General features: G+C 35.4%; 103 protein-coding genes and 2 CRISPR repeat arrays (1 of these 105 running past the window's edge). Of the genes, 40 read left to right on the forward strand and 63 right to left on the reverse strand.

What is annotated here, in order from left to right; all coding sequences use genetic code 11:
• Positions 1–658 (forward strand): EndoU domain-containing protein (locus tag J3U36_RS02725; protein WP_267385836.1); only part of this gene is annotated, 658 nt, incomplete at its 5' end.
• Positions 658–1,143: a hypothetical protein gene (locus J3U36_RS02730; RefSeq protein ID WP_267379937.1), complete on the forward strand. Its 486-nt coding sequence runs from the start codon at positions 658–660 to the stop codon at positions 1,141–1,143. The genes J3U36_RS02725 and J3U36_RS02730, both read left to right, overlap by 1 nt.
• Positions 1,144–1,500: 357 nt before the next feature.
• A CRISPR array of direct repeats spans positions 1,501–2,140; the repeat unit is 29 nt.
• 596 nt (positions 2,141–2,736) lie between these two features.
• Positions 2,737–3,559: a CRISPR direct-repeat array (repeat unit 29 nt; unit sequence CGGTTTATCCCTGTGTATACAGGGAACAC).
• Between the two features lie 276 nt (positions 3,560–3,835).
• Here the strand turns inward: J3U36_RS02730 and J3U36_RS02735 are convergent.
• From J3U36_RS02735 to nlpD, 6 genes are all read right to left on the reverse strand, one after another.
• A complete protein-coding gene (locus J3U36_RS02735) occupies positions 3,836–4,225 on the reverse strand; it encodes a hypothetical protein (protein ID WP_267380644.1) in 390 nt (129 codons plus the stop codon).
• A gap of 67 nt (positions 4,226–4,292) precedes the next feature.
• Positions 4,293–4,886, reverse strand: a complete 594-nt coding sequence (locus J3U36_RS02740; protein ID WP_267380646.1) for a UbiX family flavin prenyltransferase — start codon at positions 4,884–4,886, stop codon at positions 4,293–4,295.
• Positions 4,887–5,320: 434 nt separating this feature from the next.
• On the reverse strand, positions 5,321–6,529 hold the full coding sequence (locus tag J3U36_RS02745; RefSeq protein ID WP_267352583.1) for an aldose 1-epimerase family protein: 1,209 nt from the start codon (positions 6,527–6,529) through the stop codon (positions 5,321–5,323).
• Positions 6,530–6,707: 178 nt separating this feature from the next.
• Positions 6,708–7,286, reverse strand: coding sequence for a thymidine kinase (locus tag J3U36_RS02750; protein ID WP_065559418.1), 579 nt, complete (start codon positions 7,284–7,286; stop codon positions 6,708–6,710).
• A 100-nt stretch (positions 7,287–7,386) separates the two neighbouring features.
• Positions 7,387–8,139 (reverse strand): 2,3-diphosphoglycerate-dependent phosphoglycerate mutase, encoded by a 753-nt coding sequence (gene gpmA / locus J3U36_RS02755; protein WP_065559417.1) that lies wholly within the window; start codon positions 8,137–8,139, stop codon positions 7,387–7,389.
• 117 nt (positions 8,140–8,256) lie between these two features.
• Positions 8,257–9,288 carry a murein hydrolase activator NlpD gene (gene nlpD, locus J3U36_RS02760; protein WP_411590246.1) on the reverse strand — a complete coding sequence of 344 codons (1,032 nt, stop codon included), beginning with the start codon at positions 9,286–9,288 and terminating at the stop codon, positions 8,257–8,259.
• A 397-nt stretch (positions 9,289–9,685) separates the two neighbouring features.
• Here nlpD and rsmI point away from each other — a divergent pair, with 397 nt between their 5' ends.
• The 3 genes from rsmI to moeA all read left to right on the forward strand — a co-directional run bounded on the left by rsmI (position 9,686) and on the right by moeA (position 13,225).
• Positions 9,686–10,510 carry a 16S rRNA (cytidine(1402)-2'-O)-methyltransferase gene (gene rsmI, locus J3U36_RS02765; RefSeq protein WP_267380649.1) on the forward strand — a complete coding sequence of 275 codons (825 nt, stop codon included), beginning with the start codon at positions 9,686–9,688 and terminating at the stop codon, positions 10,508–10,510.
• 195 nt (positions 10,511–10,705) lie between these two features.
• Positions 10,706–11,797, forward strand: coding sequence for a redox-regulated ATPase YchF (ychF, locus tag J3U36_RS02770; RefSeq protein ID WP_267380650.1), 1,092 nt, complete (start codon positions 10,706–10,708; stop codon positions 11,795–11,797).
• Positions 11,798–11,998: 201 nt separating this feature from the next.
• Positions 11,999–13,225 carry a molybdopterin molybdotransferase MoeA gene (gene moeA, locus J3U36_RS02775; protein ID WP_267380651.1) on the forward strand — a complete coding sequence of 409 codons (1,227 nt, stop codon included), beginning with the start codon at positions 11,999–12,001 and terminating at the stop codon, positions 13,223–13,225.
• Here the strand turns inward: moeA and J3U36_RS02780 are convergent.
• Genes J3U36_RS02780 through folB form a run of 4 tightly spaced genes read right to left on the reverse strand, consistent with a single transcriptional unit; the run spans position 13,217 to position 15,293 of the window.
• Entirely contained in the window at positions 13,217–13,645 is a 429-nt protein-coding gene (locus J3U36_RS02780) for an EamA family transporter (RefSeq protein ID WP_267352579.1), read from the reverse strand. The two genes, moeA and J3U36_RS02780, sit on opposite strands and share 9 nt — an antisense overlap.
• A gap of 2 nt (positions 13,646–13,647) precedes the next feature.
• On the reverse strand, positions 13,648–13,854 hold the full coding sequence (locus tag J3U36_RS02785; protein WP_267352578.1) for a hypothetical protein: 207 nt from the start codon (positions 13,852–13,854) through the stop codon (positions 13,648–13,650).
• 57 nt (positions 13,855–13,911) lie between these two features.
• Positions 13,912–14,910 carry an MBL fold metallo-hydrolase gene (locus J3U36_RS02790; protein ID WP_267380654.1) on the reverse strand — a complete coding sequence of 333 codons (999 nt, stop codon included), beginning with the start codon at positions 14,908–14,910 and terminating at the stop codon, positions 13,912–13,914.
• A gap of 14 nt (positions 14,911–14,924) precedes the next feature.
• Positions 14,925–15,293: a dihydroneopterin aldolase gene (gene folB / locus J3U36_RS02795; RefSeq protein WP_267352576.1), complete on the reverse strand. Its 369-nt coding sequence runs from the start codon at positions 15,291–15,293 to the stop codon at positions 14,925–14,927.
• A 112-nt stretch (positions 15,294–15,405) separates the two neighbouring features.
• Here folB and rsmE point away from each other — a divergent pair, with 112 nt between their 5' ends.
• The 8 genes from rsmE to J3U36_RS02835 all read left to right on the forward strand — a co-directional run bounded on the left by rsmE (position 15,406) and on the right by J3U36_RS02835 (position 25,156).
• Positions 15,406–16,131, forward strand: a complete 726-nt coding sequence (gene rsmE / locus J3U36_RS02800; RefSeq protein WP_267380656.1) for a 16S rRNA (uracil(1498)-N(3))-methyltransferase — start codon at positions 15,406–15,408, stop codon at positions 16,129–16,131.
• 144 nt (positions 16,132–16,275) lie between these two features.
• Positions 16,276–17,232 carry a glutathione synthase gene (gene gshB / locus J3U36_RS02805; RefSeq protein ID WP_267380657.1) on the forward strand — a complete coding sequence of 319 codons (957 nt, stop codon included), beginning with the start codon at positions 16,276–16,278 and terminating at the stop codon, positions 17,230–17,232.
• A gap of 2 nt (positions 17,233–17,234) precedes the next feature.
• The gene (locus J3U36_RS02810) at positions 17,235–17,687 is read left to right on the forward strand and encodes a GNAT family N-acetyltransferase (protein WP_267352573.1); all 453 of its coding nucleotides are present in this window, start codon (positions 17,235–17,237) and stop codon (positions 17,685–17,687) included.
• Between the two features lie 21 nt (positions 17,688–17,708).
• Positions 17,709–18,266, forward strand: a complete 558-nt coding sequence (locus J3U36_RS02815; RefSeq protein WP_267380659.1) for a YqgE/AlgH family protein — start codon at positions 17,709–17,711, stop codon at positions 18,264–18,266.
• Positions 18,267–18,269: 3 nt separating this feature from the next.
• Positions 18,270–18,680 carry a Holliday junction resolvase RuvX gene (gene ruvX, locus J3U36_RS02820; protein ID WP_267352571.1) on the forward strand — a complete coding sequence of 137 codons (411 nt, stop codon included), beginning with the start codon at positions 18,270–18,272 and terminating at the stop codon, positions 18,678–18,680.
• 99 nt (positions 18,681–18,779) lie between these two features.
• Complete coding sequence (gene purM / locus J3U36_RS02825) at positions 18,780–19,817, forward strand: phosphoribosylformylglycinamidine cyclo-ligase (protein WP_267380661.1); 1,038 nt, start codon at positions 18,780–18,782, stop codon at positions 19,815–19,817.
• A 330-nt stretch (positions 19,818–20,147) separates the two neighbouring features.
• Positions 20,148–23,690 carry a pyruvate:ferredoxin (flavodoxin) oxidoreductase gene (gene nifJ / locus J3U36_RS02830; protein ID WP_267380662.1) on the forward strand — a complete coding sequence of 1,181 codons (3,543 nt, stop codon included), beginning with the start codon at positions 20,148–20,150 and terminating at the stop codon, positions 23,688–23,690.
• A 278-nt stretch (positions 23,691–23,968) separates the two neighbouring features.
• Positions 23,969–25,156: a pyridoxal phosphate-dependent aminotransferase gene (locus J3U36_RS02835; protein WP_267380664.1), complete on the forward strand. Its 1,188-nt coding sequence runs from the start codon at positions 23,969–23,971 to the stop codon at positions 25,154–25,156.
• Positions 25,157–25,235: 79 nt separating this feature from the next.
• Here the strand turns inward: J3U36_RS02835 and J3U36_RS02840 are convergent, their stop codons facing one another.
• The 4 genes from J3U36_RS02840 to zapB form a co-directional block, all read right to left on the reverse strand.
• Positions 25,236–25,769, reverse strand: coding sequence for a C40 family peptidase (locus J3U36_RS02840; RefSeq protein WP_081299181.1), 534 nt, complete (start codon positions 25,767–25,769; stop codon positions 25,236–25,238).
• Complete coding sequence (locus J3U36_RS02845) at positions 25,717–27,075, reverse strand: GTPase/DUF3482 domain-containing protein (protein ID WP_267380666.1); 1,359 nt, start codon at positions 27,073–27,075, stop codon at positions 25,717–25,719. The genes J3U36_RS02840 and J3U36_RS02845 overlap by 53 nt, the downstream gene beginning before the upstream one ends.
• Position 27,076: 1 nt before the next feature.
• Positions 27,077–28,381, reverse strand: coding sequence for a DUF2868 domain-containing protein (locus J3U36_RS02850; RefSeq protein ID WP_267380668.1), 1,305 nt, complete (start codon positions 28,379–28,381; stop codon positions 27,077–27,079).
• Positions 28,382–28,456: 75 nt separating this feature from the next.
• Positions 28,457–28,702: a cell division protein ZapB gene (zapB, locus tag J3U36_RS02855; RefSeq protein ID WP_267352565.1), complete on the reverse strand. Its 246-nt coding sequence runs from the start codon at positions 28,700–28,702 to the stop codon at positions 28,457–28,459.
• 100 nt (positions 28,703–28,802) lie between these two features.
• On the opposite strand from zapB, the gene tpiA reads away from it, so the two are divergent.
• Positions 28,803–29,567, forward strand: coding sequence for a triose-phosphate isomerase (tpiA, locus tag J3U36_RS02860; RefSeq protein WP_267380670.1), 765 nt, complete (start codon positions 28,803–28,805; stop codon positions 29,565–29,567).
• A gap of 68 nt (positions 29,568–29,635) precedes the next feature.
• On the opposite strand, the gene J3U36_RS02865 is transcribed toward tpiA, so the two are convergent.
• Entirely contained in the window at positions 29,636–29,875 is a 240-nt protein-coding gene (locus J3U36_RS02865; protein WP_267352563.1) for a helix-turn-helix domain-containing protein, read from the reverse strand.
• Positions 29,876–30,027: 152 nt separating this feature from the next.
• On the opposite strand from J3U36_RS02865, the gene J3U36_RS02870 reads away from it, so the two are divergent.
• From J3U36_RS02870 to J3U36_RS02905, 8 genes are all read left to right on the forward strand, one after another.
• A complete protein-coding gene (locus tag J3U36_RS02870; RefSeq protein WP_267352562.1) occupies positions 30,028–30,723 on the forward strand; it encodes a LexA family transcriptional regulator in 696 nt (231 codons plus the stop codon).
• A 281-nt stretch (positions 30,724–31,004) separates the two neighbouring features.
• Positions 31,005–32,135: a tRNA 2-thiouridine(34) synthase MnmA gene (mnmA, locus tag J3U36_RS02875; RefSeq protein ID WP_324100859.1), complete on the forward strand. Its 1,131-nt coding sequence runs from the start codon at positions 31,005–31,007 to the stop codon at positions 32,133–32,135.
• Positions 32,125–32,778, forward strand: coding sequence for a high frequency lysogenization protein HflD (gene hflD / locus J3U36_RS02880; RefSeq protein ID WP_267352560.1), 654 nt, complete (start codon positions 32,125–32,127; stop codon positions 32,776–32,778). Before mnmA ends, hflD begins: the two co-directional genes overlap by 11 nt.
• A 40-nt stretch (positions 32,779–32,818) precedes the next feature.
• Positions 32,819–34,186, forward strand: a complete 1,368-nt coding sequence (gene purB / locus J3U36_RS02885; protein ID WP_267352559.1) for an adenylosuccinate lyase — start codon at positions 32,819–32,821, stop codon at positions 34,184–34,186.
• A gap of 175 nt (positions 34,187–34,361) precedes the next feature.
• Positions 34,362–35,282, forward strand: coding sequence for a hydroxymethylbilane synthase (hemC, locus tag J3U36_RS02890; RefSeq protein WP_267352558.1), 921 nt, complete (start codon positions 34,362–34,364; stop codon positions 35,280–35,282).
• Positions 35,279–36,028: a uroporphyrinogen-III synthase gene (locus J3U36_RS02895; RefSeq protein ID WP_267380673.1), complete on the forward strand. Its 750-nt coding sequence runs from the start codon at positions 35,279–35,281 to the stop codon at positions 36,026–36,028. Before hemC ends, J3U36_RS02895 begins: the two co-directional genes overlap by 4 nt.
• Positions 36,029–36,035: 7 nt before the next feature.
• Positions 36,036–37,478, forward strand: coding sequence for a uroporphyrinogen-III C-methyltransferase (locus tag J3U36_RS02900; protein WP_267380675.1), 1,443 nt, complete (start codon positions 36,036–36,038; stop codon positions 37,476–37,478).
• 10 nt (positions 37,479–37,488) lie between these two features.
• On the forward strand, positions 37,489–38,388 hold the full coding sequence (locus J3U36_RS02905) for a heme biosynthesis HemY N-terminal domain-containing protein (protein ID WP_267380676.1): 900 nt from the start codon (positions 37,489–37,491) through the stop codon (positions 38,386–38,388).
• 46 nt (positions 38,389–38,434) lie between these two features.
• Here the strand turns inward: J3U36_RS02905 and J3U36_RS02910 are convergent, their stop codons facing one another.
• Together J3U36_RS02910 and J3U36_RS02915 are read right to left on the reverse strand one after the other, a co-directional pair.
• Positions 38,435–38,755 carry an AzlD domain-containing protein gene (locus J3U36_RS02910; protein WP_267352554.1) on the reverse strand — a complete coding sequence of 107 codons (321 nt, stop codon included), beginning with the start codon at positions 38,753–38,755 and terminating at the stop codon, positions 38,435–38,437.
• The gene (locus J3U36_RS02915; RefSeq protein WP_267380678.1) at positions 38,752–39,447 is read right to left on the reverse strand and encodes an AzlC family ABC transporter permease; all 696 of its coding nucleotides are present in this window, start codon (positions 39,445–39,447) and stop codon (positions 38,752–38,754) included. Before J3U36_RS02915 ends, J3U36_RS02910 begins: the two co-directional genes overlap by 4 nt.
• Before the next feature lie 301 nt (positions 39,448–39,748).
• Here J3U36_RS02915 and gmk point away from each other — a divergent pair, with 301 nt between their 5' ends.
• Positions 39,749–40,402 (forward strand): guanylate kinase, encoded by a 654-nt coding sequence (gene gmk, locus J3U36_RS02920; RefSeq protein ID WP_267352552.1) that lies wholly within the window; start codon positions 39,749–39,751, stop codon positions 40,400–40,402.
• 89 nt (positions 40,403–40,491) lie between these two features.
• Here gmk and gloA read toward each other — a convergent pair whose 3' ends face one another.
• Both gloA and J3U36_RS02930 read right to left on the reverse strand, forming a co-directional pair.
• Positions 40,492–40,899, reverse strand: a complete 408-nt coding sequence (gene gloA / locus J3U36_RS02925; protein WP_267352551.1) for a lactoylglutathione lyase — start codon at positions 40,897–40,899, stop codon at positions 40,492–40,494.
• Between the two features lie 255 nt (positions 40,900–41,154).
• Complete coding sequence (locus tag J3U36_RS02930) at positions 41,155–41,649, reverse strand: glycine zipper 2TM domain-containing protein (protein WP_267352550.1); 495 nt, start codon at positions 41,647–41,649, stop codon at positions 41,155–41,157.
• A 392-nt stretch (positions 41,650–42,041) separates the two neighbouring features.
• Between J3U36_RS02930 and J3U36_RS02935 the strand changes: the two genes are divergently transcribed.
• Together J3U36_RS02935 and pgm are read left to right on the forward strand one after the other, a co-directional pair.
• Positions 42,042–42,551 (forward strand): hypothetical protein, encoded by a 510-nt coding sequence (locus tag J3U36_RS02935; protein ID WP_065559380.1) that lies wholly within the window; start codon positions 42,042–42,044, stop codon positions 42,549–42,551.
• A gap of 79 nt (positions 42,552–42,630) precedes the next feature.
• Positions 42,631–44,268, forward strand: coding sequence for a phosphoglucomutase (alpha-D-glucose-1,6-bisphosphate-dependent) (gene pgm / locus J3U36_RS02940; protein ID WP_267380681.1), 1,638 nt, complete (start codon positions 42,631–42,633; stop codon positions 44,266–44,268).
• Between the two features lie 399 nt (positions 44,269–44,667).
• On the opposite strand, the gene rluB is transcribed toward pgm, so the two are convergent.
• From rluB to rnm, 3 genes are all read right to left on the reverse strand, one after another.
• Complete coding sequence (gene rluB, locus J3U36_RS02945; protein ID WP_267380683.1) at positions 44,668–45,552, reverse strand: 23S rRNA pseudouridine(2605) synthase RluB; 885 nt, start codon at positions 45,550–45,552, stop codon at positions 44,668–44,670.
• A gap of 265 nt (positions 45,553–45,817) precedes the next feature.
• Positions 45,818–46,441 (reverse strand): L-threonylcarbamoyladenylate synthase, encoded by a 624-nt coding sequence (locus J3U36_RS02950; protein ID WP_267380684.1) that lies wholly within the window; start codon positions 46,439–46,441, stop codon positions 45,818–45,820.
• Positions 46,442–46,545: 104 nt separating this feature from the next.
• Complete coding sequence (rnm, locus tag J3U36_RS02955; RefSeq protein WP_267380685.1) at positions 46,546–47,382, reverse strand: RNase RNM; 837 nt, start codon at positions 47,380–47,382, stop codon at positions 46,546–46,548.
• A gap of 70 nt (positions 47,383–47,452) precedes the next feature.
• Here rnm and rraB point away from each other — a divergent pair, with 70 nt between their 5' ends.
• A complete protein-coding gene (gene rraB, locus J3U36_RS02960; RefSeq protein WP_267352545.1) occupies positions 47,453–47,851 on the forward strand; it encodes a ribonuclease E inhibitor RraB in 399 nt (132 codons plus the stop codon).
• A gap of 76 nt (positions 47,852–47,927) precedes the next feature.
• Here rraB and J3U36_RS02965 read toward each other — a convergent pair whose 3' ends face one another.
• The 5 genes from J3U36_RS02965 to prfA all read right to left on the reverse strand — a co-directional run bounded on the left by J3U36_RS02965 (position 47,928) and on the right by prfA (position 55,355).
• On the reverse strand, positions 47,928–50,609 hold the full coding sequence (locus J3U36_RS02965) for a beta-N-acetylhexosaminidase (RefSeq protein WP_267380686.1): 2,682 nt from the start codon (positions 50,607–50,609) through the stop codon (positions 47,928–47,930).
• Between the two features lie 11 nt (positions 50,610–50,620).
• Positions 50,621–52,036: an OprD family outer membrane porin gene (locus J3U36_RS02970; protein WP_267352543.1), complete on the reverse strand. Its 1,416-nt coding sequence runs from the start codon at positions 52,034–52,036 to the stop codon at positions 50,621–50,623.
• A 528-nt stretch (positions 52,037–52,564) separates the two neighbouring features.
• Complete coding sequence (gene kdsA, locus J3U36_RS02975) at positions 52,565–53,419, reverse strand: 3-deoxy-8-phosphooctulonate synthase (RefSeq protein WP_324100868.1); 855 nt, start codon at positions 53,417–53,419, stop codon at positions 52,565–52,567.
• Positions 53,420–53,436: 17 nt separating this feature from the next.
• Positions 53,437–54,273, reverse strand: a complete 837-nt coding sequence (prmC, locus tag J3U36_RS02980) for a peptide chain release factor N(5)-glutamine methyltransferase (protein WP_267352541.1) — start codon at positions 54,271–54,273, stop codon at positions 53,437–53,439.
• Positions 54,270–55,355, reverse strand: coding sequence for a peptide chain release factor 1 (prfA, locus tag J3U36_RS02985; RefSeq protein ID WP_267380687.1), 1,086 nt, complete (start codon positions 55,353–55,355; stop codon positions 54,270–54,272). The genes prmC and prfA overlap by 4 nt, the downstream gene beginning before the upstream one ends.
• Before the next feature lie 416 nt (positions 55,356–55,771).
• Between prfA and manA the strand changes: the two genes are divergently transcribed.
• Positions 55,772–56,959, forward strand: a complete 1,188-nt coding sequence (gene manA, locus J3U36_RS02990; RefSeq protein ID WP_267380688.1) for a mannose-6-phosphate isomerase, class I — start codon at positions 55,772–55,774, stop codon at positions 56,957–56,959.
• A gap of 60 nt (positions 56,960–57,019) precedes the next feature.
• Here the strand turns inward: manA and lpdA are convergent, their stop codons facing one another.
• From lpdA to aceE, 3 genes are read right to left on the reverse strand one after another with little or no spacing between them, the layout of a single operon-like run.
• Entirely contained in the window at positions 57,020–58,444 is a 1,425-nt protein-coding gene (gene lpdA / locus J3U36_RS02995; RefSeq protein ID WP_065559371.1) for a dihydrolipoyl dehydrogenase, read from the reverse strand.
• 16 nt (positions 58,445–58,460) lie between these two features.
• A complete protein-coding gene (gene aceF, locus J3U36_RS03000) occupies positions 58,461–60,065 on the reverse strand; it encodes a pyruvate dehydrogenase complex dihydrolipoyllysine-residue acetyltransferase (RefSeq protein WP_416379854.1) in 1,605 nt (534 codons plus the stop codon).
• Between the two features lie 12 nt (positions 60,066–60,077).
• Entirely contained in the window at positions 60,078–62,744 is a 2,667-nt protein-coding gene (aceE, locus tag J3U36_RS03005; protein WP_267380689.1) for a pyruvate dehydrogenase (acetyl-transferring), homodimeric type, read from the reverse strand.
• Positions 62,745–63,118: 374 nt separating this feature from the next.
• Here aceE and lipB point away from each other — a divergent pair, with 374 nt between their 5' ends.
• From lipB to asnA, 4 genes are all read left to right on the forward strand, one after another.
• A complete protein-coding gene (lipB, locus tag J3U36_RS03010; RefSeq protein WP_267352537.1) occupies positions 63,119–63,739 on the forward strand; it encodes a lipoyl(octanoyl) transferase LipB in 621 nt (206 codons plus the stop codon).
• A gap of 9 nt (positions 63,740–63,748) precedes the next feature.
• Positions 63,749–64,708 (forward strand): lipoyl synthase, encoded by a 960-nt coding sequence (gene lipA / locus J3U36_RS03015; protein WP_267352536.1) that lies wholly within the window; start codon positions 63,749–63,751, stop codon positions 64,706–64,708.
• 294 nt (positions 64,709–65,002) lie between these two features.
• Positions 65,003–65,416, forward strand: a complete 414-nt coding sequence (locus J3U36_RS03020; RefSeq protein ID WP_065559367.1) for a hypothetical protein — start codon at positions 65,003–65,005, stop codon at positions 65,414–65,416.
• A gap of 242 nt (positions 65,417–65,658) precedes the next feature.
• The gene (asnA, locus tag J3U36_RS03025; protein WP_267352534.1) at positions 65,659–66,651 is read left to right on the forward strand and encodes an aspartate--ammonia ligase; all 993 of its coding nucleotides are present in this window, start codon (positions 65,659–65,661) and stop codon (positions 66,649–66,651) included.
• 155 nt (positions 66,652–66,806) lie between these two features.
• On the opposite strand, the gene J3U36_RS03030 is transcribed toward asnA, so the two are convergent.
• The 4 genes from J3U36_RS03030 to J3U36_RS03045 form a co-directional block, all read right to left on the reverse strand.
• Positions 66,807–67,109 carry a DUF1161 domain-containing protein gene (locus J3U36_RS03030; protein WP_267380690.1) on the reverse strand — a complete coding sequence of 101 codons (303 nt, stop codon included), beginning with the start codon at positions 67,107–67,109 and terminating at the stop codon, positions 66,807–66,809.
• A 444-nt stretch (positions 67,110–67,553) separates the two neighbouring features.
• Positions 67,554–67,817 carry a SemiSWEET family transporter gene (locus J3U36_RS03035; RefSeq protein WP_267380691.1) on the reverse strand — a complete coding sequence of 88 codons (264 nt, stop codon included), beginning with the start codon at positions 67,815–67,817 and terminating at the stop codon, positions 67,554–67,556.
• A 257-nt stretch (positions 67,818–68,074) separates the two neighbouring features.
• On the reverse strand, positions 68,075–69,295 hold the full coding sequence (locus tag J3U36_RS03040; protein WP_267380774.1) for an MFS transporter: 1,221 nt from the start codon (positions 69,293–69,295) through the stop codon (positions 68,075–68,077).
• A gap of 29 nt (positions 69,296–69,324) precedes the next feature.
• Positions 69,325–70,725, reverse strand: a complete 1,401-nt coding sequence (locus J3U36_RS03045) for a PLP-dependent aminotransferase family protein (RefSeq protein ID WP_267380692.1) — start codon at positions 70,723–70,725, stop codon at positions 69,325–69,327.
• A gap of 148 nt (positions 70,726–70,873) precedes the next feature.
• On the opposite strand from J3U36_RS03045, the gene pdxS reads away from it, so the two are divergent.
• A complete protein-coding gene (pdxS, locus tag J3U36_RS03050) occupies positions 70,874–71,761 on the forward strand; it encodes a pyridoxal 5'-phosphate synthase lyase subunit PdxS (RefSeq protein WP_267352531.1) in 888 nt (295 codons plus the stop codon).
• Positions 71,762–71,763: 2 nt separating this feature from the next.
• Complete coding sequence (pdxT, locus tag J3U36_RS03055; protein ID WP_267352530.1) at positions 71,764–72,354, forward strand: pyridoxal 5'-phosphate synthase glutaminase subunit PdxT; 591 nt, start codon at positions 71,764–71,766, stop codon at positions 72,352–72,354.
• 204 nt (positions 72,355–72,558) lie between these two features.
• Here the strand turns inward: pdxT and J3U36_RS03060 are convergent, their stop codons facing one another.
• Positions 72,559–74,331, reverse strand: a complete 1,773-nt coding sequence (locus J3U36_RS03060; protein WP_267380693.1) for a DUF3413 domain-containing protein — start codon at positions 74,329–74,331, stop codon at positions 72,559–72,561.
• Positions 74,332–74,519: 188 nt separating this feature from the next.
• On the opposite strand from J3U36_RS03060, the gene J3U36_RS03065 reads away from it, so the two are divergent.
• From J3U36_RS03065 to J3U36_RS03075, 3 genes are all read left to right on the forward strand, one after another.
• Positions 74,520–76,292 carry a Lon protease family protein gene (locus tag J3U36_RS03065; protein ID WP_267380694.1) on the forward strand — a complete coding sequence of 591 codons (1,773 nt, stop codon included), beginning with the start codon at positions 74,520–74,522 and terminating at the stop codon, positions 76,290–76,292.
• Positions 76,293–76,444: 152 nt separating this feature from the next.
• Positions 76,445–76,966, forward strand: a complete 522-nt coding sequence (fabA, locus tag J3U36_RS03070; RefSeq protein ID WP_267352518.1) for a bifunctional 3-hydroxydecanoyl-ACP dehydratase/trans-2-decenoyl-ACP isomerase — start codon at positions 76,445–76,447, stop codon at positions 76,964–76,966.
• A gap of 237 nt (positions 76,967–77,203) precedes the next feature.
• Positions 77,204–77,689, forward strand: a complete 486-nt coding sequence (locus tag J3U36_RS03075; RefSeq protein ID WP_267380695.1) for a thermonuclease family protein — start codon at positions 77,204–77,206, stop codon at positions 77,687–77,689.
• Between the two features lie 24 nt (positions 77,690–77,713).
• On the opposite strand, the gene J3U36_RS03080 is transcribed toward J3U36_RS03075, so the two are convergent.
• The 4 genes from J3U36_RS03080 to J3U36_RS03095 all read right to left on the reverse strand — a co-directional run bounded on the left by J3U36_RS03080 (position 77,714) and on the right by J3U36_RS03095 (position 80,628).
• Complete coding sequence (locus J3U36_RS03080; RefSeq protein WP_267360240.1) at positions 77,714–77,995, reverse strand: DUF5339 domain-containing protein; 282 nt, start codon at positions 77,993–77,995, stop codon at positions 77,714–77,716.
• Between the two features lie 183 nt (positions 77,996–78,178).
• Entirely contained in the window at positions 78,179–78,388 is a 210-nt protein-coding gene (locus tag J3U36_RS03085; RefSeq protein WP_065559356.1) for a cold shock domain-containing protein, read from the reverse strand.
• A 347-nt stretch (positions 78,389–78,735) separates the two neighbouring features.
• Positions 78,736–79,545 carry a pyrroline-5-carboxylate reductase gene (gene proC, locus J3U36_RS03090; RefSeq protein ID WP_267380696.1) on the reverse strand — a complete coding sequence of 270 codons (810 nt, stop codon included), beginning with the start codon at positions 79,543–79,545 and terminating at the stop codon, positions 78,736–78,738.
• A gap of 123 nt (positions 79,546–79,668) precedes the next feature.
• Entirely contained in the window at positions 79,669–80,628 is a 960-nt protein-coding gene (locus J3U36_RS03095) for a type IV pilus twitching motility protein PilT (RefSeq protein ID WP_267380697.1), read from the reverse strand.
• Between the two features lie 23 nt (positions 80,629–80,651).
• On the opposite strand from J3U36_RS03095, the gene J3U36_RS03100 reads away from it, so the two are divergent.
• Both J3U36_RS03100 and J3U36_RS03105 read left to right on the forward strand, forming a co-directional pair.
• Entirely contained in the window at positions 80,652–81,353 is a 702-nt protein-coding gene (locus J3U36_RS03100; protein WP_267380698.1) for a YggS family pyridoxal phosphate-dependent enzyme, read from the forward strand.
• A 37-nt stretch (positions 81,354–81,390) separates the two neighbouring features.
• The gene (locus J3U36_RS03105; RefSeq protein ID WP_267380699.1) at positions 81,391–81,945 is read left to right on the forward strand and encodes a YggT family protein; all 555 of its coding nucleotides are present in this window, start codon (positions 81,391–81,393) and stop codon (positions 81,943–81,945) included.
• A gap of 31 nt (positions 81,946–81,976) precedes the next feature.
• Here the strand turns inward: J3U36_RS03105 and J3U36_RS03110 are convergent, their stop codons facing one another.
• The 4 genes from J3U36_RS03110 to corA form a co-directional block, all read right to left on the reverse strand.
• On the reverse strand, positions 81,977–82,399 hold the full coding sequence (locus tag J3U36_RS03110) for a YcgN family cysteine cluster protein (RefSeq protein ID WP_267352511.1): 423 nt from the start codon (positions 82,397–82,399) through the stop codon (positions 81,977–81,979).
• Entirely contained in the window at positions 82,396–82,644 is a 249-nt protein-coding gene (locus tag J3U36_RS03115; RefSeq protein ID WP_081299176.1) for a YcgL domain-containing protein, read from the reverse strand. Before J3U36_RS03115 ends, J3U36_RS03110 begins: the two co-directional genes overlap by 4 nt.
• A 12-nt stretch (positions 82,645–82,656) precedes the next feature.
• The gene (locus J3U36_RS03120; RefSeq protein ID WP_267380700.1) at positions 82,657–83,625 is read right to left on the reverse strand and encodes a glucokinase; all 969 of its coding nucleotides are present in this window, start codon (positions 83,623–83,625) and stop codon (positions 82,657–82,659) included.
• 224 nt (positions 83,626–83,849) lie between these two features.
• Positions 83,850–84,791 (reverse strand): magnesium/cobalt transporter CorA, encoded by a 942-nt coding sequence (gene corA, locus J3U36_RS03125; protein WP_267352509.1) that lies wholly within the window; start codon positions 84,789–84,791, stop codon positions 83,850–83,852.
• 212 nt (positions 84,792–85,003) lie between these two features.
• Between corA and J3U36_RS03130 the strand changes: the two genes are divergently transcribed.
• Both J3U36_RS03130 and J3U36_RS03135 read left to right on the forward strand, forming a co-directional pair.
• Positions 85,004–85,522: a single-stranded DNA-binding protein gene (locus J3U36_RS03130; RefSeq protein WP_267380701.1), complete on the forward strand. Its 519-nt coding sequence runs from the start codon at positions 85,004–85,006 to the stop codon at positions 85,520–85,522.
• Between the two features lie 108 nt (positions 85,523–85,630).
• Positions 85,631–86,293: a MarC family NAAT transporter gene (locus J3U36_RS03135; RefSeq protein ID WP_267360224.1), complete on the forward strand. Its 663-nt coding sequence runs from the start codon at positions 85,631–85,633 to the stop codon at positions 86,291–86,293.
• Between the two features lie 81 nt (positions 86,294–86,374).
• On the opposite strand, the gene J3U36_RS03140 is transcribed toward J3U36_RS03135, so the two are convergent.
• From J3U36_RS03140 to eno, 20 genes are all read right to left on the reverse strand, one after another.
• Positions 86,375–87,067, reverse strand: a complete 693-nt coding sequence (locus tag J3U36_RS03140) for a DUF2461 domain-containing protein (RefSeq protein ID WP_267352506.1) — start codon at positions 87,065–87,067, stop codon at positions 86,375–86,377.
• 3 nt (positions 87,068–87,070) lie between these two features.
• Positions 87,071–87,835, reverse strand: a complete 765-nt coding sequence (gene kdsB / locus J3U36_RS03145) for a 3-deoxy-manno-octulosonate cytidylyltransferase (protein WP_267380702.1) — start codon at positions 87,833–87,835, stop codon at positions 87,071–87,073.
• A 16-nt stretch (positions 87,836–87,851) separates the two neighbouring features.
• Positions 87,852–88,037, reverse strand: a complete 186-nt coding sequence (locus J3U36_RS03150; protein WP_267380704.1) for a Trm112 family protein — start codon at positions 88,035–88,037, stop codon at positions 87,852–87,854.
• 3 nt (positions 88,038–88,040) lie between these two features.
• Positions 88,041–89,048: a tetraacyldisaccharide 4'-kinase gene (lpxK, locus tag J3U36_RS03155; RefSeq protein WP_267380706.1), complete on the reverse strand. Its 1,008-nt coding sequence runs from the start codon at positions 89,046–89,048 to the stop codon at positions 88,041–88,043.
• Positions 89,049–89,386: 338 nt separating this feature from the next.
• Positions 89,387–91,429, reverse strand: coding sequence for an ATP-binding cassette domain-containing protein (locus J3U36_RS03160; protein WP_267352502.1), 2,043 nt, complete (start codon positions 91,427–91,429; stop codon positions 89,387–89,389).
• A 15-nt stretch (positions 91,430–91,444) separates the two neighbouring features.
• Complete coding sequence (locus J3U36_RS03165) at positions 91,445–95,368, reverse strand: beta strand repeat-containing protein (protein WP_267352501.1); 3,924 nt, start codon at positions 95,366–95,368, stop codon at positions 91,445–91,447.
• Between the two features lie 26 nt (positions 95,369–95,394).
• Positions 95,395–99,282 (reverse strand): beta strand repeat-containing protein, encoded by a 3,888-nt coding sequence (locus tag J3U36_RS03170; protein ID WP_267380708.1) that lies wholly within the window; start codon positions 99,280–99,282, stop codon positions 95,395–95,397.
• A gap of 27 nt (positions 99,283–99,309) precedes the next feature.
• Positions 99,310–100,608, reverse strand: coding sequence for an HlyD family type I secretion periplasmic adaptor subunit (locus J3U36_RS03175; protein ID WP_267352499.1), 1,299 nt, complete (start codon positions 100,606–100,608; stop codon positions 99,310–99,312).
• A 93-nt stretch (positions 100,609–100,701) separates the two neighbouring features.
• A complete protein-coding gene (locus J3U36_RS03180; RefSeq protein WP_267352498.1) occupies positions 100,702–101,262 on the reverse strand; it encodes a hypothetical protein in 561 nt (186 codons plus the stop codon).
• A gap of 19 nt (positions 101,263–101,281) precedes the next feature.
• A complete protein-coding gene (locus tag J3U36_RS03185; protein WP_179855830.1) occupies positions 101,282–102,679 on the reverse strand; it encodes a TolC family protein in 1,398 nt (465 codons plus the stop codon).
• A 98-nt stretch (positions 102,680–102,777) separates the two neighbouring features.
• Positions 102,778–104,214 (reverse strand): MotA/TolQ/ExbB proton channel family protein, encoded by a 1,437-nt coding sequence (locus J3U36_RS03190; RefSeq protein ID WP_267380711.1) that lies wholly within the window; start codon positions 104,212–104,214, stop codon positions 102,778–102,780.
• A 586-nt stretch (positions 104,215–104,800) separates the two neighbouring features.
• Positions 104,801–107,038: a DNA internalization-related competence protein ComEC/Rec2 gene (locus tag J3U36_RS03195; protein ID WP_267380712.1), complete on the reverse strand. Its 2,238-nt coding sequence runs from the start codon at positions 107,036–107,038 to the stop codon at positions 104,801–104,803.
• A gap of 384 nt (positions 107,039–107,422) precedes the next feature.
• The gene (ihfB, locus tag J3U36_RS03200) at positions 107,423–107,713 is read right to left on the reverse strand and encodes an integration host factor subunit beta (protein WP_065559335.1); all 291 of its coding nucleotides are present in this window, start codon (positions 107,711–107,713) and stop codon (positions 107,423–107,425) included.
• Positions 107,714–107,811: 98 nt separating this feature from the next.
• Positions 107,812–109,494: a 30S ribosomal protein S1 gene (gene rpsA, locus J3U36_RS03205; protein WP_267352495.1), complete on the reverse strand. Its 1,683-nt coding sequence runs from the start codon at positions 109,492–109,494 to the stop codon at positions 107,812–107,814.
• 111 nt (positions 109,495–109,605) lie between these two features.
• Positions 109,606–110,286 carry a (d)CMP kinase gene (gene cmk / locus J3U36_RS03210; RefSeq protein ID WP_267352494.1) on the reverse strand — a complete coding sequence of 227 codons (681 nt, stop codon included), beginning with the start codon at positions 110,284–110,286 and terminating at the stop codon, positions 109,606–109,608.
• On the reverse strand, positions 110,287–111,570 hold the full coding sequence (gene aroA, locus J3U36_RS03215) for a 3-phosphoshikimate 1-carboxyvinyltransferase (protein ID WP_416379855.1): 1,284 nt from the start codon (positions 111,568–111,570) through the stop codon (positions 110,287–110,289). It lies immediately after the preceding gene.
• Between the two features lie 25 nt (positions 111,571–111,595).
• A complete protein-coding gene (locus tag J3U36_RS03220; RefSeq protein WP_267380715.1) occupies positions 111,596–112,468 on the reverse strand; it encodes a helix-turn-helix domain-containing protein in 873 nt (290 codons plus the stop codon).
• Positions 112,469–112,593: 125 nt separating this feature from the next.
• Entirely contained in the window at positions 112,594–113,496 is a 903-nt protein-coding gene (locus J3U36_RS03225; protein WP_267352491.1) for a lysine exporter LysO family protein, read from the reverse strand.
• 145 nt (positions 113,497–113,641) lie between these two features.
• Entirely contained in the window at positions 113,642–114,568 is a 927-nt protein-coding gene (locus J3U36_RS03230; protein WP_267380717.1) for a VirK/YbjX family protein, read from the reverse strand.
• Positions 114,569–114,816: 248 nt separating this feature from the next.
• Positions 114,817–115,343, reverse strand: partial view of a phosphopyruvate hydratase gene (gene eno, locus J3U36_RS03235; protein WP_065559328.1) — the final stretch only. 775 nt of this gene lie beyond the right edge of the window; the window shows 527 of its 1,302 coding nt (coding positions 776–1,302); its start codon lies off the right edge, out of view; its stop codon occupies positions 114,817–114,819.

Raw genomic sequence — 115,343 nt, forward strand, 5'->3', positions numbered from 1 at the left:
AACCCGTTCATTACGCTTATTAAAATACGCCCGCATCAAAATAACTGGCACTGAAGTCAGAGCGAAAGTACATCATAAAATTGAAACGGTAACGGTTGAATTAGATGAGATTAATTGGAATAATGTTGCTGAAACGAGGACGACGCATACAGGAAGTGAAGCTGGAGATTATCTTAATAACTTTAAACCTTCTTCTACACCTGCTGAATTAATTCAACAACAAGCAGGTAAAGGTATTCAAGTAACAATCAATACTGAACATATTTTAAATGGTGAAATAAAAACTTATGCAAATGGTACTAAGGTTGGTACTGGTGGGCATTATTTAAAAGATCCGAATATTAAAGTAGATCAGTGGACAGGTGCAGCAGATGCTAATGGTGTAAAAACAGGATACATATCGGTCAGAGATCCTGCAACGGGGAAATGGTATAAAAAACAATCTGAAACAACGTTTTTTCCTGAGCATTGGTCTAAACGTCAAACGGAAATGGAAATTAAAAATGCTTTTGAAAATTCAATGCCTCATACTGATCCACGAAAAAAAGAAATGTGGCAAGGAACATCGTCTGATGGATTGAAAATGGAAGGTTATTATAAAAAACCTGATGGAACAGGAGCAACGGCTTGGCCTATTTATGAAGGAGTTAAAAAGTAATGTTAAAAAAGAAATTGTATTTTATATGGTATGAAGGTAAGTATATTCTTTCTGGAACATCTGAAGATGAAAATATTAGGAATACGCCAAGACAAGGTTATGGAATCTGTGAAATAGCTGCTTGGTTGGCGACAGATCTTCCTACAGGGATCAACTCTGTCAATATTTGGATAAATAATCTTACCGATTTAGAGCATAGCCGAGCACCCGATGGTATGTTTGGTGTTGGTAATGCTCATTGGGTTTTAATTACTGGTGATTATGTTTTTATAGGTACCGAATACGTTGAACAACAACAAGTTCTTATTAATAAGAAGCAGCTTTTATATGTTTTAGAAAAATACAAAGCTTGCCTAGAATGTATTTATAAAGACCCATATAATCCACCTGGACCAATAGATGTTGAGCTTGTAGCTGAAGGGCAAGAAGCGATCGATATCTATAATGGATTGCCAAATTCTCATTTGGTTCCTTACGCTTGTTAAAAAACATCCCACCTAATCCGTGGGAAGTCTTTTTAATGTTCCTAAATCTACATGCATGTTTAATTATTAACTTGCTATGATAATCTTCAACTATACCTGTTGAATTAATTCAGCAACAAGTTGGTAAAGGTACTCAAGTAACAATCAATACTGAACATATTTTAAATGGTGAAATAAAAACTTATGCAAATGGGTTCATGATTGGTACAAGTGGCATTATTTTGTTGATGTCTACGCCCGATCAAGTAGCTTTATTTTACGAAATCCCTGCAAACGCTTCCTGTAATCCATTTTGTTCGCATGCGAACAGTATATAGGGAACATAGTTTAGATCACCTACTGGTATTAGCTGTATCGAGGTTTATCCCTATGTGTATAGGGAACACCCTATGAGCCAATGAAATGCCACTAATACTGCCGGTTTATCCCTATGTGTATAGGGAACACTAACAGAATCTGTTCACTCGAATGATGAGGTGCGGTTTATCCCTATGTGTATAGGGAACACTTGCAAGGACAAATTGCATCAGCAAAAATACCCGGTTTATCCCTATGTGTATAGGGAACACTAAAACTGGTAATAATGCGCGACCGAGCGACTCGGTTTATCCCTATGTGTATAGGGAACACTATTGGATTGGGAATAGCTGTAGATCAACATGCGGTTTATCCCTATGTGTATAGGGAACACTAATTTGTCCCCGAACGTCCCGACGTCCAAATCGGTTTATCCCTATGTGTATAGGGAACACTTTGTGATTTTGTAAATTGACGCCCCACGCGACGGTTTATCCCTATGTGTATAGGGAACACTGTGTTAACCACTGCCTGAGCAATTGAGGCGGCGGTTTATCCCTATGTGTATAGGGAACACGATTGGATTTAATGGTACCCATCGTGCGTCAACGGTTTATCCCTATGTGTATAGGGAACACAAGTTGTTCTTCATTATCAACATTGTTTTTTTCGGTTTATCCCTATGTGTATAGGGAACACTCTAATTATAACCTATTGTTTATTAATTAAAATAGGGAGGTGTAAAATTCTACCGATTTTTTATTGTTTTTTTAGGCGATTTGGTTTAATACACATTAGGAATGTAATTTTATAATTATCATATACTTACTTGCTATCATGGAGTTTTTTTAGCGGACACTCTTTTGTAATTTTTACTGCTCACCGAGCAATTCTTGAGAACAAGATAACATGTTACTTTTTCGCTAGATGATTTTAACGAACGACTTTATATTGATCTTACCTTTAGCTTCTTGTTTTATTCGGCTTTATGCCGAATGTTATAACCATTAATTCGCAGACAGACGTTATAACAATAGTTAGAAGTTTTATAACAGAAGAAATAATTAGGAGTTTGAACAAAGCGTTAATTTTTAGAGCTTTGAAAATGATGGCTATCCCTATGTATTTAAGGAACACGATAATTTTAAAGATAGCCCTATTTGAGGGGAACGATTTATCCCTATGTGCATAGGGAACACGCACATCTAAGAATTTCGGCGTTTAATTCTATTCGGTTTATCCCTACGTATATATAGGGAACACCGCCTGAGCCTCGCTTAGATTTTCTTTTAGCCACGGTTTATCCCTGTGTATACAGGGAACACTTCCATTACTTTGCTTAAACCTCGCAAATCGTCGGTTTATCCCTGTGTATACAGGGAACACGATTTTAGCCATGTCAAACGGGATGCCTCGATCGGTTTATCCCTGTGTATACAGGGAACACTTTGGTTGGTTGTTCTGGTAGTGGTTGAACGGCGGTTTATCCCTGTGTATACAGGGAACACTCAAGGGCATCATCGTGTTGGTTTTCATTTGTCGGTTTATCCCTGTGTATACAGGGAACACATCCGGTGCGAAATGAGCGTATCTCATCGTGACGGTTTATCCCTGTGTATACAGGGAACACCAATTAATTAATTGGTTACAAATTACAGCGATCGGTTTATCCCTGTGTATACAGGGAACACTTTATTGATGATTGGGTAAATGTTCCAGTTTATAGGTTTATCCCTGTGTATACAGGGAACACCTGTTGGTAACGTGGTAAGAACACTTATCAGGCGGTTTATCCCTGTGTATACAGGGAACACCTGGTTATTAAACCAAATAAAGAGGGGAGAGACGGTTTATCCCTGTGTATACAGGGAACACTGGGTTGTATTTGCTTTTGCAGTGGTATATTCCGGTTTATCCCTGTGTATACAGGGAACACAACTAGTTGACGACGGCATTTTTGAAAATAACCGGTTTATCCCTGTGTATACAGGGAACACATACTCCACGCCTTTGGTGTATCTTGGTTTTGCGGTTTATCCCTGTGTATACAGGGAACACAACAAAAAAAACATTCTTACAAAAACCAGCTGCGGTTTATCCCTGTGTATACAGGGAACACTCTAATTATAACCTATTGTTTATTAATTAAAATAGGAGGGTGTAAAATTCTACCAACTTTTTTGCTGCTTTTTTAAGCGATTAAAATTCTGATGGGGTTTGACAAAATTTATAATATTATCAATTTATTAAGCAATATTAGTAAAGAAATTTGTGCAATATTTATACTTGCCATGCGCTTATGTACCGACGCTATTTTGGATCATTGCATAACAGATCGTTATGTTAATTAGCTCTATTGGACTAAGCAGATTTTACTAAAAAACTCACTCATTATTTATTCCTCTGTCCTATCCCAATGGGTTTTATGTGCAAATCCCATTAAATTATTGGTCATTTTAATTCGTTGTAATTTAAGTGACCAAATTGGCGCTTTAATCATTCTGGCAAAAGGAAATTTTCGATAATAGTGTGAGTAAGCTTGGGTGGCATCGTGACCCTCTAATCGCGATGCGATGGCTTGAAATTGAATACCTTGGATTTTTGCAACGGTCTTTGGTGCTATGCTTATTGTACCCGCCACGTGTGAATGGGTTAACATCGCATTACCATGAATTGTTTTCACGTCAGAAAGGATATAAAGACACATGGAATCTTCATTAAAAACATAAAAAGCATTACACGCCCAAAGTTGATGATCAGGCAGAATCATACTGAGTGATAACACATGGTGTTTGTTAATGAATTCAAGGATTTTTTTATTGGGCTGCATATTTAATGAAAGTTAAACTCGATTAAGATGGTGTATTGTTTAAATGCATATCTTCACCCCAACGAGGTAATGCAGAAATATCGATATCAAACAGGTCTAACGCTCTAGCTACACTATGAGTTATCATATCATCAATACTATCAATACGTTGATACAGTGCCGGCACAGGTGGAAATATCACCCCACCCATTAAAGTGACAGCCTCCATATTTTTAATATGTCCTAAATGTAAAGGTGCTTCACGTACCATTAAAACTAAACGGCGACGTTCTTTTAAAACTACATCGGCAGCCCGAGTTAGCAAATTATCCGATAAACTGTTAGCAATTGCAGACAAACTACGCATTGAGCACGGTGCAACTAACATGCCCATTGTTTTATAAGAACCACTTGCTATAGCTGCCCCGATATTATTAATAGAATAAACCTTGTCGGCAAGCGCCTCTATCTGTTTGATGCTCATATTGGGAACTTCGTAAGAACAGGTCATGTGGGCAGCTTTAGAGATTACCAAATGAGTTTCAATATCCAATGGTTTTAAAAGCGTTAACGCTTTTATGCCATAAGCAAACCCCGTTGCACCACTGATTCCTATAATGATACGCTTTGCTGTCATGTTAATTCCTATAGTATTTTGACTACAAACAACATCGGTTGACATTGATATGTTCAAAATAAGATGATTCCAATTTTTTCATTCGATAAACTGAGATGTTATGCATGAGTAAATCTTATCACTTATCATTGATAGCTCATTGAACAAAAAAGCTGTCAAGTTAAAAAGATCGATTATGATAGATTTATCACAACACATCATACCTATATCGAATTTAGCTTTCAAGTAAGGGAAAGCTTATATAAAAATTGAGAACAAAAAAGAATAAATTTATTTAATAAAATTAATCTTTTTAATAAAACGATATTACATTAAGTTTAAGGATTTGGATATCAGCGACACAAATACAACATTACAGGATGAAATGTGATGAATTAAGATAAAATGCGCTAACTACGCCTAATTTAATAGGCTTAGGCGTAGTATAGTTTCAGTTATTCCTTAGCCATTGGCTGTTCAACCACTTTGGTTTCTTGATTACCTTGAATTGCTTGGATTTGTTGAGCATATTTGGCGACAGCATCTTTACCGGATAACAGACTATAAGTTAAGGTAAATTCGGTACTTTGTCCCGGCTCTAACTGGCGTACCCGTTTTTGTTCACGTTCAATAGTCACAGGATAGGCAAAACTGGTTCCCGGTTCTAAACCAGTAACATAACCTTGCTTAAGTGTATCGGTATTTTTCCACAAAGAAAGAACAGGAAGTTCTTTGGTATTAAAAGCAATACCCGTGCCTTTATCCCCTGCTTTATTCGTTAACATAACTTGCGTTTTACCATTAGCATCGGCATACGGATAAACGTTAAATACCATTTCGTCAAAACCTTTGGTTGGCCCTAGATAAGTTTGCCATGTTTTTAACCCATCTTTAGCATAATCGTTAAATGGCGAGATTTCTCGGACTGGTGCAACAAATTGAGCACCCTCTTCCAAAATTGGCGTACCGTAATTGCTATGATAAATGATTTGGAAATCTTTCGTGTAATCACCTTTATTGGTCACAACATCATGTACCGTAAACTCTTTACTACCTGGTACGTAACTTATTGATGCCCACGTTTCAAGATTGCTCTTTTTGAATGTGTTTTCTTTTATTAAACCTTTAACCGTGATTGTGTAAGGTGCTTTATCTAAAACTTCGACGACTAATTTTGAAACCGGAGTGTTTTGAGCTCGCCCATGCAATGTATACATCATTCCGTCTGCTTGCACTGCATGACCTGTCCATTCAAAACCACAACGCACCATCATTTCGTTAAAACCATCCAACCAACCCAGCCCTGCACGGCTTTCAAGATTTATAAATTTCGGGTGAACAATTTCGTCAACTGGTGAATCCCACCCCATTCGAATACCGTCACCAACAACTGAAATAATTCCCAGTCCACGAGTCGGACTTAATTTTATGGTAAAATCATTACTGTTGATTGTTAATAACTCGCTTCCTTCTTGTTTTCCACCTTTAAGGACAGTATTTGCAATAAAAAATTTTTCGGCGTTTATCCCTAAATCTTTATTGGAGATAGACCAATTTCCTTTTGCTACATCTTTCTCGGTATCAATTAGCACAAATTCTTTAGCATTAGCCGTCATGGTTGTAAAACATGCTAATACTGCAAGTGAAATGATTTTAACTTTCATGTTAATTCCTCATAATTTATTAAAACAACTAAACTGAATCGCTTCAGTCAATATGGCATAAAACGAGATAAATCAACAAAAAGAAAATATCAAAAATGAGAGATTATTCACACTTTTTAAACAGAAAAAATATCAATAATCTTATGAGTTATAATGAAATGATTTTATTTAACCACAATTAACGATTGGGTCTAACCTGTCCTGCTTTCCAATGTTTACGGCAAACAGAATGAAACTCGCTATCACCTAAATGTATAGAGTTACCAAACTTAACAATCTTACCATCTTTACCTTCTAGCAAATTCATCGTTGCTTTTTTTCCACACCAACAAACGGTTTTAAGCTCTCTAAAATTATCTGCGATTTCAAGTAAGGTTTTTGAGCCTTCAAAAAGATGTCCCATATAATCTGTTTTTAATCCAAAAAACATCATTGGTACTCCATACTCATCACAAACATCAGATAATTTCCAGATTGTATTTCGGGATAAAAACTGACTTTCGTCGATCAGTATACAGGCATAATCATTTTGTTTAATTAATTCAATTATCTCATCAACACTATTATCATCAAGCTGTAGCGCTTTTTTGCGTAATCCTAAACGTGATACAATTTCTACAGCAGAATCACGCGTATCGACAGACGATTTAAGTAGCAATGTTTGCATATTATTACTTAAATAATTATGGTCGATTTGTAATAATTCAGTTGATTTACCCGCATTCATGACGGCATAAATATAATAAATTTTCGACAAAATAAGGCCTCAAAATAAATTAATAAAGAAACAGAATAATTTAGAAAATAAAAAAGGTAAGTTATCAAACCTACCTTTTATCATTATAATGAAATAAAAACTATTTTGCTTTGCCTTGATTTGCAACAGCTGCTTGTTTGGCGGCAATTTCATCAGCATTACCTAAATAGTAATGTTTGATCACTTTCATATTGTCATCAAATTCATATACTAAAGGCACACCCGTTGGAATGTTAAGATCGATAATATCATCATCACTGATATTATCTAAATGTTTAACTAAAGCACGTAAAGAGTTACCATGAGCAGCAATAATAACACGCTCGCCTCTTGCTACACGTGGTGCAATCGTTGATTCCCAGTAAGGCAGAACACGTTTGATTGTTAATGCTAAGCTTTCTGTTAATGGTAATTCTGATTCAGGCAATTTGCTGTAACGTGAATCATGTCCCGGAAAACGCTCATCTGATTTTTCTAATGCAGGTGGGGTAATAGCAAAACCACGACGCCACAATTTTACTTGCTCATCACCATATTTTGCAGCAGTTTCCGCTTTATTTAAACCTTGAAGTGCACCATAGTGACGCTCATTTAATTTCCAACTTTTTTCAACAGGCAACCATGCTTGATCCACTTCATCTAAAACATGCCATAATGTATGAATAGCACGTTTTAACACTGAGGTATACGCATAATCAAATTCGAAACCTTCTTTTTTAAGTAATTGACCTGCTTCTGCTGCTTCTTTATTACCTTTATCAGATAAATCAACATCAGTCCAACCACAAAAACGGTTTTCTTGATTCCAAACACTTTCTCCATGTCGAATAAGAACTAATTTTTTTACTGCCATGAATATAACTCCTTTGTTACGTAAAATAAATTTGATGTATCTTGTTATCAACAGGAATACATGATTTTAATCATGTATTCCTGTTGTATTTCAATAAACGTTTTTAAACTATACACATTATTTTGGTAAATATTTTGCAGGATCAACGGATTGCGCTTTATAACGAATCTCAAAATGTAGTCTAACTGATGAAGTTCCTGTTGCGCCCATTGTTGCAATTTGCTCACCGGCTCGAACTGTTTGTTGTTCCTTAACTAAGATTGACTGATTATGCGCATAAGCTGTCAAATAATCATCATTATGTTTAACAATAATTAAATTACCGTATCCCGGTAACGCATTACCAGAATAAACCACTCGACCATCAGCCGCAGCGACAACTTTATCACCTAACGATCCTGAAATATCAATCCCTTTACTTGCGTTAGAAAACTTTTCAATAATCTTACCATTAGCTGGCCATTGCCATGAAATATTAGCAACCGTGGCTGTTGCGCCTCCTAAATTGGAACGACTTTGATCCGATGAATTAGAACTACTTGGAACAGATGTAATAGTATTACTTTGAACAGATTGAATGGTGCTGCCTTGATCAGATGAACGGCTTGATGAAGTACCATTTGAATTATCTTTGATCGTCACAACTTTTTGGGTAACGTTATTTTTAGTTTCAACAACCGTTGTTCCAAAACTGACATCCAAAACTTGACCTACATTAACGGCGAAAGGTTCTTTAATATTATTTTTTGCGGCTAATGATCGATAATCATTACCCGTTACCCAAGCAATATAAAATAAGGTATCTCCACGTTTAACAGTATAAGTATCCCCCTTATAGCCACCTTTAGGAATATCATCATAATTACGATTATACACAATACGTTCATTCGTTGTTGCAACGCTTTGACCAGACGAGCTGGAAGATTGCACAGTTGAACTAGAGCTTGATGACGATTTAGGATAAGTAGAGTTCGATATTCGGTTACCCGTCGAAATATTTGTCGGTGGTCTGCTATAAACAGACGGATTTGAGCTCCCGGAAGAATCTGAAATATCTACAATTGTAGCAGGGTTTGTTTGAGTACACGCAGCAATCAGCAAACTTAAACTACTTAATGTGAGAATTTTTTTCACTTTAATACCTTTCATTCGTTAATCTTATTTTGGTAGAAATTGCCCATGATTATACATTTTAACGTTTTTACCGTAAAAAGCTATTATCTTTAAAATATTCATGCTAATTTGATCATGGTCGAAGAATGATGAGGAGTACTTAATTAAAGACAAACTCACGCCATAAATCCAATAAGCTGTATAAAAATGAATGCCCTTTCTGACAAGAAATTTAACACCACTATACCATTAGTGAATCAACAAGCAAACTTGCTTATCAACTAAGATTAAATATTCAAAATGCAATTTTACAATGGGTATAAAATGATAAAAACTGAAATTGTTTTGAACGCAATGAGTATATACAATAAAATAGGTTTTCGTATAGTATATTTGTGGTATTTTTTTCAAAATTAAAATGTGACCAAATCTAATGACTTTATATATTGTAGCCACCCCAATTGGAAACTTAAATGATATCACGCTTCGCGCAATTGAGATCCTTAAAAAGGTTGATATAGTTGCTGCCGAAGACACTCGCCACAGTGGATTACTGTTGCAACATTTGGGAATCAAAGCCAAACTTTTTGCACTGCACGATCATAACGAGCAAGAAAAATCTCAGCTATTAATCGAAAAGCTCAAGTCTGGCGTATCGATAGCATTAATATCTGATGCTGGAACCCCCTTAATAAATGATCCAGGCTATCATTTAGTGAAAGCTTGCCGTGAAAATGAGATTAACGTTGTTCCTATTCCTGGCGCTTGCGCAGCGATTGCAGCCTTATCGGTTGCAGGACTACCGTCAGATAAATTCAGCTATGAAGGTTTTTTACCCGCTAAAAGTAAAGCTCGTGTGGACTACTTAATGACACTGGTGAATGAAACACGAACGATGATATTTTATGAATCAACACATCGTTTACTTGATACCTTACATGATATGCAAACTGTATTTGGCGCAGACAAACAAATCGTATTAGCCAAAGAGCTAACAAAAACATGGGAAACGATTGTTAGCTATCCGGTGACTCAATTAATTAATTGGCTAAATGAAGATATTGCCCGTCAAAAAGGGGAGTTTGTTTTAATTGTTGAAGGTCATACTAAAACTGACACGGATATCGATCCCAATGTCATTCACACATTAAAGTTATTAACCAAAGAACTTCCATTAAAAAAAGCGGCTTCAATCACCGCCGAAATATACGGACTTAAAAAGAACCAACTTTATCAAATTGGATTGAGTTTGGAATAATGAAAGCATCAATCAACTAACATTTAATAGCTATTGAGCTAAAACAAACTTACAAGCTACACCGTAAGATAAGCGTTAACCTCGAATAAGATTAGACAGTAAAACATCGATAAGAACATTGGCACAAATAGTGCGATTTAGTATATAATTAGCCACTATTTTTAAGTAATTTAATGATAAAAGGTAACAAACAGTATGGGATTCAAATGTGGGATCGTCGGACTACCAAATGTTGGTAAGTCAACACTTTTTAACGCACTAACTAAAGCAGGCATTGAGGCGGCTAACTTTCCGTTTTGTACAATCGAGCCAAACACTGGTGTAGTGCCTATGCCCGATCCTCGTCTCGATCAGCTTGCTGAAATTGTCAAACCACAACGCACTTTACCAACCACAATGGAATTTGTGGATATTGCTGGATTAGTGAAAGGTGCATCAAAAGGTGAAGGGCTTGGAAACCAGTTTTTAGCCAATATCCGTGAAACCGAAGCAATTGGTCATGTCGTACGATGCTTTGAAAATGAAAACATCATTCACGTAGCAGGTAAAATTGACCCTGCCGAAGATATTGAAATTATTAACACCGAGCTAGCGTTAGCAGACCTTGAAGCTTGTGAACGTGCTATGACTCGACTACAAAAACGAGCAAAAGGCGGTGACAAGGATGCCAAGTTTGAACTTGAAATTTTAGAAAAATGTCTACCCCACTTAGAACAAGGTAAAAAATTATTACTATTGGATTTAAGCAAAGAAGAACTAAACGCAATAAAGTATCTTAGCTTCTTAACCTTAAAACCAACCATGTATATTGCTAATGTCAACGAAGACGGTTTTGAAAATAATCCTTATTTAGATAAAGTTAAAGCCATTGCAGAAGCAGAAAAAGCGGTTGTTGTTCCTGTCTGTGCTGCCATTGAAGCGGAACTTTCAGAACTTGATGATGCCGACCGAGATGAATTTATGCAAGACTTAGGATTAACTGAACCGGGGTTAAATCGTGTCATACGTGCAGGTTATAAATTACTTAATTTACAAACCTATTTTACCGCAGGTGTGAAAGAAGTACGGGCATGGACAATATCCATTGGTGATACCGCACCGCAAGCGGCTGGAAAAATCCACACTGATTTTGAAAAAGGCTTTATCCGAGCGCAGACTATCGCATTTGATGACTTTATCAAATACGGGGGTGAACAAGGGGCAAAAGAAGCAGGTAAAATGCGTTCTGAAGGTAAAGACTACATCGTACAAGACGGCGACATTATGAACTTTTTATTTAATGTCTAATATTAACACGTATGATGAAATACATTAACGTCACCACAAGGTGGCGTTAACGTTTAACGATAAAAAACACGATAACCAAAGCCTAAATCATTAAACAATAATCAAAACACATCGAGTCGATCCATTGAAACGCAAATAACCATGTTAATAAACATTAACACTATCGATAAAATGGATGCATCAACTAGGTAAGGAAAAACTATGTTACTGACTTTCGACCAAGCAAAACAAAAAATATTGCAAGCTTGCACCACCGTAAAATCACTTGAACACGAAACAGTATCATTAAATGATGCACTCGACCGAATTACCGCTGTACCCATTATATCCCCCATTAACGTCCCTCGTTTTGATAATTCGGCAATGGATGGTTATGCTGTCAGATTTGCTGATATTGAAACATCGAGAACCTTACCGGTTTCTAAGACTGTTTATGCAGGTGATGATATCGGTGATCTTAACTGGGCAATTGGCAGTTGTTTACGAATTATGACAGGTGCGCCTGTTCCTAATGATGCTGATGCGGTTGTTATGCAAGAACATACACAAGTAAAAGGTCAACACATTACTTTTCTTAAAGATATTAAAGCTGGGGATAATATTCGCCGAATCGGTGAAGATATCAAAAAAGATGCAGTCACAGTTGCCAAAGGTCAACGCTTATCAATTCCTACTTTATCGACATTAGCAACGCTTGGCATTCATCAAGTTTGCGTGTATAAAACATTAAACGTTGCTATCTTTTCAACCGGCAACGAACTAACGCCAATTGGTCAACCGTTAACCGACAATGGTGCTATTTATGACAGTAATGGTTTCACATTAAAACAGCTATTAACAAAACTGAATTGCCAAGTGATCGACCTAGGTATTATTCCTGATGATCCTAACCAAATTAAACAAGCTTTAATGACAGCCTCAACCCAAGCTGATTTAATCATTACCAGTGGTGGGGTATCGGTAGGCGATGCTGACTACACCAAAACGGCTTTAGAAGAGTTAGGACAAATTAATTTTTGGAAGATAGCGATGAAACCCGGTAAACCATTTGCCTTTGGACAAATTGGCAAAGCGCTATTTTGTGGTTTACCCGGTAATCCTGTTTCAACAGTAGTGACATTTTATCAACTCGTTCAACCTTTAATTTCAGCGCTTGCAGGACAACAAACGCTATCAGCGGATTTAACTTTTCAAGTTAAAACAGTAACCGATCTTAAAAAAAGTGTTGGGCGCATAGATTTTCAACGTGGTAGAGTGGAACCAAATGACCAAGGCGTGTTAGAAGTTAAATCAACGGGTCAACAAGGTTCACATATTACCCAATCGTTCAATAAAGCTAACTGTTTTATAATATTAGAACAAGAACGTGGAAACGTCAGTAAAGGAGAATATGTCACCGTTACGCTGTTTAATGACTTATTAAAATAGTGCCACTAAAATGGCTCCAGCGGCTATCATCACAACCCCTACGCCTGACAAAAATGAAATTTTTTCACCAAATAAAACCGCGGCAAATACCACTGCAAACACCACGCTCAGCTTATCAATAGGGGCAACTTGCGACACTTTACCGTCTTTGATTGCCATAAAATAAAACAGCCATGACAACGCACCGGCAATACCACTTAATGCAATAATCAGTAATGCTTTTTTATCATTAAAAAACGTATTAATTAAGTTTAATTTACCCTGAACTGCCACCACGCCAACCAAAAATATCGCCATAACAATAGCTCGAATTGCGGTTGCCGTATTTGCATCAAGATGCTGTAAACCAATTTTGCCTAAAATTGCCACGAAAGCCGCAGAAATGGCAGACAACAAGGCATAAATAAGCCAAGCACTCATCTTTAATTCCTGTCTATTTGAATCATATATTGCTGGTTATTTGAATTTTTTTGGCATTGTTGTGAATTGCTCATCACACCATCACAACCTTCTAACACACCGTGCGCTTTTGACCAACGATATTGTTTACCGTGATCATTCTTACCACCACAAGCAATTAAGCTTAAACTCAGTATCACACAAGACAATGTAATCAGTACTGTTTTCATGGTTTTCTCCGATGTTAATGTAGAAATGATTACTTAAGCTATATAGATTAATAACTGTTATTCTATTTTAGAATCTGTTTGATGAATAGATAGACTACCACCTATTTTTAACAAATGAAAGGCTCGAGCTTCACGGTATTGAGATAACAAAGTTGGCGGTTCATCTAAAGGTTCATCGGCTAACTCAAACGCTCCCCAATGTATTGCCATTGCAGCATGGCAATGTAACTCATCATAAAGTTGTACTGCTTGCTCAGGATCGATATGTTGTGACTGCATAAACCAACGAGGCGCATAAGCACCAATTGGAATAAGTGCCAAATCAATATGTGTAAAATATTCACCAATATGCTTTAAAACTGATGAATAAGCGGTATCGCCCATAAAATAGAGTGTTTTTGTTTGATTAGCATTAGCCACATTTGATTGGATCACCCAACCACACCACAAAACCTTATTCACATCAAATAAACCACGTTTACTCCAATGTTTGGCAGGTGTTGCAGTAAAAGTAAGATTATCGATATCCGCCGATCCCCACCAATCCAGCTCAATAACCGTCTTCGCCCCCCACTTATGAAGTTTAGTTTTTAAACCTAATGGCACTAAAATAACAACATTTGCAAAACGACTCACTAATTGTCGAATGCTATGATAATCAAGATGATCATAATGATTATGTGAAATCACAATAAAATCAATGTTAGGAAGTTCTTCAATACTTAGTGCGGGTGGTGTACGGCGTCTAGGGCCTAAAAACTGAAAAGGTGAAGCACGATCAGAAAAAACAGGATCGGTTAAAATCATTTTACCGTTAAGACGAATCAACGTAGTTGAATGCCCTATCCACCAAATTCTATCATCGTCTAACGTCATATCAATCGATTGACACCATTGATGATTAAAACCAAGATAACCTGCTTGTGGGGGCAAAACATTCCGATTAAAATACCAACGACAAGTATCACTTAAAGTAAACTTAAACGGCTCCTGATTTTTAAATTTTTTACCGTTATGGTGAGATTGATCAACGATATTTTTCTGTTCATAACTCATTAAAACGACCCTTATTAATTTGCATATCGCTCAATTAACACAGCGACATTACTAGCATTAGCAATAGCATCGGGTTTAGAGACTTTAATTTTAATATGACCAACTGAAAACTTTTGCATAACATGCTCAGCAACCTGTTCAGCAACGGTTTCAATTAGTTCAAATTGCTGACTTTCAACAAACAGAGTAACAGACTGACTAACCAAAAAATAGTCTAAACAGAGCGAAACATCGTCATTTTTGCCTGCCGGTTGATTATTCCAAGCCATCTCTAAATCCAAGATAAGCTTTTGCTTAATGTTTTTTTCCCAACTATAGACCCCAATGGTTGTAAAAATAGTTAAACCTTCAATCAGAACACGATCATGATTATTTATGCGCATATTTCACCCTAAAAACAGATTAAGTTTATCTACTTTAAACAGAAGATTACCGAATCTCAACAAATTACGCTATAATTTATTTTAAATTGTAATGAAATTAACCATAGCACTTATGACCCGTATATATCAACCTGTTTCGATTATTGAAAATAGCATCATGACATTAGATGATAATGCATTTAATCACCTTATTCGGGTTTTACGAATGAAAACAGGTGAAAATATTATCCTTTTTGATGGTACTAATCACATCACACCAGCAACAATACATGAAATCAATAAAAAATCGGTAACCGTCAAAACGGCGACCACCCTATTAGACAACCGTGAATCCCCTTTAAAAATTCATCTTGGACAAGTCATATCACGCGGTGAAAAAATGGAGTTCACCATACAAAAATCTGTCGAATTAGGGGTAACCAGTATTACGCCCCTACTTTCTGAACGTTGTGGAGTAAAACTCGATGCAGAACGATTAGACAAAAAAGTGAATCAGTGGCAAAAAATTGTGATTTCAGCTTGTGAACAATGTGGTCGTAATATCATTCCGGTGATTCATCCCGTCATGAAACTAGAAAATTGGTGTGCCAACTTAAACAGCGGTTTACGATTAAACTTACACCCTAAAGCAACACATGGAGTAAAACACCTTCCTACCGGACAAACGGATATCAGTTTACTAATCGGACCTGAAGGGGGATTATCTGATGACGAAATCAACATGACACATCAGTATCAATTTACCGATATTTTACTAGGACCACGAATACTGCGTACCGAAACAGCAGCGCTTACAGCCTTAACAGCACTACAAGTTCAATTTGGTGATTTAGGATAATTAACTGTAAAAAATCATAATTCATCATGTTTACATTGCATCTTAATCTGTTACGAGTATGATAGTTGCCAAAGCTTTTACATAGTGATAAAAACACTATCTGTCACAATTCATATTTTATTGAACAATACAAAAGGAGTTACCATGATTAAGCTTGGTATTGTTATGGATCCAATCAGTCATATCAAGATAAAAAAAGACACCAGTTTTGCAATGTTGCTTGAAGCACAAAAACGGGGTTATCAACTTTTTTACATGGAAATGAACGATCTTTTTTTACGTAATGGTCAACCTTATGCAACAACACGAAAGTTAACCGTTCATCACGATCTCAATCACTGGTTTGATATGGATGAAGAACAAACACTACCATTAAGTGATCTTGATGTCATACTAATGCGTAAAGATCCCCCTTTTGATACTGAATTTATCTATTCAACTTATATTTTAGAACGAGCAGAAGCAAATGGTGTACTTGTGGTAAATAAACCACAAAGCTTACGTGACTGTAACGAAAAACTATTTACAGCATGGTTTGCCCAATTTACGCCAGAAACCCTCGTGACTCGTCAAACTCAATTAATACGAGCATTTCATCAAGAACACCAAGATATCATCTTAAAACCACTTGACGGCATGGGCGGATCGTCAATTTTTAGAATAAAACAAGATGATCCCAATATATCCGTTATTATCGAAACCCTAACCGAAATGAACACCCGATATTGCATGGCTCAAGCGTTTATTCCTGCAATTAAAGACGGCGACAAACGTGTTTTGGTCGTTGACGGTCAACCGGTGCCTTACTGTCTTGCTAGAATCCCTCAAAAAGGGGAAACCCGTGGAAATCTAGCAGCTGGGGGATATGGCGAAGTAAGACCACTCAGTGACAGTGATTGGCAAATAGCTAAAAGCGTAGCACCAACCTTAAAAGAAAAAGGACTATTGTTTGTTGGTTTAGATATTATTGGTGATAAATTAACTGAAATAAACGTCACCAGCCCGACTTGTGTACGTGAAATTGAAGCGGCAAACCCAGACATATCTATTACAGGCATGTTAATGGATGCCATTGAAAAACGATTAAATAAAAAGAGCTAAACATGATTAGAGAATATAAAAAAACGGATCTCGATAAAATTATGCAACTATGGCTTGAAGGAAATATACAAGCCCATAATTTTATTGATCCTGAATTTTTCAAACAAAATTATGAATTTGTTAAAATGCTCATTCCAATGTCAACCATTTACGTGCAAGATCTTAATGGCGTAAAAGGATTTATTGGCTTAACCGAAAACTATATTTCTGGTTTATTTGTTGATGAAGAATTCCGCCGACAAGGGACAGGAAAAGCACTAGTTAATAAAGCGAAACAGCGTTACAACGAATTACTTGTTCATGTCTACAAACAAAATAGTACAGCTATTAATTTTTATCTTTCACAAAATTTTGAAATTGTTTCTGAATCCATCAATGAAGAAACCAATGAACCCGAATTATTGATGCGTTGCTTAGTTGAACACAACGTAAAAATCGGCAAGTGTGCAATTTAAATAAAACTAAAATGTGAGCATATGAATCTAAAAAATTATTTTATCATTGCAATGCCAAACGTATCCGAAACCTTGTTTAGCCGATCGGTGGTATATATTTGTGAACATAATCGAGATGGAGCAATGGGTATCATCATTAACAAACCTCTTGTTGAACTCAATGTTGCCACCGTATTGACTCGTCTTGAAATTATGGCACCAAAAAACTGTGCTGAACTAGAATACCCTGTATTTTGTGGTGGCCCTTTAGCGGATGAACAAGGATTTATTTTACATACTCCACAATCGGGCTTTTCATCGAGCATTCAAATATCTGATGACGTGATGATAACCACATCACTTGATGCATTAAAATCAATTGGGACACCTGAACAACCGAAAGATCTTTTTCTTGCATTGGGTTATTCAAGTTGGCAATCACTGCAACTTGAATCAGAAGTTGCCCGCAACGATTGGTTAGTGGCAGAAGCCGATCCCAATATTATTTTTAATGTTGCTATTGAAGAACGCTGGCAAAAAGCCGCCGAATCGCTAGGGATTAATATCAATCGCATATCACATCAAATGGGAAATGCATAAACAATGGCAACTATTATTGCATTTGATTTTGGAACCTCAAGTATTGGTGCGGCGATTGGACAAGACATCACCAAAACAGCCAATCCACTTTGTTCGTTCAAAGCACGAGACGGCATTCCTAATTGGCAAACTATTGAAAAGGTACTTAAAGAGTGGAAACCTGATTACTTAGTGGTTGGGTTACCCCTTAACATGGACGGTAGCGAACAACCACTGACAGCCAGAGCACGAAAATTTGCTAACCGTTTACATGGCATGTTTGGTTATCAAGTCCATTTACAGGATGAACGATTATCGACGGTCGAAGCTAAATCGCACATTTTTGCGTCACGTGGTTACCGTGCACTTGAAAAAGGTCATATTGATGCTACTTCGGCAATTATTATTTTAGAAAGTTGGTTTGAAAACCATTAACTATTTTAACCTTTTATTTATTTTACAAATAATTCATCGCTAATCATTTACATACTTGCTAAAATAATCAGCAGTTTTTTTATTTAAGGACTGCTTCTCGTGTCAAATAAAACGCCTCTTAGCTATAAAGATGCCGGTGTCGATATCGACGCCGGTAATGCACTGGTTAATCGTATTAAATCAGTTGTCAAAGAAACCAAACGTCCTGAAGTCATGGGCGGATTAGGTGGATTTGGCGCACTATGCGCAATCCCACAAAAATATCACGAACCGATTCTAGTGTCGGGTACAGATGGTGTCGGGACTAAATTACGGTTAGCAATGGACTTACAACGCCATGACTCTATCGGCATTGATTTAGTCGCCATGTGTGTAAATGATCTTATTGTTCAAGGTGCTGAACCCCTATTCTTTCTTGATTATTATGCAACAGGAAAACTCAATGTTGACATTGCAGCAACAGTAGTGACAGGAATAGCACAAGGTTGTAAACAAGCTGGTTGTGCACTGGTCGGTGGCGAAACGGCCGAAATGCCAGGCATGTATCAGGATAACGATTACGATCTAGCTGGATTCTGTGTGGGTGTCGTTGAAAAATCAAAAATGATTGACGGCAGTCAAGTACAAGACGGTGATGCCATCATTGCGTTAGCATCGAGTGGGGCGCACTCTAATGGCTACTCATTAATTCGAAAAATTATTGAAGTCAGTGGGGTAAATCCGGCAACTGAACAATTAAATGGTATGCCACTTGCTGCTCACCTGCTTGCACCGACCAAAATCTACGTCAAATCGATTCTTGATTTAATTGAACATGTCAATGTACATGCCATAGCGCACATTACAGGCGGTGGATTCTGGGAAAACATTCCACGAGTGCTACCCGACAATATGCAAGCAATCATTAACGAAAGCAGTTGGCAATGGCCACCACTATTTAATTGGCTACAACAAGCAGGTCATGTCAGTCGGCACGAAATGTACCGTACTTTTAACTGCGGTGTAGGTTTGATTATTGTCTTACCCCAACATTGTGTTAATGACGCCTTAACGTTACTCAATAACCATGGTGAAAAAGCGTGGTTAATGGGTGAAATAAAACAGTCAACATCGGATGAACAAGTCATTATTCTGTAAAATAGACATCTGTTACTATATAATTTAGATAAATTGTATAGTAACAATCTATTCAATGTAAAATGCCAAAACCATTTCATTTGTTCATTATCGAGCACATATTAGATGAATGAAACTATGCAATTCTTTTTTAATATCTACAAAGTCATCAATCATGTTTAAAAAAGGTTGGGTTTATTTAGTTAATCCTAATCCAATTATTGAACACTAATTTCAAATCAAAAAATTTTAATTCAAAAATAACTCAAAGCTATCTTGGTTTCTGATACAATAGTCTAAATTTATAATAATGAAGTAATGTCGTAACACTATAAAACACAAGGTTTTTTAATGATCATATCTGATGCTAATAGTGCGGTGTCATCCGTTGCTTATCGTGCCAATGAAGTCATAGCAATTTATCCTATTACACCAAGCTCAACCATGGCTGAGCAAGCAAGCACTTGGGCTGAATTTAATAAGCCTAATGTCTTTGGCGATATTCCAAAAGTAGTTGAAATGCAGTCCGAAGCGGGTGCTATTTCAACTGTGCATGGTTCTTTAATGACGGGCGCATTAGCGACGTCGTTTACATCATCGCAAGGCTTGTTGTTAATGATCCCTTCGTTATATAAGATAGCCGGTGAATTAACGCCTTTTGTTTTACATGTCGCTGCTCGTACGGTTGCCACCCATGCGCTGTCAATTTTTGGTGATCATTCTGATGTAATGTCAATCAGACAAACGGGCTTTGCTATGCTGTGTTCAAGTTCAGTTCAAGAAGCCCAAGATTTTGCGCTAATTGCACAAATGGCAACATTGAATAGTCGTGTGCCTTTTGTCCACTTTTTTGATGGTTTTCGAACGTCCCATGAAGTGAATAAAATTCATCCTTTAAGCGATGAACAAATTCATAACCTGTTACCGCATGATGCTATAAAAGCTTATCGTAGCCGTGCTTTGACGCCCGATAATCCTGTTATTCGTGGCACGTCGGCTAATCCTGATACCTATTTTCAATGTCGTGAAGCGGTAAATTCTTATTATGATCAGACTTATCAGCATGTTGTCGATGCGATGCAAGCGTTTGAAAAAGAGACAGGTAGACAATACCAACCGTTTGAATATTATGGGGCAAGTGATGCCGAACATGTGATTGTCATAATGGGCTCAGGCGTGAGTACTTGTAAAGAAGTCGTCGATTATCTGCTTGATAATCATGAAAAAGTCGGTGTGGTGATTGTTAGATTATTCCGCCCTTTTTCTGCAAAACATTTGTTAGCGATCATTCCGGATTCTGTTAAAAAAATTGCGGTTTTAGATAGAACAAAAGAACCCGGTGCCCAAGCCGAACCTTTGTACTTAGATGTTATGACTGCTTTTGCCGAAAGCTTTAGCCAAGGTGAACGCCATTGTTTACCAACCATTGTTGGTGGACGTTATGGTTTGTCATCGAAAGAGTTTGATCCTCGCTGTGTCTTGGCTATCTTTAACGAGCTGTTAGCAGAAAAACCAAAACCACGCTTTACCGTTGGGATTTATGATGATGTAACTGGATTGTCATTGAAATTACCCGAACAATCTATTCCACAAAAATCTGCGCTTGAAGCATTATTTTATGGTTTGGGTAGTGACGGTACGGTTTCGGCGACTAAAAATAATATTAAAATTATTGGTGATAGCTCACCTTTTTATGTGCAGGGCTATTTTGTTTATGACTCTAAAAAGGCTGGTGGCTTAACGACTTCGCATTTACGAGTAAGTTTGGAGCCTATTGATTCTCCTTATTTAATCACTAGCGCACATTTTATTGGCTGTCATCAAGATCAATTTATCGATAAATACCAGATTGTTGAAAAACTAAAAGATGACGGGATCTTTTTACTTAATACACCTTATAGTAAAGATGAAGTTTGGCATCGTTTACCGAAAGAAGTTCAAGTACAATTAATCCAGAAAAGAGCACACTTTTATATTATTAATGCAGCTAAAATTGCCCGAGAATGTAATTTAGGAGCCCGTATTAATACCGTTATGCAAGCGGCTTTCTTTCATCTTTCTGAAATATTTAAAAATGATTTTAGTATCACGCAGCTTAAAGAAGTGATAGCCAAAAGTTACAGTAGCAAAGGTCAAGAATTAGTCGAAAACAACTGGAAAGCCCTTGATTTAGCGATTGCTTCTTTAGAGCAAATTCCGTTAAGTTGTGTCGATCAAAGTAGCGCATCACGCCCTTCTATAGTACCAAGTAATGCGCCTGACTTTGTGAAAGTAGTGACGGCATCAATGCTTGCCGGTTTAGGCGATAACTTGCCAGTATCTGCCTTTCCACCCGACGGCACTTGGCCAACGGGCACCACAAAATGGGAAAAACGAAACATTGCCGAAGCGATTCCAATTTGGCAACCCGACCTTTGTACCCAATGTAATCATTGTGCGGTTGCGTGTCCACATGCGGCAATTCGAGCTAAAGTGGTATTACCTGACGATTTGGCAAACGCACCCGATTCATTGAGTTCGCTCGAGGTAAAAGCCCGCGATATGCGAGGTCAACGCTACGTTTTACAAGTTGCGCCGGAAGATTGTACGGGTTGTAATTTGTGTGTTGAGGTGTGTCCGTCTCGGGATCGTAATAATTTTGATATTAAAGCGATTAATATGCAATCACGCATTGATAATTTAGAAACGCAACGCGCCAATTTTGCGTTCTTTAATGAGTTGCCTGATCGTGATATTAAATCACTTGAACGTATTGATGTCCGCACATCGCAGTTATTAACACCATTGTTTGAGTATTCGGGCGCTTGTGCCGGCTGTGGTGAAACCCCTTACATTAAATTGTTAACGCAACTTTATGGTGATCATCTTGCCATAGCTAATGCAACCGGTTGTTCTTCAATTTATGGCGGTAATTTACCTTCAACCCCTTATACTACCGATCGTTACGGTCGAGGCCCTGCTTGGGCAAATTCGTTATTTGAAGACAATGCCGAGTTTGCTTTAGGTTATCGGATCACTTATGACCAACATAAAAAACGGGCGTTACGTTTGCTTGAACATGTAGCGGGTGAGATTTCGCCCGAAATTGTCATTGCGTTACAGTCTCTTGATTCTACTATTGATGATAAACGCAAGCAGGTTGCTTTATTGCGTGATCAACTGGCTCATTTGGACTCGCCTGAAGCAATAGAGTTAATTCAAGATGCGGATTATTTAATCGATAAGTCAGTTTGGGCAATTGGTGGGGACGGTTGGGCATATGATATTGGTTTTGGTGGACTGGATCATGTAATGAGTTTGACCGATAACGTTAATATTTTGGTATTAGATACACAATGCTATTCTAATACTGGTGGTCAGCAATCTAAAGCAACGCCAATGGGAGCCGTGTCTAAATTTGCCGATTTAGGTAAACATAAAGCACGTAAAGATTTAGGCGTGAGTGTGATGATGTATGGGCATGTTTATGTTGCGCAAATTGCATTAGGTGCACAGCTTAATCAAACGTTAAAAGCCCTGCAAGAAGCCGAAGCCTATAACGGCCCATCTTTAGTGATTGCTTATAGCCCTTGCGAAGAACATGGTTATGATTTAGCAAAATCGCATGAACAGATGAAAGATTTAGTTAAATCAGGATTCTGGCCGCTATATCGTTATGATCCACGACGTACGGCAGAAGGTAAACCTGGTCTGGTGCTTGATTCTAAATCACCAAATAGTGAATTATTATCTAGTATTTTATTGAAAGAGCAGCGTTTTAGACGTTTAGAAACGTTAGAACCGGTGATTGCCAATACCTTGCATGAACGTTCAACCAAAATGGTAAACGCTAAATTTAAGTTCTTGCAAATGTTATCGACGTATTCTGATATCGAAACGCCCGCAGACAGCTAATCAATCGCTGTTGTGATTAGAATCATATCATCTTAATTAAGACCATTGCGTATGTTATGCAGCATACGCAATGGCTTTTTATTCGTGATGCGCTTTAGTGCAAACTAGCACCAGTAAAGTGCGTTTTTTAACCAATTTAATCGTTATCATCTTCAAAATGGACCATTGTTGACCCTAATTAGGGTATCAATACGCTTTTAATGATTATCATTATATTTGGTATGTTTATTGCACTGTTTAATTAGCCTGTAAAGAAATCATTAATCGAGAGGTGAAAAATGGTCGCAAATTTGAATATCAACCGTAGAAAACTATTAACGTTGTCTTCCGCTGCAATTGCAGGTTTGACGGTTAATCAATTACTGGCTAAAGCACATGCACTAGAACAACAAAAAACAGTGTCATATTCGTTACCCATACAAGATAACGTTGTGATACCTAACCTTAACAATCCCGTTAGACTGAACTTTAATGAAAATGCGCTTGGTATGTCAGGCGCAGCTAAACAAGCAGCCATTGATGCGATTCCTAAAGCAAACCGTTATGCTAAAGCTGAAATGCCCCTGTTAAATAGACGATTGGCTCAATATCATCATGTAAGCGATGATCACATTTTGCTAACGGCAGGATCATCTGAAGGTATTCGAAGTTCATTAGCAGCTTATGTGAAACCGGATACACAGTTAGTGATACCAGAGTTAACTTATAGTGACGGCGAACATTTTGCTAAAATCTTTAAATTAAAGGTAACCAAAGTGCCTTGCTTAGCCGATTGGCAAATTGATATTAAAGGCTTACAAAAAGCGGTTGAGGATTATCAAGGCTCTTCAATCGTTTATTTAGTCAACCCTAATAATCCTACTTCGACTGTATTTGCCAATAGCGAAATAGAATCATGGTTAACAAGTAAACCCAAAAATACGGTATTTATTGTCGATGAAGCCTATGCCGAATTCGTCAATGATCCAGCTTTTAAGTCGGTTGATTACTTAATTTCAAAGGGGTTTGATAATATTGTTTTACTGAAAACGTTTTCAAAAATTCATGCTATGGCTGGTCTACGTGTCGGTTATGTGGTGAGTTCAGCGGATAATATTCGTCATATTGCTCAGTATGTTGCAGGCGAAAAGTTAAATTATTGCGGTGTCTGTGCGGCTTTAGCGTCAATAGATGATGTCCAGTTTTTAACTTATTCTAAAAAAGCGGTTGATGTGTCACGGACGATTATGGAAAAGACTTTGTCAGATTTAGGTTTACATTATCTTAAATCTGAAACGAACTTTTTGTTTCATAAAAGCCCCATTGATTTAAAAAAATATCGAGAACTCATGAAACAAAATTTTATTTTAATAGGTCGAGATTTTGAGCCTGCCACAAATTGGTGTCGAATATCATTAGGGACACCAAGTGAAATGCTTTATGTTGCAAATGTTATGCGAAATTTGAAAAGTCAGTCTTTGATTTAAGTTGAAATTACTGATTGTGCTGATAGTATCATGCTCACTTGTCATGATGTGATGTGATGAGTGAGCATTTTAGTCGTTTTTAAATATCATTTATTCGTCTTGCCATCCAATAGCGCTGTTTCCAATAAGACTCATTTAAATTGGAATAGATGACACCTTTCGACGTCGAGGCATGTAAAAATTTTCCATCCGTGTAATAGATGCCGACATGTAATCCACTACCCCGTCCACCGGTTTTGAAAAAGACTAAATCTCCCGCTTTGGGTTTCGTCACTTTATAACCTAGTTTAGCTTGTTCAGCTGCACTTCTTGGCAATCGTTTAGCTAGTTTATTTTTAAAGAAGTTCATGACTAAAGCTGAACAATCGCTCCCGGCTAGGGTTGTTCCACCATAACGGTATGGCGTACCTTGCCATTTTTTGTAATGGGATTCTATTTTAGCTAACATAGCCGTTTCTGATCTGAGCGTATTTGAGGTCACTTGTCCCCGACTACTGCTACAGCCAAATAGCATAAACATAGATAAAATTAACGTGAGAATAAAACAACGTTTCCTTAGACTAAAACAACTGCTTAGCAACGTCACGTATCGTTGATTGCCTTTTTTTGTCATATCTTTTGGTTCCCTTGTTTAAGTTTGACCATTGTGAATAACGTCTTGCAACTTTTAGACTTTTGGGTAATACACCCTTTTCCCATTCGCTATTATCCAAATTAGACAATTGAATCGGGTCGGTATTTGCATGACTACGATTATTCAAATTTTCTTTAAGACGAATTAATCGCAATGAAAGAAAACAGATAATTGCATCGTCAACACTTAATTTACTGTATCCAGATAGCTGGTAGCGCATTCTAGATCCGTAATGTTTGGCCGTTTGCATTAGCGTACCTACAGCACCACCAATTAACGCAGCAGATCCGAAGGTCAATCCTCCGGTTGCTAAGTCGATGCTTGCACCGATAGTGGCTCCCGATACAAAACCTTTGGTTAAATGAACGCCCATGCTTTTTAACGCATCAATATTAAAAAGATCCGCTTTGTAGCGCCCTTTAATTAAGGGTAAACCTTGTTCGCTTTCGTGCTCAGCATCAAATTGATAAAGCGATAATAATTCATCAATTGCTTTTTGTTCTCGCTTTCTTACTTTATTTTGCATATCAACTATGGCTTGTTTATCATCTGTTTTCGCCATTTGATAAAATGCAGTCACATCAACCAGTGTTTCTGCTATAATTAAGTTAGCGCTTTGGTTGCGAGAGTCTCGTAATTCGGTTATCTTATTTAGCCATTCATCTAAAATAGCTTTAGCTGGCTCTATCATAAGCGCAAGGCTTTTGTACAATCTTTCTTCACCGTCCAATGGTGGCACGATCGCGTCGAACCTTATGATAGCATGTATCCCGACTCGTGAAAGTAACATTTTCCATTCTTTTTCATTCTGATTTTGTTGTGCAGTAAAATTTAACACCGCTAAAATAGGTTTATCACTATTGGCTAAGATAGCTAATTCATCATGAAATTTAGGTAGTATAGGCTCTCTCACATCAATAACATAGATAGCTGCATCACTATTTAGGAGTTGTTTTATAACTTTTGCTTCTTGGTTAAATTGGTTTTCTGCCTCTGGACTTTGTAAAAAAATCGTTAATTTATCAATGCCGTCAAGTTTATGATTGGTAGGCAAAAGTTGATTAATGTAGTCGTATAGAGCCAAGCTATCTTCTAAACCAGGTGTATCATAAAAAATAATCGATTTTTGATTGCCTAGTTTTATTTTTATAGATTCGACATGCCTTGTTGTGCCAGGTTTATTCGAAACCTCACCAAAATGACTATTGCGAATTAATGTCCGTAATAATGAGGTTTTACCAACATTAGCATGACCAACAACGGCTAATTTTAATGTTGTTAACATTTTACAGTTCCTCTTTTAACCATGAGGGTTGAGCAAACTCAAACGGTAAAGATTGCCAGTTGTTAAGTTGGTGACCTTGATTGATGAACCAAATACGGTTTTGTTGCGATTTTTCAGTTAATTGACTAAGTAAATTTAATACTCCTCGATCGGGTGATCGGTCGGTATCAATAGCGATTAATAATTTTTTAGCTGGGTTTATTTGAAGATAATCTAAAATTTGTTTGCGCTGTTCACGCGTATTTACAAAACCTAAAAAGGTAACAGATGCTGGCGGTGTCCAGCTTTCAGGAATATCTACCGCAACTAAAAAAATTCCTTCGCCATTGTTTATAAAATGTTTGGTTAAATCAATATTAAGATCTTGTTTATGCGTATCTTCATCCACAATGTGGATTGAAATCGGTTGTAAATCATTAGCCAAAATTTGATATTCAGGTAAATTTAAATTCAATTTTACTTTACGGCAACTGACTATCCAGTTAATACCGCAAATGATCATGCAAATAAAACGTACTGCTAATCCGTAAACAATAAACACGCCAAGTAACCAAATCGCCCACGCAGATCGAACTTCGCTAGCATTAAGTGCGCGTTCACTGTATCGAATAATCTCATCTTGCGGAATTGAAAACCCAAATATTGAAGGTAACAACCCTAGATAATGGGTCAGTTGTATAATTGCATCGGGGTTAAGTAGGGTTGATTTCCATTCAAAACTGTAATGTTGTGTCGAAAACAAAACCACCAGTACAACAAGGGCAAAGCTTAATATGATTGTCCAAAAAAGATTAAGGACAAACCCAATTAGCCAGCGGATTTTACCCCCAAACAGTTGTACAAAAGCAGGAATCAGTTCTTGTATGGTCTTTTTTTGAGATAGCTTTTTAGCTAACCATAACCAACAATGAATAAGAATACTTCCGCCCATATTGGAAAAGAAAAAAAAGGAACAAACCCAGATTAAAAAGGTGATGAGGTGAACGCCTAATAAGCTGAAAAGTGCCCAGTATAAATTAACAGGGTTTTGATTGAGTGCGCTAAACGCTAATGTCACGCCTAAAAAAACGGAAAGAAACAGGAGCAGAACAAAAGAAATTTTTATCGCATGCAGTAATAGACTTTGTGCTGTATAAAGTCCATTTTGCTTAGACAACATCACCGCTCGTAGGATAATTCGATCGGATAGAGATGATTGTGTAGCCCTTGCCTTTCGATTGATGTCTTGATCGGCATATCGACCTGATTCATTTTCAATCAATCGTATCGTTTCAGCAAGCCATAAAGATTTTAACTTTTCTCGCATTATACTTATCTTAAAATGAGATTAATGAAGCATAAAAGAAACGCGACTTAAGTCGCGTTGTGTAAGTTAAATATATTACTGTGCTATTTCACCAATTTTACTTAATAAAGTTTGAATACGTTGTTGCCAAACTTGTTGATCTTGTTTTAATTTTTCGTTTTCATCACGTAGTGCTTTCATTTCGTCTGAACTGTCATTAATCAACTGTTCTAATTCTTGATTTCCTTGTTTTAACGTTGCAATCTCTTGTTGTAATGTACTGATAGTATTCACAGTATGTTGGATTTTATTTTCCAATTGATTCAATATTTCTAATGACATATTTTTCCTCAGACTTTATTTACTTGGTGTATAATGTCTACTATTATAACGAATTCATTCTAAAATCAACACCTTTTTAAAATTTAAGTTGGAGAAAATTATGCGTAAACCTCTCGTGATGGGTAACTGGAAACTCAATGGTAGTATTGAAATGGCTAAAAACTTAGTTGCCGAACTAAGAAATGAGCTATCTACGGATGTCGAATGTGATGTTGCGATCGCTCCACCAGTCGTTTATTTAGATTTTGTTAAACACCAATTAGGTGGATCAAATATTCTTTTAGGGGCTCAAGATGTCGGAATTAATTTATCTGGCGCTTATACTGGTGAAGTATCTGTCAACATGCTAAAAGAAGTCGGGGTCACGCATATTATTATTGGTCATTCTGAACGTCGTACTTATCATAAAGAATCAGATGAATTTATCGCTAAAAAATTTGGAGTCATCAAAGAAGCAGGTTTAGTTCCTGTACTTTGTATTGGTGAAACCGAAGCCGAAAACGAAGCGGGTCAAACTCAAACTGTTTGTGCTCGTCAGATTGATGCGGTGATTAATGCATTAGGTGTCCAAGCTTTCAATGGTGCAGTTATTGCTTATGAACCTGTATGGGCAATTGGTACAGGCAAATCAGCGACGCCTGCACAAGCTCAAGCTGTTCATAAATTTATTCGTGACCATATTGCAAAACAAGATGCAAAAGTAGCTGATCAAGTCATTATTCAATACGGTGGTTCGGTCAATGATAAAAATGCCGCTGAGTTATTTACTCAACCAGATATTGATGGTGCATTAGTGGGTGGCGCATCATTAAAAGCAGATGCATTTGCAGCTATTGTTAAAGCAGCGGAAAAAGCAAAGAATTAATTTTTTTAAAACTTAACAATAAGATAAAAGACGCCAGATTGGCGTCTTTCAATAGAAACTTAAATAATTTATTTATATTTAACTTTATTTGATTTTGAGTTATATCGAGAAGGCCAAATTTTTTCAGCAGGAACTTTTAAATATTCTGAAATAATATGTTCATACTTAGGACAATGACGATAAAGTGCGTTTCGTAGAGTATCAGCTTGCAAGCCACTTGCACGAGATAGACCTCTTAAATTTCCACCTCTAATTTTAATTTCGCCTACTACTCTTGATGGAGTCCAGTCTTGATCTTGTTCGCTCATTATGAGATCCTCTATAAGTTTATTTTTATTGCTATCCAAAAGATTATCGGTATACAACACTAGCATGGTGTAAATTCCAAGCAAAAGAATAACACATAAAAAAACGAATTAAAACAAGAAAAATAAAAAATAACGCAAAATGGATTATAAAAATGAAAGAAAGCAACATAAAAACAACTGAAGATCAAGAAAAAACACGAATTCTTAAGGAAACAGGTGTTATCGATTTCAAGCATCGACTTACCTTAGTTTTAGAGAGTTTATCGGGTAATGCCTTTGCCAAAAAAGTGGGAATGTCTGAAGCCGTTATTCGTGACTATTTATCTGGTAAAACTTACCCTTCTCTTAATAGATTAGCAATTATCGCACAAAAATGTGATATCCCTATTGAGTGGTTAGCAACAGGTAAAGGTGAGTGTCGGTTACTTCCCGATACTGAACGTCGTGGTTTTGTCTATATCCCTTTTTATAAATTAAATGAATTCGGTAATAATAAGTCACTTTTACAAATCGAGGCAATACCGTTTGATATCACATTGATTAAACATCAACTTTTTGATAATGATGACTTGCGAGCGGTTTGGGCTAAAGGTGATAGCATGGAGCCGACGATATCCAATCATGATATTTTGATTATTAATACTGCACATAGCAAACCGATTGATGGATATCTTTATGCCGTGCAATATGATGATCAGATAAGTATTAAACGCATCCAAAATCAGGGTTCTAACATTGCTTTGCTCTGTGATAATCAAAAATATCCGTCTATAACTGTAGACAAAAATGAACCTCAAGATTTTAAAATTATTGGTCATGTCGTTTATCTGTTAAAGGATCTTTATTAACAATATTGTGTATTGATTGTATTTTTTTATGGCTTATAAAATATGTGGTTTTGTTGCTTAATGTTGATAGAACCACTTATTAAGAAATTTAGGCACTCGTTTTTTTTCTTTAGATTTTAGAAAGATTACTGAGTAAAAAAACGTAAAAATGTTTAAGTATCCGTCTATGTTCCAGTAAAAAAAATGTTCTCAATCAGAATTCTTATTGGCATAAATTTATGCTTTTGGGGTCATTTATGCTAAAATTAGCCATTATTTTTTTATAGACAATGTTAGTTATTATGCCAAATATGAATACTTCCCCAAAAGTTGTCGTCGGTATGTCTGGTGGCGTTGATTCTTCTGTTTCTGCATATTTACTTCAGCAACAAGGTTATCAAGTTGTTGGTTTATTTATGAAGAACTGGGAAGAAGACGACACAGATGAATACTGTTCAGCGGCTGTTGACTTAGCCGATGCTCAAGCTGTTTGTGATAAACTCAATATTAAACTTTATACTATTAATTTTGCAGCCGAATATTGGGATAACGTATTTGAACATTTTTTATCAGAATATAAAGCAGGGCGAACCCCTAATCCCGATATTTTATGTAATAAAGAAATCAAATTTAAAGCATTTTTAGAGTATGCAGCGCAAGATCTTGGTGCCGATTATATTGCAACTGGTCATTATGTTCGTAAACGTACCACTGGCGATAAAGTCGAATTATTGCGAGGGGTAGATAATAATAAAGACCAAAGTTACTTTTTATATACGTTAAGCAAAGACCAAGTCAGACAAAGTCTGTTCCCTGTTGGGGAACTTGAAAAACCTCAAGTTCGTAAAATCGCTGAGCAGCTAGGATTAGCTACTGCATCTAAAAAAGACTCTACAGGGATTTGCTTTATTGGCGAACGAAAGTTTAGTGACTTTTTAGCTCGATATTTACCGGCTCAAGCTGGCGCAATTCGTACGGTGGACGGACAGGTTATCGGTAAACATCAAGGGCTTATGTATCATACTTTAGGACAACGTAAAGGGCTGGGAATTGGTGGATTAAAGCAAGCCGATGATACCCCATGGTATGTTGTGGATAAAGATATTAAAAATAATGAACTTATTGTTGCTCAAGGTCATGATCACCCTGCGCTATTTTCAGATGGTCTGATTGCACAACAACTACATTGGGTTGATAGAAAAGCTGTGACTAAACCTTTTACTTGTACGGTGAAAACGCGTTATCGTCAACAAGATATTCAATGCCAGGTCAATCCAATATCAGAAGACAAAATCGAAGTGATTTTTGCTCACCCTGTAGCGGCAGTCACTCCTGGACAATCTGCTGTGTTTTATCAAGACGAAGTGTGTCTAGGTGGCGGCATTATTGAGGAACGTATTATTCGAAGTAAGGAGAGTTCGAGTGACGAATAAGTATTACCATACTACTATTGCCCTTGCCGGTGTGATACAAAGTTCTGTTTTAGTTCCCCAGTTAGCCAATACTGGGGTCTGTAGCTCAACACTTTATGAGCAAACTATACATAGCCTTTTTATTACCTCACCACAAACTACCGAAGAAGTGTATGGTGGTATTCAGAATATTAAAACGGGTTTACAAACATTAGTTTATCTGTTTTCATCAGGGCAAAAAGAACAACTGGATGTTGTTCGCTATCTGTTAAGAACATTAAGTATTACCAGTAGATTAATAAAAAATAATGATGCATTAAATAATATTGACCAGCGTTTAACGCGTATTTCGGGATTGTATCCTATCATGAATGAAGAAACGATTAGTTCACATGTAGATGATCTGTCTTATTCGTTAGCCGGTATTTATTCCGATATTATTAGCCCATTAACCACTAAAATTAAAGTGATGGGTAAAATTGAGTATTTACAAAATTCTTTAGTTCAAGCAAAGGTGAGAACGTCGTTGTTGGGTTGTATTCGTTCTGCTATTTTATGGTACCAAGTAGGAGGAAGCCGTTTACAGCTATTTTTTCAACGAAAACGCTTAATAAAAACGGCTCAGGCGCTTTTGCAAGAAATTGAAAAAGCAAATTCACTTTAATTTTTTATTACTATTTTAACATCGTAACGGAGTTATCCCGATGGAATTATCTGCACTTACCGCCCTTTCGCCTATTGATGGTCGATATGGAGATAAAACGACAGAATTACGTACTATTTTTAGCGAATATGGTTTATTAAAATACCGTGTACAAGTCGAAGTTCGTTGGTTACAAAAATTAGCTTCACACCCCGAAATTATTGAAGTGCCTGCACTCAGCCAATCAGCCTTGGCGCATCTTAATCAAATTGTTGAACAGTTTAACGAAGATGATGCTAAACGTATTAAAGCGATCGAAAAAACAACCAATCACGATGTTAAAGCGGTTGAGTATTTTCTTAAAGAAAAAGTGAAAACGAATGAAGAGTTGCATGCCGTCAATGAGTTTATTCATTTTGCATGTACATCCGAAGATATCAATAATTTATCATATGCTTTAATGTTAAAAACGGCGAAAGAAAGTGTTTTAATCCCGTATTGGAAAAAAGTAATTGATAAAATTACTGATCAGGCTAAAGCGTATCGTGATTTACCTTTACTTTCCAGAACTCATGGTCAACCTGCTACCCCATCAACCATTGGTAAAGAATTTGCTAATGTCGCTTATCGCTTACAGCGTCAATTAAAACAGCTACAATCGGTAGAAATACTAGGTAAAATCAATGGGGCTACCGGTAACTATAATGCGCATATTGTGGCTTATCCTCATATTGACTGGCATCAATTTAGTGAAGAGTTTGTCTGTTCTTTGGGTTTACAATGGAATCCGTTTACAACTCAAATCGAACCACATGATTATATTGCCGAATTTTTTGATTGTGTTGCTCGATTTAATACCATTATGATCGACTTTAATCGTGATATTTGGGGTTATATTTCACTAAATCACTTTAAACAAAAAACGGTAGCTGGCGAAATCGGATCGTCAACCATGCCACACAAAGTCAATCCAATCGATTTTGAAAACTCTGAAGGCAACCTTGGCATAGCTAATGCCATTATGAATCATTTAGGTAGCAAATTGCCAATTTCCCGTTTTCAACGTGATTTAACAGATTCAACCGTTTTGCGTAATCTTGGTGTGGGTATAGGTTATGCAATCATTGCTTATCAATCAACCTTAAAAGGATTAAGCAAACTTGAAGTGAATCAAGAGTACTTGTTGGATGAGCTCAATCGTAACTGGGAAGTCTTAGCTGAACCCATTCAAACAGTGATGCGACGTTATGGTATTGAAAAGCCTTACGAGAAACTAAAAGAATTGACGCGAGGAAAGCGTGTCGATGCCGAAGGAATGAAGCAGTTTATTGATTCGTTAGATTTACCAGAAAATGAAAAATCACGTTTGAAACAGTTAACACCAGCCAACTATATTGGTTACGCATCAACGTTTATTGATAAACTTTGATTATCTTTTGTTGGATAATAATCTGAAACATCATTGAATAATGTTTCAGATTATATTGAATCACAATACATGATTGAATGATGTCAATTTATGATTAAATAACAAACGGTTATTCTTATTCACCTTTAAGACATCAATAATAAAATAACATTAAAAGTATTTATAGGAACATCCATTGAAAATCCGCATTGCAACAAGGAAAAGCCCTTTAGCTCTTTGGCAAGCTAACTATGTTAAACAGCAGCTATTAGCCATTCACCCTGATTTGTCTGTAGAGCTTATCCCTATGGTGACAAAAGGTGATATATTACTTGATAGCCCATTATCAAAAATAGGTGGCAAAGGATTATTTGTTAAACAATTGGAAGAAGCCATTTTAAATAATGAAGCTGATATTGCAGTGCATTCTATAAAAGATATTCCCGTGCATTTTCCCGATGGACTCACACTTGCAACAATCTGCAAACGGGATGATGTCCGAGATGCATTTATTTCAAATCGCTACGAAAATTTATCACAGTTACCTTCTGGTGCAGTGGTTGGTACTTCAAGTTTACGACGACAGTGTCAATTACGTGCGCTTTACCCACATTTGCATATTAAAGATTTGCGAGGCAACATTGGTACCCGTTTAGCAAAATTAGACAATCAAGAATATGATGCAATTATTTTAGCCGCAGTAGGATTAAAACGTTTATCATTGCAAGACCGTATTAAACAATATATTGATACTGATGTAATCTTACCTGCTGTCGGTCAAGGGGCAATTGGTATTGAAACACGTGCCAATGATAAGCAAATTTTAGCTTTACTGGCCCCTTTAGATGACCAACATAGTCGAATTTGCATACAAGCTGAAAGAGCAATGAATCAACAATTGCAAGGTGGTTGCCAAGTTCCTATTGCTTGTTATAGCCAAATTTTGGATGACAAGCTATTTTTAAAGGGTTTAGTTGGCAAAACAGATGGTTCTACAATAATCAAAGTCCCTTTGTCCGGTAGCATTACTCAAGCAGAACAGTTAGGACGAGATGTCGCTAATAAATTGTTAATGCTTGGTGCTAAAGCAATTTTAGAGGAATTGAATAGCGAATGATTTTCGTCACCCGCCCTTCACCGCAAGGTGAAGCATTGACTAAATTATTAAATCAAGCCAATTTACAGGCTACCCATCTTCCTTTATTTAGGATTTCAGCAGGTAAGGATCTGCTGAATTTACAATATAATTTAAACCAGTTGTTACCAAATGATATTGTTATTGCAGTGTCGCCACAAGTCGCAAATGTTATTACCACATTTAATCCGCATCTTAATTTTCCTAAACATTTACAGTATTTTGCCATAGGAAATAAAACGGCGGAACTGATTCGTCAATTAGTCCATAAATCGGTAAGTTTTCCAAAACAAGAAAATAGTGAAGGATTACTTGCCTTATTTGATGCTGATATGGTGAAAAACCGAAGAGTTTTAATTTTACGCGGTGATTCAGGAAGACAGCTAATTGCCGATACATTAAGTGCCAAACAAGCCCAAGTCAAACTGGTAGAGTGTTATTCTCGTCATGCTATATCCTATCCGTTGGACATACTGAGTAATTCCATTGAGCATCAGCTCGTTATCATTACCAGTATTGAACATTTACATCAACTTGAGTTGTATTGCCAAACAGAACATAAAAAACAAGCTTGTTTAGTGGTGACCAGTCTAAGAATTTTTGAGGAAGCTAATCGCCTAAACTGGCAAAATATTGTTTTAGCCAAAAGCGCAAATAATCAAATTTTATTTAAAACAATGATAAGTCTATGTCATAATAATATCAATTATATAAAATCATCTAAATGAGGTTTTTATGCCGATTCGATTTTATGGAGCTAATGCAACCAGTTCAACGATTACTACCACCTCATTTAGCAAACCTTTTACAACCGATGCACTAACACAAGTGAACAATATTATGAAAGAAGAAAAAAATACGATGACGACAAATTCAAGTCCAAAAACAGAAAAAAAATCGACTTCTTCATCCAGCAAAAATAATGTCAATAAAACACCCATTTCAAAACTATCGCTTGTAGCTATTGCTTTAACTTTAGGCTTAGGTGGCTTTGTTTTTTATCACGGCCATGAACAACTTGAAAAACAAAATAGCACTATTTCAATGCTCGAAATGAAAATAGCCAATTTAAAACAAACTACCAAGCAGAGTATTGTTAAGGATTTAGAAAGTAATATTAATGATGCAGTAACCAAACAAAACCAGCAGTTTTCTTCGCTTGAAGAGCGTGTTACTAATCAGTTAAATGAGCAACAAAAGTTACAAAAACAGTTAACCAATCAAATTAATGACACAATTAGGTTAAATGAACAAAATCTTCATAACTTTAACGAACGATTATCAGCAATGTCGAGCACTGATAATAATGTTTGGCTGATATCGCAAGCTAACTATTTAGTCCATTTAGCAGCTCGAAAAATCTGGAGTGATCAAGATTATACCACTGCCCGTTTGTTGTTAAGAAATGCAGATGAAAGTTTAGCACAAACAAATGACCCCAGTTTATTGCCTGCCAGACAAGCCATTAATAAAGATATCAGTTCGCTTTCTGAATTGAGTTTTATCGATTCTGACGGTATTGTTTTGAATTTAATTAGTCTTTCGGATTCGTTGACCGATCTTCCTTTGATTGAGAATTATAATGATATTGATCTTGGCTTAACGCAGTATAATGATGCTTTGCCAGTTGATGATTCTCACAGCGCATCTTCAGATGCTGATTCAGAAAATAAAATTGACCCAACTAAAAGTTCCGACAATGTGGTCACTTCGTCAATTTCTGATTGGTCGCATAATTTATGGGCAAACATTGATTCTTTTATGCAAAAATTTATTACCATTGAAAAATTGGATAAAAATGATAATAACTTTGCGACCTGTTTGTCACAAGCAGGAAAAGATGAAAAGCAGATCGTTAGATGCCATATTTTAAGTACCCCACTAAATTTAGAACAATCACTGTATCTTCGTGAAAATATTCGTTTCCGTCTGTTAATAGCCGCACAAGCTGTACCTCGACATCAAGAGTTGATTTATCAGCGTTCGCTTAATGATGTTGCTGTTTGGGTTAATGCCTATTTTGATAATAATTCGCCAAGTGTTAAAGCCTTCCTAAGTGATCTTGATAATTTGCAAAATCAAACAATTAGTAATAAAAGTGTTCCTGACAGATTAGCTAGCTTAAGTGAACTTGAGAAGTTAATGCAAACTCGTGTTCGTTCTATGTTGGCTAAATAGGAGAATAATAATGATTAAAATATTAGTTATTTTCTTAGCATTAGTTGGGGGATTCTTTTTAGGGCCTTTATTGCAATTCAATCAAGGTTCAGCTGTATTTATCATCGCCAATTATAAAATTAGCATGTCCTTCAATTCTTTTGTTATTTTATTATTGTTGGCGCTTTTTTGTCTTTATTTGTTTGATCGATTATTTAAAAAAATCTTCAATTCTAAAACAGCTTTCGGTAATTGGCTTCGTTTAAAATCGCCGCATAAAGCAAAAAAATTAATTGAACAAGCACAATTTTTATTACTTGAAGGTAACTATCAACAAGCTGCTAAACTTTTCATGAAAAGTGCTAAGGGGGCAACCAATACAACATTATCTTATTTATTAGCGGCACAAGCGAATATTGATAATGATCAGTTGATTCAAGCCAACCAAATGCTCGAAGCAGCAGCTGCGACTTGCCAACCTAGCGAAAAATTTGCTTTCCAATTGGTTCAAGTTCGCTTACAGCTTAAGAATCATGAATATGATAGTGCTCATACTATTATTGAAAGTTTGTTAAATGAAAAGCCACGTAATGCCGAAGTATTAAGGCTTGCAGATCAACTTTATTATGAAATGGGTAATTATCAAGCTGTTATTGATTTATTACCTATTATGTATAAAGTAAAAACATATAGTGATTCTCAATTAGATCAGTTTAAACAAGCTGCTTATATTGCTCGAATCAAACAGTTATCAACCGATAATGATCCGCTCGCATTAATTAAATGGTGGAAATCACAGCCAAAAGCAATACTTAATAATACTGCGTATCAAAAAGCAATGGCTAACTACCTTAAACAACTTGGCCAAACTGTCGAAGCAGATAAATTGCTTGAATCAGTGGCTAAAATTAAAGATCAAGAAAGAACGTAAAAACAGGGCGACAAGCCCTGTTTTTTTAGGTATAAAATATTTTGTACTATAAAAAATATCGAATCAACGCCATAAAGCACATCCCTGTCACAACAATGCACATCAGATTTTTCGTCAATAAAGCCACCAAAATAGTGGGAAGACTAGCTAAACAGTATTCGATCTTAAAATCAGGAAAATGCCCTTGTTTTGCAATAAATAGGTTTTGTACAAAAAGTGCCGTTAAGATACAAAGTGGAACATACGATAAAAATCGAATCACAATATCAGGCAAATGTAACTTTCTAACAAGTATAAAAGGAATAATTCGAGGTAACCATGTTACCAATCCACATCCTATAATGATGAGTAAACTATAAGTAGTCATACTTTACGCTCCATCGCTATTCCCATAAAACATCCAGCAAATGTGCTAATTAATATTGCCATTTCAGGGGATACAAATCGCATTAAGATGATCAGCAGTACTGAAACAGTGAGCATAACAAGAATCTTGTTATAAATACTTTTTGTTTTGTCACCTATCAACTGTAAATAAAGTAAACCGATAAACATAGCCACTAAAGCATAATCCAGACCAAACATAGTGGGATCGGGTAACCACTCACCGATTAAAGCACCTATTAAGCAGGATAATATCCAAGCAACATAAGCGGTGACATTCAGTCCATGCATCCATACGGCGTTGACAGGTTTATGATTGGCAATTGCATTCATGGCCACTGCAAAACTCTCATCTGTGAGCAAACTATCAATACCAATATTATCCAGTAATGAAAAACGGCGAAAAGAAGGCGCAGTTGCCATGCTCATTAAAAAATGGCGGGAATTAACCAGAAAAACAGTGAAAATTATGGCTGTAATGGGTGTAGCAACTAACATTAACCCAGCTATGATAAATTGAGCCGCTCCAGCATAAACAATCACAGCAAGTAGAGTTACTTCTAAAATCGTTAAATTTGCCGATTTTCCTACAACGCCAGCAGCAATACCTATACCAACGTAGCCTAGTAACGTTGGAATACAAGCATAAACACCATCTTTAAATGTGAGTGACATAACGCATTCTCTTGATAAAGACTTCATCATAATTATTAACACGGTACTGTCAAACAATAAATGATTAATCTTAAAATTTATTTTAAATGAAATGATTGACCAGTTTGTTATGCGTTTTCAGTCTAGGCAAAATATTCACTTATTTTAACAAGGATCACATTAACGTAATTACACTCAGTAATGTAGTTTGATCGGGTTAATAGTAATTATTAAGATAAATAGTTCGACTATGCACCACTCCGCCTGTAAATTTGTTATAATCCTTTAAATTGTTTTTTAAGATAATCAAAATCGATTTTATATGAAAAATAACATATCAAACCAGTATACGGGTACACTTTTTATTATTTCGGCTCCGAGTGGAGCAGGAAAGTCAAGTTTGATTCGGGCTTATTTAGAGCAAAAAAATCAGTATCCGGCAAAAGTTTCAATTTCGCATACCACCCGAGCGCCAAGACCAGGCGAAGAACATGGTGAAGATTATTATTTTGTGGATCATGACCATTTTGAGTCATTGATTAGTCAGCAGGCATTTGTCGAATATGCAAACGTATTTGATCACTATTATGGTACTTCGAAAGCAGAAATTGAGCAGAGCTTATTACAAGGAGTTAACGTATTTTTAGATATTGATTGGCAAGGTGCACAGCAAGTTAGAGAAAAAATGCCACAATCCAAAAGTATTTTTATCTTACCGCCCTCGTTAGCAGAACTTGAACATCGTCTCATTAAGCGAGGACAAGATACCGAACAAGTTATTCGTAAAAGAATGGCAAAAGCACAAGCTGAAATTTCACATTATCATGAATATGACTATGTGATTATTAATGATGATTTTAACACTTCATTAAACGCCCTTAATTCTATCATTATTGCAGCAAGTTTAGAGCGTGATAAACAAGAAGTCATTCATCAATCATTCTTCACAAAACTTTTAACGCACAATAATTATTAATCATGCTGATATAGTTGAGTACTAATCATTTGATACTTATTTAATACACATATCGCCGATGTTATCGGCGATATATAAAAGCGTTAGCGTTAATTACCTAGTCCTTGATCAGCCTGATCATTCTGAATAAGTTCTATCTTATAACCGTCGGGATCTTCAACAAAGGCAATAATGGTCGTTCCACCTTTCACGGGACCAGCTTCACGGGTTACGTTACCACCAGCAAGTTTAACGTCTTCACACATTTTGGCGACATCATCAACACCAATAGCAATATGACCAAATGCATTACCATGGTCATACTCTTGCGTTCCCCAGTTATACGTTAGCTCAATAACGGAACTGACAGATTCATCATCATAACCGACGAAAGCTAACGAATATTTGTATTCTGTATTTTCACTTGTTCTTAATACTTTCATTCCCATAACTTGAGTATAAAAATCAATAGAACGTTGTAAGTCTCCTACACGTATCATCGTATGTAAAATGCGCATTGCTAAAATATTCCTTTTTATTAGTGAAATTAATATTGAGTTTATATGTTCATATTTAGTGACGCAAATTTTTTTGATGTCATAGCAGGCAAAACATTATCAACCGAGTGATAAAACGTTTAGTAGTTTAGATGAAGTAGAGTATGAAATCGCTTTCATATAAAATAGATAGAAAGACTTTTATTTATACAAGGTATAAACAAAAGTCTTGGAATGTAAACTAATAATAAATGGGTTAGTAACTTTTAATGACAACTATTGTGTTGAAGTAGTATAACGAGGAGAAGCACTTATCTGCCTTCCATTACTCACTAATCTAACTTGTTGACCAACATAAAACTCTTTGGTTGTGCCTTTTTGCACAATCACAATATTTGCACCATTTGCTTGCTTAATTTCTAATTCAACCGCATTTGATTGGCTTGCTTTATCCTCGATTGTGTTACCAATTAACGCACCACCAATCGCACCTGTTGCAACGGCTAAAGCTCTACCGGCTCCATCTCCAATGGTGTTACCAAGTACACCACCAATCACAGCACCACCTAATGAACCTACCACATTTTCACTTCGTCCATTAGATGCATTTGTTTGAATTTTAACTGGTCTTACTGAAACAACAGTGCCATAACTTACTTGTTGAACTTGTTTCGCTTGATCGGTTGTATAAACATCGCCAGAATAGATATCACTATTACTACATCCCGAAAGGATAGCAACTATGATACTTGTTAAAACAATTTTTTTCATATTTGATTCCCCATATATATTATTGAAGTTATACTTTTTTTGTCAGATTAAGCATAATATTCTTTTACAATAACAACAATATCTTTTTCATTATTTTATCAATAGATAATACAATTTACATTTAAGTTGGAGTATACTCAAGTTAATAGTTTATATGACATACAATAAGTATATGAAACGGTTATTTTTTCAATTATTATTATCAGTTATGATATCGGCCTGTCATAATTCATATCAACAACAAAAAAATGACGTAATAACAAACATTAAGCCGCAAGATGAGGTTCATAATGATTGTTTAAATAATAGCGTAACAAAAAACTTACATAAAATTGACAATATTGCTGTACAAGGGTGTCCAGTAAGATAATCTAATAGGCATAATTAACATAATGAAAACTATCGAAATTGACGACGAATTATATAAATTTATTGCAGGGCAAACAAAACACATCGGTGAAGATGCATCAAGTATATTGCGACGTTTGTTAAAAATAGAAGCGGATCCTGTTAACTCAAACGCCAAAGTTCATTTAGAAAGTCATTACTCGATGTTCAATGATTTGTTAACCAGCGATACCTTTACGAATGAAAAATCGATTATCAGTCGTTTTTTATTATTACTCGCTGCGCTTTATAACTATAATCCGGCACTTTTTGCCATTGCGGCGACATCGCTTCATGGTAGTAAACGCCAATATCTAGCCAAAGATAAAAAATCTTTAGAGATTTCGGGTAAAAATACTAAACCTCGTGAAATTATTGGCACACCTTATTGGGTAATCAGTAATACCAATACGGCAAGAAAAATTTATATCATTGAATCAATCATGAGCGACATGGGGATTTCAGAAAATACGATTAACCAAATTAAAGATGTGTTTTCAACATCAGTGAAATAAAATTTCTGTGGTCACATATTAATCAGAAAAGCGCTGTAACCATTATCAAATGATTAAAAATTATGTAGAGGAGCGAAAAATGGCAAACCATAGCCGAGCGGGATTATTAGCTAAACCTTCTGATCTAATCAATGTGGAAACCTTACAAGATAACTATTTTCGAATTAAACCCGATACCGATAATATCAGCCAATTGGTGATTTTCGGCACTTCAGGACATCGAGGTAGTTCAAATAAAGGCACATTCAATGAAGCTCATATACTCGCTATCGCTCAAGCTATTGCCGAATACCGTAAATCCCATGGTATCACTGGTCCTTGTTTTATTGGTCAAGATACGCATGCTTTATCTGAATTAGCGCTCAAATCAGTGCTTGAAGTGTTCGTTGCTAACGAACAGACTGTTGTTATTGCACATGATTGGGGATATACCCCTACTCCAGTTATTTCACATGCAATTTTAACGTATAATCAAGATAAAAAATCACAGCTTGCTGATGGTATTGTCATTACTCCTTCCCATAATCCCCCAGAAGATGGTGGTATTAAATATAATCCAACAAATGGTGGCCCTGCTGATACTGACATCACTAAACAAATCGAACATCGAGCAAATGAACTCCTTAAACAGCAATTAGACGGTGTGAAAAGGGTCTCATTAGACAAAGCCACTCATTCACAATTTATTCATACCAAAGAATATGAGACTGATTATATTAACGATCTGGAAAACATTGTTGATCTTGCATTGATTAAATCTTCATCGCTTAAAATAGGCGTTGATCCATTAGGTGGCGCAGGTATTACCTATTGGCCCCGAATTGCTGAAAAGTATGGTCTGAATCTTGATATTGTAAATAACAAAATTGATCCTACCTTTAGTTTTATGCATTTAGATCACGACGAAGTGATAAGAATGGATTGTTCCAGCCGCTGGGCAATGGATGGTTTGTTAAATTTAAAAGACAAGTTTGATCTAGCATTCGGTAATGACACCGATTTTGATCGCCATGGGATCGTTACGCCAAAAGGATTAATGAATCCAAACGCTTATCTTTCAGCTTGTGTAAATTATTTATTTCAGCACCGTCCAGAGTGGCATAAAGATGTTGCCATTGGCAAAACAGTGGTAACAAGTTCAATGATAGATCGCGTTGCAAACAGTCTAAACCGAAAATTTTTAGAATACCCTGTCGGTTTTAAATGGTATGCCCAAGGACTTTATGATGGTCAATTAGGTTTTGCCGGTGAAGAAAGTGCAGGCGCATCATTTTTACGAACGAATGGTAAAGTTTGGTCAACCGATAAAGATGGGATTATTTTATGTCTACTGGCAGCAGAAATGACTGCCAAAATAGGCAAAAACCCTCAAGAACAATATCAACAACTTGAGGATAAATTTGGCGTTTCTTATTATGGAAGAATCCAAGCATCCGCATCATTTGCTGAGAAACAAAAACTAGCCAAACTTGATGCAAGCCAACTGACAACCGATCACCTTGCGGGTGAAAAAATTACCCAATGTTTAACCTCTGCGCCAGCTAATCATGCTCCTATTGGTGGATTGAAAGTTATCACTGAAAATGGCTGGTTTGCAGCCCGACCTTCTGGCACTGAAGATGCGTATAAAATTTATGCGGAAAGTTTTATCAGCAATCAGCATTTAGCTTTACTTCAAGAAGAAGCACAACAAATTGTTGCTAATGCCATTAAGTAATTGAAACAAAAAAGCCGACGTTATGTCGGCTTTTAATTATGAATGTACGAAAAATATTTTTATTGTTTTATTTTTTAGGTAGTTGTACATAGCTTAATGAAATATGCTTAATACACCCACATTGTGAACATTTGACGGTTAATGTTTTCGTAGTCATTTTACTTTATTTATATTTGTTAATTTCAAGTTATTTAAGTCTAAATTTGGAAAATCTACAACAACAATAACAAGGTCTAAACCACAATTGAGTGACCAAATAATTTATAAATTAAAATTAAGTTTATCAACTTAATCAGTGAAGTTAATGATAAGTGGTTTACTGTTTATGTAAGAAAAATTGGATAGATGTCATCATATCCCCAATAAATTGATGTTTTTATTGAGGATGTGATTTAGTTTTTAGATTCGTGTTGGTTTTTTGGCTGTGGCTTGTCTTGATGATTTTGACAAGTTGTTAAGTTTAGTTCTTTTTGGTCTGAAACTACGTTTATCCGTTTTGGCGTCAATGAATGATTTGGATTCTTTTGCTAATCCGACAATATCACGTAGATAATTAACCGAATCAATACTTAACTCCATCCAAGTTCCTCGTGATAAACCTTTAGGCAAGGTTATATTGCCATAACGAATACGCAGCAAACGGCTTACTTGTACATCAATCGCTTCCCACATTCGTCGCACTTCACGGTTACGCCCTTCAGTTATGACAACATTAAACCACTGATTTAAACCATCACCACCTTGCGCTTTTACAGATTTAAAAGTAGCTGGACCATCTTCAAGTTGCACCCCTTTGCGTAATTGATTAACTTGCTGATCAGTCACATTTCCAAATACACGTACCGCATATTCACGTTCTATTTCATGACGAGGATGCATTAATCGATTAGCCAATTCACCATCTGTGGTAAAAAGGAGTAAACCGGAAGTATTAATATCCAATCGTCCAATATTAATCCAGCGAGCATTTTTTAAACGCGGTAATCGAGCAAAAACCGTTGCTCGCCCTTGAGGATCGCTTCGCGAACAGATTTCCCCTTCAGGTTTGTAATAGACTAATACACGACAAACCGTTTTTTCTTTACTTCTTAGCTGAACTATGTGTCCATTAATTCGAATTTTAGGGTTAGCATTTACATCAACCCTATCACCTAATGTTGCAATTTTTCCGTCAACGCTAATTTTTCCTGCGGCTATCATCGCTTCAATTTCACGACGTGAGCCATTACCTAAATTAGCTAACACTTTTTGCAACTTTTCAGTATTGTCATTTACTTTTTTCATATTTTCCTCGCTACCTTCACAGGTATCAGATTAACCATATCTTTTTCGTTTTGTGAAAAACGACGATTTACTCATATTGCTTTACTAGCATTACAATTAATACGATAGTGCTCAGCTTGACTAACTTAAAAATGGATAGTGTTTACCAAACAAAATCTTTAGATTATCCATAATTTGAACTTCAATATTTCAAAAACACATAATAAATAGCTACCATGATTAAATAATCCAGATGCTTTTAATAGTAAGCTCTCGAAATATTTGATCACGATTCAAAAGGTTTTATATCACCACTTCCTTGACGAATAATATCAGGGTAATCATTTGTTAAATCAATAACGGTTGTAGGTTGTTGACCTATATAACCACCATGGATAACAGCATCAAGTAGATGTCCAATTCTATCCTCAATTTCATCCGGATCGGATTGCGCTTCCTCTTCATTTGGTAAAATTAACGTTGTGGTCATCAATGGTTGCCCTAATAGATCCAGTAACGCTAAATCAATTTTGTTGTCCGGTATACGCAACCCTATGGTTTTTCGTTTGTCATTCATCAAGCGACGTGGTACTTCTTTACTTGCAGGTAGAATAAAAACGTATTTACCGGGCGTATTATTTTTTAACAGTCGAAACGTGATATTATCGACCATTGCATAGGAAGATAATTCCGATAAATCTCGACACATCAACGTAAAATTATGATATTTATCAAGCTGCCGTATTTTACAAATACGCTCAACACCATTTTTATTATCAAGCAAGCAACCTAATGAATAACCGGAATCAGTAGGAAAAGCGATAACGCCACCCTCTTTTAAGATTTTAACAACTTGTTCTAATAATCGATTTTGAGGATTGTCCGGATGAATATAAAAAGTTTGGCTCATAATGTTCTTCTATATTAATATTAAATTTAAAACACTTTTTACAATGTCAGATTGGCTATCATGAAGGTTGATAGCATGTTAACTTAAAGCAATTTTAGTCCATATTAATTTAGTTTCCAATTATGCCAAATCGGTGTGACACTGCCTGGCAAAGGGGTCGTTTTTCCTAAATCTAAATAGTTAACCAGATCATGAAAATCCGAACCTTGCGAAGCAAGCAGTTCAAATTCGTTGGCTAATTTAGCTAATCGCTGTAAGTCATCTTGTGTTTGTCGGCTTTGCGAAACTTCAATGGCATCACCACCCCAAGTTTTGAAATCATTAATTAATAATTTTAATTTAGTGCCAGTTAAATCATAACGAGTCGGGTGCGCTAATACTGCAAGTCCACCTGCCACATGAATCGCCGTTATTGCCTCTTCAATACTACACCATTTTGCTGGCACATAAGCATATCCACTTTTTCCAAGATATTTTTTAAATGCCGTTTTCACATCTTTGACTAAACCTTGAGCAACAAGAAATCGAGCAAAGTGTGCACGAGACACAATATCCCCCTTTGAAAAAGTCTTTGCTTGTTCATAAGCATCATCAATATGTAACTTGCCCAATTTATAGCTAATTGCCATTGCGCGATCAATCCGACCTTGTTCTTGAGCTTGAAGCAATGTTAATAATTGTTGATTTTCAATATCAATATTCAATCCAACAATATGAATTTCATTATTTTTCCAAGCGGTTGATATTTCAACTCCACTCACCAGTTTAACCGGAAGATTTTCAGTTAAGATCAACTTTTGCGCTTCAGGAATTCCTTTTATGGTATCGTGATCCGTTATCGCTAATATGTCAATTTGGTTATCGACAGCACGTTTAACCAGCTCGCTTGGTGATAGAACACCATCAGAGGCTATAGTATGAGAATGCAAATCTACGATCACTTTTTTCTCGAAAATTATTTTTAAACGTGTAATATACCACACAATTTGCGTGACCACTAAAAGGTATATTATGAAAGATCAAATTCTGCTTGCCCAACAAGATACTCAATCAATTATTGATGAACTTTTAGAAGATGGAAGTGATCCCCATGCGCTGTATTTGATAGAACATCATATTTCTTCAGAAAACTTTGATAAACTTGAAAAAGTTGCAGTAGAAGCCTATAAATTAGGTTATGAAGCAACAGATCCTGATGAAGATGTCGATGATTCTGGTAACGTTATTATTGGTTTTGATATCATCGCTGAAAGCCCCCTCAGTGCTGATTTAATCAATGCACAAATTGCCCAAATTATGACGTTGGCGCACCAATTTAATGTGAATTATGACGGTTGGGGCACTTATTTTGAAGACGGAAGTGACGATATTTTAGATGATAGCGTTTTTGACAATGAAACGTTACATTAATAGCCTAGAAACATTGAACTAATTATTTACCATTCTTATCCAATGGTGATTGGATAAAAATGGTAAACTGTTTCGATTACTCGTTAACTTGCTCAATACGACTTATTCTTTTTCGATCAGCTGAAAGACTACGTACTGATACAACATCACCTTTTTTAATTGTCACGGGATCAGTATAGCGATGCCAATTTTTACCATTATCCGTCGAATATTCTATAATTAATCCCGGAAAAACAATATTAGCATTGAGCTGATTGTTCTCAATTTTAGCCCCTGGGATAGGTAATCGATAATCTATTCCCATTAAATCCAATTTCGCTAATTCTCGCTGACCAACTAAGTTAGCAAAACGTACCCAATCTTGCCGTAATTTTTGTTGATCCACATACTGTGTTTTCCCTTGTATGAATTCACGATCTTTTTGATAACTAAGTTCCCAATCGGCTTGGTGCCACGCTCTTTCTGCCACCGCTAGCAAACGAGGAAATGCCATATATTCCATTTTATTATCGCTACGAATATCTTCTGTCCAAATTTGCGCAGATAATCCGTAAGCGCCCGACCAATTAAGTGTACCTTTAGCGGTAAATGGATTGCCGTCGCGGTCTAACGATGTTTCAGCATTTTGAGGTAAGTTATCAGGCGCAAAAGTAAATATTTTACGTTCATCATTGTAACGTGTAGCCCAATAATAACCGCTTTCTTTAGGATTGACTTCGTATGGCATATCTAAATAGACATAATCCGGATTCGAAATAATGACTTGATAGCCTTTATTTGCCCATTCATTGACTGAGTCAGCCCCACCCCAATAAAGAGTATCCCAAAAATTCACCGTGACTTTATCAACAGCAAAAGATTTAGCACTGTCAGCATGTTTCATGCCGTCTTGCCAAGCCTGCATATGGTCAATACCATGTTCCTTAATGATAGTACTAACCTGCTCAGCAAAATAACTTGGTAGATGTTCAATTTGTTTGACAATACCTTTAGATATAAAAGCTTGGCATGCTTGTGATTTAGCCCATGGATGGTCTTCATTGCTTTGATCGATAATACCTTTAAAAGCAACTTTTTCTTTAAGCTGTAAATCTTGGTAGCCAGATCCTAAATGGATATTTTTAGCTTCATCACCACCAAAATGCCAAGTTGTCAAAGGTTGGCCTGCCTCGATGTGCATGCTAGCTATTTCATCAATAATCTTATTTACAAACCGTTTAGACGAGTCAAGACAAGGGTTTAAATAACTTAATCGATTATAAAATTGAACAGTTGTCGTGTTAGAAGTATCCGTTGGGTCAACTAAACGGAATTCGTTCGCTTGCTGTGCTTTACCTTCTTTCATTAAACGGTTATAACGTGCTTCCATAGAGACAATCGCCGCTCTAGCATGAGCAGGCATATCAATCTCTGGGATGACCTCAATAAACCGTGCTTTAGCGTATTTAATAATTTCAATATAGTCTTGACGACTTAAATATCCCGAGCCAGATGTATTACTATCAGGGCCAGATCCTAATTGAGGAAGTAAACAAGTTTGTTCAGTAAGATCATGGCAACGTTTACTACCAATTTCGGTGAGTTCTGGTAATCCTGGGATCTCAATTCGCCAACCTTCATCATCACTTAAATGAAAATGAAATTTATTCATTTTATATTTTGCCATTTGATCTAATAAACGCAAAATGGCCTGTTTAGATTTAAAATTACGGCCAATATCAAGCATGACACCACGATATTCAAATCGAGGCGAGTCAATGACATTAAGTGTTGGAATGGTATGAGAATGATCGACATAAATTGTCGATAAAATGGATTGGATCGCATAAAAAATTCCAGTCTCATCATAAGCTGTTATGGTTGCTTTGTCTTTGTTGATTACTAACTGATAAGCCCCTGCTTGCTTTTGGGAAAATTGTTGAGGTTCGATTGTTGCTTGTATTTTAAAGCCTTGTTGAGTAATCGGGATATTTAATGCTTTAAATTCAGTCTGTATAACAGTTAAACTGTCTTGATTTAATCCATTTAAAACTAAATTTACCCCTTGCGAATCGAGCGTTATATCTTCATTTCCAATGGATATTTTACTTGGTGTTGGCAAGATTTGCCCACGTAATGCTTCTGCCGATAAGTTTTCAATATCGGCATTATATTGAAAACGATTGACGGGTGTCATTAAAATATTATGATCATCAGCCGTTCTTTTCCAGTGTTGATTAATTGGCGACACAAATGCCGATAAATTATCAGAATCTGTATTGGTATTTGCTATAATTTTAGGGGTTGCATTGGTCGATGTCACATACCAACGAGGCATTATATCACTTTCGCTCAAGATCCAATATTCACCAATCATAGGAATTTCGATAGTGCCTTTAGCAGGAAAACCAACAAATTTATCCGTCGGCTCAATTTTATGAAGATCGCCTGTTAGGTGTGTAATTTTAAACTGATCATTGTCAACCGACAAAATCATACGAATATTACTAAAATAAATTGCCCAATCTTTATCATTAATTGCTGAACCCTTATTTGTTAACGAAATAGTCACTTTATTACATGCAGCCCAATCCGCACCTAAAGTAGCACAATTGATACCATGATCATTTGCCTGATTATCATTAACAGTATATTTAACATTAAGTTGAGCACTCATTAAATCAACTGTCTTTTGATTTGCATAAGCTGATTGTGTAACGCCTACACTTAATAAAGAGGCTATCGAGGTTGCAAGTATTGCAGTTTTAAGCTTTTTCATTATTTTTTTACCTATTTTTGTTTTGCATTAAATATAGTGAATGGAACGGTAACAATAAATTTGATATCTCGTTCATCTTGGAAAATATTGCCATAACCTTCACTCCAGCTTGGTATTTTTGAGTGGTTATTATATTTGGTATAATGTAACTGGAAAGAGGTATTTTTTGCAAAACCCTGTGGTACGGTATAACCTAAATCGAAGTTATACGCTGATTCAATCAACCGTCTTTTTTGGTCAAAATCTTTATTAGTACTTGGTTTAGCATCCCAGCCATAAGCATACGAAGCGCCAGTTCTCCAACCAGATAAATAGTGTGATAGATGACTTAAATCATAGGTAACTTCTGCAAATAATGCTTTTTCACCATTGGCATTAAAATCTGAACGTGAATTCCACCAGACATCTAAACGACCATTTGAGGAAGCATAATCAGGCGTCATTCGTTGTAAGAAGAATCCTTGTTCACCTTCTGCTTTAACTGCTACACCTTCAAGACGTAACCCTACAGGCCCCATTTGATAACCTAACGTCGCAGCTTGTAACCATGCTAAACCATCATATACTTTAGCCCCCTTATGAGACTGATCTTTCGCACCATAAAATTGATAACTCATTGTTAACGGGTTATCCAAAATATCTAATTGATAAGACGCTTTACCAAAAAACTGATTCATATAGTTATGGGATTGACCAAATGCGCCTTCTAGCACGACATTATTTTTAAAATCATACTTTAAACCAGCAGAATGTAAGTAATCGATCTTTCTTCCTTTTTGCCATTGTCTAAATTCATAAAGTCGTTTATACCAAGGTGCTTTATATTTATCTGCCCACATATAGGACATAGATAACACCCCCGCAGAGTCAAAATCAAGCTTTGTACCAAATTCAACGCCTCGATAAGTGCCTGGTAATAAACTCCAGTGTGGAGCAAGCAACGTTTGTCCTGACGGTTGAATATACCCCGCTTTGAGCCAAAATAGTTCATCAAGTTTGAAGTTCATTTGGGCTTTATAGAAACTAAGACCACTAATATCTTTTTTCCAATTTTCGTCCCAACGATTATTGGCACCACTAAAACCGATTTCATTAGGATGACCATTACCACCATTACTGACTTCCCAAGCACCATAGCCGCCCAATTCTAAAGCAAACATATCGGCTATATAACCTGTTTTAAAATCCAGATTGGTATTGAAAGAAGTATGCCTTAGGTTTTTCTCATATTTATGTTGAGTGACATTCTTTCTTTCCCGATCACGATTCCAAAAAAAGACATTACCGGTTAATGAAGCATCCTCAACAAAGGGATGGGTATATTCTGCTTGTGCAGGCAACGCACTGATTAAAATGGAGCAAGACAAAATGAGCTTAGTGATACGACTGAGTGAACGAGTGGTTAATAGGGGGTTATAAAAATTCATATCTGCTTCCTTGAAATGACTTTTTTAAATCAACGATCAGATTAGTCCGTTAACAACTTATCTTTATGGATCAAAAAATCATTTTCTACCTAAAATCAATAAAATACGACAAAATTAATGTCAATCTTCTGTACAAACAATTGGTTAAATTTACTAAATTAATCTAAAACACCTGTGAATAAGGTGTTTTCATAATGCATAAACATATTTTGGTTATCAAATTAAATGTTGTTAAATCGTGATCCGAATCACCAAAATACCCCTTTTTTTTCTAATTTTTCGATAAATATCACAACTTTTTTTATATTAAAAAATAAGAAAAGATTAATAGAGTTTTGAACTTACCCAGACGATCGCTTAACGCATTAAGATGTATAAATCCTATGTTTAAATAAATTTGCTTGTCAGAAATGAAAATATAGGGAGGGGAAAAAAGAAAAATCAAAAAATTCTTATTACCAATACTGAGATTAAACCCTATTGATAAAATTTAATTTATTAATAGGGATTTAATCACATCAATCAATTTTAATTTTCAGTATTAATTTCATCAAAACTTTTTACTAGCTCATCAATAGCTTTCATCTGTTTTAAAAATGGCTCAAGTTTAGCTAATGGAAGTGCTGAAGGTCCATCACATTTTGCATGGCTTGGATCAGGATGTGATTCTAAAAATAGCCCTGCTATACCCACTGCCATGCCTGCACGAGCAAGTTCGGTCACTTGTCCACGACGTCCACCGGATGCTGCTCCCATAGGATCACGACATTGTAAGGCATGAGTGACATCAAAAATTACCGGTGAACCATGGCTGGCTTTTTTCATGATATTAAAGCCAAGCATATCGACCACTAAATTATCATAACCAAAGCAGCTACCACGATCACAAAGAATGATTTGATCATTGCCTGCTTCCTCAAATTTTTCAACTATATTGCCCATTTGTCCGGGACTAACAAATTGTGGTTTTTTAACGTTAATGACGGCACCTGTCTTCGCCATTGCCACAACGAGATCGGTTTGTCTGGCTAAAAAAGCCGGTAATTGAATAACGTCAACAACATCGGCAACGGGTTGACACTGTTGTTCGGTATGAACATCAGTAATGATTTTTACGTCAAATTGTTGTTTTAATTCTTGAAAAATTTTCATACCTTCTTCCAAACCAGGGCCACGATAGGAATGAACAGAAGAACGATTCGCTTTATCAAACGAAGCTTTGAAAATATAAGGGATGTTGAGTTTATCCGTGACCGTCACAAAGTGCTCACAAATTTTCATTGCCAAATCACGTGATTCAAGCACATTCATACCACCAAATAACACAAATGGAAGATCATTTGCGACCGTAATATCCCTGACTTTTACTTGTTTTTGCTTCATCATAAATTGTTTCCTAGTTAAGGTTTGAACCAACGACCAAGCGTCACTCGATCATTGCCACTATAGTCTGTGAAGGTTTCAACTAATTGAAATCCATGTTGTTTGAAAATCGTTTGTACTGCAGAGCCTTGCTTCCAACCATGCTCGATCAGTAACCAACCATATTGATTCAGATGTTTGGTAGCCCCTTTGACAATTAACTTTATATCCGCAAGTCCATCGTCGTCTGACACAAGTGCTGTTCTTGGCTCATAACGAACATCACCTTGAGATAGATGAATATCTGTTGGCTCAATATAAGGCGGGTTGGATGTTATCATCGAAAATTTACGGGTTTTGAGTGGTTTATACCAATCACCTTGTAAAAAATAAACATTATTTACACCGATTTGTGTCGCATTTTGTTGAGCTAATATTAGCGCATCTCGATTTTTTTCAACAGCAGTAAAAAGACAGTCTCGGCGTTCTGTTGCCATAGCAATGGCTATGGCTCCTGTACCTGTTCCAAGATCTAAAACTTCACAGGGAATTTTAGGTAGGTATTCTAATCCCAGCTCAACTAATTTTTCGGTATCTGGTCTTGGAATCAAAGTACAGTCCGACACATTAAATTTTAAAGACCAAAACTCTTTTTCACCGGTAATGTAAGCAATCGGTTCACCCGCTTGCCGACGAGCTAAATATGCATTGAGGCGCGTTAACTCATCGTCTGATAATGAAGTTTCACTAAACGCCATTAAAAAAGTTCGTGTTTTGTGCGTCACAAAACTCAATAGTATTTCCGCATCACGCTTGGGACTTTCACTTTCACTTAAGGTTTGAGATGCATATTTTAGCCACTCTAAATAAGTCATTCATCTTGTTCCGATAATGCAGCAAGCTGGTCTGCCTGATATTCTTGTACAATTGGATCAATCAACATTTCTAACTTGCCTTCCATAACTTCATCTAAGCGATAAATCGTCAAATTGATACGATGATCTGTTACTCGTCCTTGTGGATAGTTATAGGTTCGAATACGATCTGAACGATCACCAGTACCTAAAAGGTTACGTCTGGTCGACGCTTCTTCTTGTTGGCGTTTTCGGGTTTCAGCGTCTTGGATTCGTGCTGCTAACACCGACATCGCTTTAGCTTTATTTTTATGTTGAGAACGTTCATCCTGACATTCAACCACAATTCCTGTTGGAATATGCGTAATACGAATAGCCGAATCGGTTGTATTAACGTGCTGCCCCCCTGCCCCAGACGAACGATAAGTATCAATTTTTAAGTCAGCGGGATTAATTTCAGGCATTTCTGCTTCTGGAATTTCAGGTAACACCGCTACCGTACATGCAGATGTATGAATACGACCTTGCGATTCTGTTTCAGGTACACGCTGCACACGATGACCACCCGATTCAAATTTTAAGTTACCATAAACGCCGTCGCCACTGACTAACATAATGACTTCTTTATAGCCACCATGCTCACCCTCATTGGCACTCATAATTTCAACTCGCCAATGACGGGATTCTGCATATCTTGTATACATTCTTGCAAGATCGCCAGCGAATATTGCTGCTTCATCTCCACCTGTTCCAGCTCGAACTTCAACAAAGCAGTTATAATCATCATTGGGATCTTTAGGTAATAATAAAACTTGTAACTGCTTTTCTTGCTCTTCGATACGGTTTAACGCTTCATTTAACTCTTCTTGAGCCATTTCACTCATTTCAGGATCGGCAAGCATTATTTTAGCAGTTTCAATATCTTCTTGAGTCTGCTTCCAACTTGTAAAACATTTCACCACACCCGTTAATTGCGCATATTCTTTAGAAAGAGTACGGAATCGATTTTGATCGGCAATCACCGAGGCATCAGACAATAACGCTTGAACCTCTTCGTAGCGCTCTTGCAAAGTTTCTAACTTACTGATAATTGAGGGTTTCATATAAAAGTCTATTTTTAATCGTGAATAAATGAATTTGCGGGGCATTATATACTTAATCGCCTTTAAAATACAGTTTCCCTACTTTTTCATCCTTGCAACTATTAATAATGCTGTGAAATATCTCAGAATTTTATTTTAAACACAGACATTCAAAAAGTGTTATTCATTTCACAAAAATCACTTTTTAATCTTTTCAAAAATTTGCTTAGTCGTTACTATAATTCAGTTGATTGATTACTTTGTTAAAAGGTCTTTACTTTATTCAACGCTTTTTATGAATACAGGAAAAGATAACTAAAAATATGTTAAATGATCGGTTTAAGGCACAGATTTTACTGTTAAATAACGTTTATTAAGAAGGAATAAGCTTAAATATCAATATTCGCATCACATTCACTCTTTTACAGGTTGATAATATGAAGCAAACGATATGGAAACTTGAAAATTGTATTAAAGATTATGATTGGGGAAGTATCGATAGTATTACGACTTTATTTGGTATTAAAAACCCAAGCCAAAAGCCGATGGCTGAAATATGGATGAGTATACATCCTCTGGGTTGTTCAAAGATTATCGGTTTAAATGGCGAAAAGATAAATCTTAATGCGCTTATCAATCAAAACCCATTGCAGATTTTGGGTAAAAATACTTATCAACTTTTCGGTACTCTTCCCTATTTATTCAAAGTACTCGCAGCAAATAAACCCCTTTCAATTCAGGTTCATCCTACTAAAGCTGATGCAAAAAAAGGTTTTGAAAAAGAAAATAAATTAGGTATCGATCTTCATTCACCAAACCGAAATTTTAAAGATCCCAATCATAAACCAGAATTATTGTATGCACTCACGCTATTTAAAGCCATGAATTCGTTTCGACCGATTGAGCAAATATTATCATTTTTTTCGCAATTAACTATCCCTATCTTTAACCATGAATTAGCACAATTACAAAATAATCCTTATCCAAAACAACTGAAACACTTTTTTCAATTTTTGTTGAATCTTTCACCAGACCAAAAATTACAAGCTATTCATCAATTATTAGCCTGTACTAGAAGTTTCAATCAAGAGCCTTTTTTAACCATTCATACACTGGTAAAAGATTATCCTAACGATATTGGTTTGTTTATGCCTTTAATTTTAAATGTGATTGAACTCAAGCCATCTCAAGCTATGTTTTTACATGCCCAAACACCGCATTGTTATTTATCGGGAACCGGTTTTGAAGTAATGGCAAATTCAGATAATGTTTTAAGAGCAGGTTTAACCCATAAGTTTATTGATATTGACGCATTAATAGCGAATACGAACTTTAGCAGTATTGATGCTAGTGAACTGCTAATTAATCCGTTAATTAATCATAATAAAATTGATTTTCCTGTTCCCGTTAATGATTTTAAATTTGAAATCATTCAAAGTGATCTTCAATTAAGAAAAGAAAAAGTCAACAGCCCTCAAATCCTATTTTGTGCAGATGGTGCTATTACATTAACAACAAAACATGAAGTACTCACTTTAAATAAAGGTGAATCGGTGTTTATTGCGTATCATGCCAAATATTATAGTTATAGTGGGAAAGGATGTTTTGCAAAAGTGAGTGATTAAAAAAAGCCGTCAATCATTGACGGCATAAATTTTAAGATAGATAGAATGACTGAATATAAACTATTTTTTTACTGCTTTCGGATTCGGTAAATCAGTTACCGTTCCTTCATAAATTTCAGCAGCAAGTCCAATTGATTCATGAAGTGTTGGATGCGCATGAATAGTTAAGGCTATATCTTCGGCATCACACCCCATTTCAACCGCAAGGGTAATCTCTCCAAGCAATTCACCGCCATTAGCACCAACGACTGCGCCACCTAAAAGGCGATTATCTGCTTTATTGAAGATCAGCTTAGTCATCCCTTGTGAACAATCCGATGCGATAGCTCGCCCAGATGCTGCCCATGGGAAGATAGACACTTCATAATCGATACCCTTTTCTTTCGCTTCTTTTTCGGTTAAACCAACCCAAGCAACCTCTGGCTCAGTATAAGCAATAGAAGGAATCGTTTTTGGATCAAAATAGTGTTTTTTGCCCGCAATCACTTCAGCAGCCACATGTCCTTCGTGAACGCCCTTGTGCGCAAGCATTGGTTGACCAACAATATCACCTATAGCATAGATATGTGGAACATTGGTGCGCATTTGTTTATCGACTTCAATAAAACCACGATCAGTAACGTTCACGCCGGCTTTTTCAGCACTAATTAGTTTTCCATTTGGCGAACGTCCAATTGCCACTAATACGGCATCATAAGTGTGTGTTTCAGTGGTTCCGTCTTTTTTCTCCATAGTGACGTAAATCGCATCATGTTTTGCTTCAACCGTCGTTACTTTTGTTTCAAGACGTAAGGTGAATTTATCCTGAATCTGTTTTGTAAAGACTTTGATCACATCTTTATCAGCAGCAGGAATGACCTGATCAAACATTTCAACCACATCAACTTCTGAACCTAAGGCATGATAAACCGTGCCCATTTCAAGCCCAATAATTCCCCCACCCATTAATAATAATTTTTTAGGAATGGTTGTCAAAGCAAGCGCATCTGTGGAATCCCAAATACGAGGATCATCATGCGGAATAAAAGGTAATTTAATTGGTCGAGACCCAGCTGCAATAATAGCATTATCAAACGTAATTTTAGTAATACCTTTTGCAGATGTCACATCCATAGTATGACTACCGGTAAATTGCGCTTCGCCCTGAATAACATTGACTTTACGCATTTTAGCCATACCTGCTAATCCATTAGTTAACTGATTAATGACCTTCTCTTTCCAACCTCGAACTTTATCCAGTTCAAGTTTAGGTGTACCAAAATGAATTCCATGTTCTGTCAGTGATTTGGCTTCGTCCATGACTTTAGCTACATGCAAAAGTGCTTTAGAAGGAATACATCCCACATTTAAGCATACGCCACCCAACGTAGAATAGCGTTCAACTAACGTTACGTCTAATCCAAGATCGGCGGCACGGAACGCAGCAGAATAACCTGCTGGACCAGCACCTAAAACCACCACTTGTGTTTTAACTTCTTGACTCATAATTTATTCTCCTAAACTACATCACTAATCGACGTAAGTCAGATAAGACGTTAACAATATGGCTTAAGAAGCGTGCACCGTCTGCACCATCAATCACACGATGATCAAATGACAGAGATAAAGGTAACATTAAACGTGGCGTAAACTCTTTACCATTCCAAACAGGTTTCATACTTGAGCGTGACACCCCTAAAATACCAACTTCAGGTGCATTCACAATTGGGGTAAATGAAGTTGTACCAATACCACCTAAACTTGAAATTGTAAAACATCCGCCCTGCATATCCGCACCGGTTAATTTACCTTCACGAGCTTTTTTCGAGATTTCGGCAAGTTCACGAGATAACTCAACGATGCCTTTTTTATTGACATCTTTAAATACCGGTACGACTAAACCGTTTGGCGTATCAACTGCGACACCAATATTGATGTATTTTTTGATAATCAAGGTTTGCGCATCTTCCGATAATGAACTATTAAAACGTGGATAAGCAGTTAATGCACTTGCCACCGCTTTCATAATAAACACTAATGGCGTGATCTTAAGATCAAGTTTTTTCTTCTCTGCTTCGGCATTTTGTTGTTTACGGAATGCTTCTAAATCCGTAATATCGGTTTCGTCAAATTCAGTAACATGAGGAATCATGACCCAGTTACGATGTAAATTTGCACCTGACACTTTTTGGATTTTAGTTAATGGTAAAGTTTCAGTTTCACCAAATTTGCTAAAATCAACTTTCGGCCATGGTAATAATCCCGGTAATGCTCCACATGCTGTACCACTCTCAACTTGTTTCACCGCATTTTTAACGTAAGCTTGAATATCTTCACGTAGGATTCGGTTTTTAGGCCCTGTTGGTGATACTTTAGCCAGATTCACGCCAAATTCACGCGCTAAACGACGAACAGAAGGTGTTGCATGTGCATATGCATCATTTTCAACAAAATCATTACTTGCCGTTGTAGAAGCCGTTGCAGCAGGAGTAGAAACATTACTCACCGGTGCAGCAACTGAAGCTGATTTTTCTGGTGCTGTCGGCGCTGGCGTTGCAGTTGCAGCGTTAGCTGGCGCACTGCTGGATGCCGTTTCAAATTCCATAATTTTGGAACCTGTCTTCACTTTATCGCCAACTTTAACTGTTATCGTTTTAACCACACCTGCGATAGAGGCAGGTATTTCCATTGAGGCTTTATCGCCTTCAACAGTAATAAGTGAATCATCTACCGATATAGTATCACCGACTTTCACTAAAATTTCGGTCACTTCGACTTCGTCACCGCCAATATCTGGCACATTAACATCGACTGTTTGACTTACGGTTGCAGCCGCTGGAGCAACATCGACTTTCGGGGCAGACTCTGCTTGAGCTGGCGCAGATTCTGCACCATTCTCGGTATCAAATACCATAATATCGACACCAGTTTTAACTTTATCGCCGACTTTGACTGAGATAGATTTTACGATCCCTGCTTGTGGCGCAGGGATTTCCATTGAGGCTTTATCGCCTTCAACCGTTAATAATGATTGATCGACTTCTACCTTATCTCCCACTTTTACAAGGATTTCGGTGACTTCGACTTCATCACTGCCAATGTCAGGTAATTTAATTTCAATACTCATGTTGGTTACCTCTTATGCAATACGTGGGTTTAATTTGTCAGCATTGATTTCAAACTTTTTAATCGCTTCATCAACAACGCTGGCTTTAATATCACCACGTTTAGCAAGCTCACCTAATGCTGCAACAACAACATAAGATGCATCCACTTCAAAATGATGGCGTAAGTTTTCACGGCTATCACTGCGACCAAAACCATCAGTACCAAGTACTCTGTAACTTTCAGCAGGTACAAAGGCACGGATTTGCTCAGCAAACAGTTTCATATAGTCTGTTGAAACCACGGCTGGGTTATTATTCATAATTTGTGTTACATAAGGTACTTTTGGTTTTTCACTTGGATGTAACATGTTATAACGCTCACAATCTTGACCTTCACGAGCCAATTCAGTGAACGAAGTAACACTATATACATCGGATCCAATGCCGTAATCTTTAGCCAAAATTTCTGCCGCTTCACGAACATGACGTAAAATTGCCCCTGAACCTAATAATTGAACAGTTGGACTACCTTTTTTACCTTTAACCGTATCAAGTTTATAGATACCACGACGAATACCGTCTTCAACACCTTCTGGCATTGCAGGTTGTGCATAGTTTTCATTCAATGTGGTAATGTAATAGTAAACATTTTCTTGCTCACCATACATACGGCGTAAGCCATCTTGCATAATTACTGCTACTTCATAAGCGTAAGCTGGATCATATGAAATACAGTTAGGAATGGTTAAAGATTGAATATGACTGTGACCGTCTTGGTGTTGTAGACCTTCACCATTTAACGTTGTTCGTCCTGAAGTCCCACCAATCATAAATCCACGTGCTTGTTGATCCCCAGCAGCCCACATTAAGTCACCAATACGTTGGAAACCAAACATTGAGTAGTAAATATAAAATGGAATCATTGGCAAGTCGTTGGTACTGTAAGATGTTGCGGCTGCAAGCCATGAAGCGGTTGCACCACATTCATTAATACCTTCTTGTAGAATTTGCCCTTTTTCGTCTTCACGATAATAAGCCACTTGTTCTTTGTCTTGTGGCGTATATTGTTGACCGTGTGGATTATAAATACCAATTTGACGGAATAAACCTTCCATACCAAATGTTCTTGCTTCATCTGCTAAAATTGGCACTAAACGTGGTGCAAGATCTTTATCTTTAAGCATGATGTTAAGCGCACGAACAAAAGCAATAGTGGTCGAAATTTCTTTTGATTGCTCTTCAAGAAGTGGTGCAAATTCACTTAACGGTGGAATTGATACTGTGCCTGAGAATTTAGTTAATCGTGAAGGTACATAACCATGTAATGCTTGGCGACGTTCATGAATATATTTATATTCTGGTGTATGTTCTTCAAATTTAATGTAAGGTAATTTTTCAAGTGATTCATCATTAACCGGGATGTTAAAGAAATCACGAACATGACGAACGCCGTCCATATTCATTTTTTTCACTTGGTGAGCAATATTTTTACCTTCAGCTGCTTCACCCATACCATAACCTTTGATAGTATGTGCTAATATCACTGTAGGACGATCTTTAGTCTCTTTAGCACGACTAAAGGCAGCAAACATCTTCTCTGGATCTTGACCACCACGGTTGAGTCTGAAAATTTCTTCATCGCTCATGTCTTTTACTAATTCAGCCGTTTCAGGATATTTACCAAAGAAATGCTCACGCACATAAGCACCATCTTTTGATTTGAAAGTTTGATAGTCACCGTCAAGGGTTTCGTTCATTAAACGAATCAATTTACCTGATTTATCTTTTTGTAATAATTTATCCCAACGATCACCCCAAAGCACTTTAATAACATTCCAACCTGCGCCAGCAAAAATACCTTCAAGTTCGTTGATAATCTTACCATTACCTGTTACTGGGCCATCAAGTCTTTGTAAGTTACAGTTGACAACAAATACTAGATTATCCAGTTTTTCACGGGTTGCCACCGTAATTGCACCTTTAGATTCTGGCTCATCCATTTCACCATCACCTAAGAAAGCGTAAACGGTTTGTTCAGAGGTATCTTTTAATCCACGATGATTTAAATATTTTAAGAAGCGAGCTTGATAAATAGCACTTACCGGCCCTAATCCCATTGATACGGTTGGGAATTGCCAAAATTCTGGTAACAATTTAGGGTGCGGATAAGATGGTAAACCTTTACCATGAATTTCTTGACGGAAGTTATCTAATTGTTCTTCAGTCAAACGTCCTTCGATGAAAGCACGAGAATAGATACCCGGTGAAATATGACCTTGGAAGTAGACCAAGTCACCACCATCTTTTTCGTTGCGTGCACGGAAGAAGTGGTTAAAACAGACTTCATAAAAAGTGGCTGCCGATTGGAATGAAGCCATATGACCGCCAAGCTCTAAATCCTTTTTAGACGCTCGTAATACCATCATGATAGCATTCCAACGAACAATTGAACGAATGCGCCTTTCAATCTCCCAGTCCCCTGGATAAGCAGGTTGTTCTTCTACTGGAATGGTATTGATATAATTACTTGTTGAAGAACCGAAAAGTAGTGGAACACCACCATCTCTCGCTTTGTTGACTATTTGTTCGATAATGTACTGAGCACGTTCGATACCTTCTTCACGGATAATTGACTCGATACTTTTAAGCCAATCTTGCGTTTCAAATGGATCGATATCATTCATTTGCATGTCCGACATATAAAAACCTCTTTTTTGTTAAAAAAAATGCAGTTTGCTATCCTTAGCTATCACAAAAGCATAACTAAATATATTAGCTTCAATTCTGCACTATGGAGCTTTACTAATATCAGTCTGCCATTTTCACAAAAAAAGTAAAGTAAACCTGAGTTTAGAAAAGAATGTTAATTCCTATCAAATTAATCAACTATTCCAATAAATATAACTTTCAACACATATTCTATTGATATAAAAGAGTTTTTAAGAAGTGAAAAACTAAAGAATTATTTATATGGTTATACCTTGTTCAAGCATAGGTTGTCAAGCTATAGTAAAATCTGATATATAAATGTAAATTTTAAAGCAATGCAACGTAGAGATTGAAAAAAACAAGCATGACTAAGAAAGACATCATTATCAAAGATTTGAACCTACAACCTTACATGCAAACGTATCAAGCTATGCATGAGTATACTCAACGTCGTGATAATCAATCGCCAGATCAAATTTGGCTTGTCGAACATAATGCTGTTTTTACTCAAGGTAAAGTGGGTAAACCTGAACACTTACTTAAACAAACCAATATTCCTGTCGTACAAACTGATCGAGGTGGACAAATCACCTACCATGCTCCCGGTCAGCAAATTATGTATATTTTGTTTGACTTAAAAAGAGCAAAACTCGGCATTCGTGATATGGTCAGTTATCTGGAAAACAGTATCATACAAACTTTAGCTAACTATGATATCATAGCCTATGCCAAACCTGATGCACCTGGCGTCTATATTGATACAAAAAAAATCTGTTCACTTGGTTTGCACATTCAACGTGGTTGCACATTGCATGGACTTGCTTTAAATATTGATATGGATCTCACTCCCTTTACTTATATTAATCCTTGTGGCTATGCTGGATTGCAAATGACACAATTAAAAGAATATGTCTCTTCAATCGATCGCAAAGTTATTAAACAACAATTAACGGATAACTTTATTAGCCAGTTACAAAATCAATAAGATAAAATTATGCAAAATGATGAACCAATAATCCGAAGCTCAAAATACCGTGATGCAGATAAAACACGTTTAATTCCAACTATTACGGTGGAAGATTCTGCCCCCTTAAAAAAACCTGAATGGATGAGAATTAAATTATCCGCTAACAGTGATAATATTGCCCATATAAAAAATACTATGCGTAAACATGGTTTACATTCAGTTTGTGAAGAAGCGTCTTGTCCAAATTTAGCGGAATGTTTTAATCACGGAACGGCTACTTTTATGATTTTAGGTGATATATGTACACGCCGTTGCCCATTTTGTGATGTTGCGCACGGTAGACCATTACCACCAGACCATGAAGAACCCATTAAACTTGCTAAAACGATTCAAGAGATGAGATTGCGCTATGTGGTTATTACCTCGGTTGACCGAGACGACTTAAAAGATGGTGGTGCAAGTCATTTTGCAGCATGTACAAAAGAGATTCGCGCATTAAGCCCGACTATTAAAGTCGAAACCTTAACACCAGACTTTCGAGGCTGCATAAATGAAGCTGTCGAAGTTTTAAGTCAAAACCCGCCCGATGTTTTCAATCATAATCTTGAAAATATTCCTCGTTTATACAAAAAAATACGCCCCGGTGCTAGCTATGAAGGCTCTTTAAAGTTATTAGAAGCCTTTAAAGAAAAACATCCGGATATTCCAACAAAATCGGGCTTAATGGTTGGTTTGGGGGAAACAAATGAAGAACTTATCCAAGTCTTAAAAGATTTACGTAGTCATGGTGTGACAATGTTAACCTTAGGGCAATATTTACAACCAAGTAAATATCATCTTCCTGTTGAGCGTTATGTATCACCATCAGAATTTGATGAATTAAAACAAATTGCCTTAAATATGGGATTTACTCATGCCGCATGTGGCCCCTTTGTCCGTTCATCTTATCATGCTGATTTACAGGCTATGGGTAAAGAAGTGAAGTAATAAATTAAAAAAACGGGTTATATTGTGCAGAAATGGAAGCTGATTTTAAAACAGAATCAGAATCTAAAACTTCTGCTATAAAATCGTTGCAAAATTTTTTGAAAAAAAGAATATTACCTATGACGAAAAACGGAAGATAAAACAATTATTTCACTACTTTATAATATCATGAAATATTTCATTAGAGTAAAATACGAAAATCCTTAGAACTAACATTAAACAGTATATAAACTAAAAAATAATTTTTTTTTATAATAACTAAAAATAAATTCTCGATACATAAGGAATATTAACATGAACGAAGGCTTAAAGTTAGAAAACATTAACGCATTATTTGAAAAATTTGAATTACCCAATTTTAACAGCTCATCAGTAATTTATGGTTGTATCAACCCCAAATTTTGGAAATTTGCACTTTATCAGGAATTAGCTGTTTTAGATATTAAAAATTACCTTATTTATTTTGATTCCAATGAAATTATTTTAATAGGTTTAACTGTAACAGGAGATTTTACCTATAATGTTCTCCAAATACCGATGACATCAATTTCAAATATGACCTTCAAAAAAGGTTGGATTAACAGCAAATTTGAATTTACGACTACTGAAAATAAACGATATCCATTTAAAGTGCCTAATTTTGTGCTGACCGCAAAATGGCAAAAACCAAATTTAGCGAATATTATTACCACCTATATTAATCAATAATTAACCCATTTATCTTTTTCTGGTGTTATTAAAATATTGCCTAATATATTGTCTTATTAGGCGTTTTAATTTTTAGTTTTTACATTTAATATCGGCTCCTATCATTGATGAAAAGTCCAAAGTAAACTCGTTAACTATTTTGCTTAGTATTTTTGAAAAAGTGCCGATATGTTCTAACTTGCATATTTTTATTTTCTAGTTTAATTTAGCTATCTGGATTAACTAATAATTGAAGAGTAAACATGACGATATCATTTAAAGAACAACAACAACGTATCAGTTTTGTAAAACAATTTTTTGCTGAACAATTAGCAAAAAACTTATCGCTTATTGAAGTGCAAGCCCCCATATTAAGTCAAGTAGGTGATGGGATACAAGACAATTTATCGGGAACCGAAAAAGCCGTTCAAGTTAAAGTTAAAGCTATTCCTCAATCACAATTTGAAGTTGTTCACTCACTGGCAAAATGGAAACGAAAAATATTAAGTATGCATCATTTTCCAGTCGGCGAAGGTGTGTATACGAATATGAAAGCATTACGCCCCGACGAAGATCAACTCTCCCCTATTCACTCTGTTTATGTTGACCAATGGGATTGGGAAAAAGTAATGCGACCAGAAGATCGTAATTTAGGGTATTTAAAGCAAACTGTCGAAAAGATCTATGCCGCCATCAAAGCGACTGAAAGTGCAGTATCCGATAAATATCATCTATCACGATTTTTACCCGAATCGATCACATTTATCGATAGTGAGCAATTATTAAAACGTTATCCTAATTTATCACCTAAAGAACGTGAAAATGCCATCACAAAAGAGCTTGGCGCTGTGTTCCTGATCGGTATAGGGGGTGATTTGTCTAACAATGAAAAACACGATGTACGTGCACCCGACTATGATGATTGGAGTAGCGATAATGAAATGGGTTCAAAAGGTTTAAATGGCGATATTTTAGTTTGGAATCCAATTTTAAATAGTGCGTTTGAAATTTCGTCTATGGGAATTCGAGTTAATCCAGAAGCGTTGAAGCGCCAATTAAAAGCAACCAATGATGAAGATCGTTTACAATATGCGTGGCATAAAGCTTTAGTGGATGGTGATCTACTTCAAACTATAGGGGGTGGAATTGGTCAATCTCGTTTAGCGATGCTACTTTTACAACAAAAACATATTGGACAAGTACAATCAAGTGTTTGGAACGATGTAACTCATCAAAATTACACTAATTTATTATAATGTAATGATTATCTCTTCTATTTTCATGGTAGAAGAGATATTACTTACTTCTGATTAGAAAAATGACCTGCTTAAATCACCGAATAACATAACTTTATCCCTCTTCAATTATTCACGCAGTTCATTCAATTTTGTTTTCTGTACTTTGCTTTAAATCACCTTCTTTTTGTACATTCAATGACCCCTGAATGATGTTCTGATGATAAATCTAAAAATTCCGCTGAGACATGATTTAACCGAAGATAAATAATTTTTTTCTGTCCGGCTTCACAGGATCCGACAATTTTACCTTCAACTTGTTCGGCAATATCGGTGGGTGAAATTTTTAATATATAGTCAGACGTTTTTACACCATTATTTTCAATTTTTTCAGCAATATCGGCACAAATAGCGTCACAATTTGATGCCAGCGCAAATGTTGGCATACATATCATCAAAACAGAAATCACTTTTTTCATCTCTTTCCTTAATAATATTCTATGAAATTAAAATAAATCATATTGTTATAATTACTTATTAAATGATAACGATTAACTTTGTCATACATTTATCTTAGCAGATTTTAAGACAAATAAACTCAAATACCCTTTTCAAATAGGTACACGAATAATCGAACAGGCGGAAACTTTTAAACATAATTATTGATGCTGTGAGTAACATCAAAATTATGCACTGTACTATTTGATAAGTATTTAACAAACCTGTTGATAACTCTTTATCTTATTAATTATTAATAATTTATCATTCAGATTAAATAATAAACGACCTCAAAAATGATATTATTTTAAAGAAAAAATCAAGTATTAAATTGTTAAAATTAGGCTAAATTAAGACGGATTAAATAGACGAAAAAAGACTTCAGATAAATGAGCAGAAGTAAATATTTCCGCTTTCATTGACAATTATAAGGCGGTAAAAAAAGCGATAAGACCAAAAATCACCCCCGGTGAATTCGCTATCGCAATAGGCCAATCCTTTTTTTCACGTAAAAGACCATAACTGACCCATAAGGAACAGTTGATTGCTGCCGCTAATGGCTGAGTAGGATTCGATTTCATACCTTGTAAATTATCAATGATTTGTGGAATGTAAGAAATGTACATACCCAGTGAAGCAATGGTTGCAATAATACCCAGATAATGGAAAGCTTTTGTTGAAAGATACAAAATGACCTCCTAATGATTAGTTAAATCGATAATGTTAATAACTGCAATACTCATCATTTTGAATGAAAACGTTTAAATGATATAAAACCCTTTAATCACTAAACAATGATATATAAAAAACGAAAAGATTTGAGAACGATAACAATGTTAAAGATAAATTGAGTGTTATCGCTTCATGTTCATCACATGAAGCGACCGAATGACTTTACTAGTATAGGTCAACGCTGAATTTATACAACTCACATTTTAGGAAACAGTTAGGTTAATGGTGTTTGCTTTGTTTCTTTACCTAATAGGACAATAGCCATTATTGCCATTAAAATAGATAAGCTAAATAACCCAAAAATCACACTTAAACGAATATCTTTAGCCATTAGAAAACCAACCATGAGAGGGCCTAATATTCCCCCTATACGTCCAACCGAAGCAGCAATACCAGAACCTGTAGCACGAATATTGGTAGGATATTGCTCTGGAGTATAAGCGTACATAGCACCCCAAGCACCTAAATTGAAAAATGATAAAAAAGCACCATACACGAGTAAATGATTAACAGATTTAGCCTCACCAAATAAATAGGCACTAATTAATGTACCTAATAAATAGGTGATTAGCACCCATTTACGCCCTACTCGCTCAATCAACCAAGCAACCGAAAAATACCCCGGTAACTGAGCAAATGTCATAATTAAAATATATTGAAAGCTTTTTATCATGGAAAATCCTTTTATCATCATGACACTAGGTAACCATAAAAACATGCCATAATATGAAAAAACCACACAAAACCATACTATCCATAACATGATGGTCGAACGGCGAAACTCTGAAGTGAGTAATGAATTAACTTTTTTAATTACCGAATCATTTTTAAAGTTTGCATTCAAACTATTAAAAGCCGATGAATCGGGTAAGTTAAAACGTAAGTAAAGCGCATAAAACGCAGGGATAGCGCAAATAATCATCGCTCCTCGCCAACCTATTGCCGGAATAGGAATAAGAAAATAAGCGATTAGAGCAGCTAAAATCCAACCTACAGCCCAAAAACTTTCAAGTAATACGACAATTCGACCCCGATGTTCAGGCTCGACACTTTCGCTTACTAAAGTAGAAGCAACCGGTAATTCACCGCCTAATCCCATACCAATAAAAAAACGTAAAATAACTAAACTTGCTAGTCCCCAAGCAAATGCACTTAATCCGCTGGCAATACTAAACATTAATAAAGTAAATAAAAATGCCGATTTACGTCCTTTTTTATCCGCATAGATCCCAAACAGAAAAGCGCCTATCGCCATACCAATAGAATTGACACTGCCAATTAAGCTAAGTTGTTCAGGACTTAATCCCCAATCTTGTTTTAAAGCGGCGAGTATAAACGACAGTAATCCGACATCCATCGCATCAAACAGCCAGCCTGTACCGGCAATAAATAAAAGTTTTTTTGTTGATATTGAGCGTTTTGTTGAATATTGCATAACATAAAAATAATAGTAATTTTTTAAGATCAAACCAAATTCTGATTGAAATGTCCATAGCTTAAACGTATCCACCCTAATTTATCACCATAATCACTTCCTTGTGATACGATAATATTTTGAGCAAGCAATTGATTTAAAATAGCGATTTCTTGTTGTGATGATTTAACAGGTAATTGGGCATATAAATGAAAACCACCTAAAGGTTTTTGATAATTTATTGTGTCATCAAAATAATTATTGAGCCATACCATTAATTGATTCGCTTTAAAATTGAGCTGTTCACTCAAAAAGTGTTGATGAGTGAAATAATGATTTTTTAGATATTCTTCTGCCAATAATTGCGGCAAAATACTCAACCCAGAATCGATATGTTGACGAATATTCGCTAGATTTTCAATAATATTACGAGGTGCTATCATCCAACCCACCCGTATATTTCGACCAATATATTTAGAAAGCGATCCTAAATAGATAACTTGATTATGGTGGTCAAACTTTTTAATGGGTGAAATGGATAATTGAGAATTAAATGCTAAACCACTATAAGCATCATCTTCAACGATACCAATACATTGCGAACGACAAAATGCTAATATTTCTTTTTTGCGTTTATCACTCATCACAAAGCCTAATGGATTTTGAAAGATAGGATTGAGAAACAGCCATTTTATGGGTTGCTGACTAACGACTTTACTTAAACTGTCTAAGGTAATACCTTCATTATCGCACTCAATCCCATATAAGCGTAACCCTGCTGCTTGGAAAAGTGGCAAAGAGTAAAAATAAGAAGGCGATTCGATAGCAATTGCATCGCCTGATTTAAGTAATCCCTGAGTAATTAAAAATAGTGATTGCTGTGTACCTGATGTAATGAGTATTTGAGATGTCTCTACCGACATAGCAAAACGTTGTTGCATGTAATTTGATATTTGCGTTTTTAGTGCTGGCAAACCTAACTGTAATTGGTCACTATTTTTTTCATGCATGATAAGCTCATCTGAGCTGATATTGGGTAATAACAATTTGGGCATCCAAATTGTGGGTAAGTCCCCATTAGCAAGATCGATGATGTTAGATTGCTGACGTCGTATGAGTTCGACTTTTTGTTGATAACGAGATTGTTTATTTTGGTAAAAACGTGCTGGTAACCGCCAATTTATTGAAGTATACGCCTGAACACCCCATTTTTTATCATTAACAAATGTTCCACTTCCTTGCCTGCGGATTAAAAGTCCTCGTTCAGAGAGATTATCCAAAGCACGAACCACCGTTGTTCGATTGATGTTTAAAATGTTAGCAAGTTCACGTTCTGATGGTAATCGTTCGCCAGCAATCAATATGCCTTGCTCAATATAATATTCAATTAGTTGACTTACTTTATTAAAAAGTGCGCCTTGATAGGCATTTAATTTCTGATGATTCCACATGTTATCGATTACTCAACATTTTAAACCTTGCCAGACAACGCATAAAAAATTGGATGACCTAATTATAGTCCAATTGGCTGTATCTTACCTATCGTTAATTTTAAATAATACATAACTAAGCATTAATTAATTTAAATCAGGAGACGTGATGAATAAAATTATCGGAACACAGACCGTAAAACGGGGTATGGCACAAATGCAAAAAGGTGGCGTGATAATGGATGTGGTGAATGCAGAACAAGCCAAAATCGCTGAACAAGCTGGCGCTGTCGCAGTTATGGCACTAGAACGGGTTCCTTCAGATATTCGTGCTGCTGGTGGTGTTGCCCGAATGGCAGATCCAACTATTGTTGAAGCTGTGATGAATGCGGTTACAATTCCTGTCATGGCAAAAGCGCGTATTGGTCATATTGTTGAAGCCCGTATTTTAGAATCAATGGGTGTTGATTATATTGATGAAAGCGAAGTATTAACACCTGCCGATGAACAGTACCATTTACTCAAAGATGAATTTACCGTACCTTTTGTTTGTGGTTGTCGTGATTTAGGCGAAGCACTACGTCGTATAGGTGAAGGGGCATCCATGCTAAGAACTAAAGGTGAACCGGGGACAGGTAATATCGTTGAAGCAGTACGCCATATGCGCAGAGTGAACGAACAAATTCGATTGGTAAACAGTAAATCTAAAGATGAACTAATGACATTGGCAAAAGAAATCGGTGCGCCTTATGAACTCGTCATACAAATCAAACAGTTGGGTAAATTACCTGTTGTTAACTTTGCTGCCGGAGGCATTGCAACCCCAGCCGATGCAGCTTTGATGATGCAACTTGGCGCAGACGGCGTTTTTGTTGGCTCGGGTATTTTTAAATCGCAACATCCTGAAAAATTTGCAAAAGCGATTGTGCAGGCAACGACGTATTATGACGATTATCCACGCTTAGCAGAACTATCTAAAGGATTAGGTGAGGCAATGAAAGGCATTGAGATCAGTAAATTGTCTGAATCCGAAAGAATGCAAGAACGAGGATGGTAACGATGCAATCACTCAAACCCTTACGGTTAAAAAAAATTGGCGTGCTTAACTTACAAGGCGCAGTTAGTGAACATATAACCATGTTGCTGAGTATCGAAAATGTGATTGCGGTAACAGTAAAAAAACCTGACCATTTAGCGGGGTTAGATGGTTTAATTATTCCAGGCGGGGAATCTACCGCAATTAGCCGACTAATTAAACAAAATGGACTATTTGACCCCATTAAAGAATTTGCCCGTCAAGGCAAAGGTATTTTAGGCACCTGTGCCGGCTTAGTTCTTTGTGGTATGACAACCACTCATCATGAAGTTGAACTTCTTGAATTAATGGATATTACCGTTGAACGCAACGGGTTTGGTCGGCAAGTAGCAAGTTTTGAAACCTTTTTAGATATAGCGTCAATTGGCAAGCACATTCCAGCCATCTTTATCCGTGCTCCTTATATCATCCATGCAGGTAACCCAGTAAAACAACTGGCATTTATTGATGATCACTGTGTAATGGCAGAACAAGATAATATTTTAGTCTGCTCATTTCATCCCGAGCTATCTAACGATAATCGGGTGATGAAATATTTTGTTGATAAATGTTGATGGGAAGTATTTTCAAAAACAAGGGATAGATATTTAATAATACAGGTTGAATAGTTTATCCCTATGTGTATAGAAAACATTGACAAAATGTATATTATGCTAACCGAAAAATGGTTTATTCTTTTTATAACCAAGATTACTTTTATGAAACTCAACAAAATTAAATTCAAGTCTCAATTCTTACCTATATAAAGTAAACAAATTTTAATTGGACACCACCATAAATCGACGGTTTGCCGTGACAATTTGTAAAAATATAGGAAGACTTATTTTTTCTTCTTTTTGTAATGTATTATTGATATCGTAAATTTTAGATCGTCCAAATCCATCTAAAACAATTGTTTTATCATTGTATAGTGCAGCGATTTCTTTTTCGTTCCCCGCCACTATCCATTGCCGTGACTTGCTATTAAATAAGTTTTCACCTTGATTATATAAATGTGGTGAGGTGTTAACATAAAGCACATCTTGCATTAAGGTGCGCATAATATCAGTTTGCGATGTTAGTCGGCTGATTTGAGCGGGTTCTTTATTTGGCCATGAGATAATCAGTGGCACATTAAGTGATTCTCGGCTGTAATTAATGTCGTCATTACGTATCGCTGTTTTTTTCGCTTCTTTTATAGTGATGTCATTGGTTCCGGTAATGACAATTACGGTGTTTTCGTAGGTATTGGTTAGTCTTAAATACGCTATTAATGATTCAAGATATTGATCTAATTTTCTTGCTTCTGTTTCAAGTTCTTTTAGTGGTATATTTTTATGTTTTACGCCGAGTGAGTATTGTACCAGTGAAAATAGTGGTGCATGATTTTCTAATTTATTTTGTTCATCATGCCACGCCATCCAATTATCAGTAACCTGTTTATTAGTCATTTTTTTTGCCGGTGGTATTGAAAAATTGGATAGCAATGCATATCGATACAATGGTTCATCAAATCCATCGTACGAAAACATCCCTAAGTTGTAATGACGATAATTAATAGCATCAAATAGTACTGAAGGTTTATGACCCGCTAATATGCTGTTGTAATAGTTGGGATCGAGTCCATAAAATAATGAAAATTTATTAATATTTGTTTGGTTACTTGCAGAGTAATGATCCGCAAATTTAAGGTTTTCTTTCGCAAATTCATTTAACCATGGCATGTTGTCGTTTAATAAACGACTATTCCATCCGTCAATAACTATCATTAGTATATTTTGGGTTGCTTGTTTTTCATCATAACTCAGCCGTGCAAGAGGATATTCTATAGCAATAGCAAAAGGATTACCTTCTTGGCTGACCCGAGTTCGGTAATCATTTTCTGGCATAAATCCATATCGTTCAAGGAAATGTCTTGCGGTCAATGGATAGGATAATGGTAAGCTTGAACGTTGCATGGTTATTGGGCGATAAAAATTTGCGTCGGCCCAAATATGAATCAGATGCGAAAAGACAAAACAAAGAATAAATATAACCACGACTGGTTTTGCATAACGTTTACGCTTATTTAAGCTGCGTAATTTTTTCCAACTCCATAATGCAAATAATATTTCAATTAATAAAATAAATGGAATGATTATAAACGCACTACTTAAAAAAGTGGCGTTTTGCGCTGTAAATAACTGCCATATGGATAAATTTAAGTGCATTCTAAAATGCGAGAAGATATCAATATCAACTAAAAGTAAGGCGATTCCTAATGTGGCAATTATGGTTGCTAATATTCGATGCCAACGCGCTGAGTGAATAAAAAAGCTTAATGGAAAAAGTAATATGAGGTAGGTTATAAACGTTAAAAAGCTAAAATGCCCAATTGCACTAATGATTGCATAAAACCGCCCCATAAATGTTCTTGGCCAGTCTGCAATGATTAAATATTGGCTACCCAAAGATATAACAACAAAAATATTAAATAATGTAAACCAGTGTCCCCAGCTTACAATTTGTGAGGATTGGGTATCTTTGATATGATTATTTTTGAGTTTGAGCATATTTATTATTGGTAACGATAGTAATGAAGAATATTTACTGTAAGATACTTTACAGTTTACCTGATTTTGAAAAATCTTTCTGTAATTTTTTTATTTGTTAGCATAAAGATTTTGGTATGATCTTGGCGTTATAATCGATACTTGTTATAATTTAAGGATTAAATTCGCTAACAACAAAGATAATAATTTTGGCTATCTCACAACTTAAAATACATCAAATCCAACCTGATTTGTCTCAGATTAGTGCGCTTGGTAACCCTAGTAAAGCAGAAACTAAATCTGTGATAGAAAAGTCAAACAATATTCTTTCCTGGCAACCTCGGATTGCGTCTGCATTATCCATGTTATGCCCGAGTAAAAGAGCAAGTTATCACCCTCGTTTTATGTTACTGAAAGCGTCAGAAAGTGAACTATTTTTTGATTTGTTAAAACAAGCAGTTAAATTACATGCGTCCTCTTCAGCGTTGGGTTACAGCTATTTTATTAATGATAATAAAGTCACTTTGACTGAGGCCAAAAGCAAGCAGGATAACTTTGCCATTTTAGATGATTGTTTAGCATCAAGTTATGTTGATGGCGAGAAATTATTTGGTTGTGTTCGACAACCAGAAAATAGCCCAATTAAACTCGATCCAGGTTTAGTGCATCAGGCTAATGGTGGGGTTTTAATTTTAGGTTTACGATCTTTATTAAGCCAACCTACTTTATTGATTAAATTAAAGCAGATGGTATTTAAACAGGAATTCGACTGGTTTTCAGCTGATGAGTCGCATCCATTGCCGTTATCTATTCCTTCAATGCCACTGGATTTAAGAATTATATTGGTTGGTGATCGGCTAAGTTTAGCTGAATTACAGGATTTTGATCCAGAATTTTATAATACATCTATCTATGCTGAATTTGAAAATGAATTGCAGATTACCTCATCTGACAAGCTCACTACGTGGCTAGATTATTTACAATTTATTGCTGATAAATTTCATTTGCCAAGTATTGCACCATCCGCCTTTAACAAAATATATCAAGAAGCGGTGCGTTTTACAGGCGATCAGTTTTATCTTCCCCTTGCGATTGATTGGGTTCATGGTTTATTAGTTAATGCTAGTTATTATGCCAAAAATGAGGTTATTGATGAGTTATCAGTGGCTTCATCGACTAAAAATAAATTATGGCGTGAAGATTATCTTAAAAAACGATTTCATGAAGAGTTTTTTAATAAACAGATCATGATTAATACTCAAGATCAGGTTGTTGGTCAAATTAATGGTTTATCTGTTGTTGAATATCCTGGCTATCCTTTAGCGATTGGTGAGCCAACGCGTTTAAGTTGCCTTGTTCATTTTGGAGACGGTGAGTTAATTGATATCGAGCGCAAAACTGAACTTGCAGGAAATATTCATTCTAAAGGTATGATGATCATGCAGGCTTTTATTATGTCAGAATTTGCTATTAATCATCAATTACCTTTTTCAACCTCTTTAGTATTTGAACAATCTTATAATGAAATTGACGGAGACAGCGCATCGCTTGCTGGGTTATGTGCAATTATTAGTGCGCTTTCAGGTCAGCCTATCGATCAACAATTAGCTGTTACCGGATCGGTAGATCAATTTGGTCATGTACAATCAATTGGTGGTATCAACGAAAAAATTGAAGGTTTTTTTACTGTTTGTCAGCATCAGGGGTTAACCGGTCAGCAAGGCGTTATTATTCCCGCATCTAATCAACGCCATTTGTGCTTGAGTGATAATGTGATTGAAGCAATAGCTCAAGAAAAGTTTTCTATTTGGACTGTTGAACATATTGCGGATGCACTTTATTTATTAACAGGAATTCCTTATAAAGATGATAATGCAATTAGTCTTTATAAGCTTATTTATGCACGTATGCAAACTATGCTATTACAAGATAAAAAACAAGATGGTTGGTTTGCAAAATGGCAAAGATATTGCAAAAAATAGTAATACCCAATAAACTTGAAAGCCGAATTTGGTTGAGATGTAACATTTTAGTAAGCGGCAAAGGATTTTACAGTATTGGTTATTCATAATATTTTATTGAATAATTATTTTTATAATCATGTAAGTAATGACAGAAAATAAAAGGTTTTTTTATGACATTTGAACGTAAATCTTCGTACGATAAAGCAGATCTGATTAAATCAGGAAATAGTGAACTTTTTGGTCATGACGGACCGCCTTTACCATCAGATTTAATGCTTATGATGGACCGTGTTATCGAAATGAATGAAGAAGGTGGAAACTTTAATAAAGGTTATGTGGAAGCGGAACTTGATATCAATCCAGATTTGTGGTTTTTCAAATGTCATTTTAAAAATGATCCTGTCATGCCTGGTTGTCTTGGACTTGATGCTTTATGGCAATTAGTCGGATTTTACCTTGGCTGGATTGGCGGTAAGGGTAAAGGTCGAGCTCTTGGGGTTGGAGAATTAAAATTAAAAGGTCAAATATTACCTAAAAACAAAAAAGTTACCTATAAAATCCATTTTAAACGTGTGATTAACCGCAAGTTAATTATGGGAATCGGTGATGGCGAAGTTTATGTAGATGGTAAATTGATTTACGAAGCTACCGATCTTAAAGTTGGGTTATTCAAAGATACCAGCGAATTTTAATTTTTTTGATTTTAACTAGCCTTACACATTATTCGGTAAGGCTTCCTTGAATATCGATTATCCAAGCAGTTTCTGATGATACATTTATCCCTTGTATAATAATATATTCTCACCTGTTTTTATTGTCTTAAAAAATTAACTATTGAATACAAATTTTCTTTAGGTTAATGATTTTTCATTCGTATTTTTTGCTATTCAAGGTATAATGAGGCAATTTTTTTATAGTCTTTATTAATCATGAGTTTACTTAATCGTTTTGTTGTTTTTTTTATTTTATCTTGTTTTTTCAATACCGTTGCCTATGCTAATTTCAGTGGAAAAGTCGTTAAAGTAATAGATGGTGACACAATTGATGTATTAACCCCTGTGAAACAAAAAATCCGAATCCGTTTACTTGATATCGATGCACCAGAAAGCAAACAAGCCTACGGTAATGCATCTAGAAAATACCTAGCTTCACTCATCGCAGGAAAATCTGTTTATATTAAAGAAAGTAACAAAGATATTTATAACAGAACATTAGGAACCGTTTTTTATAATGGCATTAATATCAATCAGAAAATGGTTGCAAGTGGATATGCTTGGGTATATCGCTATAAAGGTGTGGCTAAAAATAAGCAATTAATAGCCCTTGAATCGCAAGCCAAACAAAATAGAAAGGGACTATGGAAAGATAAAAATCCAATAGCCCCATGGAAATTCCGACGCTTAAATCAGAAATAGATTTTTCATCAAAAATTTATTAATTTATTTTAAAGCAGGATAAAGAGATTCTAATTGTTTAAGTGCATCTAAGCCTTGTTTACAACCTGTTTCTTGATCACTTGAAGACATAGCAGCAACTTGTTTTTTACCTGCTTCTAAATTTTGTTTCATCATATCAGTTTGCTGTTTTGTTGCTGCATCTTTAGGTAAAGATTCAACTAATTTATCCACTTTTTCAAAATAAGTTTTACAACTATCAGATAAATCAGCCATCGCAACTGAAGATAGGCTTAAAAGTACAGCTGAAACTAGTATTTTTTTCATTATTTACTTTTCCTTTCGATTTAAAAAATATCTTTTTGATAATATTAGTATATTTATCACATCTAATATCGCAAAAAATAATACATTAGAGATTTTGGAAAAGCAAATAAAATATTTTATAGGATGTAGGAAATTATCAGCATATTTATAATATGCTGATAAAATATAAAGATGGGTGCAGAATTACATTACAACAACATCTGCTGCAGCTGGGCCACGTTCACTGTCTTGAATTGAAAATTCAACCTGTTGACCTTCACCTAAAGTTTTAAAACCTTCACCAGAGATTGCAGAAAAATGTACAAATACATCTTTACTACCATCAGCAGGAGAAATGAAACCATAACCTTTACTTTCGTTGAACCACTTAACTTGACCAGTTTTCTTAGACATAATAATCTTCCTATAAAATAATTTAAGCCAACAAGGCTAATTTAAAAAAAACATAAAACTTGGACTACTTATAAACACTGAAACGTGAAAGCTGAAGAGAACTAATACTAATGTAAATAGAAAGTAAACTACAAACTGCTTAAATCAAGATGTCACTAAATAAATCTGCACGTTATATGCTGTAAACTATTAACTCATATATTAATTGTTAATGCAAGTGTTGTTTGTAAAGTTTTACAAATTTATTTAATAGGCAAAACCTAACTTGCATTCATTAGTTAAATTAATTTAATTTTTTTGTTTTAATTAATTTTAGAGTTTTGCCAAATGTAAATTTTGAGACTAAGTTATTTTTCACTCATGCTTTGAGACTTATTTATTGTTGCTTCAACAGCATCAATAACCGCCGCTCTGAATCCCTTTTCTTCAAGCATTTGCACGCCTTCAATGGTCGTACCGGCTGGTGAACATACCATATCTTTTAATTCACCAGGATGCTTACCCGTTTCAAGTAACATCTTCGCAGATCCCATTACTGTTTGGGCAGCAAATTTATAGGCTTGTTTTCTGGATAAACCGCCTTTTACTGCCCCATCAGCTAAAGCTTCAATAAACATAAATACAAACGCAGGAGAGGATCCGCTTGCGCCGACTACAGCATCGATTAAATATTCAGGTACAATTTCAGTTTCACCAATACAATTAAATAATGTTTGAACCGTAGCTAATTCTTCTTCTGTGACTTCTGTATTTGGCGTGATTGAACACATTGCTGCATTGACTAAGGCAGGTGTATTTGGCATGACTCTTATAATTTTTTGTTCATATCCCACACATTTTGCAATCGTTTTTATACTAACCCCTGCTGCAATAGAAATAACAATAGTACTTTTTTTTAACTCTTTTTGGATATCATTTAAAACATCAATAATAGCATTGGGTTTAACAGCCACAATAACCATATCCGATTCTTTTGCTACATTTCTGGCTGAATCTAAATTATTAATTCCATAAGATTGATTAAGTGAAATCCCTTTTTCTGGATGGGTATCATAAATATTGATTTGATTACCTGATACAATTTTACTTGATAAAATACCTTGTAAGATAGCATTACCCATATTACCTAAACCAATTAAACCAATGCGTTGTTCCATTATTTACCCCTTTTTCATTTGAACTTTTTAACACTAGTATAATTTATTTTTTTAGAAAACTTTAAATTTTATCCAATCATTTTTTATTTTAATATAATGATAATTTTATTGTATTACTGATCATTACAAATCATCATTTTGCATTATTTGCATACCATATTGTTGACCCGTTTGCATTAATGAAAGTATTTGTTTAGTTTTGCCTTCGTTGATAAGGTTGCTTACCGCAGGCGTATTAATCAAAACTTCAAATAATGCTTTACGCTGCCGGTTATTTGTGACTAATTTTTGGGTAATAATCGCTTTTAAACTTGTCGATAATTGTGCTCGTATAAAATTATGTGAATGATTTTCAAAGACATCAATAATTCGGTTGATACTTTTAATTGCAGAGCTTGTATGTAAAGTTGCAAAGACAAGATGTCCTGTCTCAGCAGCGGTTAACGCAGCTTGAATAGATTGTTTATGCCGTAATTCGCCAAGCATGATAATATCGGGATCTTGTCTTAAAATACTATCAATTGCCGAGCCAAAATCAGAAATCTCGCGTTGTTGAATAAGCGATTTATTATTTTGATAAATAAATTCTATCGGATCTTCTAAAGCAATAATATGTTTAGTTGCTGTCATATTGATATATTGTATCAATGACGCCAGCGTTGTTGATTTACCGCTACCAGTTGCACCGGTAACTAAAATAATCCCGCTTTCAGTTCGTGTTAATTCAGGTAGAATTTTGGGGGCATTAATTTCTTGTAAACTTGGAATTTGGTGATTGATGACACGAAAGACAGCTGAAATACCTCGCATTTGATAAAATATATTTACTCGAAATCGCCCTATTTCTGCGGGATGATAAGCGATATCAATTTGACCATTTTGTTGTAATCGATTTTTCTGGGAATCATTGAGTAATTTAAATAATTCTATTTCCAAAACTTGTGCTGATAGTTGAGAAACAGACAAAAATTGCAGTTGTCCATTAATGCGCATACAAGGCACTTCGCCACTAGATAGGTGCAAATCAGAAGCTTTTTGGGTTACACTAAGCGATAATAAAGAATGTAATTTTAATTTAGACATACTAATGATAATTAGGTATAAACATGAATACAGTACATGACAATTTAATGGCTATAAAAAAAGATATTGAGAAAATAGCTTCAAATTGCGGTCGAGATCCCAAAACAATTGAACTTATTGCGGTAAGTAAGACCAAACCAGTTACATTGATTACAGAAGCGATAGACGCAGGACAGCTCGCATTTGGTGAAAATTATGTACAAGAAGGTGTAGAAAAAATAAATTATTTTCAAAAAGCGATGCCAAATTGTCCCCTTATTTGGCATTTTATTGGACCTTTGCAGTCGAATAAAAGCAAATTGGTTGCAGAACACTTTGATTGGATGCATACAATTGATCGTTTTAAGATCGCTCAGCGCTTAAGTGATCAGCGCCCTGCCAATATGGCTAAATTAAATGTACTTATTCAGGTTAATATAAGTCAAGAAGCTACCAAATCCGGCGTAAAACCAGAAGAAGTGTTCGATTTAGCTCACCAGATTATTACATTACCTAACCTTTGTTTACGTGGTTTAATGGCTATCCCTGAAGTCGAAGATGATTTCGATAAACAATTCATTATTTTTTCAAAAATGACGGCGCTTTTACAACAATTAAAAATTGATATTCCTTGTGTTGATACATTATCTATGGGAATGAGTGGAGACATGAAAGCGGCGATTTTAGCTGGTAGCACAATGGTTCGTATTGGTACGGCAATCTTTGGCGAGCGAAAGTATTTATGATATATTGGCTCAATGACTTTCATTTAAGGAGTTTTCAATGGAATTGATCTACTTTCTTGGCAAAACGGTAATAACGTTTTGTCTGTATGTTTTAATTTTACGTTTGTGGATGCAGCAAGTCAGGGTTAATTTTCATAATCCAATCACTCAATTTATTGTAAAAGTTACTCAACCTATTATCGGGCCATTGCGCCGATTTATTCCTTCAGTAGGAAAATTTGATTATGCAACGTGGCTACTTTTGTATTTAGTTGCCTTAATTAAAATTTTGTTTATTTTTAGTTTTATCCCCATAAATTTACCATTTAATGTTGATTATTTATGGTTTGCTTTGGTCGCAATTTTGCATGCTATGGGTTACCTGTTATTTTGGTTATTGCTATTCAGAGCGGTTTTGAGTTGGATTAGTCGTGGGCAATCTGTACCTGACGAAATTCTTTACCAATTAACAGAGCCATTAATGGCTCCAATTCGTCGTTTTATTCCTCCTATAGGCATGATCGATGTTACGTTTGCTATTGTGGCTGTCGTGCTAATGTTTATGAACTATTTTGCCACCAAAATTTTTGGTGCTCTGTGGATCATTCTTTAGATGATTTAAAAAGGAGCTGTTGCTCCTTTTTTTAAATGATATGATCTTCCCAACAAATCACATCTTTTTCATATACAATTCGATTTTTAACCGATATTTTTAATTCATGCATCAGTTTTTTGTTGCCCACTATTAGTGGATGCCATTCAGGTAAATCCCCATTTTTTTGGAAATATCGATAAGAACAACTCAAAGGTAGCCATTCAATAGTAAGTAAATTTTCTCGAGTGAGCTTAATACAATCGGGTTCATATTTGAATCGATTAACGTAATGTTTACATTGGCATGTGTTGGCGTCGAGCAAATTGCAAGCTACATTAGTGTATAAGATTTCGTCAGTGTCCTCATCCATTAATTTGTTCAGACAACATTGACCACAACCATCACATAGCTGCTCCCATTCGTCATCGCTAAGTTGATCTAATGTCTTACCTTTCCAAAATGGCTCAATCATGCTTTAAAATCATCTTCTTTTAACATTTGTAAGAAAAACCCATCCGTTTTAATCTTTTCTTCGATTTCTTCGGATGTTCCAACTACAAAACGTCTTTTTCCATCTAATAATACTTTCATAACAAATATCGGAGAACCAAAAATTGAGAGTATTCTTTCAGGTATTCCAGAAAAATCATTTTCATTTTTCATATACAAGTAACAATTTTCTTTTTTTGGACTACGATAAATATAACACCACATCATAAAATAAAACCTTTAATCAATATTTAGAAGGCTATTTTGTAAATAAACACCTGCACCAAATAGCCCTGGATCTTCATGTGTAATCACATATACAGGAATTTTTTTGACCAGCGTAGACATTCGCCCTTTATATTCAAAAGCAGCTCTAAACGGCGAAGCTTTAAAAAATTCAATAAAACGAGGAACAATACCACCGGCAATATATACTCCCCCTTGAGTATTTAGCGTTAATGCCAAATTACCGCCAAATCTTCCCATAAATGTACAAAAGTAATTTAAGGTTTGCAAACATAAATCACAACTATTTGTTAGTGCTTTGTTGACAATGATATCTGGAGTGATATCAGTTAATGGTTGATGATTAATTTGCTGTATGGCTTGATAAATGTTAATAATACCATTTCCGGATAAAAATCGTTCGGCTGAAACTCGTCCAAATTTTTTACGCAACTGAACCAAAATGCGATCTTCTTCTTCATTTATCATGGGTAATTCTGTATGCCCACCTTCACCGGACAAACTTACCCAATGCTGATTAACTTTTATCAAATGTGAAACACCAAGCCCAGTTCCCGCACCATAAATTGCTATAGGATAATTTAGATTAGGTTCATCCCCTCCAATTTTTACCAAATCTTGCGGTGACAGTCTTGGAATGGATGTCGAGACTGCAGTAAAATCATTAATGACCTCAAGTTTTTTTAGTTTGAGTTCTTCGATTAATTCTCGGCGAGAAAACGACAAATTGTTATTTGTCATAGTAACAGTGTCAGCATCATCAATTGGACAAGCGATGGCAATACACGCAATCTCAATTGTTACGGATTGCGCTTGAAGATAATTTTTGATTAATGTCAGTAATATATCTTCTTTTGAAATGAGAATTTTTGTGATTGCCGATAGCTCATTTGTAACTAAATTAAACAATGCAAAACGGGCATTGGTTCCACCGATGTCGGTGACTAGTGCGTACTGACTCATGTTACTCCCTTTTTTGACAAACTAATTTTACTAATGATCTAAAATCAATATCTTTCTATACTTATTGTATTTAGTAGTTAAGCTTAAAAAACATAAAAGGCAACCTCGTTGTCTCCTAGTTATTCGTGGAGTTACTCAGTTCCCTTTGTTAACTTTTGAAATTAACTCATTTTTTTATTCACTGCCTTAAAAAGACTAGGTTAACATATAATTAACGTCTATGTTTATAACCATTTTTTAAGTTTAAAATAAATATAGGGTGCTACACCAGCCAATAACATGAGTAATAATGAAAATGGATAACCATATTCCCATTTCAGTTCTGGCATATTTTCAAAGTTCATACCATATGCAGATGCAACCACAGTTGGCGGTAAGAATACAACAGATACCACTGAGAAAATTTTAATAATTCGACTTTGTTCAATGTTGATAAAGCTTGTTGCTGCTTGCATTAAAAAATTAACTTTTTGAAATAATGATTCATTATGTGGTACCAATGATTCAACATCGCGAATAACTTCACGTGCTTGCTCAAGTTGATCTGCCGGCATTTTTGCTCGGCGAACAAGGTAGTTAACCGCACGTTGGCTATCCATTAAGCACAATCTTACTTTCCAAGCCGTATCTTCAAGTTCAGCTAACGATGTCATTGCTTCGTCGTATTGCTCTTGTGCAGAACGATCCATAATTACTTGGCTCAATTCTTCTAATTTGCTATAAATACTTTCGATTTGATCGGCTAGTTGTTCAACTTTGACTTCAAATAAATCCAGTAATATTTCATAAGGATTTCCATCAACCATGCTTTGATAACGAGATCGCATACGATATAAACGAAAAGCAGGCAGATCCCGTTCACGCAAAGTAAATAATCGACCATTGTGTACAGTAAAAGCAACGGTTGAATTTCCCGCCCGATCTTCAGCATCTTCATAAAAGAAGAAAGAGTGAACATGCAATCCTTCATTATCTTCAAAAAAACGAGCAGAGGCCTCGATATCATCTAACTCAATACTGGTTGCTAAATTTTGTCCTAAATGAGTTAAAACAAAATCACGATCGGCTTCTTCTGGTTCAATTAAGTCAATCCAAGCCGCATTGTTGATGTCGCCTTCATTAACTTTTACTAATTGTTTGTTCTTTAGTCCAAACGCATTAATCATAAGGCCCCCTTACAGGAAAGTTTCTAGAACATTCTATTAACAAATGTGGCGCATTATACTCGTAATATCTTTAAATTCCTATGTCTAAAGTTATTTTTGTAATGTTAAAAATAGAAGTAATATTCCAGAATTAAATTAAAAACGGTGATGTTGCTGTTGTCTCATGTTACAATACGCAAATTAAATATTTAAGCAATTTTTAGGAGTTTATAATGGCAAACCGAGGAATAAATAAAGTCATTTTGGTGGGTAATTTAGGTCAGGATCCAGAAGTTCGCTATATGCCAAACGGAAGCGCTGTTGCAAATTTTAGCGTAGCAACTTCAGAATCATGGAAAGATAAACAAACAGGTGAAAACCGCGATCGTACTGAATGGCATCGTGTGGTTGTTTTCGGTAAATTAGCTGAAATTGCTGGTGAATATATTAAGAAAGGCACGCAAGTTTATTTAGAAGGTCAATTACAAACCCGTAAATGGCAAGATCAAACAGGTAACGACCGCTATACGACAGAAGTTGTTGTTAATCCAATCGGTGGCACATTACAAATTTTAAGTTCACGAAATGGCAATGATAACTTTGATGATAATTCACAAAATTGGGGTCAAAGTGCTAATAATATTTCAACTGCGCCTGCCGCTGCGGCTCGCCCAGCACCACAAGCCGCACCCGCTGCTCAACCTAAAGCTCCTGAACCACCGATGGATTTTGATGACGATATTCCTTTTTAATTTTTCCCTCCCATTTAAAATATTGGGCGTAATTAAGCGCCCATATTTCTTATCTTTTTAATTTCAATTATACTTATAACCTACCAATTTTATTCATTTTATAGTGTTATGTTTGAACTGATACAAACTGTTGGCTTTGGTTTAATATTATTTATTCCTTTAACTAATCCGTTAACTACTGTCGTACTTTTATTAGGTTTGTCGGGTGATATGACTAATGAAGAGCGTAATTACCAATCTAAGATGACTTGTATTTACGTTTTTATCATTATGGTTGTTTCTTTTTATGGTGGACAGCTAGTGATGAGCACGTTTGGTATTTCCATTCCAGGTTTGCGTATTGCTGGTGGTATGATTGTTGGTATTATTGGATTTAGAATGCTGTTTCCTCAGCAACCTTCTCATCGAACGTTAGAAGCCGATGCTAAAATGAAAGAAATATCGAATAATATTGCTTTTGTACCACTAGCCATGCCAAGTACGGCAGGCCCTGGAACGATTGCAATGATTATCAGTATGGCTTCAACAGTAAAAAGTGGAGGTTATGATATTTCAAGTTGGGTTGTTTATACTTCTTCAATCTTAGTTCCACTTTTATTGTGTATTATCCTTTGGTTTTGTATGCGAAGTGCAGGCAGTATTATGCGTTTTATGGGAAAAAGTGGAATTGAAGCGACTTCAAGAATTATGGGGTTTTTATTAGTTTGTGTTGGTACTCAATTTATTATCAATGGTGTAAAAGAATTAATCATGAGCTTTCCCAATATTTAGTAAACTAAATCATTTTAAAAAAGTTGTTTATTAATAATAATGTCGTTTACTTAGGCTAGCTCATTTAATCACAGTGTTAAATCATAAATTGGGAATATTTTTTATCATTTCCACCCGCATTAAATAATCATAAAGCGGTAATAGTTGTTTAAAACCCTTTGATAATTTGTTAGGTAGATCGCCGTTTAGCAAATCTTCAATATTGGAGTTTGTAACCATTGCTGCTAAACTTTTTCGATTATACCATGTTGCTATTTTTGGATCTTGATCTTTAATTAGTGGGCGTTTATAACTTTCACCAACAAGTTCAAATGGTTTTTTAACACAACGAATCATGTCTAAAAATTTTGCACTATCATTAAGAATTTCTTCACGAAAAATATCCATTGTCTGCTTTGATGCACAATAATAGCCAAGTCCATAACGATAGCAATCTGGTGCTATTTCAAAAAAATAAGCAGGCGCTTCTTTCCAATCTCGGTTTGGTCGTTTAAATGTCAACCATAAACGACTACGATATAACGATTTATCTTTCGAAAAACGTGTGTCACGATGTATGCGAGATATCGTTTTACCAATAGCTGGTTTTGTTTCAAACCATTCATCAATTTCCAGCATGTTGGGGGTTAACTGTTCTACTAACAGCCGGAATGGTTTGATTAATTCATTATCATAGATTGATCGGTGCTCGTCAAACCATGCTCTACTATTATTGATCCATACATCTTGTAAAAAATTAAGTCCTGTTTGGGTAAAACCAGAAAATTGTGCCATATTTTAATCCTTGAATAACTTTCTGACTTTTTCTAAGTCTTTTTGTGTATCAACCCCTATAGCAGGGGCCTGTTTAGCAACTGCCACATGAATTTTTTCACCATACCAAAGTACACGTAACTGTTCTAACATTTCAATCTGCTCAAGTGTAGAAGGTGCCCAATTGATATATTGACGAATGAAACCAGCTCGATAGGCATAAATCCCGATATGTCGAAGATAAAAATCACCAATACTTGTTGGTTTGAAAAGATCTTCAGATTTCGCAAAGCGATCCCTTTCCCAAGGAATGGTTGCTCGTGAAAAGTAGAGTGCATACCCATCTTTATCAGTCACAACTTTCACTGCACCAGGATTAAATGCTTCTGCAGCTGAATCGATTGGAACAGCTAATGTTGCCATTCCTGTTTTATACTGTACTAAGTTTTCAGCAACTTGATCAATGATGATTGGTGGAATTAGCGGCTCGTCACCTTGTACGTTCACAATAATTTCATCATCGGAAAATTGATAGGCATTGATGACTTCTGCTAATCGTTCTGTACCCGAATTATGTTTATTGCTAGTCAGAATTACTTCACCGCCATAAGATTTCACCACATCGAATACTTGTTGATGATCAGTTGCAATAATTACCCGATTTGCTGAAGACTTTTTGGCTTGCTCCATCACTCGCACAATCATAGGTTTACCATGAATATCAGCAAGCGGTTTAGCTGGTAAACGACTTGAAGCATATCTCGCAGGAATAATAACCGAAAAATTCATAATTAAAACCTTTTACCTATTCGTGAACTGAAATCGAAGAATTCAGTGTTTTCGCTTCGTTTTCCAGTAACACAGGAATATTATCTTTGATTAAATAAACAAGTTTATCCTTTGGACATATCAGACTATTTTGTTCAGTATCATATTGAAGTTTACCATGACATTTAGGGCAAGCTAGCGCCTTAAGGAGGATTTCTTTCATTTTTTATTCTCTTTTAGATTTTGTTTCTTCTAACAATGAGCAGATTTGATTAGTTACCTGATTAGGCAATATTGCCTCTATGGGTAAATACCACCAATTTGGTAATGTAAATTGGAAACATTTTACCGCATCTTTTTCTGTCATTAAAAGGGTTTGATCTTGTGTAGCAATATTCGTTAACAATGGCAAAGTATAATTTTGATGATCCGCAAATGATACTGTTTTGATCACATCAGCATTGAGTGTATTTAGCATTGTAAAAAAACGGTTGGGATCACCAATACCGGCCATAGCACAGATATTTTTTAATGAATGCAATTCTATTTTTTCTTTTGTTAATAAATTTACTGCATATTGCGGTTTTAGTTGCATTGTATAAGTTTTTTCGGGGAATTTTTCAGCTAAATGACTTTTAGTTTCGCCATTAATAATAATAATATCAACAGATTTTAATCGACTTTGTCGCTCCCTCATTGGCCCTGCTGGTATCCACCAACCGTTACCAAATAAGCGTTTACCGTCAACAACCACAATTTCAATATCTCGCTTTAATGCATAATGTTGTAAGCCATCATCAGTTAAAATTGCATCTAATTGATAGTTATCTAATAAAGCTTGTACCGCTTGACTTCGATTGGGAGAAACGGCAACTGGCACATGTGTTCGTTGATAAATTAATACTGGTTCATCCCCAGCTTGTGCGGTGGTTGTTTGTTCATCTAAAATAAGCGGATAACTTTCTGCTTTTCCACCATATCCACGTGAAACAACACCGATTTTTAAACCTTTAGTCTTTAAAGCTTCAATTAATCCTATTACCAGTGGAGTTTTTCCATTCCCACCTACCGATAAGTTTCCAATTACGATGATAGGTACAGGTGATTTCCAAGATTTTAATATTCCTGCTTTGTAGAGTTGGCGTCTAACCAATGTTATTAATCCATACAACCATGATAATGGCATCAGTAACCAATAAAAATGTGTTTTACCATACCATAATTTTTCAATCATTATTTATTCACCATTGAATTATGCTTTTATATTAAATTTGCTATTGTAATCTATTCTGGTGTTTATTGACTAATCCAAATCATTTTAGTCATTTTTAATTTAGACAATGAGAATAATCTAACAAAGCATAGTTAAGTAAGCCTTTTAAAAAATTACCCTATTTTATAATTTTAAAATCGATTAAACCAATGTTAAAAGTTTAAATTTGAGAATTTTTAATCATTCAGTATTACTGACAATAATTTTAATATAGAAGGGAAACAACAAATAAAAAAGGATTCTTATCAAATCCTTTTTTATCATTGAAAAATGAATTGATTATCAGTAATCAATCAAATTTATTTATCTTGAGCTGTCTTTTGTAAATATTGTTGGAAATCTTGCTTATTTCCGTCAAAAACAATATTGCCACCATTAAGCATAATAACTCGATCAACAAAGCTCAAAAGATTAGTTCTGTCTGTTGCAATAACCATTGTTTGTCCTTGTTTTGCACGTAAATCAAGTTGTGCTAACAATAACTGCTCAGTATTCGGATCTAACTCGGCGCTAGGATTATCTAAAAATGATATGCTATGCGGAGATAAAATAAATCGAGCTAAAGCTAACTTTTGACGTTGTAAAATCGTTAACGGAACAGGCAATTGGCGCCAGTAAGTATCAAGTCCATTATTTAAAAAAGGTAACAAATTTTGCAAATTCACTTGTTTTAATACTTCTAAAGCGCGATCATGCGAAATTTGGTCAGGTTTATTATTTAATGTAAGATATTCGTATACTGTTTCGCCGATAATACCACTATATTGCCATAGATAATGAGTTTCACTTCGTAATGAATCCGCAATAGATTTAGTTAACATAAAACCATTCCATGTTATGTTGCCTTCATCTGCTTCTAAAATACCTAATAATAATTTTAATAAAGTACTTTTCCCTGATCCTGGCCCACCAACTATCGCTATTCGTTCACCTGACTTGATTTGCAAACTGATATCGTCTAAACAAGGTAAAGAAGGATGATATTTGAAACTGACTTTAGATGCCCCCCAACCATTTTTAGGGCCGTTGAAGCCACTTAATAATCCGTTTTCATTTTGTTCTTTATCAAGAAGCGCATTAATCTGTTTCATGGAGTTAGTCATACGTTCAAGATTAGGTAACATATGCATTAACGAGAAAAACGGTTGACTCAAACGACCACCAATAATAATTGTCGCAAATAAACCTGCTGGCGACATATGACCTGTCTGTATTAGGTAAAAAGCAACAATCACGGCAAGCACAGTTTGTAAACTAGTTAAACCCATTAAAAAAGAACTACAGCGGTTATGAATAATATAGCGTTTTTGTTCATTTTGCTGCGCTTTTTCATTACCGGCTAGAAAGGTATAAGTCGCTTCTTTATAAGAAACCGAAGACTGATAATATTCAAGGGTTGTCGGTGAAAAAGGGACTTGAGCATTTATCGTTGGAATAGATTTATTTTCAAAATAAAAAAGCGTAATACGAACGATTGCACATATAAAAATAAAAATAGGAACAACGATTAACCATCCCGCAACAATCGCAATAACAATAAAATAAAGCAGACTGAAAACCAGATCTAATACAGTGCTTGAAAAGAACGTTAAAAACTGCATTCTAAACACATTCCAGTTGTTCATTGCCTCAATTACTTTGCGTCCCCATTGAGTTTTAAAGCTAGGCATAACTTGAATAAGTTCAGAAATAATTTTAGGTTCTAAACGATATTGTACTAAAGATGAATATTCACACCCCAATTTTATTCTATCCATTCTAAAGTAATACTCAACTAAAATAGCCAGCATTACGCCTAAGGATAGTGTCCAAAGTGAAGAGTCAGCTTGCCCAGGTATTACTCGATCATATATTGCATTTAAATATAATGGAATGAGCATGATAAAGAGATTGATTATCAGAGTTGTCCAAAAAAGACGACTGATAATCCTATTTTCTTTTTGCCCCATAACCAACAATGAACGCCAACTTAATTTATTTTTTCTTTCAGTTAGCAAGACACGCCAAGTCTCCTTTGGCAGTTTATCTAATTTAACATTTTTTTCATTTTTTATCTTATTAGAATGAACGGTAAGCAGAGACCATCCTGTTTGTTCTTCAAAAGCAACGTATAACCCTTTATTGACAGCATTATGTTCTTCGGAACAAGGAAATAATTCTATACCAAGATATTTTTGTGCCAACTCAAACAACATTTCTCGGTTAGCAGTCTGCTCTAGTTTTTCAATCTGCTCCTGCCATTCCCATTGACCAACAGGTAAAGATAATTTTTTTGCGGCCTCTGACAAGACCGACTTTAGTTGAAAAATATCACCAGAATTTGTAGATAATTCACTATTCATAAAGATATCTGATACCTATACATGATTCCAAGTTAATGTATGGGTTCCATCTGTCCACTGATCAACACCCGGTGAAATTTCAGAATGTACCCAAGTACCTGCACTATCTAAAATTTGTAATGAATCAGTGCTATCGGTATCAAATCGAATATTGTTATTATCCATATTCTCAAATAAATCACTTAAATTTACGAGGATAAAATCACCAGCGACCCCATCTTTAAAATTGAAAATATCAATATGTTTAAATAAATTTTTATTAACGACACTAAAATCAAACGTTCCAGCTCTTCCTTTTTTGGTGACACTATCTATACCTAAACCACCATCAATTGAGTGATATCGATTGAAATCGGTAAGCGAACTGAATTGAAACTCGTCATTAAAATTAGTTCCTGAAATATCGGTAATGGAAGTAAGTGTATCTCTCCCCCAATTACCTTTAGAAACTGTCATATCTTTATTGTTAGTAATATAAACTCTTATACCTTCTCTTAAATTAGTATAATCTATTTTCGTATTACCACTAGTATTCACTATTCTATCATTACCACTACTGCCGTAAACAATATCATTTCCAGCACCAGTATGAATTTCATCACTTACACTACTACCATAAAATTCATCATCTTTATCAGTTCCAATGATTTTGTGTATATTCACGATACGATCTTCTTTACCATACCCATTATCGCTTACTATACCTGTGTCAAGATTTGCTTTAATTCCATTTGGTGATTTATATTGAACAACTGCATTATTGCCAATACCAATTAATGTATTGTTTCCATCACCACCAATTAAAATTCCTTTTCCTGATATTATATCGTCATATTGTGAACCATATATGTTTTCGATATTTTTTATCGTATCTTTTCCGCCAAAACCATTAGTCGCCGTACCATTACCGTTTGCATCTAACGAAACAACCACACCTTGAATTCCATCATCGTAATAGAGCCAGTCACTACCAGCGCCACCGTCTATAAAATTATCACCACCTTTAGCATGGATATGATCATCACCTGCACCAGCAATAACGGTATTACCTTCTGTTTCGTTTCCATAAAACTGCAAAGTACCATTTTTAATGGTCACATTATTTATATTCTTTATTTCAGCATCATAATTATTAGCTGTAATACGATTGTTTTCTAAATCAACAATATACGATCCTTGCATTGTTTCATCTAAAATAAGCGAGTTAGTTCCACCACTACCGTCAACAAATGTTGTACTCTGGTTTATAATGAATGTATCATCATATTCCGTACCAACAAATTTTGCGAATCCACCCGCTGTAAAACTATCCTGATATGTCTGTCCGTTGATATCTTTTATTACTGTTCCATTAGTAGCGTCTATCTCAATCCCAGAATTCTGTGCAACAATAGAATAACGACTATAATCTAACGTATTCGTTCCATTACCTTTAGTGATAATTTGGTCATTACCCAAAGAACCATAGATGATATTTTCCGACCCGCCACCAACATGAATAATATTATCAGCATCGCTTCCTTCAATGATATCATCAAAAGCTGAACCAACAATATTTTCGAAATTTGAGACCTTATCTACACCATCAAGACCATTGCTATCTTTGGTACCGTTCTTTGTTGCTACTTGATTTTTCAGGCTGATTTCAATGCCATTAGCGACATTACTATAATCGATAGTATCGACACCATCTCCTCCATCATAATAATTAGACATTCCGCCTTTGCCTACAATAAGATAATCATCGCCAGCGCCTGTACTAATGAGATAATTAGTATCATTAGCCAATTCAATACGATCGTCAAAATCAGTTCCAACAATGCCATTTATGTTAGTTAGCTGATCCGCACCGCCAAAACCATTTGAATAGGCACGTCGTGTTTTAAGATTTACATCAATGGCCGAAGACGCCAGATGATAATCTACAACGTCAATTCCTGAACCACCAATAAAGGAGTTATAACCTTGCCCAGCAACATAAAGATTATTACCTGCTTCACCGTGAATTACAGCTCGACTAATTGCATCACCTTCAATATAAAAAGTATCATTACCTTCACCACCATATATCGTTATACTACCTTTGGCGGTTTTAAAAATATCATCATGTTGACTACCTTTAATTGATTGAATATTCGTTAAAGTATCCGAACCATCAAAGCCATTATTGATAACTTGTTTATCTGTTTTAGAAAGGTCAACATTAATTCCTTTTACGGATTCTTGATAACTGGCCGTACTATTTCCACCATTACCGCCTATTAGCGTATTGTTACCCCCCATACCTACAAGGATATCATTACCACCATTACCAATTATGATATTGTCTTTATCATCTCCAATTAAGACATCATCAAAATGTGTACCAGTAATGTTATTAATATTTCGAATTGAGTCGTTTCGACCAAATGCATCGGTAACAATGCCCTTAGTTAAATCAACATTGACTCCGTTATCAGTGGTTTCATAACTTATTGTATTAATACCGCCTTTGCCATCTATCTGATTATCTTTGCCGCCACCAACAAAAAAGATATCCTTGCCATCACCGCCAATCAAGTTGTTACTTTCTGTTAAGCTTCCGATAAAAGTATTATCACCATTGTTACCAATAATATTTTGAATATTTTCAACCTGTTGATTTACAGCTCCTGTAACAGTTTTCGTATGTAAATCAATAATTAAGTCACCTTTTACTTGGCTATAATCTACAGTATTAATTCCAGCTCCACCGTCATAAATATCTTGTGTTGTGCCAGCAATAATGACATCATCTCCAGCACCACCAACAACATGAACATTATTAGCAGAACTTGATAACAGTATGTTTCCATCGATATCAATAAGAGATGAAGGGGAATCAACAACTGAAAAATTAAAGTCTTCTGTTACAGTTTTTCCATTTGAATCAGTGTATGTTACCGAAATCGAGAATTTATTAATCTGACCTTTTGGATATAAAATAATGATTTCATTGAGCGATAAACCATATTTATCACCCTGCGCTGTACCGCCTCGAATAATTTCATAGTCAGAAGGAAGCCCTGTTATGTTACCTATTGATTGAGCATCATCAAAAGAAACAATACGAAGAATTTTACCTTCTTCAATATAATTTTGATTAGCTACGTTAACCGTCCAATCAGCATTTTCTTGCGAAAGATCAACCAGTGTTGTTGAATACTGCGCATTGGCTGTAACATCCGTTCTTGCTGTTAGATTACCACCACCGACGTCGTAAACATGTTGAGCACTATCAATTAATCCTTCCCATTGATAAAGTTTAACATTAGGCATCTTTGGCGTAATACTTGCAGGTGGTTTACTTTCAACAATTGGAACTTCGCCATCGATACTTGATTGAAACTTTTCTGAATCCGAACTGGATGATGAACTCTTCTTAAAAACAATATCTGCATGAGGTGACTTAAGTTTAGCAGGCTTCACTTGCATGTCTAAATCCATCATATTTTCAAGTGAAGATTGAATTTCATTTGATGACGTGTCCGCACCACCACTTGTATCAATAACAATAAAATTGTCTGTCATGTTTGTCGTGAGATCAACCGTTTTATCTTCGACACTTTCGACAGTGATGTCATCCTCTTTAGTGGTAAGTTGTTCAGGTGCTTTTGTTTCAATTATCTCTGGTGTAATATCTTCAATTTTCGCTAAACTCATAATTTCATATGAATTTAATTTTTTTCCATCATTAAATGCTAATGAAAGCACGCCTCCATTTAAAGAAGCTAATTCGGCTCCCATCGTTAAAATCAATTTACGATTGTCACCTGTAGTAATGATTAAATCCGAACCATTAATTGATAAAGATACTTTATCTTTTTCCCATGAAGCATTAATTTTATTGTCTTCATAAGTAAAAGGAATAATTGAAAGAGCTGGCTCCATCGGTGTTAAGGCTGTATTTGTGTTACTCATAAACTTGTCTCACTTCTTATCTCTATTTATACTCGGTCAACGATTAATTCATGTGTACCATCTGTCCAAATTTCTTTTGAACCATTTACACTATGTGACCAAGAAGAAGAATTTATTAATGCTAAACTGTCATTACTATCTAAAACAAACTCAACTGAATCTGTATCCAAAGCATCAAAAAAGGTCGATAAATCAATGGAAATTCTATCCATGCTATTGTCTTTGAAATCAAAACTGTCTATATGTTTAAAAATAGTTGAACTTCCAAAAAAGAAATTATCTGTTTGACCAGATTTTTTAACAACATCAAATCCTTGACCTCCGTCAATACATTGATAGCCATTTAAATCTGCTAATGAGGTAATTTTGAATATATCATTACCATTGGTTCCAATGATGTTTTCAATACTTTTATAGTTATCCACACCTTGATTACCATTATCATGGGTTTTGACAATTGTGTTAGTATTAAGATTAACTTCAATTTTAGTATTATTTAATTCATTATAAATTAACGTATCATTACCGCGATCGCCGTTGTAACTATCGTTTCCTGTAGAAGCGTAAAATGTATCGTTTCCAAATCGTCCGGTTATAACATTGTCGTTATCATTGCCTCGAACAATACTATCACCCGAACCAGTTACAACTTTATTGATATTGATTAGTTTATCTGTACCTGTGGTTTTCCCACCACTTTTTACAGCAATACCTTTCTCTAAATCGATATCCACATTTGATGCATCGCCATAATCAACCCACGCATTTTTACCAACGCCTTCTAGTGTATCGTTACCAGAAAATCCTCTCATTTCAGCGAAAGATTTAATATAGTCATTGAATTCGGTACCATGAACGGTTTCGACATCCACAATATGGTCTTTACCACCATAGCTATTTTGTGTTGCATAACCTGTACCACTTTGATTGAGTTCTACTACAACACCTTTTCCAGTAGTAGAGTATCGATAGCTGATTATATCTGTGCCGCTTCCACCAAAAATTTCATTATTTCCGCCTAAAATATAGAAGGTATCATTTAATGAACCGCCGACAAACTTTGTTGAACCCGATGTTTTAGTATAACCAACATTACCTGAAGCATTTGAAAATCTAACTTCATCAATATTTTTTACGGTGTGATGAAATAAATGTCTATCTTTAACATCATCATCAATCTGATTAGTATCAAGATGAGCCACCATTCTTCCAGACATACCACTATAATCTATGGCATCGTGACCTGAGCTACCATCAATTGTTTGATTGCCTGCTGCAGCGATGAAAACATCACTGCCTTTTGAACCAATAAAAGTATTGAAATTGGTAAAATTATCTGTACCAGAGGTTTTAGTAACAGTGCCGTTACTCATATTGATAGTAACACCGTCACTGAGAGCATCATATCTTAATGTGTTTACACCTTCTCCACCATCAAGAATATCATTACCATAATTGCCGTAAACTGTATCATTTCCAGCCCCAGCTAAAATACTTAGATCGTTAGCACTACTGTAGATCACATCATCAAAATCAGTCGCTATAATTTTTTGAATGTTTGTTATGTTATCTTGACCACCAAAGCCATTTTTAGCAACATCACCCGTTACTAAATCCATTTCCAGACCTGAAGTTGCATTACTGTAATCAACAGTATTAATGAAACCTGCGCCTTGACTTCCTCCATCAATTTTATTGTTGCCAGAACCTGCTATGATTGTATTATTACCAAGACCCCCATCGACTGAATGATCGCCATTACCTAAAACGAAATAATCATCAAAATTAGTTCCAATGACTTTATTAATATCCTTTAAAATATCAATGCCTGAAAAGCCATTGTCATAAACAATACTTTTATTGAAATCAATGCTAATTCCATAAGCTGCATTTACATAACTAAGGGTGTCAAAACCTGTTCCCCCTAAATAATTGTTAAATCCTGCTCCTGCTTCATAGGTGTTATTACCACTATTTCCACTTAAAAATGTGATGCTCGCTTCATTACCACCAACTTTAAAGTGATCATCACCAGCGCCACCATCAATAATGGTAGTGCCAACACCTGTTATGAATTTATCATCATAATCACTTCCAACAATAGCTTGGATATTAATTAGTGTATCTTTTCCACCGAATCCATTATCTTCAACTTGGTTATTATCTTTTGTTAAATCCACTTCAATTCCAGATTCAGCGTCTGAATAGTCAGCGGTGTTAATTCCCTCACCACCATCGAGTGTATTATTTCCACCTCGACCTGATAAAGTATCATTACCTTTACCACCGACAATGAGGTTGTCTTGATCATCGCCTATTAAAATATCATCAAAATCACTACCGGTGATATTTTGAATATTTTTAACAGAGTCCGTGCCACCATTACCGTTATTAATAACTTTATTTGCAGATAAATCAACGTGAACACCGCTAGTCACATTTTCAAAGGCAATGGTATTGATACCTTTACCGCCATCAATAATGTTGTTACCCCCACCACTCATAATCGTATCATTACCATCACCGCCAGTGAGTATATTATTTTCTTGGCTATGCCCAATTATGGTATCGCCATTATTACTTCCAATTACATTTTGAATATTTTTTAATGTATGGTGGGTATTTTTGGCGTCAGTTTTTCCATTATTTAAATCAATAACCAGTGATTCTTTAAGTTGGCTATAATTAACTGTATTTGTACCAGCACCTCCATCATAATGTCCATTTTGATTGCCTGCAAAAATGGTATCATCCCCACTACCAGCGGTGATATCAACATTATTTTTGGTTGATGAAAGTTGAAAATGCCCAGTATTATCAACAATAATTGCTGGGTGATCGGTAATATCAAAATTAGCCTGTTCATTTACTGTATTGCCTTGATTATCAATATAGCTTAAAGCAAGACTAAAAGACGATTTTATTCCTTCAGGATAAATAATTAAAAATTGATTTGCAGCTAATCCAAATTCTTTACCGAGTGCCGAATCAGCTGTAATGATTTTCATATTTCCGAGTTGACCAGTAACAGAAACGACACTTGTTGCATCATTAATTTCTATAACGCGCCCTATTTGCCCAATAGGTAGCTTCGTTTCATCATTAGCGTAAATTGTCCAATTTTCTGTTTCTCCCGATAGATCTATATGAATATTTTCATATTGGATATTAAAATTTTCTGATTCAGCTGCTTCGTCATTACCGGTACCCGCTATCCAAATTTTACTTGAGTTATTAACAACCGATTTGATTTGTAATAACTTTATTGAAGGAATATCGATTTCATCAGAGCTATCTTCGTTATTGTTATTATTATCATTGATATCGATAATTTCATGCGATTCTGCAATAAATTTTTCCTTTGAAGATTCGGCTGTATCGGATGTTGATGGATACGGGATATTTTCTGAAATATTGTTATCATTATCACTGATAGTTGATGAAGAATTTTTTGAAATAAACTTTTCAAGATCTTCAATACTCTCTTCATCTTTTTGTAATTGACTGTCTAAATTATTGACTACGATAATTTCAACAGATTCATTAGCGACAGGTTCGATAACTTCATGTTCATCTTGCCCCTTCATCTCATTTTTTTCAGTAACATCAGATTCATTATTTTCAGTTAACTTTGGCGCAGTATTAATAGATTGAGACTTGGAAATTAACTCATTAGCATTGATTGTAACCCCATCTTTAAATGAAAAAGTAAATATATTTGGGTCTAATGATGCTAGTTTAGCCGCTAATGGTAATATTAATTTTTTATCACCAGACTGAACAATCAAATCAGTACCATTAATTAATAATTCAACATCTTTATAATTAACGGGTATATAGTTTTCTGCATAGGTAACAGGAACAACAGCTGTTTCTGATGATGCAGGCATTGGTAATTCATTATATTGTGACATCTATTTATATCCATTCATCTAAATAAGTTAAGGTTCTGAAAAAACAAGAGAACTGTTTGACAATAAGGGTTTTAAAAAGTATTCCAGTAATGTCCTTTTTCCAGTCAGCAAATATGCATCGACACTCATACCTGGGTACATAGTTACATTATATTTCTCAGAAGGAACTTCAATACTAACAAGGTAATATCGACCTAAATTTTCGTCTGAAACAGCATCTGCACTGATAACAGATACTCTTCCCTCTAGTGTGTTAGCATATGAAACGTCAAAAGCACTGATATGCAATCTTGCAACCATTTTTTCCCAAATACGATCCCTATCTTCTGGTCTTACTTTTACTTCAGCAATGAGAGGGACTTCTGAAGGTGCTATTTCAACTACTTCTCCCCCTGCTCGAATAACTGCACCTGTATGAGCAACAAACAGACGCTGAACTACGCCATCGGCAGGACTGACAATTTTTGAGTTTTCTCGTCGTCCTTCACTGTGCGTTCGCGAGTTATCAACATCGCTTAAATTGATATTAACTTGAGTTAGTTGTTTTTGAACATCAGATATGAAGTCAGCTTGAATCTGTTCATATCTTGCTTCATATTCTGAAAGTTCACTATTTAATCGTGGTACTCTTAATCTGGACTCATTAAGTGCGGTTTGTATTTGCTGATTTTCAAGTTTTTTCTGAAGCAAAGCTCCTTGTGCTGCTGCTCCCTTAGCTACCATGTTTTTGTAAAGCTGTACTTCTTGTTTAGCCAACTCCGCTTGTTTGCTAAGATCATCAATTTTAGTGACCAATTCTAAAATTTGCGCTTTCTTCTGTTCTACTTGAGCATTAATGACTTGTTTTTGTGCCCGTAAAGCTACAGATCTTGAATCAAATAAATGCAATTCATTTGTTATAATTTCATCTAATGATTTTTCACCCGTAAATTTAGGTTCAAATTTTTCATTACTTAATTCTGCATTAAGTCGTTCTATTCTGACCAATAAAGCTTTGCGTTCAATTTCATTTTTGGCAAAACTTTCATTAACATAGCTATTATCAACAATCGCAATTAATTGTCCTTTTGTAACATGCTGCCCTTCATGCACCAAAAGTTGTTGAATAACGCCACCTTCAGGGTGTTGGAGAGTGATATTTCGACTTTCGACACGAATAACACCAACACCTTTAACTAATACATCAACTTTAAATAATGAAATCCAAATTAGAAATAGAACGATAACAAGTAGTGTTCTACCTGCTATTCCTGTTGGCATATAGTTAGCTAGTTTTTTTAAAACTACCACTCCATCTTGAAATTTTTCTCTAAATCTATCTTTCATTTTGATTCAAATATTGTCATTAATTTGTTGGTATCAGTTGGCAGCGATGACCACTTTAATTTACCTGTTCTAGTAATTTATTGCGCCTATATTTTAGTTCTGTATCATTCTTTGACTTTGAATCTCTGAAGGCTGATTTTCAACCACATTGACTTCATCATCACGTAATATACGGATAGATACAAATCCAATATCACTCCTATTAACAGAAGCATTTTCTATTTTTACTTTTTGAACGGAAACTTTTCGAGATTGTAAAATACTAAACACTTCTAAACTTCGTTGATATTGTAGACTTAAAGAAAAACCAACTTGTGCGTCATCTGACGAAGTAGCAAAAATAACAGCACCTTTTTCTTCGATTTGGTCTTTATTCGCATCAATCCATTGAATCAATTTTTCTTTATTTGCTTCTGTTAAGAAATTTCGATTTTTAGGCCCCTGAAAATCCAAACGTAATTCATTTGGATTGACACCCTGATCATACTTATAAACATTAGTCACTAATTGATTACGCTCACGCAATTTAATCCCAACATTTTGTTGAGCAATAATCATTAATATTTGAAAAAGTAACGTGATTAGAAGATATACAAGTAATAATACTGTCATCATATCAACATATGCTGGCCAGAAATGTGAATTTGACTTCATAGAAATACCTTTCTTTTCATTATTTTAAGCTAAGTTTGAACATTCCATCATCTAACTTATCAGCAAGTAAATATAAACCGAGTGTAGAAAGATAATAATCATATAATGCTGATGATCGACTTACTTTCGCACTAAAGTAATCTGTTTCTACGGTTAATAAATCGTTTAGATTACGTTTACCTAAAATGAATTCATCCATATATAATTTGCGAGTTCTACTTGCATCATCTTCGGCTTTCGATTGTATTAGGTAAGTATCAGTAGAGTTAAGCGCATCTTCTACCAAATTATTTGAAACCTCTTTAATATCACGTACCAGTTGATTGTAAGAAGCCATACTATAACTATATCGAGCTACTGCTTGACTGATTCTTGATGAATTAATACCACCATCTAAGACAGGCATACTAACTTGTAGTGACACTTTACCACCGATGAAATTGCCATTTTTATCACTTGGATGTTGGAAAGGTTTACTATACGATCCGACAGCATCAACTGAAGGATATCGTGCACTTTTTGCAACCTCAATTTCTGAACGAGCACTGTTTAACTGAGCCTCAGAAGATTTAATATCAGGGTTATTTTCCAACACATTATTCAAGATTTGGTCATATAATTGACTTGTAATAAATACTTCTTTCAATTTTACAGGATGGGTTGGCGCTGAACGACCCAACAAAGAATTCAACTCTTGTATCGATTTTTTCAATTGAAGTTCAATTGATTTAGAAGCATTTTGTGCATTGGTTAATGCTAATTGTGCCCTGATTAATTCTGACTGAGGTGAAAGCCCTCCTGTAACTTGTACACCAATAGTATTTACAAGTTGTGACATTTCTTTTATATAATCTTGAGCGTAATCTTTTTGTTGAGTGTAACGACGTACATTAAAGTAAGCTTTCACTACATTGAACGTAACTTTATTTTTTTCATAATCAGCAACATATTTAGCTGATTCACGAAGTTGTTTTGCACTATCTACACTATAACGAGTACGACCAAAATCAAGCAGGTTATATTGAAAAGAGACCTGAGCTTGAGCATATTCATCATTAGACCTTGATATCGAGCTCATTCGATCGAAGGCTTTATCGCGAGTTTTAGCTAACACATTAACTTTAGGATAGTATGTTGCTTTCATTTCATCTATTCTTGCATCTGCTTCTTCTAATCTTGAGTTCGCAGAAACAGTACGCAAGGAGTAATATTGAGCAAGTTCTATGGCTTCTGCTAAAGATAATCCTCTTGATTCAATATCAAAACCATTTTGCAATATACTAGGTAATTGTTTATTAGCTAATAGAATATTTTCATTTGCTTCGTAAGTATTTTGGGTATTTGGTAGCTCATGTTTAACAGTACAACCAATCATAAGGGACGAAAGCACACTTAATACGATAATTTTATTTTTCACAACATAATCCATATAACAAATAACTATTTAAAAATAATTAACTCCATCTTATCTTTAATAAAATAGAGTTAATTAACTGTGCTACACAAAGTATTAACTCAATTTTGAACAGATGCTCTTAATGTAGTCATTTGACTAACACATTCTTGCAAAAGTTCATTTTGTTGACGCACTACTTGTACTACTGCTTCGGAATCACTTGTTTTCATACGAGCAACGGATTCAATCGTTAATAACTGTTGGCGAACACCTTCCATTTCAGATTGCAAACATGTCAGTGTTTCAGCTACTTCTTTAAATGTTTGAACTATTTGTATGCGATCCGCATTCATTCCACCAATTGCTTCAACTAGAGCAGTACGATTTCTATCTGTTGAGGTATAAACATTTTCAATAACTTCAATTGTTTGACTTTGAACCTCATTAATTTTCACCGTATGTTCATCAATTGCATTTAACGCATTATTCGCTGTTTCTAATTCGACTTGAATACTTCGTAAAATAGGTTGTTGACCATCAATAGAGGCAAGCATTGAATTGACACCTTCTAACTCACTTTGTATTTGCCCCAACACAGATTGCATAGAATTGAATATTTGGTTTTGTGAGGCAAAACTCTGCTCTTGCTGTTGAATGAGCTTATCAAAATAATTAGATAATTTATTGGTGCTTTCAATCTGTTGTAATTGATTATCTTCGAATTTTTTCTGATAATTAAGAAATTGATTAAATGAATCTAATAAAGCTGCATTTAAATTCGTTGTTTGCAATTTAACGTCCGAAGGTGATGCAAGAGCAGACTCAGTAGAACCATTAATTACACTTGATATAGAAACGCCTACATCATTAGCATTCGTTTTAGCCCAATCTTCAACTGAAAAATAGATATTATCAACTATTGAGCCTAATAAATGCGCTAATAAGCCCATTACTAAAGAACCCATTAATCCAAGAAATGATGCAGTAAATGCTGCTGACATGCCACCTAAAGGTGCGGCAATACCACCAAGTAAAGCTGAAATATCACTGGTATTATTAGTAACAATATCCATTGATTCACGGATACTGCCCATTGTTAAGATTAATCCAATGAACGTACCTAATAACCCTAAACCAACTAATAAACCTGATAAATAATCTGCGCCAGATACACGGTGGGAAAAGCTATCTTTTAATTTGTCTAGAACAGAATTACGGATTTCTGGACCTGAAAGTGCCAAATCAGATACACGCCCTCTTAACCCTTTAACTGCACCTTTAAAAGGAAAGTTATTTAATTTATCAAAATTATTGGGATTTTCTGAGGCTACTGATAAAAACTTTTTCCAGCTATTGATTCCGCTCATTAGTGAAACAGAAACAATAAAAGTATAAATTACACCAATAACTTGCATTGAAATAATAGCGGTATTGATAATTTTATTATGATTAATAGCTTCTAAAAGATCATCAAAAAAATATGCATAAGCTATTACTATTACAAAGAGGATCAATAATATAAATCTTATCGATCGTTTAACAGAATTCAACTTCACTTTATCCATCCTTAAACTAAATTATAAAAACATTCATAATTTAGTATAACTATATTTATTTTCCAATTTTTTATAAAAAATTAATATTCATCAATCTTCTTAACGAAAATATGATGAATTCTTATTATAATACTGATTAAAAAAATTGAAACCTTTTTATTCAAAAATTTCCAAATAAATATTATTTAGAAATAAAAACATCTAAAAAAACTATAATAAACCATTATCTTTATTAGCTTTAATGAATATTGCACTTTTATTAAACTATAAATTAGAAACTTTTAGATCAATTTTTTACGCCGATTAACGCCCTAAAATTCCATGAATAATTATTGCGAATCATTTTAAATAACTTACTTAAGTAAGTTCAATATCCTCAAGTTAATTATATCATTAGCCAAATAAGCTATTACTGAAATTTTATAGAAGAGCATAAAAATTTATTTTGTAAAATAAGCTTGCTTTTATTACAGAAAATTAACAAATAAGTCACTGTGTTGAATTCTCGTTAACAAATATTATGTGTTAGATTTTTTGAGAAGATGATTGGAGAAATTAATCTATCCTTTTCAAAAGGAAAATTTAGTTAATATACAGGCAAATGACCAAACCAATTATGATACCAACGCGGATTTATTTCATTCCTCATTGTTTTCAACTCCCATTTATGATGATAAAAAACTAAACTTATTTGTCCTGATTTAGATGTGGTATAAAAATTTAATTGTCGATCTTTGTAACGTGCTATAACTTTATTGGAAGGCAATTTCCAAGGATTATAACGGGAAGTCGACAAAAGGGACACGCTAGGATTAACAGCGTTTAAAAAAGCATAACTTGATGACGTGTTACTACCATGATGAGGAATTTGCAAAATTGTTGATTTAAGTGTATTTCGATATTTTTCAATCAATTGATACTCTTGATTTTTTTCTAAGTCACCTGATAATAATACTGAAAATTGACCATCTGTAATGTGTATTACACATGAATCTTCGTTTTGCGCATATTCGGCTAGATGAGTTGGCCATAATACAGTTAAACTTAGATTATTCCATGTCAGATGATTTTCTGATAAACAGTGATAGTGATTTTTTAATTTTACTGATGAACTCATCAGCCATGCATTGGGATAATGTTGTTGAAGTAGAGAAAGTCCACCAATATGATCATTGTGTTGATGGCTAATAATAATTCCCTTTACATCTAAATTGTGCCATTGTAAAAATGGAATGATTATACGTTCTGCGGCAGAACTATTTTGCCACTGCGCCCCCGTATCATACAATATTGCGGATTTCCCATCATGTATGACAATTGCCAGACCATGACCGACATCTAACATATCCATTCGCCATAGATAATGCTGTTTTTTAAAAAATGGACTCACTATTATCATGAGTAAAATGCAGAGGGTTATAGTATGACGACGCCAAAATTCCGTTTTAAGAGTAATTATGGCCAGCCATCCAATAATACTTAATAAATAAAAATCAGATGAAGTAGTAAACCAAGGGAAATCAATCAGCTTCAGACAGTAAAATAAATAATCAAGTGACTGTTCAGCAATAAACCAAAACCATAATGCTAAATAGAAACAATCAAAAAAACTAAAACAGAGTGCTATCAAGATTGATGGAAAAGTCAGTAACGATATGATTGGAATCGCAATTAAATTTGCCAAAAGAGCCATAGTACTGACACCTTGAAAAACAAATAATTGTATTGGTAACAATAACGCTGTTAAACCTAATTGTAGATGTATTAATTTAACTAGGTAACACGTTTTGTTATTTTGAATCTTTTTTGATAATGGTACCCATTGATATAAAAATATTAAGCTAACAACAGCATAACAAGATAGCCAAAAACTTTCAGACAAAATCATCAACGGATCGGTTAATAATAATAAGGCTATTATTCGATTAATTTTCTGCCATGCGCTGATATGTTGGTTTTGACAGCGTAAATAAATCCATATCCCTAATGCCATTATTGCACGTAAAGCAGGAGGATTGAATCCTGTTAACCAAGCATAAAAACAGGCGCATAACCATCCGATTATGATTGGGACATATAAATTATTGAATCGCTGTGGAATAAAAAATAACGTTAATTTGACGAGACTGTAACACATACCAAAGACCAACAAAATATGCATACCTGATATCGCCATTAAGTGAGCAACGCCGGTATTCATCATAATTTGCCGATAATGATGATCAAGTTGAGAGCGATCACCAAAAGCCAATGCAAATAATATCCCACGGTAATGAAACAAATACATATAAGGCAAAGCATGATCAACAATAGTTTGTCTAATATCATTTTTATCTTTTAATAATTTAGCATTATTGATTTTTGCAGATAATAATGTCCGATTGGCTATAGCAAAACGCTGACTATCAAATCCTCCTTCATTTAAATAACTATGAATTACTTTCGTTTTTATCGTTAATTGCCAAATTTGACCTATTTTAGGTACATTAACATTATCCCAATAAATTGAAATTGGGATAGGAGTTGATAATGCTTGGTGATTACTTTCAAGAATAGTCCATTGCAGATAGTAAGGATTCATTTGCTGAGATGGATGCCGGATATTGATACTTTCGACTTTTGCTTTGACGACGAGTGTTTTGTCAATGTAAGGATCGATATTGATTAAATACTGTTTAGAATATGCCGTCGACCATAAGAAACTTAACATAAATATACTAATAAGTAACAACGTTTTTCTAAATAGAAATTTACTCGCAATGACAATAATCAACACGCCAAAAGCTGTCGCATACCAAAATATGTCTGAAAGTAATTTAGACATAAACATTAATGGCAAGCAGCCTAATGAAAATGTAATTATAAGTAAATCATGTGAATAAATTTGCCGCATTGACTCAAATTAGGCTATCGAATTAACAATAAGTTAGCATAACCTGTCAACAAATTATGCTCAGAAACTTTTTATAGATATTGCGATCTTGGTTCCAATCTTAATTCGCATTTGTTAAAAATCGATCATTATGATAAGAACATTTATAAATGTATTTTGATAGGTGTTAAGACTAAAATTACTTTAAATAGTCATCAAACTTTTTAATTATTTTTAAATAACTTTTTAATGTTTAATCAATAAATTAATTGAGGGATTAATAAAAAAGCCTTTGAGTTAACTCAAAGGCTTTTAAACTAAATACTATTTTAGATATTATGCTTTAGCGGCATTATTTACTCTTTCACGTAATTCTTTACCTGGTTTAAAGTGAGGAATGTATTTATGTTTCACCTCAACATTACCACCAGTTCTTGGGTTTCTCGCTTTACGTGGTGCACGATAATTTAAGCTGAAACTACCAAATCCTCGAATTTCTACACGATCGTTGCTTTCCATAGCTAAAGCGATCTGTTCAATAATATCTCTTACAGCATCATCAACAAGTTGCACAGGAAGGTGTGCCCGCCAGTTGACTATCTTTTCCACTAAATCTGATCTGTTCATGGTCACTCCTAAGTTATGTATGTGATATATAATTTGTTCATTTTATACCACAAAAGAAAAAGAGGGCAAGCCCTCTTTACTTTTTAGTTGAATATTTTTTACTCGGTTTTTGATGCAGCTTTGAATGCTTCAGCCATTGCATTAGTAAATGATGCTTCTTCTTGAGTTGAAGTATTATTTACAGCAGCAAGCGCTTCTTTTTCGTCAGCTTCATCTTTAGCACGTACAGATAATGAAATTGCGCGAGTTTTACGATCGATATTAACAATCTTAGCCTCGACTTCATCACCAACTTTTAATGCAGTTGTTGCATCTTCAATACGTTCACGTGCGATATCTTGAGCTTTTAAGTAACCTTCAATGCCTTCTGCGATTTCAATTGTTGCGCCTTTAGCATCAACAGCTGTTACATGACCTTTAACAATTGAACCTTTTTTGAAGTTTGAAGCAAAGCTACTAAATGGATCATCTTCAAGTTGTTTAATACCTAAAGAGATACGCTCACGTTCTGCATCAACTTGTAATACAACTGCTTCAATATCATCACCTTTCTTATAAGCTTTAACTGCTTCTTCACCTGGCATATTCCAAGAGATATCAGAAAGATGAACTAAACCGTCAATACCACCATCTAAACCGATGAAGATACCGAAATCAGTGATTGATTTGATCTTACCGCTAACTTTATCACCTTTATTGTGTGATTCAGCAAATTGTAACCATGGGTTAGGTTTACATTGTTTAAGACCAAGAGAAATACGACGACGTTCTTCATCAATTTCAAGAACAATAACTTCAACTTCATCACCTAAGCTAACCACTTTAGATGGGTGAATGTTTTTGTTAGTCCAATCCATTTCAGAAACGTGAACTAAACCTTCAACGCCAGTTTCAATTTCTACGAAACAACCGTAATCAGTTAAGTTAGTTACTTTACCAGTTACTTTAGTGCCTTCTGGGTAACGTTTAGCAATTGAAACCCATGGATCTTCGCCTAATTGTTTTAAGCCAAGAGATACACGTGAACGGTCTTTATCAAATTTAAGAACTTTAACAAGTAATTCTTGACCCACTTCAACCACTTCACTTGGGTGTTTAACACGTTTCCATGCCATATCAGTAATATGAAGTAAACCATCAACGCCACCAAGGTCAACGAATGCACCGTAATCAGTAAGATTTTTGATGATACCTTTAACTTCAGAACCTTCTTGAAGATTTTCAAGAAGTTGTTCTCTTTCTGCGCTATTTTCAGATTCAATTACTGCACGACGAGAAACAACAACGTTGTTACGTTTTTGATCTAATTTAATAACTTTTAATTCGATTTCTCTATTTTCAATATGAGAAGTATCGCGTAATGGACGTACATCAACAAGCGAACCAGGAAGGAACGCACGAACGCCATTAAGATCAACCGTAAAGCCACCTTTCACTTTACCATTGATAACACCTAAAACTGTTGCAGCATCTTCAACTGCTTTTTCTAATGTAAGCCACGCTTCATGACGTTTAGCTTTTTCACGAGATAGAATGGTTTCACCAAAGCCATCTTCAATTGAGTCAAGTACGACATCAACAACGTCGCCAACTTTAACTTCTAATTCGCCTTGGGCATTTTTAAACTGCTCTACTGGAATTGCTGATTCAGATTTTAAACCAGCATCAACTAAAACAACATCTTTGTCGATTGCAACGACAGTACCACGGATCATGTTACCAGAACGAGTGTCTAGTTGATTTAAAGACTCTTCAAAGAGTTGAGCAAAAGATTCAGTCATATTTATATACTTAAATTAATATTAACGTCCACATTACATCATGTCTTGTGGGGTTGTTTATGATACTCCACTCGTCCTTATAATGGAGCTTTGTTCACGTTATAAATAAATTTACAACGCAAGTTTTTCGTTTATATACGTAATAGATTGATTAAATACATCTTGAATAGAGAGTGATGTGGTATCAATTATTAGTGCATCTGTTGCAGGTTTTAATGGGGCAACGGCTCGATTACGATCTCGCTCATCACGCGCAGTTATCTCCTGCAAAATTTCGGCGAATTTAGCATGTTTTTGCTTATCTTGCAACTGTTTCATTCTTCTTTCTGCTCTTGAGTGCGGGCTGGCATCCAGAAAAATTTTTACTGGTGCATCAGTAAACACAACTGTCCCCATGTCTCGCCCATCCGCAATTAACCCCGGCAATTGCCTGAAATCTCTTTGTCGTTGCAATAATGCTGCCCGAACTTGATTTAGCGAAGCCACTTTAGAAGCAGCGCCTCCAGTCTCTTCAGTACGAATATCTTTAGAAACATCAACTCCATTTAATAGTACTTTGACTTCGCCATGATGGGTATCAAAAGTTAAAGGTAAATTTAATGCTAATTGAGTTAATTGTAGTTCATCATTCAGCGCAATGTGATGATTAAGCGCCGACAACGCAAGCACACGATAAATCGCGCCAGAGTCTAAAAGATGCCAATTGAAATGATTAGCTAACGCTTGACACAACGTGCCCTTCCCCACACCACTAGGGCCATCGACAGCAATAACAGGAACTAATGTATTCATTTAGTATTCACTCAATCGTTTAAATTGTTCAAAATAGTCAGGAAATGTTTTCATTGTACATTTAGGATCTAATATAGTCACGGGCGTATCGGATAATGCCACTAATGAAAAACACATTGCCATACGATGATCGTTATAGGTTTTTATTTCAGCATGTGTTAAAGATTTAGGGGGGATAATTGTTATATAATCGTTACCTTCTTCAACCTCTGCCCCTATTTTACGCAATTCAGTTGCCATAGCAGATAAGCGGTCAGTTTCTTTAACTCGCCAGTTATAGATATTACGAATAGTTGTGGATCCTTTGGCAAACAAAGCGGTTGTTGCTATTGTCATCGCCGCATCAGGGATATGATTCATATCCATATCAATACCGTTAAGTTCCCCTCGGCTACACTCGATATAATCATCAGCCCACGTTACTTTAGCACCCATATTTTCAAGTACATGGGCAAATTGGGTATCACCTTGTAAGCTTTTTTTACCAACACCTGTGACGCGAACAGTGCCCCCTTTAATCGCCGCTGCAGCTAAAAAATATGAAGCGGATGAAGCATCACCTTCAACCAAATAAGTACCCGGTGATAAATAAGTTTGCTTTGCTTTAATAACAAATTTTTGATAATTATCATTGATGACCGACACCCCAAATGTCGCCATCATTTTGATCGTGATATCAATATACGGTTTAGAGACTAAATCCCCTAAAATAGTAATTTCAGTATCGTTATCAGCAAGTGGGGATGCCATTAATAGCGCCGTTAAAAATTGACTTGAAACAGAGCCATCAACCTGAATATTTCCGCCAATAAAGCCCCCATGAATATGCAGTGGTGGATAACCTTCATTTTCAAGATAATCTATGTTAGCCCCACCTTGACGAAGCGCATCAACTAAATGCCCTATTGGGCGCTCTTTCATACGTGGTTCGCCCGTAAGCACAATATTATTTTCACCAAGACATAGCGCCGCAGTTAAAGGACGCATCGCCGTACCGGCATTCCCTAAAAAAAGCTCTAATGCATGGGATGAATTTAGTTTTCCGCCGATGCCCTCAATATCACAAATCGTGCGGTCATTCGATAATTGATATGTAACACCTAATGCTTTAAGAGCATCAAGCATATAACGAACATCATCGCTGTCTAATAAATTTGTTAAACGTGTATTACCTTGACTCAATGCAGACAAAAATAGCGCCCGATTAGACACACTTTTTGAACCCGGTAAGTTTATCGTACCATTAAATCTTTTTATCGGTTGTAATGTTAGGGATAACATGATAGTTCTCTTTATATTTTTAAGATTTTTAAAATTTATCTAAAGTTGCTTTCAACAATTCAATCGCTTGTTTATCTTTAGCACTATTTTGCCACAATTTATCAAATAACAACCGGTATCGCTTAATCGCATCGTGAGACGAGGTAATAGAAGCAATCCCTGTGGTCACATTCGGTAATTCACCTAATCGAAACGGGCTCATCGCTAACGAAATCGGGTTTTCATTTTGATAAAATAGTTGAAAAGCAATAGATGGAATTGCATGCTCTGTAATAGCAATGGTTGGCGAATAAGTTTGTTGTTCAATTAATTCAATTAAGTGATAGACTTCTTTGCGAGCTAATAGCATGCGTTCAGACTTTTTACCCGGTGAAAGATTTAAATTACCGACTAAACCAATATGTAAAAAACGTTCTACATTGCGTAAACTAATTAAATTAATGACTTTAGGCGTTGATTGATAGAATTGTGTTTGTCGTTCTTTTAAAATGGCTAACGTTGTTGCATATTTTTTTAAATTAATTGAATCGCCCGATTCATCTAGCATCATAGCAAGATGAGAAAGATAATCTGGTGAAGTGAGTAAAAAAGAAAAAGGATCAAAATGAGAATAAATATGTGTTGATTGTTCTTCAAGTTGGCGCATACGTTCAAAAAAACCTTCACCACTTGAATAATATTCAGTATCAATACCAAGCAAGCTTGCTAAGGATGTATCTAACAAAGTCGCTAAACGTCCTAATGTTTCGATTTTGATAATTTCACCCTTTTCAAGACGGTAAACCGCAGCTCTTGAAATTCTAAGATTTTGTGCTATGTCTTCTGCTTTTAAGGAAGCCGCTATACGATACGCCCGTAAACGCTGACCTATCGCACAATAATCAATCGATCCAGTATTCATAATTCACTCAAACCATTCGGATTTTGGCAGTGTAACATAAGGTAATCATATTGCCAATTTGCAATCCAGGCAATTTTGTTCAATTCATCAATATATGATTTTTGACTCAAGTAATGGATAATCTATCATCCATAATTAAATAACGTCATAAATATTGGCATTAGCAATGTAAGCAAAAAACCTTGCACGATAGCAGGTGGCACTATCATTATTCCTGCTCCTTTCTGTAACATAGGCAAAGTAAAATCCATAGACGTTGCACCACATAACCCCAGTGTTGTTAATTTATACCGTTTTATTAATGTTGGAATAAGTATAATGGCAAAAAGTTCACGTAATATATCATTTAAAAATGTGGCACTGCCAATAATTGCCCCATGCGCTTCAGTCATTAAAATGCCTGACAAAGAATACCAACCAAATCCAGATGACATACCTAATCCTATACGCAAAGGAAGATCTAATAGTAAAGCGGCTACCATTCCACCAATAAAAGTGCTTATAATGACAATTAGCGTTGTTGCAATACCAACTTTGTTAAGTAAAATTTGTTTAAGTGAAATATTATTACTTCTTAACTGAATACCAATTAACAAGAGTAAAAAAACTAAAACAACCTGAATAATGTTTTCGGTATATTGCCATACAAACAATGGAAAAAGTCCGACTATAAATCCCAAAACAAGTGCAATAAAGACACGCAATGATTCCAATATCATTTTTACGCGTGAACCAAAGGTTTGTTTAACGCTTGAGGCTTTCCACGGTAAAAATAGGTCAAATAACATTAGAAAAATAAAATTCCCGCCAAAAGTACAGATAAAAATAATAGCAGTATAAAATAGAATATTTTGCAAATTAGTCGCAAGGTTATCTAAATGAGCAAGTTCTGCGCCCATAATAAAAAGAATAAAATAAACCATCCAACTTAGAATTTGGTTAATTTTAGCTATCCATTTTTCTTGTTTGCATTTAATTAAATAACCAATGCACAAAGGCACAAGTGCTATTAGAATACCAAAATACATATTTCATTCCCTACTAATTAATTTAAGACAATTATTTTATTGAGCTTTAATTAAAAAAATCGATAAACAACAAGTTGAATATCGATTGTAATCAATTTTGATAATTTGACACTACATTAGGTAAATAATCATTACCTTTAGTATATTATATTAATGATGCTAATTGTGTTTCAATATTCAGTTTGAGTTGATCTAACAAAGCATAACGATTACGGTATTCAGAACGTTTTTTACTTGCTATATCTTCTAACGATTTACGTGTAATCTCAGTGGGTAAAATAAATAACTCACGATCATCTTGTTGACCATCGATTGTTAACCAAAAATCATCATAATCAGACAAAATGCGTTCTTGTCTGCTGTTATAACGCCAATTGTTATACACATGCGTTTTATTTCCAACCGCCACAATTTGCTCAAGCTGAAAATAATGCGCAATGATTAATGCTGCCTCAACGGCGACTCGTTTTGGAAATAATCCATAACATTGCTTAGTCGCTTTTTGTACCCGAACTCGCGCTTCATGATGACCGGTACCTTGCAACCCTGCAATAAATAAAGTCGTTTTTTGTTGATATTGAATGATTGAAAAAGTTAATGTTGCTAAATCAATACCGTCATTATCATAAAAATAAAGGCTTATTTCACCTTCTCGAGCAAACTTGTTACGCGCTTGAATCGCAATTTGAATATTAGATTCATTTTTTGCTGTTAGTTTAGCCAATACATATGGAGTTTTAGGATCATAAAAAGCCTTAGTCATGCTATCAGGCTGATTCGCTAAAAAATCATAGTGATATGCTAACGCATCAAAACGCTCTTGTTGCGACAAATTTGATGATAAATACGGTCTTTGTAATTTACACGGTAAATTGGTTTGGCAAGAAAAATAGTAGCCAAGTAATGGATATTGTCTTAATTTATCCAACCATTTTAGTGTAATAGGACTTAAAAATAAGGTTCTAAAAAAAAATTTATAACGATAAGTCGGATTAAGCCAAAGTTCATTTAGCGGAAGTTTACCGGTACATAGCCAGTTAAAAAGTTGCCATTTGCTTTTTGGCTGGGACATATTCGTAATATTATTCATAAGCAGAAAAAATAAATTTGAGTTAGTTAATTTATAAAAAATTTATATGTGGCTAAATTATAAAATATCAATAGATATCAAAGATTAGTCATAAATACCAACTTTAAAGAGTACAATACAACATAAATCAACGCAACCTTTGCCATCTTATTCTATAAGAAAAGAAAATAAAAAACGGTGAACTGGTCACCGTTTCTTATTAAACAATTATTCAGTTTTTATAAACCCAATTATTGTCCTTTCACTTCTTTAAGTCCGTTGAATGGAGCCTTAGCACCTAATGCTTCTTCAATACGGATTAATTGATTGTATTTAGCAACACGATCAGAACGGCTCATAGAACCCGTTTTGATTTGACCAGCAGCTAAACCAACAGCTAAATCAGCAATAGTTGAATCTTCAGTTTCACCACTACGGTGAGAGATAACAGCAGTATAACCTGCATCTTTTGCCATTTTAACCGCTGCGATAGATTCAGTTAATGTACCGATTTGGTTAACTTTAACTAGGATTGAGTTAGCGATGCCTTTTTCAATACCTTGTTTGAAGATTTTGGTGTTAGTTACAAACAGATCGTCACCCACTAATTGGATTTTGTGACCTAATGCTTTAGTTTGGTATGCCCAACCGTCCCAATCGCTTTCATCTAAACCATCTTCGATTGATACGATAGGATATTGTTCAGTTAAACCTTCTAAATAGTGAGTAAATTCTTGAGCAGTAAACTCTTTATTACCTTCACCTTTTAATACATATT

This window comes from Gilliamella sp. B3817 (genome assembly GCF_026536705.1).
GTDB lineage: Bacteria > Pseudomonadota > Gammaproteobacteria > Enterobacterales > Orbaceae > Gilliamella > Gilliamella apicola_I.

Coding starts and splice junctions, on each gene's coding strand:
- J3U36_RS02730 (WP_267379937.1), top strand. CDS start 658: ATGTTAAAAAAGAAATTGTATTTTATATGGTATGAAGGTAAGTATATT.
- J3U36_RS02740 (WP_267380646.1), bottom strand. CDS start 4,886: ATGACAGCAAAGCGTATCATTATAGGAATCAGTGGTGCAACGGGGTTT.
- J3U36_RS02745 (WP_267352583.1), bottom strand. CDS start 6,529: ATGAAAGTTAAAATCATTTCACTTGCAGTATTAGCATGTTTTACAACC.
- gpmA (WP_065559417.1), bottom strand. CDS start 8,139: ATGGCAGTAAAAAAATTAGTTCTTATTCGACATGGAGAAAGTGTTTGG.
- nlpD (WP_411590246.1), bottom strand. CDS start 9,288: ATGAAAGGTATTAAAGTGAAAAAAATTCTCACATTAAGTAGTTTAAGT.
- rsmI (WP_267380649.1), top strand. CDS start 9,686: ATGACTTTATATATTGTAGCCACCCCAATTGGAAACTTAAATGATATC.
- ychF (WP_267380650.1), top strand. CDS start 10,706: ATGGGATTCAAATGTGGGATCGTCGGACTACCAAATGTTGGTAAGTCA.
- moeA (WP_267380651.1), top strand. CDS start 11,999: ATGTTACTGACTTTCGACCAAGCAAAACAAAAAATATTGCAAGCTTGC.
- J3U36_RS02780 (WP_267352579.1), bottom strand. CDS start 13,645: ATGAGTGCTTGGCTTATTTATGCCTTGTTGTCTGCCATTTCTGCGGCT.
- J3U36_RS02785 (WP_267352578.1), bottom strand. CDS start 13,854: ATGAAAACAGTACTGATTACATTGTCTTGTGTGATACTGAGTTTAAGC.
- J3U36_RS02790 (WP_267380654.1), bottom strand. CDS start 14,910: ATGAGTTATGAACAGAAAAATATCGTTGATCAATCTCACCATAACGGT.
- folB (WP_267352576.1), bottom strand. CDS start 15,293: ATGCGCATAAATAATCATGATCGTGTTCTGATTGAAGGTTTAACTATT.
- rsmE (WP_267380656.1), top strand. CDS start 15,406: ATGACCCGTATATATCAACCTGTTTCGATTATTGAAAATAGCATCATG.
- gshB (WP_267380657.1), top strand. CDS start 16,276: ATGATTAAGCTTGGTATTGTTATGGATCCAATCAGTCATATCAAGATA.
- J3U36_RS02810 (WP_267352573.1), top strand. CDS start 17,235: ATGATTAGAGAATATAAAAAAACGGATCTCGATAAAATTATGCAACTA.
- J3U36_RS02815 (WP_267380659.1), top strand. CDS start 17,709: ATGAATCTAAAAAATTATTTTATCATTGCAATGCCAAACGTATCCGAA.
- ruvX (WP_267352571.1), top strand. CDS start 18,270: ATGGCAACTATTATTGCATTTGATTTTGGAACCTCAAGTATTGGTGCG.
- nifJ (WP_267380662.1), top strand. CDS start 20,148: ATGATCATATCTGATGCTAATAGTGCGGTGTCATCCGTTGCTTATCGT.
- J3U36_RS02835 (WP_267380664.1), top strand. CDS start 23,969: ATGGTCGCAAATTTGAATATCAACCGTAGAAAACTATTAACGTTGTCT.
- J3U36_RS02840 (WP_081299181.1), bottom strand. CDS start 25,769: ATGACAAAAAAAGGCAATCAACGATACGTGACGTTGCTAAGCAGTTGT.
- J3U36_RS02845 (WP_267380666.1), bottom strand. CDS start 27,075: ATGTTAACAACATTAAAATTAGCCGTTGTTGGTCATGCTAATGTTGGT.
- J3U36_RS02850 (WP_267380668.1), bottom strand. CDS start 28,381: ATGCGAGAAAAGTTAAAATCTTTATGGCTTGCTGAAACGATACGATTG.
- zapB (WP_267352565.1), bottom strand. CDS start 28,702: ATGTCATTAGAAATATTGAATCAATTGGAAAATAAAATCCAACATACT.
- tpiA (WP_267380670.1), top strand. CDS start 28,803: ATGCGTAAACCTCTCGTGATGGGTAACTGGAAACTCAATGGTAGTATT.
- J3U36_RS02865 (WP_267352563.1), bottom strand. CDS start 29,875: ATGAGCGAACAAGATCAAGACTGGACTCCATCAAGAGTAGTAGGCGAA.
- J3U36_RS02870 (WP_267352562.1), top strand. CDS start 30,028: ATGAAAGAAAGCAACATAAAAACAACTGAAGATCAAGAAAAAACACGA.
- mnmA (WP_324100859.1), top strand. CDS start 31,005: ATGCCAAATATGAATACTTCCCCAAAAGTTGTCGTCGGTATGTCTGGT.
- purB (WP_267352559.1), top strand. CDS start 32,819: ATGGAATTATCTGCACTTACCGCCCTTTCGCCTATTGATGGTCGATAT.
- J3U36_RS02895 (WP_267380673.1), top strand. CDS start 35,279: ATGATTTTCGTCACCCGCCCTTCACCGCAAGGTGAAGCATTGACTAAA.
- J3U36_RS02900 (WP_267380675.1), top strand. CDS start 36,036: ATGCCGATTCGATTTTATGGAGCTAATGCAACCAGTTCAACGATTACT.
- J3U36_RS02905 (WP_267380676.1), top strand. CDS start 37,489: ATGATTAAAATATTAGTTATTTTCTTAGCATTAGTTGGGGGATTCTTT.
- J3U36_RS02910 (WP_267352554.1), bottom strand. CDS start 38,755: ATGACTACTTATAGTTTACTCATCATTATAGGATGTGGATTGGTAACA.
- J3U36_RS02915 (WP_267380678.1), bottom strand. CDS start 39,447: ATGTCACTCACATTTAAAGATGGTGTTTATGCTTGTATTCCAACGTTA.
- gmk (WP_267352552.1), top strand. CDS start 39,749: ATGAAAAATAACATATCAAACCAGTATACGGGTACACTTTTTATTATT.
- gloA (WP_267352551.1), bottom strand. CDS start 40,899: ATGCGCATTTTACATACGATGATACGTGTAGGAGACTTACAACGTTCT.
- J3U36_RS02930 (WP_267352550.1), bottom strand. CDS start 41,649: ATGAAAAAAATTGTTTTAACAAGTATCATAGTTGCTATCCTTTCGGGA.
- J3U36_RS02935 (WP_065559380.1), top strand. CDS start 42,042: ATGAAAACTATCGAAATTGACGACGAATTATATAAATTTATTGCAGGG.
- pgm (WP_267380681.1), top strand. CDS start 42,631: ATGGCAAACCATAGCCGAGCGGGATTATTAGCTAAACCTTCTGATCTA.
- rluB (WP_267380683.1), bottom strand. CDS start 45,552: ATGAAAAAAGTAAATGACAATACTGAAAAGTTGCAAAAAGTGTTAGCT.
- J3U36_RS02950 (WP_267380684.1), bottom strand. CDS start 46,441: ATGAGCCAAACTTTTTATATTCATCCGGACAATCCTCAAAATCGATTA.
- rraB (WP_267352545.1), top strand. CDS start 47,453: ATGAAAGATCAAATTCTGCTTGCCCAACAAGATACTCAATCAATTATT.
- J3U36_RS02965 (WP_267380686.1), bottom strand. CDS start 50,609: ATGAAAAAGCTTAAAACTGCAATACTTGCAACCTCGATAGCCTCTTTA.
- J3U36_RS02970 (WP_267352543.1), bottom strand. CDS start 52,036: ATGAATTTTTATAACCCCCTATTAACCACTCGTTCACTCAGTCGTATC.
- kdsA (WP_324100868.1), bottom strand. CDS start 53,419: ATGAAGCAAAAACAAGTAAAAGTCAGGGATATTACGGTCGCAAATGAT.
- prmC (WP_267352541.1), bottom strand. CDS start 54,273: ATGACTTATTTAGAGTGGCTAAAATATGCATCTCAAACCTTAAGTGAA.
- prfA (WP_267380687.1), bottom strand. CDS start 55,355: ATGAAACCCTCAATTATCAGTAAGTTAGAAACTTTGCAAGAGCGCTAC.
- manA (WP_267380688.1), top strand. CDS start 55,772: ATGAAGCAAACGATATGGAAACTTGAAAATTGTATTAAAGATTATGAT.
- lpdA (WP_065559371.1), bottom strand. CDS start 58,444: ATGAGTCAAGAAGTTAAAACACAAGTGGTGGTTTTAGGTGCTGGTCCA.
- aceF (WP_416379854.1), bottom strand. CDS start 60,065: ATGAGTATTGAAATTAAATTACCTGACATTGGCAGTGATGAAGTCGAA.
- aceE (WP_267380689.1), bottom strand. CDS start 62,744: ATGTCGGACATGCAAATGAATGATATCGATCCATTTGAAACGCAAGAT.
- lipB (WP_267352537.1), top strand. CDS start 63,119: ATGACTAAGAAAGACATCATTATCAAAGATTTGAACCTACAACCTTAC.
- lipA (WP_267352536.1), top strand. CDS start 63,749: ATGCAAAATGATGAACCAATAATCCGAAGCTCAAAATACCGTGATGCA.
- J3U36_RS03020 (WP_065559367.1), top strand. CDS start 65,003: ATGAACGAAGGCTTAAAGTTAGAAAACATTAACGCATTATTTGAAAAA.
- asnA (WP_267352534.1), top strand. CDS start 65,659: ATGACGATATCATTTAAAGAACAACAACAACGTATCAGTTTTGTAAAA.
- J3U36_RS03030 (WP_267380690.1), bottom strand. CDS start 67,109: ATGAAAAAAGTGATTTCTGTTTTGATGATATGTATGCCAACATTTGCG.
- J3U36_RS03040 (WP_267380774.1), bottom strand. CDS start 69,295: ATGCAATATTCAACAAAACGCTCAATATCAACAAAAAAACTTTTATTT.
- J3U36_RS03045 (WP_267380692.1), bottom strand. CDS start 70,725: ATGTGGAATCATCAGAAATTAAATGCCTATCAAGGCGCACTTTTTAAT.
- pdxS (WP_267352531.1), top strand. CDS start 70,874: ATGAATAAAATTATCGGAACACAGACCGTAAAACGGGGTATGGCACAA.
- pdxT (WP_267352530.1), top strand. CDS start 71,764: ATGCAATCACTCAAACCCTTACGGTTAAAAAAAATTGGCGTGCTTAAC.
- J3U36_RS03060 (WP_267380693.1), bottom strand. CDS start 74,331: ATGCTCAAACTCAAAAATAATCATATCAAAGATACCCAATCCTCACAA.
- fabA (WP_267352518.1), top strand. CDS start 76,445: ATGACATTTGAACGTAAATCTTCGTACGATAAAGCAGATCTGATTAAA.
- J3U36_RS03075 (WP_267380695.1), top strand. CDS start 77,204: ATGAGTTTACTTAATCGTTTTGTTGTTTTTTTTATTTTATCTTGTTTT.
- J3U36_RS03080 (WP_267360240.1), bottom strand. CDS start 77,995: ATGAAAAAAATACTAGTTTCAGCTGTACTTTTAAGCCTATCTTCAGTT.
- J3U36_RS03085 (WP_065559356.1), bottom strand. CDS start 78,388: ATGTCTAAGAAAACTGGTCAAGTTAAGTGGTTCAACGAAAGTAAAGGT.
- proC (WP_267380696.1), bottom strand. CDS start 79,545: ATGGAACAACGCATTGGTTTAATTGGTTTAGGTAATATGGGTAATGCT.
- J3U36_RS03095 (WP_267380697.1), bottom strand. CDS start 80,628: ATGTCTAAATTAAAATTACATTCTTTATTATCGCTTAGTGTAACCCAA.
- J3U36_RS03100 (WP_267380698.1), top strand. CDS start 80,652: ATGAATACAGTACATGACAATTTAATGGCTATAAAAAAAGATATTGAG.
- J3U36_RS03105 (WP_267380699.1), top strand. CDS start 81,391: ATGGAATTGATCTACTTTCTTGGCAAAACGGTAATAACGTTTTGTCTG.
- J3U36_RS03110 (WP_267352511.1), bottom strand. CDS start 82,399: ATGATTGAGCCATTTTGGAAAGGTAAGACATTAGATCAACTTAGCGAT.
- J3U36_RS03115 (WP_081299176.1), bottom strand. CDS start 82,644: ATGATGTGGTGTTATATTTATCGTAGTCCAAAAAAAGAAAATTGTTAC.
- J3U36_RS03120 (WP_267380700.1), bottom strand. CDS start 83,625: ATGAGTCAGTACGCACTAGTCACCGACATCGGTGGAACCAATGCCCGT.
- corA (WP_267352509.1), bottom strand. CDS start 84,791: ATGATTAATGCGTTTGGACTAAAGAACAAACAATTAGTAAAAGTTAAT.
- J3U36_RS03130 (WP_267380701.1), top strand. CDS start 85,004: ATGGCAAACCGAGGAATAAATAAAGTCATTTTGGTGGGTAATTTAGGT.
- J3U36_RS03135 (WP_267360224.1), top strand. CDS start 85,631: ATGTTTGAACTGATACAAACTGTTGGCTTTGGTTTAATATTATTTATT.
- J3U36_RS03140 (WP_267352506.1), bottom strand. CDS start 87,067: ATGGCACAATTTTCTGGTTTTACCCAAACAGGACTTAATTTTTTACAA.
- kdsB (WP_267380702.1), bottom strand. CDS start 87,835: ATGAATTTTTCGGTTATTATTCCTGCGAGATATGCTTCAAGTCGTTTA.
- J3U36_RS03150 (WP_267380704.1), bottom strand. CDS start 88,037: ATGAAAGAAATCCTCCTTAAGGCGCTAGCTTGCCCTAAATGTCATGGT.
- lpxK (WP_267380706.1), bottom strand. CDS start 89,048: ATGATTGAAAAATTATGGTATGGTAAAACACATTTTTATTGGTTACTG.
- J3U36_RS03160 (WP_267352502.1), bottom strand. CDS start 91,429: ATGAATAGTGAATTATCTACAAATTCTGGTGATATTTTTCAACTAAAG.
- J3U36_RS03165 (WP_267352501.1), bottom strand. CDS start 95,368: ATGAGTAACACAAATACAGCCTTAACACCGATGGAGCCAGCTCTTTCA.
- J3U36_RS03170 (WP_267380708.1), bottom strand. CDS start 99,282: ATGTCACAATATAATGAATTACCAATGCCTGCATCATCAGAAACAGCT.
- J3U36_RS03175 (WP_267352499.1), bottom strand. CDS start 100,608: ATGAAAGATAGATTTAGAGAAAAATTTCAAGATGGAGTGGTAGTTTTA.
- J3U36_RS03180 (WP_267352498.1), bottom strand. CDS start 101,262: ATGAAGTCAAATTCACATTTCTGGCCAGCATATGTTGATATGATGACA.
- J3U36_RS03195 (WP_267380712.1), bottom strand. CDS start 107,038: ATGTCTAAATTACTTTCAGACATATTTTGGTATGCGACAGCTTTTGGC.
- ihfB (WP_065559335.1), bottom strand. CDS start 107,713: ATGAACAGATCAGATTTAGTGGAAAAGATAGTCAACTGGCGGGCACAC.
- rpsA (WP_267352495.1), bottom strand. CDS start 109,494: ATGACTGAATCTTTTGCTCAACTCTTTGAAGAGTCTTTAAATCAACTA.
- cmk (WP_267352494.1), bottom strand. CDS start 110,286: ATGAATACATTAGTTCCTGTTATTGCTGTCGATGGCCCTAGTGGTGTG.
- J3U36_RS03220 (WP_267380715.1), bottom strand. CDS start 112,468: ATGAATACTGGATCGATTGATTATTGTGCGATAGGTCAGCGTTTACGG.
- J3U36_RS03225 (WP_267352491.1), bottom strand. CDS start 113,496: ATGTATTTTGGTATTCTAATAGCACTTGTGCCTTTGTGCATTGGTTAT.
- J3U36_RS03230 (WP_267380717.1), bottom strand. CDS start 114,568: ATGTCCCAGCCAAAAAGCAAATGGCAACTTTTTAACTGGCTATGTACC.